Source organism: Leifsonia sp. GW821-FHT13C05, assembly GCF_058806515.1.
Map to the genome: position 1 here is coordinate 1 of NZ_JBXAPT010000005.1, position 110,995 is coordinate 110,995.

The 110,995-nt window shown below is 68.7% G+C and carries 110 protein-coding genes and 1 tRNA gene (1 of these 111 cut by a window edge); 37 read left to right on the top strand and 74 right to left on the bottom strand.

The window, feature by feature from the left end; genetic code table 11:
• Positions 1-47: 47 nt before the first annotated feature.
• Positions 48-1,259 carry a sugar ABC transporter substrate-binding protein gene (locus AC1ROC_RS13950; protein WP_168688594.1) on the bottom strand — a complete coding sequence of 404 codons (1,212 nt, stop codon included), beginning with the start codon at positions 1,257-1,259 and terminating at the stop codon, positions 48-50.
• Between the two features lie 219 nt (positions 1,260-1,478).
• On the opposite strand from AC1ROC_RS13950, the gene AC1ROC_RS13955 reads away from it, so the two are divergent.
• Together AC1ROC_RS13955 and AC1ROC_RS13960 are read left to right on the top strand one after the other, a co-directional pair.
• Positions 1,479-2,543, top strand: a complete 1,065-nt coding sequence (locus AC1ROC_RS13955) for a LacI family DNA-binding transcriptional regulator (protein ID WP_493000852.1) — start codon at positions 1,479-1,481, stop codon at positions 2,541-2,543.
• A gap of 85 nt (positions 2,544-2,628) precedes the next feature.
• Positions 2,629-4,389, top strand: a complete 1,761-nt coding sequence (locus tag AC1ROC_RS13960; protein WP_493001223.1) for a glycoside hydrolase family 13 protein — start codon at positions 2,629-2,631, stop codon at positions 4,387-4,389.
• Between the two features lie 92 nt (positions 4,390-4,481).
• On the opposite strand, the gene AC1ROC_RS13965 is transcribed toward AC1ROC_RS13960, so the two are convergent.
• The 8 genes from AC1ROC_RS13965 to AC1ROC_RS14000 form a co-directional block, all read right to left on the bottom strand.
• The gene (locus AC1ROC_RS13965; protein ID WP_168688592.1) at positions 4,482-5,381 is read right to left on the bottom strand and encodes a M23 family metallopeptidase; all 900 of its coding nucleotides are present in this window, start codon (positions 5,379-5,381) and stop codon (positions 4,482-4,484) included.
• Positions 5,382-5,522: 141 nt separating this feature from the next.
• Positions 5,523-6,335: an inositol monophosphatase family protein gene (locus AC1ROC_RS13970; protein WP_085368709.1), complete on the bottom strand. Its 813-nt coding sequence runs from the start codon at positions 6,333-6,335 to the stop codon at positions 5,523-5,525.
• A 45-nt stretch (positions 6,336-6,380) separates the two neighbouring features.
• Positions 6,381-7,757, bottom strand: coding sequence for an aldehyde dehydrogenase (NADP(+)) (locus AC1ROC_RS13975; protein WP_493000855.1), 1,377 nt, complete (start codon positions 7,755-7,757; stop codon positions 6,381-6,383).
• Positions 7,754-8,578 (bottom strand): fumarylacetoacetate hydrolase family protein, encoded by an 825-nt coding sequence (locus AC1ROC_RS13980; protein WP_493000857.1) that lies wholly within the window; start codon positions 8,576-8,578, stop codon positions 7,754-7,756. The genes AC1ROC_RS13975 and AC1ROC_RS13980 overlap by 4 nt, the downstream gene beginning before the upstream one ends.
• Positions 8,579-8,624: 46 nt before the next feature.
• Complete coding sequence (locus tag AC1ROC_RS13985; RefSeq protein ID WP_493000859.1) at positions 8,625-9,812, bottom strand: mandelate racemase/muconate lactonizing enzyme family protein; 1,188 nt, start codon at positions 9,810-9,812, stop codon at positions 8,625-8,627.
• Between the two features lie 7 nt (positions 9,813-9,819).
• Positions 9,820-10,650 carry a carbohydrate ABC transporter permease gene (locus AC1ROC_RS13990; protein ID WP_085368713.1) on the bottom strand — a complete coding sequence of 277 codons (831 nt, stop codon included), beginning with the start codon at positions 10,648-10,650 and terminating at the stop codon, positions 9,820-9,822.
• On the bottom strand, positions 10,650-11,528 hold the full coding sequence (locus tag AC1ROC_RS13995; protein ID WP_493000861.1) for a carbohydrate ABC transporter permease: 879 nt from the start codon (positions 11,526-11,528) through the stop codon (positions 10,650-10,652). The genes AC1ROC_RS13990 and AC1ROC_RS13995 overlap by 1 nt, the downstream gene beginning before the upstream one ends.
• Positions 11,529-11,638: 110 nt before the next feature.
• Complete coding sequence (locus tag AC1ROC_RS14000; RefSeq protein ID WP_493000863.1) at positions 11,639-12,910, bottom strand: ABC transporter substrate-binding protein; 1,272 nt, start codon at positions 12,908-12,910, stop codon at positions 11,639-11,641.
• Positions 12,911-13,031: 121 nt separating this feature from the next.
• On the opposite strand from AC1ROC_RS14000, the gene AC1ROC_RS14005 reads away from it, so the two are divergent.
• On the top strand, positions 13,032-13,736 hold the full coding sequence (locus AC1ROC_RS14005) for a FadR/GntR family transcriptional regulator (RefSeq protein ID WP_179150739.1): 705 nt from the start codon (positions 13,032-13,034) through the stop codon (positions 13,734-13,736).
• Positions 13,737-14,038: 302 nt separating this feature from the next.
• Here the strand turns inward: AC1ROC_RS14005 and AC1ROC_RS14010 are convergent, their stop codons facing one another.
• Positions 14,039-15,475, bottom strand: a complete 1,437-nt coding sequence (locus AC1ROC_RS14010) for an ATP-binding protein (RefSeq protein ID WP_493000866.1) — start codon at positions 15,473-15,475, stop codon at positions 14,039-14,041.
• Positions 15,476-15,976: 501 nt separating this feature from the next.
• Positions 15,977-16,058 (bottom strand) — tRNA-Tyr (locus tag AC1ROC_RS14015).
• 207 nt (positions 16,059-16,265) lie between these two features.
• Here AC1ROC_RS14015 and AC1ROC_RS14020 point away from each other — a divergent pair.
• Complete coding sequence (locus tag AC1ROC_RS14020; protein ID WP_493001224.1) at positions 16,266-16,835, top strand: ATP-dependent Clp protease proteolytic subunit; 570 nt, start codon at positions 16,266-16,268, stop codon at positions 16,833-16,835.
• A gap of 87 nt (positions 16,836-16,922) precedes the next feature.
• Here the strand turns inward: AC1ROC_RS14020 and AC1ROC_RS14025 are convergent, their stop codons facing one another.
• From AC1ROC_RS14025 to AC1ROC_RS14050, 6 genes are all read right to left on the bottom strand, one after another.
• Entirely contained in the window at positions 16,923-17,363 is a 441-nt protein-coding gene (locus AC1ROC_RS14025; RefSeq protein ID WP_493000868.1) for a helix-turn-helix domain-containing protein, read from the bottom strand.
• A gap of 79 nt (positions 17,364-17,442) precedes the next feature.
• The gene (locus AC1ROC_RS14030; RefSeq protein WP_493000870.1) at positions 17,443-18,870 is read right to left on the bottom strand and encodes an acyltransferase family protein; all 1,428 of its coding nucleotides are present in this window, start codon (positions 18,868-18,870) and stop codon (positions 17,443-17,445) included.
• Between the two features lie 149 nt (positions 18,871-19,019).
• Complete coding sequence (locus AC1ROC_RS14035) at positions 19,020-19,694, bottom strand: response regulator (protein ID WP_434951485.1); 675 nt, start codon at positions 19,692-19,694, stop codon at positions 19,020-19,022.
• On the bottom strand, positions 19,691-20,917 hold the full coding sequence (locus AC1ROC_RS14040; protein WP_493000873.1) for a sensor histidine kinase: 1,227 nt from the start codon (positions 20,915-20,917) through the stop codon (positions 19,691-19,693). The genes AC1ROC_RS14035 and AC1ROC_RS14040 overlap by 4 nt, the downstream gene beginning before the upstream one ends.
• A gap of 2 nt (positions 20,918-20,919) precedes the next feature.
• Positions 20,920-21,621 carry a DedA family protein gene (locus tag AC1ROC_RS14045; RefSeq protein ID WP_168688576.1) on the bottom strand — a complete coding sequence of 234 codons (702 nt, stop codon included), beginning with the start codon at positions 21,619-21,621 and terminating at the stop codon, positions 20,920-20,922.
• Between the two features lie 98 nt (positions 21,622-21,719).
• Positions 21,720-23,192: an MDR family MFS transporter gene (locus AC1ROC_RS14050; protein WP_493000876.1), complete on the bottom strand. Its 1,473-nt coding sequence runs from the start codon at positions 23,190-23,192 to the stop codon at positions 21,720-21,722.
• A 66-nt stretch (positions 23,193-23,258) separates the two neighbouring features.
• Here AC1ROC_RS14050 and AC1ROC_RS14055 point away from each other — a divergent pair, with 66 nt between their 5' ends.
• Complete coding sequence (locus AC1ROC_RS14055; protein ID WP_493000878.1) at positions 23,259-23,897, top strand: TetR/AcrR family transcriptional regulator; 639 nt, start codon at positions 23,259-23,261, stop codon at positions 23,895-23,897.
• 65 nt (positions 23,898-23,962) lie between these two features.
• On the opposite strand, the gene AC1ROC_RS14060 is transcribed toward AC1ROC_RS14055, so the two are convergent.
• On the bottom strand, positions 23,963-24,193 hold the full coding sequence (locus tag AC1ROC_RS14060; RefSeq protein WP_168688574.1) for a DUF2283 domain-containing protein: 231 nt from the start codon (positions 24,191-24,193) through the stop codon (positions 23,963-23,965).
• A 157-nt stretch (positions 24,194-24,350) separates the two neighbouring features.
• Between AC1ROC_RS14060 and AC1ROC_RS14065 the strand changes: the two genes are divergently transcribed.
• The 3 genes from AC1ROC_RS14065 (at position 24,351) to AC1ROC_RS14075 (ending at position 26,318) form a co-directional block, all read left to right on the top strand.
• On the top strand, positions 24,351-24,494 hold the full coding sequence (locus tag AC1ROC_RS14065; RefSeq protein WP_168688225.1) for a hypothetical protein: 144 nt from the start codon (positions 24,351-24,353) through the stop codon (positions 24,492-24,494).
• A gap of 80 nt (positions 24,495-24,574) precedes the next feature.
• Entirely contained in the window at positions 24,575-25,753 is a 1,179-nt protein-coding gene (locus tag AC1ROC_RS14070) for a Fic family protein (protein WP_493000881.1), read from the top strand.
• A 76-nt stretch (positions 25,754-25,829) separates the two neighbouring features.
• Positions 25,830-26,318 (top strand): YajQ family cyclic di-GMP-binding protein, encoded by a 489-nt coding sequence (locus tag AC1ROC_RS14075; RefSeq protein WP_085368739.1) that lies wholly within the window; start codon positions 25,830-25,832, stop codon positions 26,316-26,318.
• Positions 26,319-26,396: 78 nt separating this feature from the next.
• Here the strand turns inward: AC1ROC_RS14075 and AC1ROC_RS14080 are convergent, their stop codons facing one another.
• The 12 genes from AC1ROC_RS14080 to AC1ROC_RS14135 form a co-directional block, all read right to left on the bottom strand.
• Positions 26,397-27,389: an alpha/beta hydrolase gene (locus AC1ROC_RS14080; RefSeq protein ID WP_085368740.1), complete on the bottom strand. Its 993-nt coding sequence runs from the start codon at positions 27,387-27,389 to the stop codon at positions 26,397-26,399.
• A gap of 38 nt (positions 27,390-27,427) precedes the next feature.
• Positions 27,428-28,810 (bottom strand): FAD-dependent oxidoreductase, encoded by a 1,383-nt coding sequence (locus AC1ROC_RS14085; RefSeq protein ID WP_168688572.1) that lies wholly within the window; start codon positions 28,808-28,810, stop codon positions 27,428-27,430.
• An 18-nt stretch (positions 28,811-28,828) separates the two neighbouring features.
• On the bottom strand, positions 28,829-29,908 hold the full coding sequence (locus AC1ROC_RS14090) for a polyprenyl synthetase family protein (RefSeq protein ID WP_493000884.1): 1,080 nt from the start codon (positions 29,906-29,908) through the stop codon (positions 28,829-28,831).
• Entirely contained in the window at positions 29,908-31,092 is a 1,185-nt protein-coding gene (gene ubiE, locus AC1ROC_RS14095) for a bifunctional demethylmenaquinone methyltransferase/2-methoxy-6-polyprenyl-1,4-benzoquinol methylase UbiE (protein WP_493000886.1), read from the bottom strand. Before ubiE ends, AC1ROC_RS14090 begins: the two co-directional genes overlap by 1 nt.
• Positions 31,089-32,165, bottom strand: a complete 1,077-nt coding sequence (locus tag AC1ROC_RS14100; protein WP_493000888.1) for a DUF4862 family protein — start codon at positions 32,163-32,165, stop codon at positions 31,089-31,091. The genes ubiE and AC1ROC_RS14100 overlap by 4 nt, the downstream gene beginning before the upstream one ends.
• Entirely contained in the window at positions 32,162-32,842 is a 681-nt protein-coding gene (locus AC1ROC_RS14105) for an N-acetylmannosamine-6-phosphate 2-epimerase (RefSeq protein WP_085368745.1), read from the bottom strand. Before AC1ROC_RS14105 ends, AC1ROC_RS14100 begins: the two co-directional genes overlap by 4 nt.
• The gene (locus AC1ROC_RS14110) at positions 32,839-33,885 is read right to left on the bottom strand and encodes an ROK family protein (protein ID WP_493000890.1); all 1,047 of its coding nucleotides are present in this window, start codon (positions 33,883-33,885) and stop codon (positions 32,839-32,841) included. The genes AC1ROC_RS14105 and AC1ROC_RS14110 overlap by 4 nt, the downstream gene beginning before the upstream one ends.
• A complete protein-coding gene (locus AC1ROC_RS14115) occupies positions 33,882-34,808 on the bottom strand; it encodes a dihydrodipicolinate synthase family protein (RefSeq protein ID WP_143465671.1) in 927 nt (308 codons plus the stop codon). The genes AC1ROC_RS14110 and AC1ROC_RS14115 overlap by 4 nt, the downstream gene beginning before the upstream one ends.
• A 66-nt stretch (positions 34,809-34,874) precedes the next feature.
• A complete protein-coding gene (locus AC1ROC_RS14120; RefSeq protein WP_493000892.1) occupies positions 34,875-35,666 on the bottom strand; it encodes an ATP-binding cassette domain-containing protein in 792 nt (263 codons plus the stop codon).
• Entirely contained in the window at positions 35,663-37,708 is a 2,046-nt protein-coding gene (locus AC1ROC_RS14125; protein ID WP_493000894.1) for a dipeptide/oligopeptide/nickel ABC transporter permease/ATP-binding protein, read from the bottom strand. Before AC1ROC_RS14125 ends, AC1ROC_RS14120 begins: the two co-directional genes overlap by 4 nt.
• Positions 37,709-37,710: 2 nt before the next feature.
• Complete coding sequence (locus AC1ROC_RS14130; RefSeq protein ID WP_493000896.1) at positions 37,711-38,664, bottom strand: ABC transporter permease; 954 nt, start codon at positions 38,662-38,664, stop codon at positions 37,711-37,713.
• Between the two features lie 65 nt (positions 38,665-38,729).
• Positions 38,730-40,343 (bottom strand): ABC transporter substrate-binding protein, encoded by a 1,614-nt coding sequence (locus AC1ROC_RS14135; RefSeq protein ID WP_085368750.1) that lies wholly within the window; start codon positions 40,341-40,343, stop codon positions 38,730-38,732.
• A gap of 151 nt (positions 40,344-40,494) precedes the next feature.
• Here AC1ROC_RS14135 and AC1ROC_RS14140 point away from each other — a divergent pair, with 151 nt between their 5' ends.
• Entirely contained in the window at positions 40,495-41,160 is a 666-nt protein-coding gene (locus AC1ROC_RS14140) for a FadR/GntR family transcriptional regulator (RefSeq protein ID WP_256921892.1), read from the top strand.
• Here AC1ROC_RS14140 and AC1ROC_RS14145 read toward each other — a convergent pair.
• Both AC1ROC_RS14145 and AC1ROC_RS14150 read right to left on the bottom strand, forming a co-directional pair.
• Positions 41,121-42,149, bottom strand: coding sequence for an acetylxylan esterase (locus tag AC1ROC_RS14145; protein WP_493000899.1), 1,029 nt, complete (start codon positions 42,147-42,149; stop codon positions 41,121-41,123). The two genes, AC1ROC_RS14140 and AC1ROC_RS14145, sit on opposite strands and share 40 nt — an antisense overlap.
• Before the next feature lie 53 nt (positions 42,150-42,202).
• Complete coding sequence (locus AC1ROC_RS14150; protein WP_085368753.1) at positions 42,203-42,487, bottom strand: Sec-independent protein translocase subunit TatA/TatB; 285 nt, start codon at positions 42,485-42,487, stop codon at positions 42,203-42,205.
• A 102-nt stretch (positions 42,488-42,589) separates the two neighbouring features.
• Between AC1ROC_RS14150 and tatA the strand changes: the two genes are divergently transcribed.
• The 3 genes from tatA to AC1ROC_RS14165 all read left to right on the top strand — a co-directional run bounded on the left by tatA (position 42,590) and on the right by AC1ROC_RS14165 (position 44,990).
• Positions 42,590-42,781 (top strand): twin-arginine translocase TatA/TatE family subunit, encoded by a 192-nt coding sequence (gene tatA / locus AC1ROC_RS14155; protein WP_085368754.1) that lies wholly within the window; start codon positions 42,590-42,592, stop codon positions 42,779-42,781.
• Between the two features lie 2 nt (positions 42,782-42,783).
• Positions 42,784-43,617 carry a twin-arginine translocase subunit TatC gene (gene tatC, locus AC1ROC_RS14160; RefSeq protein ID WP_493000901.1) on the top strand — a complete coding sequence of 278 codons (834 nt, stop codon included), beginning with the start codon at positions 42,784-42,786 and terminating at the stop codon, positions 43,615-43,617.
• Positions 43,618-43,691: 74 nt separating this feature from the next.
• Positions 43,692-44,990 carry an isochorismate synthase gene (locus tag AC1ROC_RS14165; protein ID WP_256921894.1) on the top strand — a complete coding sequence of 433 codons (1,299 nt, stop codon included), beginning with the start codon at positions 43,692-43,694 and terminating at the stop codon, positions 44,988-44,990.
• 6 nt (positions 44,991-44,996) lie between these two features.
• Here the strand turns inward: AC1ROC_RS14165 and AC1ROC_RS14170 are convergent, their stop codons facing one another.
• Complete coding sequence (locus AC1ROC_RS14170; RefSeq protein ID WP_085368755.1) at positions 44,997-45,851, bottom strand: polyphosphate kinase 2 family protein; 855 nt, start codon at positions 45,849-45,851, stop codon at positions 44,997-44,999.
• 41 nt (positions 45,852-45,892) lie between these two features.
• Positions 45,893-47,827, bottom strand: coding sequence for a thioesterase domain-containing protein (locus tag AC1ROC_RS14175; protein ID WP_493000904.1), 1,935 nt, complete (start codon positions 47,825-47,827; stop codon positions 45,893-45,895).
• Positions 47,828-47,970: 143 nt separating this feature from the next.
• Here AC1ROC_RS14175 and AC1ROC_RS14180 point away from each other — a divergent pair, with 143 nt between their 5' ends.
• The 3 genes from AC1ROC_RS14180 (at position 47,971) to AC1ROC_RS14190 (ending at position 49,978) form a co-directional block, all read left to right on the top strand.
• Positions 47,971-48,360, top strand: a complete 390-nt coding sequence (locus AC1ROC_RS14180; protein ID WP_493000906.1) for an SHOCT domain-containing protein — start codon at positions 47,971-47,973, stop codon at positions 48,358-48,360.
• 233 nt (positions 48,361-48,593) lie between these two features.
• Positions 48,594-49,277 (top strand): GntR family transcriptional regulator, encoded by a 684-nt coding sequence (locus AC1ROC_RS14185; RefSeq protein ID WP_493000908.1) that lies wholly within the window; start codon positions 48,594-48,596, stop codon positions 49,275-49,277.
• Positions 49,277-49,978: a GntR family transcriptional regulator gene (locus AC1ROC_RS14190; protein ID WP_085368759.1), complete on the top strand. Its 702-nt coding sequence runs from the start codon at positions 49,277-49,279 to the stop codon at positions 49,976-49,978. The genes AC1ROC_RS14185 and AC1ROC_RS14190 overlap by 1 nt, the downstream gene beginning before the upstream one ends.
• Positions 49,979-50,089: 111 nt before the next feature.
• Here the strand turns inward: AC1ROC_RS14190 and AC1ROC_RS14195 are convergent, their stop codons facing one another.
• The 5 genes from AC1ROC_RS14195 to AC1ROC_RS14215 all read right to left on the bottom strand — a co-directional run bounded on the left by AC1ROC_RS14195 (position 50,090) and on the right by AC1ROC_RS14215 (position 51,621).
• Positions 50,090-50,389, bottom strand: coding sequence for a Dabb family protein (locus AC1ROC_RS14195; protein ID WP_085368760.1), 300 nt, complete (start codon positions 50,387-50,389; stop codon positions 50,090-50,092).
• Positions 50,386-50,649 (bottom strand): glutaredoxin family protein, encoded by a 264-nt coding sequence (locus AC1ROC_RS14200; protein WP_085368761.1) that lies wholly within the window; start codon positions 50,647-50,649, stop codon positions 50,386-50,388. The genes AC1ROC_RS14195 and AC1ROC_RS14200 overlap by 4 nt, the downstream gene beginning before the upstream one ends.
• Before the next feature lie 76 nt (positions 50,650-50,725).
• Positions 50,726-50,824 carry a 30S ribosomal protein bS22 gene (locus AC1ROC_RS14205; RefSeq protein WP_003792170.1) on the bottom strand — a complete coding sequence of 33 codons (99 nt, stop codon included), beginning with the start codon at positions 50,822-50,824 and terminating at the stop codon, positions 50,726-50,728.
• Positions 50,825-50,893: 69 nt separating this feature from the next.
• Complete coding sequence (locus AC1ROC_RS14210; RefSeq protein ID WP_493000913.1) at positions 50,894-51,088, bottom strand: helix-turn-helix domain-containing protein; 195 nt, start codon at positions 51,086-51,088, stop codon at positions 50,894-50,896.
• 104 nt (positions 51,089-51,192) lie between these two features.
• Positions 51,193-51,621 carry an ArsR/SmtB family transcription factor gene (locus tag AC1ROC_RS14215; protein ID WP_085368763.1) on the bottom strand — a complete coding sequence of 143 codons (429 nt, stop codon included), beginning with the start codon at positions 51,619-51,621 and terminating at the stop codon, positions 51,193-51,195.
• A 65-nt stretch (positions 51,622-51,686) separates the two neighbouring features.
• On the opposite strand from AC1ROC_RS14215, the gene AC1ROC_RS14220 reads away from it, so the two are divergent.
• The 3 genes from AC1ROC_RS14220 to AC1ROC_RS14230 all read left to right on the top strand — a co-directional run bounded on the left by AC1ROC_RS14220 (position 51,687) and on the right by AC1ROC_RS14230 (position 54,969).
• The gene (locus AC1ROC_RS14220) at positions 51,687-53,123 is read left to right on the top strand and encodes a TrkH family potassium uptake protein (protein ID WP_085368764.1); all 1,437 of its coding nucleotides are present in this window, start codon (positions 51,687-51,689) and stop codon (positions 53,121-53,123) included.
• Entirely contained in the window at positions 53,116-53,787 is a 672-nt protein-coding gene (locus AC1ROC_RS14225) for a potassium channel family protein (RefSeq protein ID WP_085368765.1), read from the top strand. Before AC1ROC_RS14220 ends, AC1ROC_RS14225 begins: the two co-directional genes overlap by 8 nt.
• A gap of 360 nt (positions 53,788-54,147) precedes the next feature.
• Positions 54,148-54,969, top strand: a complete 822-nt coding sequence (locus tag AC1ROC_RS14230) for a putative endonuclease domain-containing protein (protein WP_493000916.1) — start codon at positions 54,148-54,150, stop codon at positions 54,967-54,969.
• A 42-nt stretch (positions 54,970-55,011) separates the two neighbouring features.
• Here AC1ROC_RS14230 and proC read toward each other — a convergent pair whose 3' ends face one another.
• Positions 55,012-55,860, bottom strand: coding sequence for a pyrroline-5-carboxylate reductase (gene proC / locus AC1ROC_RS14235; protein ID WP_434951440.1), 849 nt, complete (start codon positions 55,858-55,860; stop codon positions 55,012-55,014).
• Between the two features lie 23 nt (positions 55,861-55,883).
• On the opposite strand from proC, the gene AC1ROC_RS14240 reads away from it, so the two are divergent.
• Complete coding sequence (locus AC1ROC_RS14240) at positions 55,884-56,846, top strand: cation diffusion facilitator family transporter (RefSeq protein ID WP_493000918.1); 963 nt, start codon at positions 55,884-55,886, stop codon at positions 56,844-56,846.
• Positions 56,843-57,535: a glutamine amidotransferase-related protein gene (locus AC1ROC_RS14245; protein ID WP_493000920.1), complete on the top strand. Its 693-nt coding sequence runs from the start codon at positions 56,843-56,845 to the stop codon at positions 57,533-57,535. The genes AC1ROC_RS14240 and AC1ROC_RS14245 overlap by 4 nt, the downstream gene beginning before the upstream one ends.
• A 42-nt stretch (positions 57,536-57,577) precedes the next feature.
• On the opposite strand, the gene tadA is transcribed toward AC1ROC_RS14245, so the two are convergent.
• Entirely contained in the window at positions 57,578-58,045 is a 468-nt protein-coding gene (tadA, locus tag AC1ROC_RS14250) for a tRNA adenosine(34) deaminase TadA (protein ID WP_493000922.1), read from the bottom strand.
• 41 nt (positions 58,046-58,086) lie between these two features.
• On the opposite strand from tadA, the gene upp reads away from it, so the two are divergent.
• Together upp and AC1ROC_RS14260 are read left to right on the top strand one after the other, a co-directional pair.
• Positions 58,087-58,719, top strand: a complete 633-nt coding sequence (gene upp, locus AC1ROC_RS14255) for a uracil phosphoribosyltransferase (protein ID WP_168688561.1) — start codon at positions 58,087-58,089, stop codon at positions 58,717-58,719.
• A gap of 440 nt (positions 58,720-59,159) precedes the next feature.
• Positions 59,160-59,900: a winged helix-turn-helix domain-containing protein gene (locus tag AC1ROC_RS14260; RefSeq protein ID WP_493000924.1), complete on the top strand. Its 741-nt coding sequence runs from the start codon at positions 59,160-59,162 to the stop codon at positions 59,898-59,900.
• Positions 59,901-59,981: 81 nt separating this feature from the next.
• On the opposite strand, the gene AC1ROC_RS14265 is transcribed toward AC1ROC_RS14260, so the two are convergent.
• From AC1ROC_RS14265 to AC1ROC_RS14285, 5 genes are all read right to left on the bottom strand, one after another.
• A complete protein-coding gene (locus tag AC1ROC_RS14265; protein ID WP_168688560.1) occupies positions 59,982-60,809 on the bottom strand; it encodes an ABC transporter permease in 828 nt (275 codons plus the stop codon).
• Positions 60,806-61,822 (bottom strand): ABC transporter ATP-binding protein, encoded by a 1,017-nt coding sequence (locus AC1ROC_RS14270; RefSeq protein WP_493000927.1) that lies wholly within the window; start codon positions 61,820-61,822, stop codon positions 60,806-60,808. The genes AC1ROC_RS14265 and AC1ROC_RS14270 overlap by 4 nt, the downstream gene beginning before the upstream one ends.
• A 151-nt stretch (positions 61,823-61,973) precedes the next feature.
• Complete coding sequence (locus AC1ROC_RS14275) at positions 61,974-62,648, bottom strand: PadR family transcriptional regulator (RefSeq protein WP_493000929.1); 675 nt, start codon at positions 62,646-62,648, stop codon at positions 61,974-61,976.
• Between the two features lie 131 nt (positions 62,649-62,779).
• Positions 62,780-62,935, bottom strand: a complete 156-nt coding sequence (locus AC1ROC_RS14280; RefSeq protein ID WP_168688558.1) for a hypothetical protein — start codon at positions 62,933-62,935, stop codon at positions 62,780-62,782.
• Between the two features lie 47 nt (positions 62,936-62,982).
• The gene (locus tag AC1ROC_RS14285; protein WP_493000931.1) at positions 62,983-63,312 is read right to left on the bottom strand and encodes a hypothetical protein; all 330 of its coding nucleotides are present in this window, start codon (positions 63,310-63,312) and stop codon (positions 62,983-62,985) included.
• A gap of 215 nt (positions 63,313-63,527) precedes the next feature.
• Here AC1ROC_RS14285 and AC1ROC_RS14290 point away from each other — a divergent pair, with 215 nt between their 5' ends.
• From AC1ROC_RS14290 to AC1ROC_RS14315, 6 genes are all read left to right on the top strand, one after another.
• Positions 63,528-63,905, top strand: coding sequence for a DUF7882 family protein (locus tag AC1ROC_RS14290; protein WP_493000933.1), 378 nt, complete (start codon positions 63,528-63,530; stop codon positions 63,903-63,905).
• 48 nt (positions 63,906-63,953) lie between these two features.
• Entirely contained in the window at positions 63,954-64,508 is a 555-nt protein-coding gene (locus AC1ROC_RS14295) for a MarR family winged helix-turn-helix transcriptional regulator (RefSeq protein ID WP_085368780.1), read from the top strand.
• A gap of 32 nt (positions 64,509-64,540) precedes the next feature.
• Entirely contained in the window at positions 64,541-65,041 is a 501-nt protein-coding gene (locus tag AC1ROC_RS14300) for a MarR family winged helix-turn-helix transcriptional regulator (RefSeq protein ID WP_168688557.1), read from the top strand.
• Positions 65,042-65,477: 436 nt separating this feature from the next.
• Positions 65,478-65,846 (top strand): MarR family winged helix-turn-helix transcriptional regulator, encoded by a 369-nt coding sequence (locus AC1ROC_RS14305; protein ID WP_256921899.1) that lies wholly within the window; start codon positions 65,478-65,480, stop codon positions 65,844-65,846.
• A gap of 84 nt (positions 65,847-65,930) precedes the next feature.
• The gene (locus tag AC1ROC_RS14310) at positions 65,931-68,249 is read left to right on the top strand and encodes a transglycosylase domain-containing protein (protein WP_168688555.1); all 2,319 of its coding nucleotides are present in this window, start codon (positions 65,931-65,933) and stop codon (positions 68,247-68,249) included.
• Positions 68,250-68,420: 171 nt separating this feature from the next.
• Complete coding sequence (locus tag AC1ROC_RS14315) at positions 68,421-68,921, top strand: TetR/AcrR family transcriptional regulator (protein ID WP_247597273.1); 501 nt, start codon at positions 68,421-68,423, stop codon at positions 68,919-68,921.
• Here the strand turns inward: AC1ROC_RS14315 and AC1ROC_RS14320 are convergent.
• The gene (locus AC1ROC_RS14320) at positions 68,911-69,351 is read right to left on the bottom strand and encodes an SRPBCC family protein (RefSeq protein WP_493000935.1); all 441 of its coding nucleotides are present in this window, start codon (positions 69,349-69,351) and stop codon (positions 68,911-68,913) included. The two genes, AC1ROC_RS14315 and AC1ROC_RS14320, sit on opposite strands and share 11 nt — an antisense overlap.
• Before the next feature lie 92 nt (positions 69,352-69,443).
• Positions 69,444-71,153, bottom strand: coding sequence for a glycoside hydrolase family 13 protein (locus tag AC1ROC_RS14325; protein WP_493000937.1), 1,710 nt, complete (start codon positions 71,151-71,153; stop codon positions 69,444-69,446).
• 116 nt (positions 71,154-71,269) lie between these two features.
• On the opposite strand from AC1ROC_RS14325, the gene AC1ROC_RS14330 reads away from it, so the two are divergent.
• From AC1ROC_RS14330 to AC1ROC_RS14340, 3 genes are all read left to right on the top strand, one after another.
• Positions 71,270-74,077 carry a right-handed parallel beta-helix repeat-containing protein gene (locus AC1ROC_RS14330; RefSeq protein WP_493000939.1) on the top strand — a complete coding sequence of 936 codons (2,808 nt, stop codon included), beginning with the start codon at positions 71,270-71,272 and terminating at the stop codon, positions 74,075-74,077.
• 99 nt (positions 74,078-74,176) lie between these two features.
• Complete coding sequence (locus tag AC1ROC_RS14335) at positions 74,177-75,646, top strand: FUSC family protein (RefSeq protein WP_085368786.1); 1,470 nt, start codon at positions 74,177-74,179, stop codon at positions 75,644-75,646.
• 9 nt (positions 75,647-75,655) lie between these two features.
• Positions 75,656-77,788, top strand: a complete 2,133-nt coding sequence (locus tag AC1ROC_RS14340; protein WP_085368787.1) for a S9 family peptidase — start codon at positions 75,656-75,658, stop codon at positions 77,786-77,788.
• Between the two features lie 29 nt (positions 77,789-77,817).
• On the opposite strand, the gene AC1ROC_RS14345 is transcribed toward AC1ROC_RS14340, so the two are convergent.
• Positions 77,818-78,642 carry an aldo/keto reductase gene (locus tag AC1ROC_RS14345; RefSeq protein WP_493000942.1) on the bottom strand — a complete coding sequence of 275 codons (825 nt, stop codon included), beginning with the start codon at positions 78,640-78,642 and terminating at the stop codon, positions 77,818-77,820.
• 55 nt (positions 78,643-78,697) lie between these two features.
• Between AC1ROC_RS14345 and AC1ROC_RS14350 the strand changes: the two genes are divergently transcribed.
• Positions 78,698-79,243: a type 1 glutamine amidotransferase domain-containing protein gene (locus tag AC1ROC_RS14350; RefSeq protein WP_493000944.1), complete on the top strand. Its 546-nt coding sequence runs from the start codon at positions 78,698-78,700 to the stop codon at positions 79,241-79,243.
• Between the two features lie 28 nt (positions 79,244-79,271).
• On the opposite strand, the gene AC1ROC_RS14355 is transcribed toward AC1ROC_RS14350, so the two are convergent.
• Positions 79,272-79,496, bottom strand: a complete 225-nt coding sequence (locus AC1ROC_RS14355) for a hypothetical protein (protein ID WP_493000946.1) — start codon at positions 79,494-79,496, stop codon at positions 79,272-79,274.
• Positions 79,497-79,619: 123 nt separating this feature from the next.
• On the opposite strand from AC1ROC_RS14355, the gene AC1ROC_RS14360 reads away from it, so the two are divergent.
• On the top strand, positions 79,620-79,901 hold the full coding sequence (locus tag AC1ROC_RS14360) for a Fe-S cluster assembly protein HesB (RefSeq protein WP_085368791.1): 282 nt from the start codon (positions 79,620-79,622) through the stop codon (positions 79,899-79,901).
• 73 nt (positions 79,902-79,974) lie between these two features.
• Here AC1ROC_RS14360 and AC1ROC_RS14365 read toward each other — a convergent pair whose 3' ends face one another.
• The 8 genes from AC1ROC_RS14365 to AC1ROC_RS14400 form a co-directional block, all read right to left on the bottom strand.
• Positions 79,975-80,718, bottom strand: coding sequence for a DUF805 domain-containing protein (locus AC1ROC_RS14365; RefSeq protein WP_493000949.1), 744 nt, complete (start codon positions 80,716-80,718; stop codon positions 79,975-79,977).
• Positions 80,719-80,769: 51 nt separating this feature from the next.
• Positions 80,770-82,911, bottom strand: coding sequence for an ABC transporter ATP-binding protein (locus AC1ROC_RS14370; RefSeq protein ID WP_168688547.1), 2,142 nt, complete (start codon positions 82,909-82,911; stop codon positions 80,770-80,772).
• Between the two features lies 1 nt (position 82,912).
• Positions 82,913-84,643, bottom strand: a complete 1,731-nt coding sequence (locus AC1ROC_RS14375) for an ABC transporter ATP-binding protein (RefSeq protein ID WP_168688546.1) — start codon at positions 84,641-84,643, stop codon at positions 82,913-82,915.
• Positions 84,644-84,771: 128 nt separating this feature from the next.
• Positions 84,772-85,530 (bottom strand): SDR family NAD(P)-dependent oxidoreductase, encoded by a 759-nt coding sequence (locus AC1ROC_RS14380; protein WP_168688545.1) that lies wholly within the window; start codon positions 85,528-85,530, stop codon positions 84,772-84,774.
• Complete coding sequence (locus AC1ROC_RS14385; protein WP_493000953.1) at positions 85,521-86,759, bottom strand: ATP-NAD kinase family protein; 1,239 nt, start codon at positions 86,757-86,759, stop codon at positions 85,521-85,523. The genes AC1ROC_RS14380 and AC1ROC_RS14385 overlap by 10 nt, the downstream gene beginning before the upstream one ends.
• On the bottom strand, positions 86,760-88,442 hold the full coding sequence (gcvPB, locus tag AC1ROC_RS14390; RefSeq protein WP_493000955.1) for an aminomethyl-transferring glycine dehydrogenase subunit GcvPB: 1,683 nt from the start codon (positions 88,440-88,442) through the stop codon (positions 86,760-86,762).
• Entirely contained in the window at positions 88,439-89,845 is a 1,407-nt protein-coding gene (gcvPA, locus tag AC1ROC_RS14395) for an aminomethyl-transferring glycine dehydrogenase subunit GcvPA (protein ID WP_493000957.1), read from the bottom strand. Before gcvPA ends, gcvPB begins: the two co-directional genes overlap by 4 nt.
• 44 nt (positions 89,846-89,889) lie before the next feature.
• Positions 89,890-91,944, bottom strand: a complete 2,055-nt coding sequence (locus tag AC1ROC_RS14400) for a beta-galactosidase (RefSeq protein ID WP_493000958.1) — start codon at positions 91,942-91,944, stop codon at positions 89,890-89,892.
• 194 nt (positions 91,945-92,138) lie between these two features.
• Here AC1ROC_RS14400 and AC1ROC_RS14405 point away from each other — a divergent pair, with 194 nt between their 5' ends.
• Complete coding sequence (locus tag AC1ROC_RS14405; RefSeq protein ID WP_434951388.1) at positions 92,139-92,795, top strand: GntR family transcriptional regulator; 657 nt, start codon at positions 92,139-92,141, stop codon at positions 92,793-92,795.
• A 2-nt stretch (positions 92,796-92,797) separates the two neighbouring features.
• Here AC1ROC_RS14405 and AC1ROC_RS14410 read toward each other — a convergent pair whose 3' ends face one another.
• From AC1ROC_RS14410 to AC1ROC_RS14440, 7 genes are all read right to left on the bottom strand, one after another.
• A complete protein-coding gene (locus AC1ROC_RS14410; protein WP_434951387.1) occupies positions 92,798-93,619 on the bottom strand; it encodes a carbohydrate ABC transporter permease in 822 nt (273 codons plus the stop codon).
• Complete coding sequence (locus AC1ROC_RS14415) at positions 93,616-94,521, bottom strand: carbohydrate ABC transporter permease (RefSeq protein ID WP_493000961.1); 906 nt, start codon at positions 94,519-94,521, stop codon at positions 93,616-93,618. The genes AC1ROC_RS14410 and AC1ROC_RS14415 overlap by 4 nt, the downstream gene beginning before the upstream one ends.
• Positions 94,522-94,541: 20 nt before the next feature.
• Positions 94,542-95,849 (bottom strand): ABC transporter substrate-binding protein, encoded by a 1,308-nt coding sequence (locus AC1ROC_RS14420; RefSeq protein WP_493000963.1) that lies wholly within the window; start codon positions 95,847-95,849, stop codon positions 94,542-94,544.
• 79 nt (positions 95,850-95,928) lie between these two features.
• Positions 95,929-97,782 (bottom strand): amylo-alpha-1,6-glucosidase, encoded by a 1,854-nt coding sequence (locus AC1ROC_RS14425; protein WP_493000965.1) that lies wholly within the window; start codon positions 97,780-97,782, stop codon positions 95,929-95,931.
• Positions 97,779-98,648, bottom strand: coding sequence for a carbohydrate ABC transporter permease (locus AC1ROC_RS14430; RefSeq protein ID WP_493000967.1), 870 nt, complete (start codon positions 98,646-98,648; stop codon positions 97,779-97,781). Before AC1ROC_RS14430 ends, AC1ROC_RS14425 begins: the two co-directional genes overlap by 4 nt.
• Positions 98,645-99,625, bottom strand: coding sequence for a carbohydrate ABC transporter permease (locus AC1ROC_RS14435; RefSeq protein ID WP_247597269.1), 981 nt, complete (start codon positions 99,623-99,625; stop codon positions 98,645-98,647). The genes AC1ROC_RS14430 and AC1ROC_RS14435 overlap by 4 nt, the downstream gene beginning before the upstream one ends.
• Positions 99,626-99,635: 10 nt before the next feature.
• On the bottom strand, positions 99,636-100,934 hold the full coding sequence (locus tag AC1ROC_RS14440; RefSeq protein WP_085370650.1) for an ABC transporter substrate-binding protein: 1,299 nt from the start codon (positions 100,932-100,934) through the stop codon (positions 99,636-99,638).
• A 210-nt stretch (positions 100,935-101,144) separates the two neighbouring features.
• Here AC1ROC_RS14440 and AC1ROC_RS14445 point away from each other — a divergent pair, with 210 nt between their 5' ends.
• On the top strand, positions 101,145-101,504 hold the full coding sequence (locus AC1ROC_RS14445) for a cytoplasmic protein (protein ID WP_493000969.1): 360 nt from the start codon (positions 101,145-101,147) through the stop codon (positions 101,502-101,504).
• 50 nt (positions 101,505-101,554) lie between these two features.
• Here the strand turns inward: AC1ROC_RS14445 and AC1ROC_RS14450 are convergent, their stop codons facing one another.
• Positions 101,555-101,980 carry a VOC family protein gene (locus AC1ROC_RS14450; protein ID WP_085370652.1) on the bottom strand — a complete coding sequence of 142 codons (426 nt, stop codon included), beginning with the start codon at positions 101,978-101,980 and terminating at the stop codon, positions 101,555-101,557.
• A gap of 106 nt (positions 101,981-102,086) precedes the next feature.
• Between AC1ROC_RS14450 and AC1ROC_RS14455 the strand changes: the two genes are divergently transcribed.
• Positions 102,087-103,046, top strand: coding sequence for a helix-turn-helix transcriptional regulator (locus AC1ROC_RS14455; RefSeq protein WP_493000972.1), 960 nt, complete (start codon positions 102,087-102,089; stop codon positions 103,044-103,046).
• A 13-nt stretch (positions 103,047-103,059) separates the two neighbouring features.
• Here the strand turns inward: AC1ROC_RS14455 and AC1ROC_RS14460 are convergent, their stop codons facing one another.
• From AC1ROC_RS14460 to AC1ROC_RS14495, 8 genes are all read right to left on the bottom strand, one after another.
• The gene (locus tag AC1ROC_RS14460) at positions 103,060-103,800 is read right to left on the bottom strand and encodes a GntR family transcriptional regulator (RefSeq protein WP_493000974.1); all 741 of its coding nucleotides are present in this window, start codon (positions 103,798-103,800) and stop codon (positions 103,060-103,062) included.
• 63 nt (positions 103,801-103,863) lie between these two features.
• Complete coding sequence (gene deoC, locus AC1ROC_RS14465) at positions 103,864-104,571, bottom strand: deoxyribose-phosphate aldolase (RefSeq protein ID WP_085370655.1); 708 nt, start codon at positions 104,569-104,571, stop codon at positions 103,864-103,866.
• A gap of 76 nt (positions 104,572-104,647) precedes the next feature.
• Positions 104,648-105,103 (bottom strand): D-ribose pyranase, encoded by a 456-nt coding sequence (gene rbsD / locus AC1ROC_RS14470; protein WP_085370656.1) that lies wholly within the window; start codon positions 105,101-105,103, stop codon positions 104,648-104,650.
• 22 nt (positions 105,104-105,125) lie between these two features.
• Entirely contained in the window at positions 105,126-106,688 is a 1,563-nt protein-coding gene (locus tag AC1ROC_RS14475) for a sugar ABC transporter ATP-binding protein (protein ID WP_493000977.1), read from the bottom strand.
• A gap of 3 nt (positions 106,689-106,691) precedes the next feature.
• A complete protein-coding gene (locus AC1ROC_RS14480; protein ID WP_493000979.1) occupies positions 106,692-107,720 on the bottom strand; it encodes a sugar ABC transporter substrate-binding protein in 1,029 nt (342 codons plus the stop codon).
• A 76-nt stretch (positions 107,721-107,796) separates the two neighbouring features.
• Positions 107,797-108,798, bottom strand: coding sequence for an ABC transporter permease (locus AC1ROC_RS14485; protein ID WP_168688533.1), 1,002 nt, complete (start codon positions 108,796-108,798; stop codon positions 107,797-107,799).
• Positions 108,795-109,748, bottom strand: coding sequence for a ribokinase (locus AC1ROC_RS14490; protein WP_493000981.1), 954 nt, complete (start codon positions 109,746-109,748; stop codon positions 108,795-108,797). Before AC1ROC_RS14490 ends, AC1ROC_RS14485 begins: the two co-directional genes overlap by 4 nt.
• Before the next feature lie 112 nt (positions 109,749-109,860).
• Positions 109,861-110,256, bottom strand: a complete 396-nt coding sequence (locus AC1ROC_RS14495; protein WP_493000983.1) for a hypothetical protein — start codon at positions 110,254-110,256, stop codon at positions 109,861-109,863.
• Between the two features lie 333 nt (positions 110,257-110,589).
• On the opposite strand from AC1ROC_RS14495, the gene AC1ROC_RS14500 reads away from it, so the two are divergent.
• Positions 110,590-110,995, top strand: the 5' portion of a protein-coding gene (locus tag AC1ROC_RS14500; protein ID WP_493000985.1) for a hypothetical protein. It continues 86 nt past the right edge of the window; only the first 406 of its 492 coding nucleotides appear in the window; its start codon is at positions 110,590-110,592; its stop codon lies off the right edge, out of view.

Below are 110,995 nucleotides of genomic sequence, written 5' to 3' on the forward strand. Positions count from 1 at the left end.
TGGTGGCTCCCCGTCCTGTCTGCTGACCGCCCGGGACGCGCATCCGGTTACTGGGCGATCGCCGTCTGGATGTCGGTGGTCATCTTCTGCCAGAGCGCGGCCGGGTCGCCCTTGCCGTCGATGATGGCGGCCTGGGTCACACCCCAGAACTGCCACACCTTGCCCATCGCCGGGATGTTCGGCATCGGCTCTCCGGAGGCGCCGACCTTGCCGAAGCCCTCGATGATGGGGTCGCTGGCCGCCTTGTCGAACGCCGCGGTCAGCGCCGGCGGGCGAGCGCCCACCTTGTAGAGCGCGGTCTGCACCTTCTCGGTGCCGATGTAGTTGGTGAGGAAGTCGTTGGCGGCGAGCTTGTTCTTCGTCTTGGAGCTGACGAAGAAGCCCTGCACGCCCACGAACGGTGCGGAGGGCGCGCTGCCGACCGAGGGGATGGGGTCGACGGCCAGCTTGATGCCCGCCTTCTCCGCGTCTGCGACGTTCCACGGACCGGTGAGGAAGTACGGCGCCTTGCCGGAGTTGAACTTCTCCTTGGCGATGTCGCCGGTCACCGACGTGCTGAGCACCCCGGCCTTGCCCTGCTCGGCGAGCCAGGCGGCGAAAGCATCACCGGATGCTCCACCGATGGTGAGCTTCTTCGGGTCGTAGCTGCCGTCGGCGGCCGTGCCGAAGACGGGGGCGCCGAACGACGCCTGGAACGGGTACAGGTGGTAGGGGTCGGACTGCGGCCCGACCTGCACCACGAAGCCCTTGGAGACCATGTCGGCGTACGACGACGCCGGCTCAGGGGCCAGCGCGGTGTTGCGCAGGATCGCGATGTTCTCGATCGAGTACGGCAGGCCGTACGTCTTGCCCTCGTAGGTCATCGCGCTGACGGCGACCTTCTCGAAGCCGGCGGCCTTGTCGCCGAGCTCGATGGGCTGGACGACGCCGTTGGTGACGAAGTTGCCCGTCCAGTCGTTCGCGCCGATGGTGATGTCCGGGCCCTTGCCGGTGGGGACCTGGGCGACGAACTGGTCCTGGATCTTGGCGAAGTCCTTCTGCACGAGAGTGACCTTCACGCCGGTCTCCTTGGTGAAGGAGGCCGCTGCGTCCTTCATCACCTTGGCCCGGTCTGCGTCGACCCAGACGGTCAACGGGGTCTTGCTCTCAGAGCCGGACGTCGAGGAGGAGCCGGCTCCTCCCGAGCATCCGGCGAGCGCGAGCGCCGCCGTGATGGCGACCGCGCCTGCGGTCAGAAGGGTGCGGGGTTTCACCGTCATTGGTGTGCCTTTCGTTGGAATGCTGCAAGCGTTTTCATTGTTACCCGACTTCTGCGTCGTTTGCAAGCGCAGAGAATACGTGGATGTTACGGGTCTCCCGAGTTTGCGCGAGCGATGCTGCACGCATAGGATCGCTCGATCATGGAAACGCTTGCACGATCCTCGCGCACCCGGTCCCGGGCGCCGCTAGGATCATCAGCGACCGAAGGCGAGGAGAACATGGCGGGCATCGAAGACGTCGCGCGTCTCGCCGGAGTCTCCACCGCGACCGTCTCCCGGGCGCTCAGCGGGAACGCGCACGTCTCGGAGGGAACGCGGGCGCGGGTGGCTGAGGCCGCATCCACGCTGGGCTACGTGGTCTCCTCGTACGCGTCGAGCCTCGCATCCGGTCGCACCAAGAACGTCGGTGCCGTGGTGCCCCACCTCAACCGCTGGTTCTTCTGCTCGGTCATCGAGGGTGCTGAACGCGCGCTGCTGCGCCGCGGATACGACCTCACGCTCTACAACCTGAGCGGCAGCGGCGACGAGCGGCGCACGGTGTTCGAGAACCATCTGCTGCGGCAACGCGTGGATGCGGTCATCGCCGTCTCCCTCGAACTCACCGACGACGAGGTGGGCCGCCTGCTGCGCATCGGCAAGCCGCTCGTCGGCGTCGGAGGGCCGCTGCGCGGGGTGCCGTCGCTCACGATCGACGACGTCGCCGTCGCGGAGCTCGCCACGGCGCACCTGATCGCGCTCGGCCACCGCCGGATCGGCCACATCGGCGGCAGCCACGAGTTCGACCTCGACTTCCACATCCCGACCAACCGGAGGCTCGGCTACGAGCGGGCACTCGCCTCGGCGGGCATCCCGGCCGAGGACGCCCTCTACCGCAAGGCCGACTTCACCATCGCGGGCGGATACGGCGCGGCGAAGCAGCTGCTCGGAGCCCCGCACGACCGGCCGACGGCGATCTTCGCCGCGTCGGACGAGATGGCCATCGGCAGCATCCTCGCGGCCCGCGACCTGGGGCTCACCGTGCCGGGCGACGTTTCGGTGATCGGCATCGACGACCACGACCTGTCCGACTTCTTCGGCCTCAGCACTGTCGCCCAGTTCCCCGACCGCCAGGGCGAGCAGGCGGTGGAGTTGCTGATGCGGTCGCTGCAGCCCTCGGCGCAGCCCCCATCGTCCACAAAGGCGGAGGCGGCTACCATGTCCGTGAGCGCCGACGATGCCGCCACGATTCCGGTCCCATACGAGTTGATCGTCAGAAGCAGCACGGCCGTCCCGCCCGCACACTGAGCGGAACCGCCCTGTCGATCGGCCCGTCCCCAGCGCCGCCATCGCCCGAAACCACCCCATCCCCCTTCCGAGACAGGTGATCGTCATCACGTCCCCAGCATCGTCGCGCGAGCAGCGCACATCCACCCCAGCAGCATCCACGGGCGCCGCACCCGGCACCGCCCTCGCGCCGAGCAGCCCCGGCAGGGAGTGGTGGCGCTCCGCCGTCATCTACCAGGTGTACCCGCGCTCGTTCGCCGACGCGAACGGCGACGGCATGGGCGACCTGCCCGGCATCACGCACCGCCTCCCCGCGCTCCGCAGTCTCGGCGTGGATGCGGTCTGGCTGTCCCCGTTCTTCACCTCGCCGCAGAACGACGGCGGATACGACGTCGCCGACTACTGCGACGTCGACCCGCTGTTCGGCACGCTCGCCGACTTCGACACGATGCTCGAGCGCGCGCACAGCCTCGGACTGCGGGTCATCATCGACATCGTCCCCAACCACAGCTCCAGCGCGCACGCCTGGTTCCAGGCCGCGCTGGCCTCCGCCCCCGGCAGCGAGGAGCGCGCGCGGTACATGTTCCGCGATGGCAAGGGCGAGAACGGCGACCTCCCGCCGAACAACTGGGAGTCGATCTTCGGCGGCCCGGCCTGGACGCGCATCGCCGAGCCGGACGGCACCCCCGGCCAGTGGTACCTGCACCTGTTCGACAAGTCCCAGCCCGACCTCGACTGGGAGAACCCGTGGGTGTGGGAGCAGTTCCGCGGCATCCTGCGCTTCTGGCTCGACCGCGGCGTCGACGGCTTCCGCGTGGATGTGGCGCACGGCATGGTCAAGGAGGCCGGCCTCCCCGACTACACGCCTCCCGCGAACGCCGGCAGCATGGGCGGCGTCGCCCTCGAACCCGAGATCGGCGCTCACGCGTCCAGCGAGCCGCCCACTCCCCCGTACTTCGCTCAGGACGGGGTGCACGCCATCTACCGCGACTGGCACAAGGTCCTCGAGGAGTACGAGGGCGACCGCGTGCTCTGTGGCGAGGCCTGGGTCGAGCCGCTGGAGAAGCTGGCCCGCTGGGTGCGCCCGGACGAGATGCAGCAGACCTTCAACTTCGGCTACCTGGAGACCCCGTGGGACGCGGCGGCGCTCCGCACGGTGATCGACCGCTCGATCTCCGTCTTCGCAAGCGTCGGCGCGCCGAGCACCTGGGTGCTGTCCAACCACGACGTCGTCCGCCACGCCACCCGCCTCGCCCTGGAGGGCGAGAACCTGCAGGGCCACGGCATCGGGCCGAAGTCCACGGGCATCCCGGACACGGCGTTCGCGCTGCGCCGCGCCCGTGCTGCGACCGCGCTGATGCTGGCGCTTCCCGGCTCGGCCTACCTGTACCAGGGCGAGGAGCTCGGCCTTCCCGAGGCGATCGACCTGCCGGACTCCGCACGCCAGGACCCGACGTGGTTCCGCACCAACGGCGAGCGATACGGCCGCGACGGCTGCCGTGTGCCCCTGCCATGGGAGGGCACGGAGCCGTCCTACGGCTTCGGGCCCGGCGCGGCCAGCTGGCTGCCGCAGCCCGCATCCTGGGCGTCGTACACGCGCGACACCCAGGAGGGCGTCGCCGGCTCGACGCTGACGATGTATCAGGATGCCCTCGCGGCGCGCCGCGAGCACGACCTCGCCTTCGGCACGCTCGAGTGGGCCGACCTGGGCGAGGATGTGCTCGCATTCCGTTCCGGGAATGTGTTCGTGGTGGCCAACGTGGGCTCCGCGCCGGTGGCGCTCCCCGACGGCGAGGTGCTCCTCGCGAGCGCCCCGCTCAGCGGCCGCACGCTCCCCCAGGACACCACGGTCTGGTTGCGCGCCTAATTACACGAGATGCCAGTAACTGCGCCGCCTCCCGGGCGTTTCGCGACAGTTGCTGGCATCTCGCCGTTAGCCGCGCCTGCCTGTGGAGGACGCTAGGAGGCGTTGGCGGTGAGCCAGGCGTACGGGTCGACCTGACGGGTGCCGTCGAGCAGGATCTCGAAGTGCAGGTGCGCGCCGGTGGAGACCCCGGTGTTGCCGACGAGGCCGACAGTCTCCGCCACCTTCACCTGCTGACCGACGCTCACGCGCACCGACCCGGACTGCATGTGGCAGTACTTGCTGCTCACCAGCTGACCGCCGATCATGTGGTCGATGGTCACGTTCACGCCGCATCCGCCGTTGTCGCCGGTGACCACCTCGCGCACGACGCCGTCGGCCATGATCTGGATGGGCACCCCGGACCCCGGCGTGAAGTCGATGCCCATGTGGTTCGTGGATGCGCCCTCGGTCGGTGCCGCGCGCGGCCCGAACCAGTCGGAGATCGGCACCCCGAGCGGGAACGGCCACTGCACGGCCCCCGCCGGGTTGTTGGTGAACGTGTCGGCGATGCGCATGGAACGCAGCCCGGCCACCTTCTCGCGCGAACTCACCTGCATGCCGTCGCGGACGATGGATGCGACGCCCTGCTGGGCGGGAGCCGCGAACCCCTGGACCCCGTCCGACGGGGCGGCGGGGGCGACCTGCTGCGCCTGGATGGCCTGGGCGCGCACATCCTCCTCGGTGAGCAGCGCCATGGCAGGGACGGACGTGGCGACGCCGATCGCGACGGCGAAGGTCAGGGCGACGGCGCTGAGGCCCCTGCGGGAGCGGGAGGTGGGTGAGGTGCGCGCAGCGGGCGTCGCGCGCGTCGGCCCCGCCGCCCCACGGCGTCCGGCTTCCAGCATCCGCTCGCGCTCGCGCAACGCGCGCCGGGTGAGCGGAACCGCATCCGGAGTCGCCGACACGTCGACCGGGCGCTGGGGCACCGGGGAGTTCAGGCGGTCGGGAGTCAACGGTATAGTCGGCTTTCGATCTTTCTCAGACGTTCACAGGGGATTACTCTTGCGCGGCGGCAAGACAACCCTCCCAATGTAACGAATGTGTAACCGACTTCCCAAGCCATTCAGCAAAAATGATGCGAACACATGGGTATTTCAGCGCCAGGCCGAGTAGTACTCCTGAACCAGTGGATTGAGCTTCTGGTACAGCGCGGGCGGTGCGGCCACCAGCAACTCCGCTCCGGCCTGCAGGTCCCCGAGCCCGCCGACGACCGCCCCCGCCTCCCGCGCGATGAGCGCCCCCGCCGCATGATCCCACGGGTTCAGGCCGCGCTCGAAGTACGCATCCAGCCGCCCGGACGCCACATTGCAGAGGTCGAGGGATGCGGTGCCGATGCGCCGAACATCCCGCACCTTACCGATCAGTTGCGCGACGAACGCCGCCTGGCGCTCCCTGATCGTGGCGTCGTAGCCGAACCCGGTGCCGACCAGCGCCAGTTCGAGCGGAACATCCCCGTTGACGTGCAGCTCCCTGCCGTTCAGCCGCGCTCCCCCGCCCGCCGCCGCCGTGAACGCCTCGCCGCTGACCGGGTTGACCACAGCGCCCGCGAGGGTGGTCCAGGTCTGCGGGTCCGCGTCGCCCTCGACCACGGCGATGCTCACGGCATAGGCGGGGATGCCGTAGAAGTAGTTGACGGTCCCGTCGATGGGGTCGACAACCCAGGTCAGCCCGCTCGTCCCTTCACCGCCGCCCGACTCCTCCCCGAGGAACCCGTCCCGCGGCCGAGACGCGGCGATCGCCTCCCGCACCAGGTGCTCCACCTCACGGTCGGCACGCGTCACGATGTCGGTCAGCGACGACTTGGATGCGGCGATCTCCACCCCCTCCGACCGCCGCAGGTGGGCGAGGTCGGCAGCGCGACGCGCGACAGTGAGTGCGATATCCCGGAGTTCGGCGTTGGAAGGCATGAGGACAGCCTGACAGACGTGGGGTGCCGGATGGGCACGCCACGATCAGATGGCCGGTCGCACCGGATCCGCGTCGTCGGGGAACCCCTGCAGCGTCACCGGCCGGAGGAACCGGTCGATCGCCGCTGTGCCGACTGACGTGCTCGCCGCCGCCGTACTGGCCGGATACGGCCCTCCGTGCGTCATCGCCGGGGAGACGGCGACGCCGGTCGGCCACCCATTCCAGACCAGCCTGCCGCTGTGGCGGATGGCCTCGGCGACAAGAACGTCCAGCCCGTCGTCGCCGGCCGACTCGGCCTGGAAGGTCGACGTGAGCGTGCCTCCGACCGCGCGCGCGATGGTGGAGAGCTCGCCAGGGTCTCGGTAGCCGACGATAAGCGCGCTCGGGCCGAAACGCTCGGCGCCGAGCTCGTCGATGTCGGCGAGGAACACATCGGCGGTTGTCGCATACAGGCTCGGCTCGACGGCGTCTCCGTCCGCGCCGCCCCTCCGCACCACCCGCACGCCCTGGTGGTCCTCGTAGCGCGGAGCGAGCGATTCGTACCCGTCGCGGATGCGCTCGTTCAGCATCGCCGCCGGAGCGACGTCGCCGAGGGCGGCAGCAGCCGCGGCGGCGAACGCATCAGCGTCCGGCACGAACACCAGACCGGGCTTCGTGCAGAACTGGCCGGCACCCAGAGTGAACGAACCGACGAATCCCTGCGCGATGTCTGCCAGTCGTGCCCGCGCTGCTTCGGCGGTCACGTAGACGGGATTGACCGAGCCGAGCTCGCCGTAGAACGGGATGGGAGCGGGTCGGGCCGCTGCCAGCTCGAAGAGCGCCCGTCCGCCCTCCGTCGACCCCGTGAATCCGACGGCGGCGATCACCGGATGCTGCACGAGCGCGGGCCCCGTCTCCCACCCGTCCACCAGACCGAACACACCCGACGGCAATCCAGCAGCCTCGACAGCAGCCGCGATGTGCGCCGCCGTCGCCATCGACAGTGCAGGGTGCCCCGGATGCGCCTTCACGACCACCGGACACCCGGCGGCGAGCGCGGAAGCCGTGTCCCCACCTGCGACACTGAACGCGAACGGGAAGTTGCTCGCGGCGAACACGGCGACCGGCCCGAGCGCCACCAGATAGCGCCGCAGCTCGGGGAAGCCGTCCGGATGGTCCACCACGACCGGCGCGGGGGCGCCGAGCAGCCGCGCGAAGGAGCGCAGCTGCCCCGTGGTCCTCGCCACCTCGCCGGTGAGCCGGGCGGCGCTCAGGTGGGTCTCCTCCTCGGCCAGCGCGACCAGGGCGGCGCTGTCGGCGTCCAGCCGGTCGGCGATGTCGCTCAGCAGAGCGGCTCGCACGCCGGGGGGCGTCGCCGCGTACGGCGCCGCCGCTGCGGCAGCCGCCTCGCAGGTGCGGTCGAGTTCGTCCGTCGCTGTCATCGTCTCTCCAAATAGGTCCACGCCGCCCGCCCGGTGGCGACAGGATTCGTCGTCGTCCCGACGCCGTCGACCGTCACGGTCACCACGTCGCCCTCGCGCAGGGTGAAGTCGTCGGGCGGCACGATCCCGGTCCCCGTGGACAGCCAGACGCCGTCTGGGAAGTTCTCCGCACGGAAGAGCCACTCCACCAGCTCCTCCGGCGTGCGGGCGAGGTTCGCCGTCGATGTCTCCTCCGCGAACGCGGTGGCGCCATCCCGTTCGATCGACAGCCGGACGGCGAGGTCCCTCGCGTCGACCTCCCACGCCGGACGGATCGTCGCCGCCACGGCGCACGCGCCGGCGAACACCTTGGCCTGCGGCAGGTAGAGCGGGTTCTCGCCCTCCAGAGAGCGCGAGCTCATGTCGTTGCAGACGCCGTATCCGACGATCTCGCCGAATCGGTTCGCGATGACCGCCAGCTCCGGCTCAGGAACGTCCCACGTCGAGTCCCCGCGGATCGCCACCGGCTCACCGTCGACCACGACCCGCCAGGCCGCCGACTTGAAGAACAGCTCTGGACGTTCCGCCTCGTACACCCTGTCGTAGATGTCCGGGTCGGAGGACTCCTCCATGCGCGCGGTGCGCGACCGGTGGTAGGTCACCCCGCTCGCCCAGACCTCGGTGCGCCCGTCGATCGGCGCGCACCGTTCGAGGTCCGCTCGCGAGCCGTCGTGGTCCGTTGCGTCATCGACCAACCGGCGGATCTCCTCCACCGGGCGGCTGAGCAGGTCGGCGAACGACGAGACGGCGACCGTCGCGACCACCCCGTCCCGTTCCGTCATGACACGACCGTCCGCCGCTCGAAACAGCTGCATGGTGTTCCCTTCGTCAGACCGCCGGAACGCGGTCGAGGTTGAAATAGCTGCGTGCATCCGCCGGCCGGATGTCGGCGACGGCGTCGTCGAAGATCCTCATGGGATGCGGCGAGTACGGATGCTCGGCGATGGCATCCAGATTCAGGTCGATGCCGAATCCCGGCCGGTCGGAGATCAGGATGTCGCCCTCCGGAGTGAGCTGCACGGCCTCGTTCGAGATGTCGCTGCGCCACGGGACGTCGACCGCCATGATCTCCAGGTAGCGGAAGTTGGGCATGGCCGCCCCGAGTTGGAGCGTGGCAGCAGTGCTGAGCGGTCCGGACGGGTTGTGCGGGGCGAACGGCACGTAGTGCGCGGCGGCGAGCGTCGAGATGAAGCTGAGCTCGAGCAGGCCTCCCGCGTGGGTGACGTCGGGCTGGATGAAGTCCACCGCACCCCTCTGCAGCACGGGCAGGAAGGCGTTGCGGCCGAACCAGCGCTCGCCCGCCGCGATCGGCACGGGCGACTTCGACCGGATCTCGACCAGGGCGTCGATGCTGTCCGGCGGGCTCGGCTCCTCGAAGAACACCGGCTGGAACTGCTCCAGCTCCCTGGCGACCCGGATGGCCGTCGGCACGTCGAACCGCCCGTGGCCCTCGATGAACAACTCGACGTCGTCGCCGACGGCAGTGCGCACGGCGGCGACCGGCTCGAGCATCCGCTCCAGGTCCAGCCGCCCGACCGTGAGGTCCACCGCCTCGAACGGGTCCCACTTCAGCCCCCGGAAGCCCTGGGCGACCGTGGCCACCGCCGCAGCAGCGAACTCGTCCGGAGTGCGTGCGCTGGAGAACCAGCCGTTGGCGTAGGCGCGCACCCTGTCTCTGGTCTGGCCGCCGAGCATCCGGTGCACCGGCACGCCGAGAGCGCGGGCGGAGACGTCCCAGAGTGCGAGCTCGATCGCGCTGAGCGCGGTCATCGAGACCGGGCCGCCGCGCCAGTAGGAGTCGCGGTTGAGCTCGTACACGATCTGCTGGATGCGCGTCGGGTCCCTCCCGATCAGGCGGTCGGCGAGCTGCCGCACAGCGCCGACGACGGCGAGCTCCTGGCCCTCCAGGGTCGCCTCGGAGACGCCGGTGATCCCTTCGTCGGTGTGCAGCAGCACGAGCACCAGATTGGTGCGGTAGAAATCGACGAGGACGGTGTCGATCGCGGTGATTCTCATCGGGCGGTCATCCCTTCACGGCGCCGGCGGTCATACCGCTGACGACGTAGCGTTGTGCGAACAGATAGAAGGCCACGGCGGGCAGCGTGAACAGGAGCGCGACCGCCATGATGCTCTGGATCGAGGTGTCCTGCTCGCCGATGAACCCCGCGACGCCGACGGACGCGGGCTGAAGACCCTTGTCGAAGACGAAGGTCACGGCGAAGACGTACTCGTTCCACGCGCTGAAGAACGCGATGACGGCGGCGGCGGCGATCGCGGGTGCGATCAGCGGCAGGATGATGCGGAACAGGATGGTCGGCGGTCGGCCGCCATCCACCCGCACCGCCTCGTCGAGTTCCCGCGGAACCCCGTCGATGGCGCCCTTCAGGATGAGCGCGACCACCGGAAGCGCGAAGGCGGTGTCGGCGAGGATCAGGCCGTGCAGGGAGTTCAGCAGCTCGAACCGCCGGAAGATGGAGAACAGCGGCACCACCAGCAGCGCCTCCGGCAGCATCTGGGTGAAGAGCAGCAGCAGCCCGATCAGGACCTTCCCTCGGAAGCCGAACCGCGAGAGTGCGTATCCGAGCGGAATGCCGAGGCCGATCGCGAGCACGGTCGTGCCTGCGGCGACGATCAGGCTGTTGAGGAGCCAGCCGAGCACCTCGCCGTTCTCGAGGACGTCGGCGAACACCCCGAGCCTCGACAGGTCGGGCAGCAGGTTCGTGCCGGAACCGAACAGCTCGCTGTCCGGCGTCAGCGCGGTGACGAACATCCAGTAGATGGGGAAGATCGCCAGACCGAGCACGATCAGCACGGCGAGCATCCTGGCGGTGACGCCGAATCGCGTGGTGCGCATCATGACTCCTTTCCTGCCGCGCGCACGACCAGCCGGCCGCCGACGATGACGATGAGCGCGATCACGATGCCGACCATGCCGATGGCGGCGGCGGTGCCGAGCTGCTTGGACTCGAACGCCTGTGAGTAGAGGTCGATCACCAGGGTGCGGGTGGACCCGAGCGGGCCTCCCCTGGTCATCAGCCAGATGAGCTCGAACCGGCGCAGCGACCAGATCGTCATCAGAACCACGAGCAGGCCGATGGTCGGCTTGAGCACCTGCCAGGTGACGACGCGGAACACGGTCCAGCGCCCTGCTCCATCGACGGATGCGGCCTCCACGAGTTCCTGCGGCACGGACTGCATCGCGGACAGCAGCACAACGGCGACGAACGGGACGAGCTGCCAGATCGTCGTGATCAGGATCGCCGTGAGCGCCATCTGCGAGTTGTCGAGCACGCCGCTCGGTCCAGGATCGATCCCGATGGCGCGCAGCAGCTTGGTGAGGATGCCGTACTGGGGGTTGAGCATCCACGTGGCGATCAGCGCGACGGCGATGCCGGGCGCCGCCCACGGGACGGTCACGAGCGAGCGGGCGACGGCGCGACCGGGGAACCGTCCGTTGAGGAGCAGCGCCACGAGCAGGCCGAGACCCACGGCGCCGACGACGCACGCGATCACGTAGATCGCGGTGGTCAGCAGAGTCTGACGGAAGTCGGGGTCGGCGAACACCGACAGATAGTTCGCGAGCCCCACCCACACGCTCGCGGTGGGATTGAGCAGCGTCGTCCTGGTGAAGCTCAGCCAGACCTCCTGGCCGAGCGGGACCAGCTGGAAGAGCAGGATGTACGCGGCGGCGGGCGCCAGGAAGATGTACGGGGTCCACGGGCTGCCGACCACGCGCCTGCGACGGCGGCGGCTCGGCGACGCGGAGGATGGGGGCGGTGCCGTGGGGTGCGGCGCGGCCCCGGGGACCGCGCGCCCACGCGCGGTCCCAGAGGTCGTGCCACTCATTTGCCGACCAGCTCCTCCGCCTGCTTCTGGGCGTCGCGCATCGCGGTCTTCATGTCCTTCTCACCCTTGAGCGCGGTGAGCACCTGCGTGACGATGATGTGTCGCAGGTCCGGAGTCTGAGCGCCGAACCCGACGACGATCTGCGGAACACCGGTGTCGGTCAGGCTGTCGAGCACCGGCAGGAACGGGTACTTCTCGAGGCTCGCCGCACTTCGTTCGGTGGGCGTGGCGACGCTGCTCGCGCCGAGGACCTCCTGCAGCTTGACCTGCTGGGCCGGCTTCAGGAGCCAGTGGATGAAGTCCAGGGCGGCATCCTTGTGCTTGCTGTTCGCGTTGACCACGATCGGGGCGATGAGGGCGCCCTGCTTCTTCACCGGGAACGGGATGGGGGCAACGGAGAAGTTGAGGTCGGGGTTCGCCGCCGTCGTCGCGGTGACGTACCCGCCGTTGTTGAGCTCTATGCCCACCTTGCCGTTGGCGAACATCTTGCGGAACGTCGCGGCGTCAGCGCCCTTCGGGATCACGTTGTCGTCGTAGAGCTTCTGGTACGCCTCGAGACCTTCGACCACCTTCGGCGAGTCGATCGTGAGCTTCTTGCCGTCCGACCAGTTGCCGCCGAACCCGAGCACGTAGTTGAAGATGTCCTGCCAGACACCGGCCTCCTCGGCCTGGGTCTGCCGGAAGGCGAGCCCGTACGTGTCGCCGGCCGTCAGCTTCTTGGCCGTCTGCACGAACTCGTCGAACGTCTTCGGTGCCTCGGGGATGAGGTCGGCGTTGTAGAACATCGCGTAGTTCGCGTCCTCGAACACGACGCCATAGCGGTGATCGTCCACCGTCAGGTACTTGTCCGGCGCCGCGATGAGGTCCAGCTTCTTCGCGTCGATCTGGTCGTCCAGGGGTTCGAGCAGCTGCGATCCCGCTGCCGCCTCGAACTCGGGCATGTCGAAGCGCACCAGGTCGGGGCCTTCGCCGCCGCCCATCTGGGTGAGCACCGTCTGCCCGAAGGTGGGATACGGAACGGAGGCCGGCTTGATGGTGACGATATCTTGGCTGGAGTTGTACTCGTCGAGCAGTTTCTGCAGCCCTGGACCGCGTCCGGGGTCGCCGAGTGTCGATGCCGCGAAGGTGATCGTCGCCGGGCTCGGCTTCCCGGAGGAGCCAGACGGCTCTCCCGAGGAGGACGAGCATCCCGCGAGAGCGAGGGCGCTCGCGCTGATGCCGGCGACCAGGGCGATCATCCGTGCGCTGCGTCGTGAACGTGCGTGCATGGTCTACTCCTTCGTAAACGGTGCGATTGGCGGGTTGGTGTGCAATTAGTAATAATACTAACAATAGGTCTAAACGCAAATAAGCCTCAGAACGCAGTCAGGGGCGGATAGGGTCGCACTCATGGCTGATCTGCACGCCCAACTCGTCGAGAAGCTCGGGTTGAGAATCGTCCGTGGCGACTACCCACCCGGGACGCGCATCGATCTCGATGCACTGGAGCCCGAACTCGGCGTGAGCAAGACGGCCATCCGGGAGGCATTGCGGGTGATCAGGGAGAAGGGGCTCATCGACTCCTGGCCGCGGCGCGGCACCATCGTCAACAATCGCGACTCCTGGAAGCTGCTCGACGGCGACGTCATCATGTGGAGGCGCGCCGCCCGCCGTGACGACGACCGGCTGCTCTCCGAGCTGTCACAGCTGCGCGACGTGATCGAACCGGCAGCAGCGCGCCTGGCCGCCGAGTACAGGGACGACGACGACATCGCCGCGCTCCGCACCTCGTTCGCCGAGTTCGAGGCGGCCGGCCACGATGTGGAACGTCTGGCAGCCGCCGACCTGGACTTCCACCTCCGCCTGCTGCGCTCCACCCACAACGAACTCCTGATGCGGCTCGACACGGTGGTCGTCCACGCTCTGGATGCCCGCAACCGCATCCAGCACCATCCGGGAGCAGGATGGCTCGACCCCGTGCCGGACCACCGTCGCGTGCTCGAAGCTGTCGAGGCGGGCGACACCGTCGGCGCCGAGGCCGCGATGCGTCACGCGATCCGCGAGTCGGACGAAGACCTCCGCAGCGGAGAGCCGCCGTTCGAGACCCCGGCCTGATCCGTTTGACGAGAAAAGCCCCGGTCACCCAGACCGGGGCTTTCAAGCGATGTGGCGAGTGAGGGATTCGAACCCCCGAAGGCTACGCCGGCTGATTTACAGTCAGTGGCCAGGGTCCAACCAGTGCGGTCTACTTTGGTCGCGTTAAGAATTCCCGCTCATCTGAGCTGCTGCCGATTGCTCGTCCGGTCTTGCGCAGGGCATTGTGCGCGCACATCCGTTCACACATTGGTGGGTCGACGAAAACGTGGTCGACCCCGATGCACGAACGCGTTATTTCCCAGGTGACGTCATGCCCCCGATCAACGCAGTTCGGGTACGCTCCACAATGCTCGCGGGTCTCGCGGGGATTTCCCTTGCCAGGTTACAAGTCCTTCCTCGCGTAAAGCGTCGAGACGTTGTTTGGTCGTCGGTCGACTCATCCCGGTCGCTTCGGCGACTTCGCCGGTGCCCATGCCGCGGTCGGCCGCGCGTAGCACGGCGAGAACCTGCTCGGACCGAGATGGGAGCCGTTCGAGGATGTGCCGGTCGAGCCGGGCGACCGCCTGCAGCTTAAGGCGAACACTGCCTTGCCCTTGCGTGTAAACCGGATCGGTCAGCCCCGAGTTGCGCATCTCTTCGAAAATACGTTTGATGCCTTCCCCGAGTTCCTGCCCAATTGCAAGGTCGGCACAGACACGGGCGATCCGCGGATTTCTTGCGAAGCGGCTCACGTCGAGAGGATGGTTCGGGTCCGCCAGTCCAGGGAATCGTCCTGGAGATTCGATTTCGACTCGGTCCGGGTAGATTTCGACGCGGATGTGGTCTCCGGCGAGTGAGTATGACCGGTGAATGACCGCGTTGACGACTCCTTCGAGCCACGCGTCGCGTGGCACGATGGGCTCGGATTCGAAGCGCCCGGATTCCCGCAACGCTCGTCGCCTGGGGATGAGCGGTTCGATTATGGAGGCGGCCTTTGCGATCGCGTCCGGGATTGGCCCTTCGATTCGGTAGTCATGTTCGTCTTCAATAGTGAGTCGGGAGCCTGTCCCGCGTTCGATTGATCCGAATTTAATGACACGAATGTACGCTTCGGGGAACTGAGTTTGTGGGTGGTCGGCGAAGAGGAGGAAGCCTGCGTTTGTGACGTGGTTTTCACGTGTGAGTAGACCACGTGCTCTTAGAAGTCGGCCGACCGGGTTTGAAGCGTTGGTGGCTTTCCGGTACATCTCGAGCCGCTTCGGGTCGAGGTCCTCAATGGCGGTTTGGGGCCGGACAGCCATTCCGTCGTACTGGCTTTGCCCTTTGTCGAATTCAAGCTCCCGTCGTTGGTCATGGCGGAGTTTGCGGGATTCATCGCCCACCCGGAGGTAACAGTCTCCATTCTTGAGCTCGTGCACGGATTCGCTTGAGTCGATTCGCATGACGATGAGTGCATCAGTTTCCCCTTGCGAGCTTCGGCAGATGACTTGCTCGACGACGGCGTGGACTGGGGGAACAGTGAAATCCATTGCGGCCTGCTGAAGTTCGTTGAGCCGTTTGGGGTACTGTCTGATTCCTTCGACGTTCCCGTCGTGGAGCCCGACGACGATGACGCCGCCTTCGGCGTTTGCGAACGCCACCATTGCTGGTGCGATTGTTTTGGCGTCAGTGCGGATAGATTTCCGGTCGAACCATTGATCTTCGTCCAAGGCGAGCAGTTTGTTCCCCACTTCGTCGATTCCCGAAGCGAGTGCTCTGTCGACCTGGTTGGCTGTCATAGTTTCAAGCGTAGGGTTTTCGAGTAGTTACCTGTTGATGTTGCGGGGTGCGTCAAATCGTTGAGTTTCTGCGGTAGTTTCCGATGTAGTTCCGCTTCTAGTTCTTTCGAGTAGTTTTCTAGTAGCTACGCTGGCGTTTCCGTCGTTGTCCGCGCGCTTATGCGTGTTGTTGTCCCCATTGTTGTTTTTGACATTGTGGTCGTTCATGTCTCCCACTTTGTTTGTCACGTAGTTTTTGTTCAAATTCCTGCGGGCAAGCGTGCAATCTGTAATGTGGCACAGTTGACCCGCTATTGAATCAATTTCACGCCCTCATGGGAGCGCGATGCACGGTCCAGAGCTACCCGTGACGGTAGACCTTCAAGGTCACCTCCTGCGTGACGCCAAGAGGCAGGCAACGGACGCTGTCGCGACCTTGCTCGCGAGCGCCCCTGCACACAAGCCGAGTAAAGACAAGCAAGAGCTCCCGCAGTCGCGCGGGAGCTCTTGTCTCTACTGATGTGGCGAGTGAGGGATTCGAACCCCCGAAGGCTACGCCGGCTGATTTACAGTCAGATCCCTTTGGCCGCTTGGGTAACTCGCCGTTGGCGCTCCCGACCACCAGTGTTCTCGTGATCGAAGGCGCTCGACAAGAATACTGTTCCAACGCCCGCAGACGAAATCAGCGCACGCCCAGCCGGTTCCCGGGCGTGGCAGGGTCGGCGCCCGCCTCTGCCGTCGGCAGATTCGCGCCGGGCAGAAACGCTCGCGCTCGGCGGCCATCCCTCCGCAGGATGGGCGCATGAGCACCATGACGGACAACACACCGGACCAACTGATCTTCAAACGCCTCCTCGAAGAGCGGATCGTCTTCCTCGGCAGCGAGGTCACCGACGACTCGGCCAACGAGATCTGCGCCCAGCTCCTCATCCTCAACTCGATCGAGCCGGAGCGGGACATCTACCTCTACATCAACTCGCCGGGCGGCTCGATCACCGCGGCGTTCGCGATCTACGACACGATGAATTTCGTGCAGGCCGACGTCGCGACGGTCGCGCTGGGCTTCGCCGCGTCGGCCGGGCAGTTCCTGCTGTCCTCCGGCGCGGAGGGCAAGCGGTATGCGCTGCCGAATGCGAGCGTGGTGATGCACCAGCCGCACGGTGGTTTCGGGGGGACGTCGGCGGACATCCAGACCCAGGCGAAGCAGATCCTGTACTTCAAGAAGCGCATGGCCGAACTCACGAGCGTGCAGACGGGCAAGCCGATCGAGCAGATCCTCGAAGACGGCGACCGGGACCGCTGGTTCACGGCCGACGAGGCGCTGGCCTACGGGTTCGTCGACCACGTCGTCGGGTCGACCCGCGCGCTGCCGAAAGGCTGAACCGTGCTGCACGTCGAGGTGGAGGACGAGACGGCGCCGCAGCACCGACCGGTGGATGCGCGGGATGCGCAGCGTATGCGGGATGCGTCAGGCGGCCAGCAGTACCGCCGCGGCCGGCCCGTCCTGCGGGGGCTCGGCGATGCGGAGGTCGGCGGGCTGCGCGTCGAGCAGGTCGGCGAGGCGGAGGTCGACGGAGATGCCGGGCCCGAAGGCGCCCGCGCCGCTGCCGCTTCCCGCGGGAGCGAGTTCGCGGACCGGCGCGGCCGTACGGGTCTCGACGGGGCGAAGACCGACGCGGTCGGCGGTGGCGAACTCGGCGGCGACCCGGGTGAGCAGCTCGCCCTCGCTGATGTCGAAGACGCGACACAGCGTGGCGAGGATCTCGGAGGAGGCCTCCTTGCGACCGCGCTCGATCTCCGACAGGTACGGGATGGAGACGCTGGCCGTCTCGGACAGCTGACGCAGCGTCTCACCGCGTTCCAGCCTCAGCCGCCGGAGCACGGCCCCGATCGCATGTCTGAGCAGCATGTCCCCTCCTCGTCCGTCGACGTGTCCGCCAGCCTAGGCGCGCACCCGCCGACGCGCCCGCACCTCCGCACGATTCTGCTCACGGCAGAATCCGCGACCCGGGCGCCGCCGCCGCGTGCGCCCGTTCCGAATTCGCCGCCGCACGCGCCAGCGCGAGCGCGCCGACCACGAGCGCGCATCCGGTGACCCACCCGGCCACCATCGCCCCGGCCAGCAGGACGACGAGCACCCCGCCTGAACCGCACGCCACAGACAGCGCCACCAGCCCGGGATGCGCGGCGACCCCCGGCCGCAGCGCCGCACGTTCCGCGCCACCACCAGCCGTCGCGCGCCCCGCCGTTCCACGCCGCCCACCACCACGCCCCGCCTCCGCGCGCCCAGCCACCGCGACCAGCGCGGCCACCGCGACGCCCACCGCCGCCAGCCACATCCCGCGGGTCGCCCACCAGTCCGGCGTCAGCGGCTGCGGCAGCGAGACCCCGGACAGCAGGAGCAGCCCGGCGAGCGCGATCAGCGCGAGCATGTGCCAGGAGTAGATCGTCATCGCACGGGCGTTGACGGCCTGCACGACGGCGGAGAGCATCCGGTTGCCCGCGAGCCTGCGCAGGGTGGGTCTTGCCAGGGAGAACAGTGCCAGCTGGGAGACGCCGAGCAGCACCAGGGCGAACGTGGGCGGGTTGAGGTTGGCGAGCAGGTCGAAGGAGTACACCCCGGTCGCCGCGAGCACGAACAGCGTGGCCGTCGCCCCTGCGGCGAGCGCGACGAGCGTGCGGCGCTGCAGGCCGGAGACGGTGCCGTCCGCGAGCCAGAATCCCAGCTGCTGCACCAGCAGCCAGACGAAGAGGAGGTTCGCGAAGCCGACAACCGTGACGCCAGTGGATGCGCGGACCACGTCGACACCGACCGCGAGCGCCGCCAGCACGGCCACCGTCGCAACGGGGAACCGTCTGTGCGCGGCGACCAGAGCCGGCACCGCCGCCGTGCACAGCACGTACACGCCGAGGAACCAGAGCGGCTGGCTCAGCCGGAACCCGGCGACGGCGACCAGCTCCGGCGGAACACCGCACAGCGTCAGCACCGCCAGGACCACGGCCGAGGCGGCGATGGCGGCGGCTGCAGGGAGAAGGAGGCGGCGCATCCGGCCGGCGAGGTAGGCGGCGGGCGTCGTGCCGCCGGCGCGCATCCCGGACCAGTGCAGGAAGCTGGAGAACCCGCCGAGCACGAAGAAGAGGGGCATGACCTGCGCCAGCCAGGTGAGCGCGGGGAGGCCCGCCCAGCCGTCGAGGGCGTTCTCGAGCACGGGTGCGCCGTCGTGTACGCTCACGCCGACCATCAGCGCGTGCAGCAGGACCACGACCACGAGGCAGGCGGCCCTGGCGAGGTCGACCGCCGCATCCCGTGCGCCCGCACGAGCACCCGCACCGCCACCCGCGGCCGCACCCGCCCGACTCCGCGCTGTGCCGCTCGCGGCATCCCGCACCGCCTCCGGCGCGAACGAGACCGACATAGGTTTCCCCTTCCGTCCGGCCCCCTGTGGGCCGTCTCCGGAAGGTTCTCAGCGGGCTCGGCCGGCGGTCGTCCGCCCGGGGAGCCAACCCGTCCCCCTACCGCGGTAGGGGTCCAGCGGCAGGGGTCCAGCGGCAGGGTCCACCGCCGTTACGGCGCCGGTTCCACCAGCCCGGCGTCGAACGCCAGGATCACCGCGTGCACGCGGTCGCGCAGCCCGAGCTTGCTGAAGATGCGGCTCACGTGCGTCTTCACCGTCTGCTCCGCGATGAACAGGTCCGCCGCGATCTCGCCGTTGGACTTGCCTCGTCCGATCAGCACCAGGATCTCGCGCTCCCGCTCGGTGAGGTCGGCGAGTTGCAGCGCGTGCCTGCTTCCGGCCGGGCGCTGGGCGGCGAAGCGTTCCAGGAGCCGTTTGGTCACGCGCGGGGCGAGCAGCGCATCCCCTGCCGCCACGATGCGGACCGCCTGCACCAGGTCGCCGGGGGTCGCGTCTTTCAGGAGGAAGCCGCTGGCACCGGCCGAGAGGGCCTCGTGCACGTAGTCGTCGGCGTCGAACGTGGTCAGGACGAGCACGAGCGGCTGGTGCGGCTCGCCTCTGCCCGTCGGGTGGATGAGCTCGCGGGTGGCGTCGATGCCGTTCATCCCCGACATCCTGACGTCCATGAGTACGAGGTCGGGCTTCAGCCGCCTGGCGAGCGTGACCGCCTCCTCGCCGTCCGCCGCCTGGCCGACCACCGTGATGTCGTCCTGCGCGTCGAGGATGGCGGCAAACCCGGCCCGCACCATCGCCTGATCGTCGGCGATGAGCACGGTGATGGTCATACTGTTCCTCTCGACAGGACGGGGATGCGCGCGTGGACGACGAAACCGCCGTCGTCCGTGCGCTCCGCCTCCAGACTGCCACCCAGCAGCGCGGCGCGCTCGCGCATCCCCCGGATGCCGTGTCCTCCGGTGTCCGGAGCCGGTGCGGAGGCCGGTCGCCCCGGCGCGCGCTCGTTGCGCACAGACACGTCGAGGGCGTCCCCACTGCGGTCGAGCGTCACGACCGTGGATGCGCCCGTCGCGTGCCTGGCCACGTTGCTGAGGGCCTCCTGCACGATGCGGTACACCGTCAGCGACACGGCGGGGTCGAGGGCGGCGACGTCCTGTGCGGCCACCCGGTCGTCCAGGCGCACGGCCCCACCGGCTCGGGATGCGCGCGCCACCAGCCCGGCGATCTCGCCGACCCCCGGCTGCGGCGCCGTCTCCACCACCGTGTCCTCGCTCCGGAGCACACCGAGCAGCGTGCGCATCTCGCCCATCGCCGCACGCGCGGTGGCCGCGAGGTCGTCGAACTCCTCCGCGGCCTCCTCGCTCAGCGACGGGATGCGGTACCTGGCACTCGACGCCTGCACCTGGATGGCCGACATGCCGTGGGCGACCACGTCGTGCAGTTCCCTGGCGATGCGGGTGCGTTCCTCCGCGATCTCGCGGCGCGTCAGCTCGGAGGCGGAGATCTGCTGCTCCCTGAGCAGCTGGCGGCGCACATCTTGCCAGTTCACGACGAGCGTGGCGCCCAGCATCGCGGCGGCGGTGATCGACCAGAAGACGATGAGGTCGGCGGTGATCGCGCCGGAGGTCGCAGGCGGCCGGGCTGCGACCAGGGCGACCAGGATGCTGCCGAGGGCGCCGCCCGCCCAGCCGACCAGGCCGACGCGCCAGTCGGAGCGCAGCGTCGCGATCACCAGCACCAGCGCGCTGGCGACGATCGTCGGCACCGCGACGGGCCACGGGCTCGCGCCGTCCGGCACGGAGGCGAATCCGGCCGCCACCAGGGTCACCACCGAGATCACGACGGCAAGGCGCGGCGAGACGATCGCCAGCACGATCGACGCCGCCTGAGCGACACCGAGGCCGAGAGCGATGACCACCGGGATGCCGTACAGCGTCGAACCCAGCGACGAGGTCAGCGCCAGGATCGCCACGGCGGCGGTCGAGCCGATCCCCCAGAGGAGGACGAGCATCCCGTCGAGCCTGGTGCGCAGCGGTGGGTGTTCGGCCGTCATCGTCATCTCCTTGGTCCGTCCGCGCACACCAGCACTCCATCCGGCCGCGTCTCCGCGGCGTCGACCTCATCCAGCACCGCGGCAGGCGCGGCCGCCGCAGCATGCTTCGCGCGCCGCCGGGCTGCGAACCGCATCCCCGCGTCGAGCAGCACACCGGTCAGGAGTCCCATCGCGATGCCCGCGAGCATCCCGAGCAGCGGGTTGCCGTGCAGCCAGTGCCCGGCGAGCAGTCCCACCGTAACGCTGTACGCCGCCCAGGACAGACCGGCGAGGACCGACAGCCCGAAGAATCGGCGACGCGAGAACCCGGATGCTCCCGCGACGAGGTTCACGGCGACCCGTCCGACCGGGATGTAGCGCGCGGTCAGCAGCAGCACGGCGGCGCGGCGATCGAGGCCGTCGCGGGCCCAGCCGAGGGCCGCCTGCATCCTGGGTCTCCGCATCCAGCGGAACCGGGTGAGCCCGACACCGCGACCGATCGCGAAGGTGACGTTGTCGCCGACGATCGCGCCGATGGCGGCGCAGGCGACGATGATGGCGATGTTCGGCTGGCCGAGCGTGATGCTCGCCGCCGCAGCCGCGATCACCACCGACTCGCTGGGCACCGGAGGGAAGAACGCGTCGACGAAGACGACGGCGGCGACCAGCAGGTAGATCCACGGCGACGACACCGCCTGCGCGATCAGTTCGTTCAGTGCGTCCATCCCGTGCTCCCCTCGGATACGGACGGAGGTTTCCGCCCGTATCCGACGTTAGGGAGACGGGATGCCGCAGCGCGTCACCCGGGGGTACCCCGGCACCCCTACCGGAGGGGGATATCTCCGGATGCCGCGGCCTGCGCCGGAGCGAGCGGCGCCGTCTGCTCTGGCGCTGCTGCGGCGGGTTGCGCGGCCGGGCGTCCTGGCAGCAGAGCGGACAGCCCGATCGCCAGCACGGTGAACCCGACCGCCCACCAGAACGCCTGGTCGAACGCGTCCGCGATTCCGTCCAGCGACGTGGCGCCCACCGCTGCGCCCTGCAGGATCACGGCCAGAAGCGCGACGCCGAACGAACCGCCGAGCTGCGAGGTGATCCTGGTCAGGATGCTTGCGTGCGGCACTTCGCTGCGTTCCAGTCCGATGAATGCGACCGCCATCAACGGGATGGTGACGGCTCCGAGCCCGAAACCGCGCACGAAGAGGGCGGCCATGAGCATCCACTCGTTCGTGGTGGGGGTGGTGAAGGCGAACGGCACGGTCGCGATACCGACGATCGCGAAGCCCGCCATCGACACCCAGCGTGCGCCGAGGCGGTCGGTGAGTCGTCCGGCCGTCGTGCGGCTGAGCAGGGTGCCGATGCCCTGCGGCACCAGGAGCAGACCAGCTCCGAGCGCATCCGCTCCCCTGACCTCCTGGAAGTAGAGGGGAAGGAGCAGCATCGCGCCGTAGAGCGAAGCGCCGGACAGGAAGAGCAGCGTGGAGGCGGAGGCCACGGGGCGGTGCCGGAACAGCCGCACGTCGACGAGCCCTCCCTCTCCGCGCCGCAGCGCCCAGAGCACGAAGGCCGCGAGCAGCAGGGCTCCGGCGATGAGGGGCACGAGCACGTCGCCGCGGCCGAAGCCGCCGTCCTTGCTCACATTGGACAGACCGTAGAGCAGGCCGACCACCGCCGGCGACAGCAGCACCAGCCCCACCCAGTCCAGTCTCGGCCGGGGGCCGAGGGCGTCGCGGGGCAGCATCCGGATGGCGAGCACGATGCCGACGACGCAGAACGGGACGTTGACCCAGAACAGCCAGCGCCAGTCGAGGTAACTGAGGATGAGGCCGCCGAGCACCGGGCCGAGGATGGGGCCGAGCACGGCGGGGAGGCTCACCGCCGACATGATGCGGCCGAGGTTCTGGCCGTGCGCCGCCTGCATCACGAGGGTGGACATGAGCGGGAGCATGATGCCGCCGCCGATGCCCTGCACGACACGGAAGGCGATCAGGCTGGGCGCATCCCACGCCAGGCTGCAGAGCACGGAGCCGAGCAGGAAGATCGCGAGGGCGATGATCCAGAGCCGCTTGCCCCCGATCCGTTGCTGCGCCCAGCCGACGATCGGGATGGTCACGCCGAGCGCCAGCAGGTACCCGGTGCTGACCCACTGGATGGTGTCGACCGAGGTGTGCAGGTCGGTGGCGAGCGTGTGCAGGGCCACGCTGACGATGGTCGTGTCGAAGATCACGGCGAGCGCGCCGACGATCACGACGACGGCGATGCGAACGACCCCGGGGTCGAGCTTGGACTTCTCGGTCACCATGTCTCCTTAAGGTACGCGACTGTATCTTATCGAGATCATAGGTCGACGCGATAAGATACGCAAATGGATCTTGTTGAGCAGCCGACCATGGAGGCGGACGCACCCGCCCGGCGACGCCGAGGGGCCGAACTGGAGAACGCGATCCTCGATGCCGCCTGGGACCAGCTCGTCGAGCACGGCTATGCGGCCTTCACGATCGACGCGGTCGCGGCGCGCGCCGAGACCAGCCGCCCGGTCGTCTACCGCCGCTGGCCGACCAGGCAGGAACTGGTCAGGGCGGCCGTCGCACGCGCAGGGTTGCGCGACCAGCCGGCGACGCCGGACACGGGCAGCCTCCGCGGCGACCTGATCGCCCTCCTCACCACGGCCAACGAGACCAGGATCGGCTTCGCCGCCGCCATGAGCGTCCACCTCGGCGGCTACTTCGCCGAGACGGGAACGAGCCTCTCCGACCTCCGCGACGTGCTCATCGGCGGACGGACGACCAGAGTGGACACCGTCATCCAGCGCGGCATCGACCGCGGAGAGATCGACCCGGCACGCCTCACCCCGCGCATCGCGACGCTGCCGTTCGACCTCTTCCGGCACGACGCCATCATGACCCTGCGGCCGGTGCCGGCGGAGACGATCGAGGAGATCGTCGACACCATCTTCCTGCCGCTGGTGCGACCAGTGGATGCGGGTGGTGCGGGGGCGCGCTAGTGCTCGTCGCTTGGTGCTATGCGCTACGCGCTACGCGCTTGGCGCCCTGCGCCCTGCGCTCGCCGCTACGCGCGGCTCGACCGCTCCGCGGCCGCGAGCACGTCCGGCCGCAGCACGAGGTGCGCCCCGAGCACCTCGAACCCGACGAGGAACCCCGCCGCGTCGAACTCCGCATCGATGTGAGCGCCAGCGGCAGGAGCATCCGGGACGGCCGAACGGTCGGGCAGGGACGGATCGGTCGGGACGTCGAGGCGGAAGTGCGCGACGTCGAGCTCCGGGTCGTAGGTGAGTCGCATGACTCCGAGCCTAGGAACCGCGCGGCGGCGTGTCGTCGGACCGTCGTACCACCTCCCGTTCGACCGCAGGAGGAGAAGTCTTCGGCGGCGTCGGCCGATCCGCGACACCCCGCATCCACTGCCCGCAATGTCGGTGGTGCGGCGCAGAATCGTCGGCATGAGAACGTTGGAGATTTGCGAACGGTGCGACGGAACCGGCGCCGACCCGTTCCAGCACGATGAAGAGATCACAGTGTGCGTGGAGTGCAGCGGCGACGGCTGCCACGTGACCTACCTGGCCGAACTGCAGCAGACGGCGTAGCAGCCGCAACCTTTACTGCGTACCTGTCGTTAGTAAGGCTTATCCGCTAAACTTTACTAACGACGAGGTCGGAGGTAAGGGTGAGCACCGCTGTGACATTCGAGGAGCGCACGCTTCCCGCACCCGAAGAGGCGCTGATGTCGTCGCGTCGACTGAACCTCGAGCGCCGCCGGCCCTACCAGGCTGCCGTCGTTCCCGAGATCGCCGGCGCAGTGTTCGACCTCGCACCGGAGATTCTCGCCGACGTCGACGACGCCACGGCCGAGCTGGTGCGCTTCGACGCGCACATGGGCGACTTCCCCGCTCCGTTCTCCTCCGTGCTGCTGCGGACGGAGTCGGCGTCGAGCTCGCAGATCGAGCAGTTGACGTCCGGTCCGCGCGCGATCGCCGAGGCGGCGATCGGCGAGCGCTCAGACGGCAACGCCCCGCTTATCGTCAGCAACGTCCGGGCGATGGAGGCGGCTCTCGCACTGGCCGACGATATCTCGAACGCGTCGATCATCGCCATGCAGGACGCGCTGCTCCGCGGCTCGCACCCCGACATGGCCGGTCAATACCGTCGCGAGCAGGTGTGGATCGGTGGGCGGCTCCCCCACTCCGCCAGCTTCGTTCCTCCCCACCACGACCGCGTCGACGCCGCGATGGACGACCTGGTCAGGTTCGCGGTCCGGGCCGACCTCCCTGTGCTCGCTCACGCGGCCATCGCTCACGCACAGTTCGAGACCATCCACCCGTTCCCCGACGGCAACGGGCGCACTGGGCGGGCACTGCTGCACGCGATGCTGCGGCACGGCGGTGTCTTGCGGAACCTGACCGTCCCCGTGTCCGCTGGGCTGCTGACCGACGTCGAGTCGTACTTCGACGCGCTCACCGCATACCGCAGCGGCGACCCGGGCCCGATCGTCCAGGTCTTCGCCGAGGCGTCCCTGGTCGCACTCCAGAACGCGAAAGTCCTGGCGCGCGACATCGCCGAGTTTCAGGAGGCGTGGGACGAGAAGCTGGCCGGTCTCCGTGCCGACGCTGCCGCGCGCACACTCGCCAGGCTGACCATCGAGTACCCGGTGCTCAACTCCCCGACCGCGGTTGCGGTCACCGGCCTGAGCAAGCCGTCCGTGAGCAACGGTTTCGACGAACTGGTGAAACGCGGGGTCCTCGCCCCGGGAAACTCGAAACAGCGGAATCGCGTCTGGGTCAACCAGGATGTGCTCGACGCCCTGGATGCGTTCGCGGTACGCATCGGACGCCGACGCCAAGGTTAACCGTTTCCCGCCCGACCCTGTTTGAATTGTCTGGTGCCGCACGGCACCCGTAGTTCTCTCAGGAAGGTGGCGACGAATGGCAGACTCATCGTTCGACGTGGTCAGCAAGGTCGACAAGATGGAGGCCGACAACGCCCTCAACCAGGCTCGCAAAGAGGTGGAGCAGCGTTACGACTTCAAGAATGTCGGCGCATCCATCGAGTGGAGCGGCGAAAAGGTTCTGATGAAGGCCAACACCGAGGAGCGCGTCAAAGCAGTCCTCGAGGTGTTCGAGTCGAAGCTCATCAAGCGGGGCATCTCGCTGCGCTCGCTCGACACCGGTGAGCCGTACCCGTCCGGCAAGGAGTTCCGCATCGAGGCCGGCATCAAGAACGGCATCGAGCAGGATGCGGCGAAGAAGATCAACAAGCTCATCCGCGACGAAGCGCCGAAGAGCGTGAAGTCGCAGATCCAGGGCGACGAGCTCCGCGTCACGTCGAAGAGCCGTGACGACCTGCAGGCCACCATGAACCTGCTCAAGGGCGCCGACCTCGACGTCGCGCTGCAGTTCGTCAACTTCCGCTAGACGACCCGGGATGCGCGGCCGCCGGAGACGCGGAGGCCGCGCATCCGGCGCATCCCGCGCATCCGCAGCACCCCGCGCTCAGCGCAGGTAGCCGCGCAGCCACCGCCGCACTTCGGCGTACGCCGCCTGCCGCACCGGCTCGCGCGACAGGAAGATGTCGTGGATCGCCCCGTCGATGCGCGAGACCGTGACCGTCGGCGCCAGCTTGAGCGCGCGCTGAGCGATCTCATCCACGACCAGAACGATGTCCGAGCTCATCATGTCCGGCGTCCACCGCGGGAGGATCGTCGACCGCGCAGAAACCATCGTCAGCACCGGGACGTCGATGTGCAGGCCGGCCGCCACGCGCGCATGCCCCGCCATCACCGCCGTCAGCCACGCCGGCAGCACCGCGAAGCCTCGCACGGGCCGCCAGTCGAGGTTGTAGTCCCACTCGCCCTCCATCGTCGACGACACCGTCCTGGTGTAGAAGCCGAGGTCGACGTTCGGCAGCGGGGCTTTCGGGTCGACGCGCGCCTGCAGGCCGATCAGCGGCGCCAACGCGGCCCGCCCCGCCGAGTGCGCCTGGAACTCGAGCCACGGGCTGTTCAGCACCAGCGCATCCGCTTTTCCGGGATGGCGGTCGGCCCAGAGGCTGAGCGTGAGGCCGCCCGTCGAGTGGCCGAGCAGGATGAGCTTGCGGTCCTTCTGCGCGCTCTCGCGGATGACCGAGATGGCCGCATCCAGTTCCTCGTCGTACGTCGCGAGGTCGTCGACGAAGCCCGGCGTCTGCCACGGACGCAGGCTGCGGCCGTACTTGCGCAGGTCGATGGCGAAGAAGCGCGCCCCGTTCTCGTGCCAGAACCGGGCGAGCTCCTTCTGGAAGAAGTAGTCGGACCAGCCGTGCACGTAGAGCACGTCCGCGTCGGCCGCGACGGCGCGGAGCAGGCGCAGGTCGGCGAGGTGCGGTGGGGGCGCATAGCGGACGAGGGTCGCGACGACCTCGCCCTCCGCATCCGGTTTCAGCGGCAGCGTGAGCTGCTCGAACGGCTCCCCCAGCACATCCGGCGACCACTCCTGCGCGCGCGTCATGACCCCAGCGTGGCAGGCGCGGCGGGTTCGCGCGAGCGTCAGCTCTCGGTGGACGCCTCGACCGGGGTGGCGTTCGACACCCGGACCATCTCGTCGCGCGGGACGACCTTGACGCGGGCACGGCCGCGTTCGGCGCCGAGTGCCTGCTCGTGCGTGTCGAGATTGTGCCAGCCGTCGAGGTTCGTGTACTCCACACCCCGCTCGCGCAGCAGGTTCTCCACAGATTCCTCGGAGGGGTCGGTGGGCGACCACCAGTTCCCTTGATCATTGATCACATGCTTGATCGTTTCCATGGCGTCCGACTTGGTGTGGCCGATGAGACCCACCGGTCCACGCTTGATCCACCCGGTGGCGTACACGCCGTACATGCGCTCGTTGTCGCCCTTGCGCAGCACCTGGCCCTCGTGGTTCGGGATCACGCCGTGCTTCTTGTCGAACGGGATGCCGGGAAGCGGCGACCCGAAGTAGCCGACAGCGCGGTAGATGGCCTGGATGGGCACCTCGCGGATCTCGCCGGTCCCGCGCACGCCGCCCTCGCCGTCCGACTCGGTGCGCTCGTACCGGAACGCGGCCACGTGACCGTTCCCGTCGTCGACGACCTCGAGCGGCTTGGCGTAGAAGTGCAGGTGCAGGCGACGGGATGCGTTCCCCACCTCGCGCTGACGCCACTGCTGCAGCACGCGGTCGATCACCATGACCTGCTTGTTGCTCGCGATGGCGGCCTTCGACTGCTCGTCGTAGTCGAAGTCCTCGTCGTAGAGGATCATGTCGACGTCGCGCAGTTCGCCCAGCTCGCGGAGCTCCAGCGGGGTGAACTTCACCTGGGCCGGCCCGCGGCGGCCGAAGACGTGCACGTCGGTGACGGGAGAGTTCTTGAGGATCTCGTAGACGTTGTCCGGGATCTCGGTGGGCAGCAGGTCGTCGGCGTGCTTGGCCAGGATGCGCGAGACGTCGAGGGCGACGTTTCCGTTGCCGATGACGGCGACGGACTCGGCCTCCAGCGGCCAGGTGCGCGGCACATCCGGGTGACCGTCGAACCAGCTGACGAAGTCGGCGGCACCGTACGAGCCCTCCAGCTCGATGCCGGGGATGTCCAGCTCGGCGTCGTGCACGGCCCCGGTCGCGAAGATCACGGCGTTGTAGTGGCGCTTGAGGTCGTCGAGGGTGATGTCCTCGCCGTACGTGACGTTGCCGAAGATGCGGATGTCCCCGCGGTCGAGCACCTCACGCAGAGCCGTGATGATGCCCTTGATGCGCGGGTGGTCGGGGGCGACCCCGTAACGCACGAGACCGTATGGGGCGGGAAGCTGCTCGAACAGGTCGATGGAGACGTCGAAGGCGCGCTCCGCCTTGAGGAGGATGTCCGCGGCGTAAATGCCGGCGGGGCCTGCACCGACGATGGCCAGTCGCAATTTGGTCATTCGTTGTGTCTTTCTTGCTCAGCTGGAACGTTCGACGATGGTGTCCGCGAAGCGGATCAGCGCCTTCTTGACGGGACCGGTCGGCAGCGGTTCGAGCGCTTCGACGGCCTCGCGGGCCCAGCGGTGGGCTTCCTGCAGGGTGTGGGCGGTCACTTCGTGGTCGCGGAGTGCTGCGATGGCGGCAGTCGCCTCCGGGGTGATCTCGCCCTCCTCCGCGGTGCCGATCACATCGCGTTCGAGCCGATCGAGCAGCTTGCGCGCACCCTGGTCCGTCTCAGCGAGCTCGCGCAGCCGCAGCACGGGAAGGGTGGCGACACCGGCGCGGAGGTCGTTGCCCGGCGTCTTGCCTGTCTCCTTGACGCCCTTCGACGACAGGTCGATCACGTCGTCGATGATCTGGAAGGCGACGCCGATCTTCTCGCCGAACGTCACGACGGGCTGCTCGTACTCTTCCGGAGCCTTCGCGAACACCACGCCCATCTGCGCAGCGACGGCGATCAGCGAGCCGGTCTTGTCCTCGAGCACGCGGATGTAGTGCTCGACGGGGTCTTCGCCGTCCTGGGGTCCGATGGTCTCGTGCAGTTGCCCGAGACACAGCCGCTCGAAAGTGTCGGCCTGCAACTGGATGGCGCGCTCGCCCAGCGAAGACACCATCTTGCTCGCGCGGGCGAACAGCAGGTCTCCGGTGAGCACGGCGACGGAGTTCCCCCACACGAACTGCGCGCTCGGAACCCCGCGCCGCATCTGCGAGTCGTCCATGACGTCGTCGTGATAGAGGGATGCGAGGTGCGTGATCTCCACGGCCTCCGCCGCCTGCAGCACCTCGGGGGTGTTTCCCCGCCCGAGCTGCGCGGTGAGCAGCGTCAGCATGGGGCGCACCCGCTTGCCGCCGGCCTCGAGCAGGTAGCGTGCGGTGACGTCGGCGAGGTTGTCCGCGAACCGCATCTCTGCGTGCAGGCCCTCCTCCACGAGCGCGAGCCCCGCATCGACGGCGGCAGCGAGCTCCCTGTCCTGACCGGATGCGAAAATCCGCTCGGTCAGACCGATCTGGCTGGACAGCGACGCGGTACGCCGCACAGCGGGGACGCTTGGTGGCACTACTCCCCCTCGGGTGGGACGCCGGAAGCCGACGCCCCCGTGGTGCCCGTCGCTCGGTCGGAGCCGGCGGGCTTGGTGGTTGTGGGCTTGGCGGTGGCGGGCTTGGCGGCCGCAGTTTTGGCGGCGGCGGGCTTGGTGGCTGCGGGCTTGGCCGCCGCGGGCTTGGCCGTCGCGGACTTGGTGGGCTTCGCGGGTGCGGGCTTCGCAGTCGTGGGCTTCGCCTTGGCGGGTGTGGCTTTCGCGGTCGTGGGCTTGGCCGTCGCGGCCTTCGCTGTCGTGGGCTTCGCCTTTGCGGGGGCAGGCTTCGTCGTGGCAGGCTTCGCCGTCGCAGGCTTGACGGCTGCGGGCTTCCCCGCTGCGCTCTTTTCGGCGGGCTTCTCCGCCGCGGGCTTCCCCGCCGCAGGCTTCTCCGCCGCGGGCTTCTCGTCAACCGCGGCCGTGGCGGGAGCGGCGACCTCCGCCGCGCGCGCTCCACCCGCATCCCGCGGCTTGTAGCCACGGTGCAGGGCGACGATCCCGGCGGTCAGGTTGCGGTATGCGACGTGCTCGAACCCGGCCTCGCGCAGCCAGTCGGCGAGCACAGGCTGGGACGGCCATGCCTCGATGGAGTCCATCAGGTATTCGTATGCGGCGGGGTTGGAGCTCGCCAGCTTGGCAAGCACGGGCATCCCGAACCGCAGGTATGCGGAGTATCCGGTGCGCACGATGGATGCCGGCGGCTGGGAGAACTCGCAGATCACGACGCGTCCGCCCGGCTTGGTCACGCGGTAGAACTCGGCGAGCGCCTTCTTGGGGTCGACGATGTTGCGGAGGCCGAAGGAGATGGTGACGGCGTCGAACTCGTCGTCGTCGAACGGAAGCTGGGTGGCGTCGGCCTGCACGAAGCGGACGAACGGGTTGTCGGCCTGACGGCGCCGCCCTACCTCGATCATCCCTTCGGAGAAGTCGGCCGCGACGACGGTCGCACCGTTCTTCGCGAGGGACGCGCTGGAGGTGCCGGTGCCCGCCGCGACATCGAGGATGGTCTCGCCGGCGCGCGGGCCGACGGCTTTGGTCGTCGCCACACGCCAGAGTGCCGCGTTGCCCATCGAGAGGACATTGTTGGTCCTGTCGTAGTGCGTCGACACCTGATCGAACATGGCGGCGACCTGGGCGGGCTGCTTGCTGAGGTCGGCCTTACTCACCCCCCTAGCTTAGGCGGCACCGCTGCGCCACGCATTCCAGCTCCCTGTGAGGCGGCAGTGACAGCTGCAGCGGCCGTCGCGATCATGTCCACACGAGGTTCGACGGGGGCTTCGCGGTCGGCCCAGCCGAACTTGAAGCCCAGCCAGTCGACGGCGCCGGCGGCGGCGATGGCGTCGCGGAGGAGGTCCTCGGTGAGCATCGAGGACGGTTCGCCGTACGGGAAGGAGGAGGACGGGGTCATCGGGTGGTGCGCATCCACCCACGGTCCGCCGAACGGCGACAGTTCCGCCGACGCGCCGGACAGCATCAGCCCGCGGAGGCGTCCGGATGCTGCCGCCTGGCGGATGTGCGCGGTCACGAGTTCGCCGTCGCGCAGCTCGATGGCGGAACGTCCCCAGTTGATGCTGAGCCCCACCCACGCCGGCCGGTCGGCGATGGCCGCGAGCTCGTCCGTCAGATCGAGGAAGCCCTTCTCCGGCTGGTGCGACGGCACGAACGCGTCGCAGTGCTCGATGGCGATCGTCGCGCCGTCCCACGCGTCGGCGTCCGCGGACAGCTCGGCGATGGATGCGGCGAGCGACGCTACGTCGCCCCTGCCCGCCGACGGTGCACTGTGGAGTTCCACCGCGGTCACCGCGCGTCGCCCGACGGCGTCGTTGAGACGGCGGACCGCGCCGCGAATGCGTCCGGCCTCGGCGAGCGCGGCGGCCCGACCGTCCGCATCGCGGGAGGCGAGACCGTACAGAGGAGTGGTACCCAGCCGCTTCATCGTTCCGGGGATGCTCGTGAGCACGGCGTCGAACCGGCGCGGGAACGAGCGCAGCAGCCAGGCGTCGTCGTGCGGATGCAGCGCACCCATCCACGGCAGCTCGACGCCCCGGAGCTCCGGCACCGCATCCAGCTCGTCGAAGAACTCGGACTCGAGGCGCGCGTCCCACGCCGAGTGCGCCGGAGAGGCGGCGTACGCTCCGACGAACACGCCCGTCGTCTCGACATCCGACCCCGCCGACATCCCGGACGCACCGGGTCGGCCTGGCGCGACGAGAGGGCCCGGACCGGCGGCGTCGCTCATCGGGCGACCGCGTCCGCGAACCAGCGGGTGATCGTGGCGGGATGGGTGATCGCGGTGCCGACGACGACCGCGTACGCGCCGGCGTCCACGGCGGCAGCAGCCTGCTCCGGGGTGTGGATGCGGCCCTCGGCGATCACCGGAACGTCCACAGCCTGCGCGACCTCGGCCAGCAGCTCCAGGTCCGGTCCGTCGGTCTTGGGACGGTCGGGGGTGTAGCCGGCGAGCGTGGTCCCGACGCAGTCGGCACCGGCCTCGACCGCGGCGATGGCGTCGGCCAAGGAACCGGCGTCGGCCATCACCGTCGCGCCCGTGAGCTCCTTCAGGCGGTGGATCGTCTCCGCGAGGGTCAGACCGTCCGGGCGTTCGCGACGGGTGCCGTCGAGCGCGACGATCGACGCGCCCGCGGCGTGCACGCTCACGGCGTGGCGCAGGGTCGGGGTGATGAAGACGTCGGCGTCGCCCGCCTTCCACAGACCGATCAGGGGAAGGTCGACCCGCTCCCGGATGAGCGCGATGTCCCCAGGACCCTGCGCCCGGATGCCCGCCGCGCCACCGATGACCGCCGACTGTGCGATCTGCGCCATCGTCTCCGGGCTGCGCATCGGCTCGCCGGGGTACGCCTGGCAGGAGACGATGAGTCCGCCCGCCAGGGATTCGAGTGTCTGGGCGATTCTCATCGTGCTTCTCCTGAAACGTGTCGGTCGTTCGGTGCGGTGGACATGGAGGTGGAAGTAGCGGCAGCGGTGCCGGCGACGGCAGCAGCGGACGCCAGCGCCGCGCCGACGATCGCTGCGTCGCCGCCCAGCTCCGCGGCGACCACAGGTCGTCCCGTCGCCGCGGGGATCGTCTCCAGGTCGATCCCGGCGCGCAGCGGCGCCCACCAGCGCGCGCCCGTCGCCGAGAGGCCACCGCCGATCACCACGATGTCGGGGTCGATGGCGTTCACGAGTCCGCCGATCGTGCGGCCGAGGGCCGTCGCGGCCACCCGGATGGTCGTCGCCGCGCACTCGTCACCCTGGTCGGCGAGGGCGAAAACCGCGCGGGTGTCCAGGGTGGATGATGCTCCCCCGCCGCGGAGGTACTCGGCGAGGATCGCGGGTCCTGCCGCGATCATCTCCACGTGACCAGCCCGTCCGCAGGTGCACGGCAGACCGTGCGCCTCCTCGGATGGCAGGTGGCCGTAGTGCCCGGCGACGTGCCCGGCGCCCCGGACGAGCGATCCGTCCGAGACGAGCGCTCCGCCGATGCCGGTGCCCGCGGCGACCACCAGCACCGTGCGGTGGCCGCGGCCGGCGCCCCGGCCCGCTTCGCCGAGCGCGTGGGCGTGCACGTCGTTCTCGACCAGTACGGGGAGACCGACGGCCGCCTCGACGGCCTCGCCGATCCTGGTGCCCGCCCAGCCGGGGAGGGTGTCGGTCGCCGAGACGACCACGCGGCCGACGGGGTCGATGACGCCGGCAGCGCCGACGCCGACCGAGACCACGGAGGCGGAGGCGGGGGCGGCGGCGAGCACCCGCTCGGCGAGGTGGATCGCGGTGGCGAGCACCGCATCCGGTCCCGAGGTGGCGGGTGTGGGTGCTTCCTGCCGGGCGACGACGGCCCCGGTGGGGAGGTCGACCAGCCCGGCAGCGGTCTTGGTCCCACCGATGTCGATGCCGACCGCGAACGTCGTGCCGTTCACGGTATCGGCACCGGCACCATCACCCACGGCGACGCTCATCGAACGAGCAGCCCCGACTCCTCGACGATGGCGCGGATGCGGTCGACCGTCTCGCCTTCGAGTGCCGGGACCGGGTGCGCCATCCGGTTGCTCTCGATGATGCCGATGACCTGAAGTGCCGTCTTGAACGCGCCCAGGCCCGCCGCCTCTCCGCTGACGCCGTGCGCTTGGAAGACGATCTCGAAGAGGGACGCCAGCTGGTCCTGGATGCGCTTGGCCTCCGTCCAGTCGCCGGCCTTCGCCGCGTGGTACAGGCGCACGTAGGACGCCGGATCCACGTTGCCGAGACCGGGGACGACCCCGTCGGCCCCGGCCAGCAGCGCGCCGTCGACGACGATCTCGTGGCCCGTGAACAGGATCAGCGGGCGGCCGGCGGCCTCGTTCGCGGCGACCAGACGGCGGAAGCCGACGTCGTCGCCGCTGGAATCCTTCACTCCGGCGATCACGCCGTCCACGCCGAGGCGGATCAGCAGGTCGCGCTCCAGCTTGACGTTGACGCGCACCGGCACGTCGTAGGCGAAGATCGGCAGGCTGGTCGCCGCGGCGAGCGCGCGGAAGTGCGACTCGATCTCGACGATGTTCGGGCGGACGTAGAACGGGACGGTGGCGACCACCGCATCCACACCGGCGAACTCGGCGATGCGGATCTGCTCGATCACGCGAGCCGTCGACATGTCGTTCACGCCGGCCAGCACGGGGACCCGGCCGGCCGAGATGCGGACGGCCTCCGTCAGCACGACCGAACGGGCGGCGTCGGTGAGGAAGCCCACCTCGCCGGACGAGCCGAGCGCGAACAGGCCGTCGACTCCCGCCGCGATCTGGGATTCGATGAGGCGTTCGAACGACGGGACGTCGAGCGAACCGTCCTCCGCGAACGGCGTGACGAGGGGTGGGACGACTCCGGAAAAGCTGGGCTTGCTCACTGTTCTCTCCAATGGTGGTGCTGGACGGTGCTGATGGCGTGATGTGGTTCGACGGGTGGCGCTCTGTCAGAGCAGCGATGGCGCGGCGCCGAGGAGTTTCCTCGTGTATTCGTCCCTCGGGTCGTCGAACACCGAGGCGGCTGTCCCCTCCTCCACGATCCGGCCGTAGTACATGACGACGATGCGGTCGGAGACGTAGCGAACGGTCTGGATGTCGTGCGAGATGAAGACCATCGCCAGGTCGAGGCGCTGCTTCAGGTCGCTGAGGAGGTTGAGGATCTGCGCGCGCACAGACACGTCCAGCGCGCTGGTCGGCTCGTCGGCGACCATCAGGTCCGGTTCGAGCGCGAGCGCCCTGGCGATGGCGACGCGCTGCCGTTGGCCTCCGGACACGTGGCTCGGCAGCACCTCCGCCGCCGAGCGGGGCAGCCCGACCAGGTCGAGCAGCTCCAGGATGCGGCGTTCCCGCTGCGACCCGGTGCCGATCCCGTGCACATCGAGCGGGTCGCGCAGGATGTCGTGGATGGTCATGCGGGCGTTGAGCGCAGTGGAGGGGTCCTGGAAGACGATCGAGACCGCCTTGCCGAGCGCCTTCCTGGTGGCGCGGTCCCTGGTGAGGACGCTGCGGCCCTGGTAGAGCACGTCGCCGTCCGTCGGCTGCTGCAGCCCGACGAGCACGCGGGCGAGCGTCGACTTGCCGCAGCCGGACTCGCCGACGATGCCGATGGTCTCCCCGCGCCGGATGGTCAGGCTCACGTCGTTGACGGCGTGCACCTTGTCCGGTTTGAACAGCGTGCCCGTCCTGGCGGTGTGCACGACGTGCACGTGGTCCAGGGTGAGGATGTCAGCTCCGGTCACAGCGCCGCTCCCTTCTCAGCGTTCGCCGTCTCCGGCAGGGAGGCGACGTAGTGGTCTGTTGTGCCGTCGACGAGGCGCAGCTCCGGTCGCACGTCGAGGCCGACGCCCGGGCGCTCCACCGACCGGGATGCGAACCGGTCGCCCTTCGCGAAGTCACGCGGTGTCGGGACGGTGCCGGGGATCTGGTGCAGCCTGGTCGCCCCGGACTCGATCGAGAGCACGGAGCCGAGCAGCCCGCGGGTGTACTCGTGCTGCGGGTGGAGCAGGAGTTCGGCGGTCTGCGCACTCTCGACCACCTGCCCGGCGTACATGACGGTGATGCGGTGGGCGACCTCTGCGACGAGCGCGAGGTCGTGGCTGACGAACACGAGCGCGAAGCCGAGCTTGGCGCGCAGGTCGTTGAGCAGGTCGATGATCTGGGCCTGCACCGTCACATCCAGGGCCGTGGTCGGCTCGTCGGCGACGACCAGCTTCGGGCTGCGGGTGAGTGCCATCGCGATGAGCACGCGCTGCCGCTGACCGCCGGACAGCTCGTGCGGATAGCTCTTCAGCGTGCGCACCGGGTCGAGCCCGACGAGCTCCATCAGCTCCTCCGCGCTGCGTGTCCCTCCGCGCCGGATCAGCTGCTTCAGCTGCGCCCGGATGAGCATGGACGGGTTCAGCGAGCTGAGCGCATCCTGGTAGACCATCGACATCTCGTGGCCGCGCAGGCCGTTCCGCTCCGCCTCGGTCATGGTGAGCAGGTCGCGGCCCTCGAACAGGATGCGACCGGTCACCTCGGCGTTGGACGGGAGCAGGCCCATCACGGCGAGGCTGGACAGGCTCTTGCCGGAGCCGGACTCTCCGACGATGGCCATCGTCTCGCCCGGGCGCACAGAGAAGCTGAGCCGGTCGACGACGTCCACGTCTCCGTGGCGGTCGGGGAACCGGATGCTGAGGCTCTGCACCTCCAGCAGCGGCGGCACATCGGAGTCGAAGACCAGCCGGTCGGTCCGCACGCTCTCCGCGGCGCCGAGGCTCTGCAGGTGCCTGGCGAGCGCAGGGTCGGGCGCAACAGGGTCGAGCCTGTCGTCGGCGATGGCGCTCTCCTCGTCCTCTTCGAGGGCTCCTGCCTCGTCGAGAGACTCGGCGGTGACCAGGGATGCGGTCCCCGCGTCGGTGGGGAGCGACTCCGGTGCTGCCGCACGGCGGCGGATGCTCGGCCGCACCATCGCATCCGTCAGGCCTTCCGCGAGCACGTTCAGTGCGAGCACCGTGATGAGGATGAGAAGGCCAGGGAACAGCGTCGCCCACCAGCCGCCCGCGAGCAGCAGGTTCTTGCCGCTCGAGATCACGTTGCCCCACGACGGTGCCGGCTCCTGCACACCGGCGCCGATGAACGACAGGCTCGCCTCGAACACGATGGCGTCCGCCACGAGGATGGTCGCGAAGACGAGGATCGGGGCAGCGCAGTTGCGGAACACATGCTTGAGCAGGATGTAGGAGGTGCGCGCGCCGAGCACCCGCTCGGCCGCCACGTAGTCCTCGCCGAACTGGCTGAGCACATTGGCCCGCACGATGCGCGCCAGCTGCGGGACATAGAGGAAGGCGATCGTCGCGATGAGCACGGGGAGGCTCTTGCCGAACACGGCGACGAATACGATGGCGAGCGCGATCCCCGGGAACGACATGATGACGTCCAGGATGCGCATGATGCCCTCGTTGACCCACCGGTGCGCCGTCGCGGCGACGGCCCCGATGATGCCGCCGACGACCAGCGCGAGGGCCGTGGCGCCAAGGCCGATGGCGAGCGACGACCGGGCGCCGTAGATGAGGCGCGAGAAGATGTCGCGGCCGCTGCGGTCGGTGCCGAACCAGTTGTCGAACGACGGCGGCTGGGCGGGCACGCCCGATTTCAGCGGGTCGTGCGGGGCGATCAGCGGAGCGAAGACCGCCGCGAGCACCACGATGAGGAAGAAGATCAGCGAGATCTTCGAGGACAGAGGGAGTGCCGTGAAGCGCAGTCCGGGGGCGGAGAGGCGATCGGCGAGTGTGCGACGCATCGTTACACCGTCCTGATTCGAGGATTGACCACCAGATAGAGGAGGTCGACGATCGTGTTGACGATCACGAAGGTGAGAGCGATCGTGATGGTGACGCCCTGCACCAGGTTGGTGTCGCCCGCGGTGACACCGTTGAGGATGAGCTGGCCCATCCCGGGCAGGTCGAAGATCACCTCGATGACGATCGCGCCGCCGAGCAGGTAGCCGACCCGCAGGCCGAGCACGGTGATCGGGGTGATGAGGGCGTTGCGGAAGACGTTGCGGCCGATCACGACGCTCCGAGGCAGGCCGCTGCCGATGGCGGTGCGGACGTAGTCGCGGTCCAGCTCCTCCACCATCGAGGTGCGCACCACCCTGGTGAGGGATGCGGCGACCGGCACCGCGAGCGCGAGGGCTGGCAGGAACATCGACTGCAGCCAGCCGCCGAAGGAGTCCTGCGGGGACGTGTATCCGCCGGTCGGGAAGATGGGCCAGGTGAGGGCGAACTGCTGGATCAGCAGGATCGCGAGCCAGAACGACGGCACGGCGATACCGGCGATCGAGACGACGCGGATGACCTGGTCCGGCCAGCGGTCGCGGTAGAGGGCCGCCGTCACGCCGAGAACGGCGGCGAGCACGATCGCGATGATGAGGCCGAGGAAGGTGAGCTGCAGGGTGAGCGGGAACGCGGTCCCGATCAGTCCGCTGACCGACTGGCTCGGCGGCACGGTGTTACCGAGGTTGCCCTGGATGAGGTGGCCGAGGAACGCGAGGTAGCGGACGATGAGCGGATCGTTGTATCCGTTCTCCTGCCGCCAGGTGGCTTTGGCGGCGTCGCGCGCGCTCTCTCCGAGAGCGTTGGTCGCCGGGTCGGTCGGTGCGAACTGCAGCACGATGAAGACCAAGAGGGTGATCCCGAGGATCATGAACGGCAGGGCGATCAGACGCCTGCCTGCGAGGCGCACGAGTGCGACCATGCGTGACTCCTAAAGGGGCTGGAGGGAGGCGGCGGGGCCGGTGCGGCCGGCCCCGCCGTTGGGCGCTACTTCGTGGGTCCGACGCCGAGGAACGACAGGCCGGTCATCGAGATGGGCTTGAAGTCGCTGAGCGCCGTGGAGTCCCAGGCGGTCGGCAGCTTGCGGTGCAGCAGGGGGTAGAGCGGCACCTCATCCGAGACCAGGTCGTAGATCTGGCTCCAGATGTCGAGCTGCTTCGTGCGGTCGGTCGCCTGGGCGCCGTCGTTCAGGAGTTTCTGCAGCTTGTCGAACTCGGCTCCGGAGTTCCAGCGGTAGCGCTTCTGCGACCAGATGTTGTCGGCGTAGAACCAGCGCAGCAGCAGGTCGGCGTCGTTTCCGAAGACGGAGGGGTCACCGGGGGCGACCATCACCTCGAACTGGTTGTTGTCGACCTTCTTGTACTGGCCGGCGGACTGGCCGATGTCGAGCGTGGTGTTCACGCCCACCGCATCCAGGTCCTCCTTGATCAGCGGGGCGACGTCCTTGACCCAGCCGGTGTCGGTGGTGAGGAGCGTGATCGACAGGTTGGAGACGCCCGCGGCCTTCAGCAGCGACTTTGCCTTGGCCGGGTTGTGCTTGTAGACCGTCTTGGCCTTGACGTAGTCGGGGTGGTCGTTCTGCACATAGCTGGATGCGGCTTCGGCGTTCCCGAGCATCCCGTTCTTGATCAGCTTGTCCATGTCGATCGCGTAGAAGAGCGCCTGACGGACGCGCTTGTCGTCGAACGGCTTCATGGTGGTGTTGAACATCATGAACAGCACGCCGAACGACTGCACGGAGTCGGTCTTGACGACGCGGGAGAGCCCGTCGACGTTGAGGTACGGCACGTCCTCGATCGCGTTGACGCGCTTGGACTGCATCGCGCTGACGCGGGCGGACGGGTCGGCAAGCAGGTTCCAGGTCATGCTCGCCGCGAGGGCCGGGCGGGAGCCGTTGTACGCGTCGTGACGCTCGAAGGTGAGCTTGTCGTTCGCGGTCGCGGCGGTGAGCTTGTACGGGCCGGTGCCGGTGGGGAGGGCGTCGAACGCCTTCGGGTCCGCGGTGACGATGGCCTTCGGCACGACCTTGACCACGGAGATGCGCTCCGCGAACAGGGGGAACGGGTACGCGGACTTGAACTGAACGGTCGTGTCGTCGACCTTGGTGACGCTGTCCGGCGAGAGGAACGGGAGGAAGCCGGCGTAGAGCGACGCGTTCGCGGGGTCGAGCACGCGCTGGAAAGAGAAGAGGACATCGTCGACGGTGACCGTGCTGCCGTCGTGGAAGGTGGCTCCGTCGCGCAGGGACACCGTGTAGGTCGTGCTGTCGACCTGCTTCGGGAGCGCCTTGCCGAGGGCGGCGTACGCCTTGCGGGTGACCGGGTCGAGCTCGACCAGTCCTTCGAGGGTGTGCCAGTTGGCGGCCATCGTGAGGGCGCCGGTGGTGGTCATCGGATCGAAACCGGTGCCGAGCGCGTACGACATGCCCGCTGTGATGGTGCCGTTCTTGTCGACCGATCCCGCTGCTGCCGCGGTTCCGGCCTTGCCGGTGGTCGATGGCGGGCCGCTGCACGCTGCGAGCGCGGCGACGATGCCTGCCGCTCCTGTGGCTGCGAGGAAGGTACGTCTGCTCGTTTGCTTCTGGAGTGAATCTCTCAACATTGAACTGCCTCTCCTGAGATCGGACGTCTGATGTCCTACGTGGGTATACTGAAAGTAGTGCACATCCCGCGGAAAGGTCAAGTCCACAATGGCGATCGAGCCCACCACGACAGGAATGTTCTCCTCGGCCCCCAGCCAACGCCGTTCGTCGGTGACTGACCAGATCAAGGACTACATCCTCATCCACCGCCTGCAACCGGGGGACCTCCTTCCCACCGAAGCAGAGCTGTGCTCCGAACTCGGCGTGAGCCGGTCCAGCGTCCGCGAGGCGATGCGGACCCTCGCCGCCCTCGACATCGTCGAGGTGCGCCACGGGTACGGGACGTACGTCGGACAATTGTCCCTCGCTCCCCTGGTGGAAGGCCTCGTCTTCCGAGGCGTGCTCGGCCCCGAGGACGACTTCGCCGCGCTGCGCGAGGTGGTCGAGGTGCGTGAAGCGCTCGACCTCGCGATGGCGGAGCAGATCTGCAGAGCACTGCAGGGCACGAGCGATCCTGTGCTGCACGACGTGGTCGCAGCGATGGAGGACAAGAGCGGACGCGGCGAGCCGTTCGCCGAGGAGGACCGCGCCTTCCACTCCACCCTGCTCGCCCACCTCGACAACGCCCTCGTCGGCCAGCTCGTCACGGCATTCTGGGAGGTCAACACGGTCGTGTACCCGCGGCTCGGGCTTCCCCCGGCGGCCGGGCTCGACGAGACGGCCCGCGCGCACGGCGATATGCTGCGCGCCGCGGAGGCCGGCGATGTGGAGGCGTACCGCGAGGCGGTCGTGAAGCACTACATCCCGTTGCGCAGGGGGCTGGGCACCGCGTCCTGAGGTGCGCCGCGCTCGGCCGCACCAGGCTCGGCGAAAGCGTCGCGCAGCACGCGGAGTGAGAGCACGTCGTCGTCCACGCCACCGCCCTCGTGGGCGTTGTACGTCCAGCTGTGGATGACCTTCTCCCCCGCGTACGCGTTGTACGCGGCGTAGACGGTCGAGGGCGGGCAGATCGGGTCCATCAGCGCGACCGTGAACGTCGCGGGAGCATCGGCACGCGCGGCGAAGTTGACGCCGTCGAAGTAGGAGAGGGTGCGGTGCACCCGCTCCGCGCTGTCGCGGAAGTGCGCGAGGTAGTCGGCGATCTCGCGGAACGGCATCCTGTCGGTGATCACGGATGCGCGCGGGAAGTCGCAGAGGAACGGCACCCGCGCGATAACCTGCGCGATGCCGGGCACCAACCCGGCGACGGCGAGCGCGATCCCCCCGCCCTGACTCACGCCGAGCACCGCCACCCGCTCCGCGTCGACGACCTCGAACGAGCGGGCGGCCTCCACGGCGCGCACCGCATCGGTGAACAGGCGGCGGTAGTAATAGGTGGCCTTGTCTTCGACGCCCCTGGTGACGAAGCCGGGCATCTGCGGCGCCGTCGATCCGCTGTCCGGGGTGACGCCCCGTGACCCGCTCCAGCCCTGGCCGCGGGTGTCCATCTCGAAGTGCGCGTATCCGGCCGACGCCCAGAGCAGGTTCTCGACGGCGTCTCCGCGGCCGCGGCCGTAGCCGTGGAACTGCACCACGGCGGGCAGCGGGCCGTCCACGCCGCGAGGGATGCGCAGCCAGGCCGCGATCTCCTCGCCCTCGAAGCCGCCGAAGCGCACGTCGAACACGTCGACCGTGGCGAGTCCGGCATCCACCTGGACGACGCTCCTGAGCAGTGGATGCGAGCCGGCAGCGTCGATCGTGCCCGCCCAGAACTCGTCGAAGTCGTCCGGGACGGTCTGTGCACTGCGGTACGCGCGGAGTTCGGACTCTGGCAGGTCGAGGAACATGCTCTCACTTTCGGGGGGGGTTCCGGGGTGGGCGGTGCGGTCGCGGCGGGTGGTCAGTCTGGTTCGGCCGCGCGAGCGGGCGGCGTCTGCTGCTCGTCGTCGAACAGCGCACTGCGCACGATGGCGCGCGGATCGTAGCGGCGCGGGTCGAGTTTCTGCCAGTCGATGTCCTGGCCGACCTCGTCGGCGACGCGCTCCTTGAGACCGTCCGCCGTGGTTCGCAGCCTGCGCACCAGCTCGCCCAGCTTGGCCGCGTATCCGGGCAGCCGCGCCGGACCGACGAGGAAGGCTGCGATGACTCCCACGACGATCAATTTGTCGAACGTCAGACCGAACATGGGAGCGACCGTATCACAATTCGCGCTGGACATCAGACGTCTGATGTGCTTGAGTGACCGGGCGGCAACAGCCGCGAACCTCCACGAGAAAGGCCTCCCCCGATGTTCGCGAACCTCAACGGCTGGCACGCCCTCATCATCGTCGCCGTCATCCTCCTTTTGTTCGGCGCCCCCAAGATCCCCGCCCTCGCGCGCAGCCTCGGACAGTCGATGCGCATCTTCAAGAACGAAGTGAAGCCCGAGTTCACCGGCCGCGACGGCGAGCCGAAGACCCAGGGCAGCACCGAGGTCTGACCATGCGGCGGAGCACGAGCACGACGGCGCGCGCAGAGAAGCGCACGCGCACGCCGAAGGCCGAGGCCGGCCGAATGGCCATCGCGCAGCACCTCGCCGAGCTCCGCCGCCGTCTGTTCCGCTCGGCCGCCGCCCTGCTCGCCGGGGTGGTGGCGGGCTGGTTCGTCTCCACCCCGGTTCTGGATGCGCTCCGCGCCCCCATCGAGCAGGTCGCCGCGACCCAGCACCGCCTCGCAGAGCTCAACTACGACACCATCACCGGCGCATTCGACCTCAAGATGCAGGTGGCGATGACCGTCGGCGTCATCGTGTCGAGCCCGGTCTGGCTCTACCAGCTGTGGGCATTCCTCGTCCCGGCGCTCGACCGCAGGGAGCGGCTGTACGGGTTCGGCTTCTTCTTCACGGCCGTCCCGCTCTTCCTCGCCGGGTGCCTCGCCGGATGGTTCGTGCTTCCGCACATGGTCGGCGTGCTCACCGGGTTCGCCCCCGAGCAGGATGCGGCGATCGTGCAGGCCAAGTCGTACTTCGACTTCGTGCTCAAGCTGGTGGTGGCGATCGGCGTGGCGTTCGTGCTGCCGATCGTGGTGGTGATGCTGAACTTCGTCGGCGTGCTGCGTGCCTCCACCATCGTGCGGTCGTGGCGGGTGGCGGTGATCGCCATCGCGCTGTTCACCGCCATCGCCACGCCATCGGCAGACGTGCTCTCGATGGTCGGCCTCGCCGTGCCGATGGTCGCGCTGTTCTTCGCCGCCGCGGGAGTCGCGGCCCTGCACGACCGGCGCTCCGACCGCAGGGCGGCGGCGATCCTCGCCTCGTCCCCCGCCGAGCTCGTCTGAGATGGCACCACAGCCCCGACAACCCCCAGCCCGCGCGCATCCGGCGCCCAGCATCCCGGGCGTAGGCTGATCGGGTGACAGCAACAGCGACCACGCCCCGGACATCGAGCGCAACGGCACTCCTGGTCGAGACCACCCCCATCGACGACGTTCGTCAGCTCATCCCTTTCCTCGACGCCAGGCACCCGCTGCTGTGGCTCCGCAAGGGAGAAGGAATGGCGGGCATCGGCGAGGCGCTGCGGCTCGAATTCTCCGGCAACGACCGGATGCGCGCTGCCGCCGCCGCATGGAGAGAGGTCGTCTCGCAGGCGTCCGTCACCGACGCCGTCGGCAAGCCGGGCACCGGGCTGGTCGCGTTCGGCACGTTCGCCTTCGCCGATGACAGCACAGCGCCGAGCGTGCTGATCGTGCCCGAATTCGTGATCGGCCGCCGCGACGGGCGCAGCTGGATCACGCGCATCCGTCCGGCAGACGACGCAGACGGCGACGGCACCGGCGCACAGGGCGCTGGCGCAGCCGCGTCGCGGCTCCCCCGCCCCACTCCGTTCGGCGACGAGTACCGCCTCACCCTGCTTCCCGGTTCGCTCGGCAAGGAGGGCTACCGCGCCGCCGTGCAGGCTGCCGTCGACCGCATCCGGCACGGCGATCTGCGCAAGGTCGTGCTCGCCCGCGATCTCACCGGCCACCTCCCGCACGAGTCCGACGTGCGCCGCGCGCTGGTCGAGCTGGCGCTCGGCTACCCGGAGTGCTGGACGTTCGCTGTCGACGGCCTCGTCGGCTCCTCTCCGGAGACCCTGGTGCGCGTCGACCACGGCACCGTCAGCGCACGCGTGCTCGCCGGCACCATCTCCCGCGGGGCCGACAGCGTCAGCGACCACGACGCCGCCGTCACCCTGGCCAGCAGCACCAAAGACCAGGACGAGCACCGGTACGCGGTCTCGAGCGTCGTCGACGCCCTGCGTGAGCACAGCGCGGATCTCGCGGCGAGCGACCTGCCGTTCACGCTGAAGCTGCCGAACCTCTGGCATCTCGCGACCGACGTGCAGGGCACCCTGAGCGACGGGTCCAGTTCGCTCGACCTGGTCGACGCCCTGCACCCGACCGCTGCTGTCGCCGGCACCCCGACACGGGATGCGATGGCTGTCATCCACGAGCTCGAACCGTTCGACCGCGGCCGGTACGCCGGCCCCGTCGGCTGGGTCGGCGGAGACGGAGACGGCGAGTGGGCCATCGCGCTGCGCTGCGCTCAGGTCTCCGAGTCCGGCGACATCACGGCATATGCCGGCGCCGGCATCGTCGCGGACTCCGTGCCGGAGCGGGAGCTGGTCGAGACGACGATGAAGTTCCGTCCGGTGGTCGAAGCGTTCGGCTGATCGGCGCTAGGACGCCGCGAGCCTCCTCTTCTCCTCCTCCACGTCGTACTCGGGCGCTGGCCAGTCGAGGTTCATGCCTTCCAGGGCATCAATGAGCAGGTGCTGCACCGCCAGCCGGGCATACCATTTGCGGTCGGCGGGAACCACGTACCACGGAGCGCCGTCCGTCGAGGTGCGGTCGAAGACCACCTGGTACGCCGCCTGGTACTCGTCCCAGAGTTGCCGCTCGTCCACATCCCCCGGGTTGTACTTCCACTGCTTCTCCGGCCGCTCCAGCCGGTCGGCCAGGCGGGCGCGCTGCTCGTCCTTGCTGAGGTGCAGCATCACCTTCACGATCGTGGTCCCGCTCTCCCGCAGTTCCTCCTCGAAGCCGTTGATCGCGCCGTAGCGCCGCTCGATCTCGTCGGCGGGGGCCAGCTGCCGCACCCGCCCGATCAGCACGTCCTCGTAGTGCGAGCGGTCGAAGACCCCGACCTGGCCTGCGGACGGCACCTCGCGGTCCACGCGCCAGAGGAAGTCGTGCGCCAGCTCTTCCGGCGTCGGCTTCTTGAACCCGGCGTACCGCACCCCGCCGGGGTTGACCGCCCCGACGACATGGGAGACGATGCCGCCCTTGCCTGCCGTGTCCATCGCCTGCAGCACGAGCAGCAGGCTGCGCTTGTCGCCGACGGTGCCCGCCGCGTACAGCCGCTCCTGGAGGTCGGCGAGGATCCCGGCCCCCTCGGCGAGCGCCAACTCCCCGTCGGACTTGTGCCCGTCGAACCCGGGCTTCGCCGCCGCATCCTGAGCGTCCAGCCGGAAACCGGGACCGACGCGCAACGCGTCCTTCGGGTCCGTCGTCCAGTACCCTTCACGACCCACGGTGACCTCCTCGTTCGCGTGGGCCTCATCCTACGACCAGGTCAGCGACGGGATGCGGTGTCCACGACAGGGTCGAACGCCGAGGGCGGGTAGAACACGACCGTCGGCGCCGCTCCGCCGGGGAACGCATCCTCGAACTCCGCCTCTGCAGCAGCGTCGTCGAACGAGACGTCGAGGATCTCCCTCCACTGCCCGTCCGCCATCTGCTGCACCGTAGCCTCCCAGGTGACCCCCGGCGTCTCCTTCGCCTGCAGCCGGAAGTGGATGCCCACCGCCCTGCGGCGCTTCAGGAGCGACAGCAGGCCGCGGTAGACGGCGAACCGCTCCACCGTGGTGAACCACGGCTTCAGGCTGCGCACGAGCACGTCGGCGTTCCAGAGGATCGTCGTGGCGAACCCCGCCCGCGACTGGTAGACGTCGACCGCGATAACACCCGGGATGCGCCGGAGCGTCTGTCGGAGCGTCCCGCGCGTGATCCCCTCCTGCACCGTGCTGTGCAGGTAGAACGGCACGGACGGCTGCGGACCGAGGCCGCCCGTGCGCAGCATGGCGTGGTCGACGACGGTCTGGCCCTGGCCGAAGTACACCGCGAGCTCGTCGAGCATGGACGCGACGAGCGCATCCGGTGACTGCTCCTCGATGGCTTTCGCCGTATCCGCGTACGCCGTCGACTGGTGCAGCGCGCCGAGCCGGAAGCCGACGGGGAGCAGCGGGCCGGCCTTCACCGTGACGAAGCGGTCCGTCCCCTGCGCGGAGAGCGGCGGGCGCACCGGGTTCTCCCTGCCGTCGATGCGCGGGACGATGTCGAGCACGTGCTCGATGGCGAGCACCCGAACACCGTCCGGGATGTGCACCCGCCCGAGCGGGGTGCCCGCCACCACGAGATGCGCCACGGTGAGGCCGGCGCGGGTCGCACGGTCGGCAACCTGCGCCGCCACCATGCCACCGAGGCTGAACCCGGCGAGCAACACGGGCTCGCCCGGTCGGATGCCCGCATGCAGCATCGTCGCGATGGCGGCGCGGGTGGCGGTCGGCTCCTGCTCTGCGCCGATCACGAGATCGGCGGTGAGGTCGTTGGGGGCGGCGCCGGCACGCGGGTGCCAGGACTTGGTGCTCGGGAACTGGACGATCCAGTGCCGCAGCCCGTGCGCATCCACCCGGCTCGCCACACGGATGAGGCCCACGTCCGCCCGGTCGTCGAGGTCGGGGTCGCAGAGGTCGTCGATCTCACGCTGGCTGAGGAACACCTCGCGCAGACTCCGGATGCTGTGGCGGCGGAGCGCGCCGGCGGCCAGCCCCGGATAGCCGAGCGGGTCGGGATACGGCTGGAGGTCGAGGCCAAGGAGTCCCGCCGGCACATCCACCAGCCCGGGGGACGGCGTGTACTCGCGGGGCGCCTGCGGGTCGCGCCACCAGTCGAGGAAGTCCAGGATGTGCGGGAACGCCCCCGAGAGGAAGGCGTCGTAGCGGAGGATGTCCGCGTCGTGGCCGTCGCGCAGCAGCCCGCGTCTGCGCCCCAGATTCACCACCTTGCGGAGCACGGCGGGAAGCGTGAACACCGCGAGATAGGGGCGGGCACGCCAGCGCGCGGAGAACAGCCCGGCGATGCTCGTCGCCAGCAGTAGCGGTCCGAACAGCACCCCGGCGAGGCGCGCGACGCCGCCGACGAGCCGCGGCGCGAGCTGCAGGTAGAGCGAGCTGCCCGCGAGCCGACGCGACCGGCGGTTCGCCGGCGGCAGCAGCCGGAACGGGTACGGGATGCGCTGCGCCAGCACGATCGCGAACCACACCCACGCGATCCCCGCCCAGAGCAGCCAGGCGACCAGCGCGACCACGGCGACCGCCACACCGAGCACCAGCAGCACGAGCCCGGCGGCCACGGCCACCGGCACCCCGACCACCAGCCAGAGGACGAACAGCGCTGTCGCAGCAGCGCTCCTGCCGCGCCACGTGTGCGGTGGGATCTGCGGCAGCATGGCGTCAGCCTAACCCGCTGCCTCCGACAGGCGGTGTCCGCAATGTATGCATTGGATTGGTTTTGCTAGCGCCGTGCCCGACGCGAGCACTAGCGTGTGCTCAGATGCCGCACCGGGCGGCTCGTCGGAAGGGCAGTCAGACCATGTGGAACAACTTCTGGAACGTCATTTGGCTCATCTTCTGGGCCTTCGCGTTCATCGCATACCTGTTCGCACTGTTCGCGATCATCGGTGACCTGTTCCGCGACCGTAAGCTGAACGGCTGGTGGAAGGCAGTCTGGGTCATCTTCCTGATCTTCCTGCCCTTCCTCACGGCGCTCGTCTACCTGATCGCGCGCGGCCGCGGCATGGCGGAGCGGCAGGCACGGGATGTGCAGCAGGCCCAGGCGCAGGCGGACGACTACATCCGCCAGGTCGCCTCCGCCTCCCCCGCCGACGACATCGCCAAGGCCAAGCAACTGCTCGACCAGGGCGTCATCAGCGCCGGAGAGTTCGACGCGCTCAAAGCGAAGGCGCTCGGCAACAAATTCTGATCGGCACGCTTCGAGTCCATCCGGGCGCGACGTCCAGCAGGTCTGGACGCCGCGCCCGTCGTGCGTTGGCGCCCCCGTAAGCTATACTCATATTTGACATGGGAGACTTCACAGTGTGAACTTCCCGCATCCATCACCACAGCGATCTGCATCCCAGACGCTCCGATCCCACATCCGCGACATTCGTTCTCGCAATGGCTTGAATTCGAACTCGGCGGATGTAATATTCATGTATGCCTGTACCCATTACCGAGACCGTCAGCCCACGACGGCTCATCAGAGACGAAGTTTTCCTTCGCCTGCTCGACGCGATCGTCGACGGCGATCTCACCCCCGGCGAGCAGCTCTACGACGCTGAGATCGAGAAGTGGGTCGGGGTGTCCCGCACTCCGGTGCGCGAGGCGCTGAACCAGCTCGCGTCCATGGGCCTCGTCGAGATCATGCCGCAGAAGCGCACGCGCGTCACCCCGATCGACACCGTCCGCCTGCGCGGGCTCATCGAAACGGTCGGCACGCTCCTCCACGGCGTCGTCCGCGACTCCACCGCCCTCCTCACCGACGACGACAAGGCCACGCTGCGCGACTTCGCCGCCAGGGCCACCAGCGGAGACGACCTCGGGGCGCTCATCCGAGACAAGTCGTTCGCCGACGACTTCATCAACGTCTACGTGCGCAGGCTCGACAACAAGACCGTCGCCCGTCTGCTCAACCGCCACCTTCCCGAGATCCGCCGGGCGCTCATCGCGGCCCCCAGCACCAGCGCCTTCGAGGCGAGCCTGCCGTACCTCACCACGATCGTGGAGGCGTCCGTCGCCGGCAACGCCGACAAGGCGGCCACCGCCGTGGACGGCTACTGGTCCAAAGCACTCGCTCAGCTCGTCGACGAGTTCGCCGCGCTCGAGAAGAAGGAGAACTGATGCCGCTCCCCGTCAAAGACACCGCGCCGGTCGAGCGTCAGCTCCTCCGCGATGTCGTGTACAACCGTCTCTACGACGGCATCCTCGACGGCACGCTCGAACCGGGTGAGACCCTCCTCGACGAGAAGCTGACCGCCTGGCTCGGCGTCTCCCGCACCCCGATCCGCGAAGCGCTGATGAAGCTCGCCGAGATCGGACTCGTCGAGATGGCCCCGAACCGGTACACCCGCGTCGCGCCGATCGACATGCGCGCAATCGACGAGGCCGTCTACATCTCCGGGCTCCTGCACGAGCGTGCGGCGCGCAACGCGGTCCCCGCGCTCGACAACGCGGCGGTCTCACGGCTCGACAAGCTGGCCAAGGAGGCGAAGAAGCTCGCCAAGTCCGGCGACCTCCCCGCACTCGGGCACGCGCTCAACGAGTTCTTCCTCGAATTCGAGCGGAACACCGGCAACGACGTCCTGGTGAGCGTGAGCGAGGGCCTCAGCCCGCAGCTGCTGCGCTACATCAGCGTCTGGCAGCGCCCGTTCGACACCGACGACCTCCCCGCGCGCATCGCGGAGATCGCGGCGGCGGCGAAGGAGCGCGACGGCGAGAAGGCCGGCGACCTGGTCAAGGCCCTCTACGCCCCCTCGCACGCCCAGTTCCTCGCCGATTACCGGCGCACGGACGCCGAGATCGACGACACCCCCATCGTCTAGCTCCGGCTCCGGCTCCGGCTCCGAATAATCGAGTCCGGACTTTTGCACGCGACACCCCGTGTCAGCCGTGCATAAGTCCGGACTCGATTGTGTTTCGGCCGAGGTCAGGGGTCAGACGAGGAAGTCGACGGCGGAACGACCGCCGACCACCGACCGGATGTACGCGGCGACCCGCTGGTGATCCGGGTGGTCGACGTAGCGCTGCAGTGCATCCTCGTCGGCGAAGTCGCTGATCAGCACGACGTCGAAGTTGTCCGCGCTCAGCGCGTTCACCCCGACCTCCAGCGCGAGGATCTCCGGGATGGTCGCCGGCAGCGACTCCAGGCCGGCCTTCACGGCCGCGGCCTGCTCCGCACGCTCGGAATCATCCGAGGTGGCGAGCTTCCACGAGACGACATGGCGAATGGTCATCGGACCTCCAGGAGTGCGGTGCGGAGACGCGCAGGATCGACGCGCCAGTAGGTGTGGACCCTGCCATCGACGAGCACCACGGGGATGTCCTCGACGTACTGCGCGTGCAGCTCGGGCTCCTCCAGGATGTTCCGCTCGTCCACCACCACGGTCGGCGCTCCGGGAGGCAGGTCGCCGATCACGGCGCCGATCACCTCACGGGCGTCATCGCAGAGGTGGCACCCCGGCTTGCCGATCAGGGTGAGGGAGACGCTGGACACGCATCCAGCCTATCCGGATGCGGGCAGCAAAAAGCGTCGGTCCCGAGGGGCCGACGCCTGAGCTGCAGACCGAGGTCTACTTCTTGTTGCGACGCTGGTGGCGCGTCTTGCGAAGAAGCTTGCGGTGCTTCTTCTTCGCCATACGCTTGCGACGCTTCTTGATAACGGAACCCACGTAGACCTCACAAAGTTAGGGGGCTGGCCGCGGAATGCGCGGCGACACAAGCCAACAGTCTACCCGACGTCACGCTGTGTCGGCGACGTGATTCTCAAGAGCCTGTGTTACGGCCGATTCCGGCACCCGGAAGGAGCGCCCGAAACGGATGGCGGGGAGTTCCCCCGAGTGCACAAGGCGGTACACGGTCATGCGGGAGACGCGCATCATGTCGGCCACCTCGGCGACCGTCAGGAAGCGCACATCCGAGAGTTCGCGTGCCATCTGCCAAGTCCTTCTTCTGCTGTCATGGTACTCGTGTGACACGAGTGGTGACACGAACTCTAGAACCCGCCGGGGCTCGCAGACAAGTGGAGGTCGTGCAGTGGTCAGTCGCGACGCCATTTGCGGGGCGTCACGCGCTCTACGGCGGTGGTCACCCGGTGGCCGGTGTCGGCGAGCACCTTGCCGACCGTGCTCGCGAACTCACGCGTCTCGTCGGCCAGCTGGTCTTCGATCGCCGCGAGGTCGACATCGGATGCCGTGAAGGGAATGACCCAGTCCTCGACGGCCTCCAGGGGTGCAGCATCCAGCCGGTAGTAGCGGTGCTGTCCCTCCTCGCGCACCGAGACGAGCCCGGCCTCGCGCAGCACCTTGAGGTGCTTGGAGACGGTCGGCTGGCTCAATTCCAGTGTCGACACGATCTCGGAGACCGATATCTCTCCGGAGGAATGGACATCGTCGGCATGGCGGTCGAGAAGCACTCGCAGGATGTCGCGCCGCGTCGCATCCGCGATCACGTCAAAGATGTCGGCCATCACCCCAGGCTAGTCACTCGCCCAGCGGAGTACCATGTCCCAAGCTGTCGGCGGGAGGAACGGTCATGCGAGCGACACAGACGTCCGGGCGGATGAGCCTGACGCCGGCCGGTCGGATGCGCGACGGCATCAACGGTTTCGCGAGCAGGAGCCCTTCGCGGTTCGCGATCCTCGTCTTCACCCTGCTGATCCTGGTCTTCACGCTGCTCTTCTCGCTGCCGATCGCCACCACAGCCCGGTCGACCACCCCGCTCGCCGACGCGCTCTTCACCGCGGTCAGCGTCATCTGCGTGACCGGACTCTCCACCGTGGACATGGCGACGCACTGGAGCGTCTTCGGCCACCTGCTGGTGTTCTTCGGCGTGCAGATCGGCGCGGTCGGCGTGCTGACGATGGCGAGCATCCTGGGCCTGGTGGTCTCGCGCAAGCTGGGGCTGCGCGCCAAGCTGATGGCCGCGAGCGACAGCAACCCGCTGCGCATCCACGCCGGCCCGGTGGCAGAAGGACAGGCCGTTCGGCTGGGCGAGGTGGGCAAGCTGCTCATCACGGTGGCCCTCAGCATGGTGGTGATCGAGGGCGTGGTCGGGCTTCTGCTGCTGCCCAGGATGCTGATCGCCGGGATCCCGTTCGGCACGGCGCTCTGGGAGAGCATCTACTACGCGGCGATGGCGTTCACGAACACCGGGTTCACGCCCAACGCGGAAGGTCTCGCCCCGTTCGCCGAGGACTTCTGGTTCCTCGGCGCGCTGATGATCGGCGTCTTCCTCGGGGCGATCGGCTTCCCGGTGATCCTCGCCATCGCGACGAACCTGCGCAAGCGTCGCCGCCGCTGGTCCATCCACGTGAAGCTGACGCTGGTGACCTCGGTGATCCTGCTGGTCGCCGGCGCCGTGCTCTACATCGTCCTCGAGGCGGACAACCCGAAGACGTTCGGCCACCTGGATGCCGGCCACACCGTCTTCCAGTCGCTGTTCCTGTCGACGATGGCCAGGTCGGGCGGGTTCTCCACGGTGCCGATCGACGACCTGCACGGCTCGAGCCTGCTGGTGACCGACATGCTGATGTTCATCGGCGGCGGGTCCGCATCCACGGCCGGCGGCATCAAGGTGACGACCCTCGCGGTGCTGTTCCTCGCGGCGTTCGCGGAGGCGCGCGGGGTGGAGTCGATGGATGCGTTCCGTCGCCGCATCCCGATCGACGTGCTGCGGCTGTCGGTGGCTGTGGCGCTGTGGGGTGCCACGATCGTGGCGGTGTCGAGCATCCTGATCCTGCAGATCACCAAGGCGCCGCTCGACCACGTGCTGTTCGACGTGATCTCCGCGTTCGCCACATGCGGCCTGTCGACCGGCCTGACGGAGAAGCTGCCGGATGCGGGGGTGTACGTGATGGCGGCCACGATGTTCTGCGGGCGCGTTGGTACAGTGACACTCGCCGCGGCGCTCGCCCAGAGCCAGCGCAAGCAGCTGTACCAGAACCCTGAGGAGAGGCCGCTCGTTGGTTGACCGGATCAAGCACAACGCTCCCGTCCTGGTGATCGGGCTCGGCCGCTTCGGCGCAGCGACGGCGGGAGAGCTCGACCGGCTGGACCGCGAGGTGCTCGCCATCGACACGGACGCCGGGCTGGTGCAGAAGTGGGCGGACAGGGTGACGCACACGGTGCAGGCCGACGCCCGCTCGATCGAGACGCTGCGCCAGATCGGGGCGGAGGACTTCTCCATCGCCGTCGTCGCTGTCGGCTCGTCCATCGAGGCGAGCGTGCTCATCACCGCCAACCTGGTCGACCTCAAGGTGCCGCAGATCTGGGCCAAAGCCATCTCGCAGTCGCACGGCAAGATCCTGGAGCGCATCGGCGCCAACCACGTCATCTACCCCGAAGCGGAGGCCGGCGAGCGCGTCGCCCACCTGGTCTCCGGCCGGATGCTCGACTTCATCGAATTCGACGACGACTTCGCCCTGGTCAAGATGTACCCGCCGAAGCCGATCCGCGGCATCAACCTCACCGAGTCCGGCGTACGCACGAAGTACCACATCACCGTCGTCGGCGTGAAGAGCCCCGGCAAGCCGTTCACCTACGCGACGGCGGACACCGTGGTCTCCAACCACGACCTCATCATCGTCTCCGGCTCCTCCTCCGACATCGAGCGCTTCGCCGCCCTCGACTCCTGACCGGCGCCGCGCCTGCCGCGCCGCCCCAACCCCGCGCCGCTCGGCCCTGCTCGGCTGCTGTGCCGAAGCCGTTGAGCCGGGACTTGTGTACGCGACACACCGGCGCTAGGTGTGCATAAGTCCCGGCTCGATGGCTGGGTTGTGGACAACCTCAGGTGGGGGCCGAAGCGCCGGCAAGGTGGGGGGATGGAGCGCGGAACAGACCGAACAGCCGGAACAGCGGGACTAGGCGAAACAGCGGAGCTCGGCGGAGAACTCGACGCAGCGGGGTTCACGTACGCGAGGGCCAGAGCGGCAGGATACAGTCGGCGCCGGGTAGACCATCCTGATCTCCAGCGGCCGTTCCGCGGGGTCCGGACAGTGGATGCCGACCCCGACGACCACATCGAGAAGTGCCGGGCCTATGCGGCGCAGCGGCGGCACGGCCACTACTTCAGTCACGAGTCCGCGGCACTGATCCACCGGATGCCGCTGCCGTATCGCCATCACCCGAGTCGCGTGCACTTCGCCGTGTTCGCACCCCACTGGCCGCCCCGGATGAACGGGGTTGTTCCACACGAGTTGAAGAGTTCCGGCCACCGCGTCGTGACTGTCGACGATCTGGCGTGCGTCTCCCCCGAAGACACCTGGGCTCAGCTTTCGGAGCGACTCGATGTGGCGGAGCTCGTCGCGATCGGTGATTTCCTGATCACGGGCGACGAGCCGTATTCCGGTCAGCCCAGCCCGCTGGGGCGCGCCGAGTTGGAAAGGGCTGTTCGGCACCACGGGCGGCGGCGCGGCGTGCAGTCGCTCCGCGTCGCTGTCGAGCTGGTCCGCTACGGCTCTCTGTCGCCGCAGGAATCCGTCCTGCGAGTCGCGCTGGTCCGCGCTGCACTTCCGGAGCCGGAGCTCAACTTCCGCGTGACCCACGGCGGCCGACTTGTCGCGATGGTCGACCTCGCGTATCCGGAGGCGCGGACGGCCATCGAGTACCTCGGTGACCATCACCGCACGGATGCCGACCTCTACCGGGCAGACATCCACCGGCGCGAGCGTCTCGCATCCATCGGCTGGAACACCGTCTTCATCACGGCTGCCGACCTCGCGGGACCGGTCCCCCGCGCTGTCCCACTCATCCGCGCGGCTCTCAGGCGATCGAGCCGGGACTTATGCACGCCCGAGCCCGGCGTGTCGCGTGCATAAGTCCCGGCTCGATGGCTGCGGAGCGGAGACGGCGGCCGCAGGTCAGGAGGCGGCGAGCTCGCGGGAGCGGGCGAGGGCGGCGTCGGTGGCGCGCGTGAAGAGGGAGGCGAGGTCGGCGTCGGCGAGGACGGCGATGGCGCGCTCCGTGGTGCCGCCGGGGCTCGTGACGCGGCGGCGGAGCTCTGCGGGGTCCTCGCCCGAGGAGACGAGGAGCTCGGAGGCGCCGAGGAAGGTGCCGTTGACCAGGGTCGCCGCCTGCTCCGGCGTGAAGCCCTTGGCGACGGCAGCGGCGGTCAGCTGCTCGATCAGGAAGAACACGTATGCGGGGCCGGAGCCGGAGATGGTGCCGAGCGCATCCAGCTGGGATTCGGGGACCTCGACCACTTCGCCCACCGTCTCGAACAGCGTGCGCACCAGCGCGAGGTCGTCCGGCCGCGTGCGGTTGCCTCCGCTGATGCCGGTGACCGCCTTGCCGACCACCGCTGGGGTGTTCGGCATCGACCGCACCACGGTCACGGTCTGCGGCAGCAGCGACTCGAACGTCGCCGTCGTCACACCGGCCGCGACGCTCACGACCACGGCGCCGGGGGTGAGGGATGCGCCGATCTCGCGCAGCAGGTCGGGCACCATCGCCGGTTTCACGGCCACGATGACGATCTCGGCGCCGTCCACGGCGAGGCGGTTGGCGTCGGCCTTGGTCTCGGTGGCGTACGCGGTCACCCCTGCTGTGCCGGAGAGTTCCGCGGCGCGCGCCGCCGAGCGGTTGGTCACCCGGATGCCGCCCTGGACGGTGACACCGGGCGCGAGGAGACCGCTGAGGATGGCGCGGCCCATGGAGCCTGCTCCGAGCATGGCGATCGTCGGGAGCGTGACGTTCTGCGTGTCGGTCATGCTCGCCATCCTAGGATGTTGCCATGAGCGCATCGGGTGGAACCAGGGCAATCGTCGCGGCCTTCGCCGCCAACCTCGGGATCGCCATCACGAAGTTCATCGCGTGGGCCTTCTCCGGCTCGTCGTCGATGCTCGCGGAGGGTGTCCACTCCGTGGCGGACTCCGGCAATCAGCTGCTCCTGCTGCTCGGCGGACGCCAGGCGAAGAGGAAGGCGGACAAGGAGCATCCCTTCGGCTACGGCCGCGAGCGCTATGTCTACGCGTTCGTCGTCTCGATCATCCTGTTCTCGGTCGGTGGCGTGTTCTCCCTGTACGAGGGCATCGAGAAGCTGACGCACCCGCATCCACTCGAGAACTGGTGGCTTCCGCTGCTGGTGCTGGTCATCGCGATCGGCCTCGAGTCGTTCTCGCTCCGCACGGCGGTGCACGAGTCCCGCCCGCACAAGAAGAGCATGTCGTGGCCGCAGTTCATCCGCCGCGCCAAGGCCCCCGAGCTGCCGGTCGTGCTGCTCGAGGACGTCGCCGCGCTCACCGGTCTGGTGTTCGCGCTGCTGGGCGTCGGCCTCACGATCATCACGCACAACGGGGTGTGGGATGCGATCGGCACGCTCCTCATCGGCGCGCTGCTGATCACCGTGGCGGTCATCCTGGGCATGGAGACGAAGAGCCTGCTGGTGGGCGAGGGCGCGAGCGACGAAGACGTCGCGGCCATCGAGAAGGCGATCCTCGACGGCGACGAGGCCGAGCGCATCATCCACATGAAGACGCTGTACCTCGGGCCGGACGAGCTGCTGGTGGGCGTGAAGCTCGCGATCTACGGCGAGCGCAGGCTCTCCGAGGTCGCTGCGGCCATCGACAGCGTCGAGCGCCGCATCCGTGCCGCCGTGCCGTCCGCGCGCGTCATCTACATCGAACCGGATGTGTGGATCGACCCCAACGAGAAGCACCCGGCCACGGACGCCATCGTCATCAAGGGCCTCGAATGACCCGCCGCGCCGTCGTGCTGCAGCACGACCCCACCATCCACCTCGGCAACATCGGGCCGGTGCTGGCCGAGCACGGCTACGAGGTCAGCGTGGTCGACGCGACGACAGAGGACCTGACGGCAGTGGATGCGGAGACGGCCGACCTCCTCGTCATCCTCGGCGGCGAGATGGGCGCATACCAGACGCGCGAGTTCCCGCACTTGGCGCACGAGCAGGCCCTCATCAGGCAGAGACTCGACACCGAGCTCCCGACGCTCGGGGTGTGCCTCGGCGCGCAGCTCATGGCCGGCGCCCTCGGCGAGCGCGTCTACAAGGGCGGCACGATGCAGATCGGCTTCCGCAGGGTCGAGCCGACGGCGGCGGGAGCGGAGTCGCCGATCAGGCACTTCGACGGCGTCCCCGTCGTGGAGTGGCACGGCGACACGTTCGACTTGCCGGAGCGCGCGACGCTGCTCGCCTCCTCGAGCGACTACTCCAACGAGGCGTTCGCGATCGGGGACTTCGCCCTCGCCGTGCAGTTCCACCCGGAGGTCACCGACGAGATGCACGAGCGCTGGGTGTCCGACGGGTACAACGAGCTGGACGAGCACGCGATCGACCCCGACGCCATGCGCCGCGAGCAGTACTCGGCGGCGATGCAGGCCGCATCCCGTGCCGCGTTCTCGGAGTGGCTGGCGCAGCTACCGTAGCGCGCCGCCGCCTACGCCCGCGCCGCGCGCGCCGCCGCGCCCTCAGCGCTTCGCGCGGAAGAAGTCCAGCAGCAGGTCGGCGCAGTCCTCGGCCAGCACACCCGCGTACACCTCGACCCGGTGATTCAGCCGGCGGTCGCGCAGCACGTCGTACACCGACCCCGCCGCCCCCGCCTTCTCGTCCCAGGCGCCGAACACCACGCGCGGCACCCGGGCGGCCAGCACGGCGCCCGCGCACATCACGCACGGTTCGAGGGTGACGACGAGCGTGCATCCCTCCAGGTGCCAGTCGTCCCTGGATGCTGCTGCCTCGCGCAGCGCGAGCACCTCCGCGTGGGCGGTCGGGTCGTTGTGCAGCTCGCGCTCGTTGCGGCCGGTCCCGATGACCTCCCCGCGCTCGTCGACGACCAGAGCGGCGACCGGGACGTCGCCGGTGTCGAAGGCGAGCCGCGCGTCGGCGATGGCGCGGCGCATCCACTGCTCGTAGTCGTCGGGGACGGCCAGACTCACGCGGGCTCCTCACGGGGGAAACGTCGGTTAGCCTTGAGCCTATGCGAGTGCACGTTGCCGACCACCCCCTCATCACCCACAAGCTGACGGTGTTGCGCAACAAGCACACCCCGTCTCCGGTGTTCCGCGCGCTCACCGAGGAGCTCGTGACACTGCTCGCGTACGAAGCGACCCGCGCCGTCAAGGTCGAGCCGGTCGAGATCGAGACGCCGGTCACCACCACCACGGGCGTCACCCTCAGCGAGCCGCGTCCGCTGGTCGTCCCCATCCTGCGTGCAGGACTCGGGATGCTCGAGGGCATGGTCCGCCTGATGCCGACCGCAGAGGTCGGCTTCCTCGGCATGGCGCGCAACGAGGTGACGTTCGAGCCGACCACGTACGCGGAGCGCCTCCCGGACGACCTCTCCGACCGCCAGTGCTTCGTGCTCGACCCGATGCTCGCAACGGGAGGCTCGCTCGGCGCCGCCATCGAGTTCTTGTTCAAGCGCGGAGCTGTCGACGTCACCGCCATCTGCATCCTCGCCGCCCCGGAGGGCATCGCCGCCCTGGAGAAGGCGACGGAGGGCCGCGACGTGACCATCGTGCTCGGCGCCCTCGACGAGCGCCTCAACGAGAACGGCTACATCGTGCCCGGCCTCGGCGACGCCGGTGACCGCCTCTACGGCACGGTCTGACCCGTCCACCCCTGCTGACGGCAGCCACGAATGCGACAGAGACGTCGCAACATTCCGTAATGATTTGACACGGGCCGTCACGGGACGCTTTACTTCAATGCATGACTGACAACTCGCGTACCCTGACCTCCTTCGAGGCCCCTGGGGATGCCGGCATGATGATGCCCGGCCGCGACTCGGTCATGTGTTGCCGAATGTGTCGCTAATCTGACGACCCTTCGCCGAGCCAGCCGCCCGCCGACCCACTGAGTCGGGACAGGGCTACCAGCTCCCCGGATGCGCCACACTCACGCATCCGCACACCGGCCGCTCTCAGGCCCAACACACACTCGCGAATCCTCGCACCCCGCCACCTACCTGTACACGTCGAACGTTTCGACGCCACCGGGGACGCCGTATCCGGCAGGGGATTCACCGCATCATCGCAAAGGACCCATCCCATGTCTCTGGCAACCATCGACACCGCGTACTCCCCCAGCCGTCACCTCGCAGCAGCCCCGGCTCCCGCACCTGCGGTTCCGACGCCGGCCGCCGCCCCCGCCGTCCCAGCCACCCAGATCCGCGCCGTGCCGAACGGCACAGAGGCCCGCGGATTCGTCCTCTATGTCGGCATCGACGAGGCCAAGGCCGCAGCAGCCGGCACCGATCTCGGCCGCATCGTCGAAGCCCTGAAGCGCCTCACCGCCGAGATCGCACCGTCCGCCGAGACGTACGCCGCCGTCGCACTCGCTCCAGAAGGAGCCGGTGGACGCGACGTGGATGTCGTCCGCCTCGCCCTGCAGGACCCCTCCGCCATCGCCAAGCACCGCCACCAGGTGACGCCGGACGAGGACGAGGACCGCGCATCCGGTGGCGTCGTCGTCGACATCTCGCGCAAGCGCCTCCTCCTCGACAACCAGACCGCCGCGCTCACCTACAAGGAGTTCGAGCTCCTGCAGTACCTGGTGCTGCGCGAGGGCCGCACCATCGAGCGCGCCGAGCTGATCTCGTCGCTGTGGGGCTCCGCGGACGACGAGGTGCCGAACGAGCGCACCATCGACGTCCACGTGCGCCGCCTGCGCTCGAAGCTCGGACGGTACGAGGACATCGTCCGCACCGTCCGCGGCGTCGGCTACCGCTTCGACCGTCACGCCGACGTGTCCATCCGGCACGCGTCCGCCCCCTCCCCCGACCTGTTCTAAGCCGCCACGCCATCGAGTCCGAAGTTCTTCACGGTGCCACTCGGCGTGGCACGTGAATAACTTCGGACTCGATTGTTCGGGTCAGGCGGAACGCTGGTAGGCGCGGAAGGCCGAGGTGGCGAGAGCGGCCATCACGACGGTGAGCGCGGCGAGCAGGCCGACGTGCAGCCAGAGCGACGGCCAGTCGGGATGCGCGGAGAGCGCCTGACGGCCGACGATCACCGCCCACTCGAACGGGTTGTACGCCGCGACGTTCTGCACCCACTCCGGGGAGAGCTTCGTGTTCATGATCGCGGAGCTGAGGAACATCAGCGGCAGCGTGATCAGCTGTGAGATGCCGATCAGCGCCGTCTGCTCCTTCGCCAGCAGCGCGACCGCGTTCGAGAGCGAGCAGAACACCGCCGTCAGCAGCACGACCGCGAGCAGCAGCAGCACGATCCCGGTGAACCCGCCCTCGAACCGTGCCCCGGCCCAGAACGCGATCCCGAGCACGACGAGCGACTGCACCACGGCCAGGATCGACTGGTAGACGAGGGTGGACACGATCATCGCCGGACGGCTGGTCGGCGACGTGAGGAACCTGTCCATCACACCGCGCTGCATGTCCTGGATGTAGACCGTGCCCGACCACGCGCTGCCGAACAGCGCCATCATCATCACGATCCCGGGCGTCAGGAACTCCAGATAGCTCTGCCCGTTGCCGAAGCCCGGGATCTGCACGACAGCCTTGAACAGCTGCCCGAACAGCAGCAGCCAGATGATCGGCTGCACCAGGTTCATCACGAGGAACACCGGCATCCGCCAGGCAGCGCGCAGCAAGCGCGCGGTCAGCACGGCGGTGTGGGTGAAGAACGACGGCCCGGACGCCGTGCGCTCCGAGTGGATCCTGGTGGGGGCGATGGCGGTCATGATGCGTTCTCCAATGCTGCGTCCTGCGCGGTCTCCTGAGCTTTCGTGAGGGTGCGGCCGGTGTGCCGCAGGTAGACGTCGTCGAGGCTCGGCCGTGCGACGGTCGCGGACGCGACGGCGACGCCTGCTGCCTCGAGCGCTGCGAGCGCGAGCGGAAGCGTGGCGGCGCCGCTGTCTGCGCGGGCGCGCAGGGTGCGGCCGTCGCCGCCGACCTCGCTCAGCGCATCCACTCGTCCGAGGGCGGTCAGGGCGGCGAACGGGTCGCCGTCTGCGGTGAGCTCGACGATCACGGCGTCGCCGCGGAGGTCGTTCTTCAGCTCCTCCGGGGTCCCGGCCGTCACGACCGTTCCCCTGTCGACGATGGCGAGCCGTTTGGCGAGCCTGTCCGCCTCCTCCAGGTAGTGCGTGGTGAGCAACACGGTCATGTTCTCGAACGCGGTCATCCGCTCGATCTCCGCCCACAGTTCCGCTCGTGCCTCCGGGTCGAGGCCGGTGGTCGGCTCGTCCAGGAACAGCACCGCCGGACGGTGCATCAGGCCGATGGCGACGTCGAGCTTGCGGGACATGCCGCCCGAGTACGTCTTCACCTGGCGGCTGGCGTGCTCCGCCAGACCGAACCGGCCGAGCAGCTCTGCGGCCCGTGCGCGCGCATCCCGACCGGACAGGCCCTGCAGCCTGCCCGCGAGCACCAGGTTCTCGGCGCCGGTGTCCGTCGGGTCTGCGACGGACTTCTGCGCCACGAACCCGATCGAACGGCGCACCCTGCCCGGATGCCTGGCCACGTCGATGCCCGCGACGATCGCGCGGCCGGAGTCCGCACGCGCGAGCGTCGAGAGGATCTTGATGGTGGTGGACTTGCCTGCGCCGTTGGGGCCGAGCAGCCCGAAGACGGTGCCGGTCTCAGCGGTGAAGCTGAGGCCGTCGACGGCGCGCACGGGCGGCTTGCCCCTTCCGGCCGGGTAGGACTTTCTGAGATCGTCGGCGATGAGCGCCGACGGATATTCGGTTGTCACGATGGCTTCCTTTCGAGTGAAGCCGTTCGTGAGAGACCCGCGCGATACCATTGGAAATGGACCCTCGGTGACTGTTGACGCAGGTTCCTCACGGAACGACTGGGGTTTGGATGGCCGGAGAGTTGCCGCTCTCCGGCCATCGGTTCGTTTTCTAGCCCAGCAGGTCGGCCACCTCCTGCCCGAAGTCGCCCGCCGACACCCTCTGCTGGATGTCGGCCATGCTGAGTCCTTCGCGGAGGAGCGCGTGCAGCCCCTCCCACATCTGCAGGCCGCCGATCGACCCGTCCCGGATGCGCGATGCGAGCCCCGCGATGTACGCGCGCTCCGCATCCAGCACCGCCTGGCGGTAGTGGAACTCGATCATGAACAGCTCGGGGAGGCTGTCGCCGATCTCGTCGAGCTGGCGGTGCCGGGAGGCGATCTCGTCGTCGAGCCGCTCCACCCGCTTCTCCAGGAGTTCGAGCGCGGTCTGCGGCGGGAGCATCGGGAGGAGGGAGAGGCCGGTCTCGATGGCCGGGTACTCCTTGACGGGGGTGTCGATGAGCTCACTCAGCCACTCGTCGGCCTCGCGACGGCCCGCGTCGGTGATCTCGTAGACCACGCGCTCCGGGCGGTTGCCCTCCCGCTCGGTCTGGGTGGCGATGATGAAGCCGTGCTTCTCCAGCGACTTGATGACCGCGTAGAGGGAGCCGAAGTTGAGGCGGATGCTGTCTTCCTTGCCGCGCTCGCGCATGGACGTGGTCATCTCGTACGGGTACATCGGCCGCTCCCACAGGCAGGACAGCACCGCGAGGGCCAGCGGGTTCGAGATCGCGCGTTTAGACATGTTCACCTCCGAATACTTTGTTTAGAGTATTCGCTTCCGAGTGCTCTGTCCAGCATGCCGGTGAACACGAAGAGCGGGCCTCCCCCGCGACCGTGGTCGCCGGGGAGGCCCGCTCTGTTCGTACGGTGCGCTCAGGCCCTGCTGTTGCGTCGGATGAACCCGACGATCGCGGTGATCACGAAGAAGACGAGACCGAGGATCGCGAGCCAGAGGAGTCCCTTGATGGCGAAGCCGAGGACGGCCAGGATGGCCCAGACGACGAGCAGGACGATGATGAGGGCGAGCATTTCGAGGTGATTCCTTCTAGGTTGGGGACGGTTGGGAGGTCGGAGAGCTAGTGGGCGGCCGTGCCGCGCAACGTCCAGCCGGCGCGCGGTGCAGCATCCGGAGTCGACCAGGTGCGGTAGACCGCGAGCTGAGCGTCGGCGAGGGTGGCGAAGACGCCCAGGTCGCGGCCCGTACTGCTGGTGGCGACGAACCCGTCACGGCTGTGGTCGACCATCCCGAGGTAGGCGGATGGAGTCTCGGCGACCCAGAGTCCCGCCGTGGGGATGCGCCAGGTCACGCACTCCGTGCCTCCCGCCGGCTGGGTGGCGCCTGCGGCGTCTGCTGCGTCCAGAGAGGGTGCCGCCATCGGCGCCGGTGCGTCTGTCGCGATCGTCATGGTGTGCCCTTTCGAGCTTCTCGGTGATGGATAACTAGATTCTCTAGATAGTCCGACGCTGAGACAAATTTGGCCAGGGGGGTTGATTCACGGCTCCGGATACGCTAGTAGCTACAGCAATGAATATTCCCGAACATGCGTAGCTAGACGATCTAGTAATACGCTATCCTCGTGTTGTCGCCATGATGGGCGCACGACGAGATGGGGAGCGTGTCATGGGTGTGCTGGTGTACGACGGCGAAGGATTCGAGTTCGAGGATCGGGTCCTCGCCCATATCCAAGCGGTTATCACGGTCAAACTGAGGCGCAGGGAGCCGTTCCTGTTGAGCTGGACCACGGAGCATTCGACGCCGGGCAGGCACTCGGTCTGGATCGACAACGCCATCCCGCTGCGCTACGAGTTCAGCCGGGACTCGGCCGACCGCCTCAACGACGCGTGGCTCGAGCTGATGATGGAGATGGCCAGCAGGTCGGCCGGAGTCGTCGTTCCTCCGGAGCCCGTCGAGGTCACCTCGCTGTCCAAGCGCAGGCAGCGCACCCCCGCGGCCGCGCTGATAAACGCGTCGGCGATGGCCACGCCGGTGGCGGTCTAGCGGGCATCGCTAGATTGACTAGCTTGTAGTTGGTCTATCATCTAGTGCATGACGACGAACAAACAGGGTTCGACGCCTCATTACTGGTACGGACCGGAGGCGGAACGGGAGAGAGCCGTGGCCGTCCTCGAAGCCATGCGAGCGTACGGAGCCGCTGACGCGGCCATGCAGCGACGCTCGGAGCAGGCGATGCGGATGAGCGAGAACGACATCTCGGCGCTCCGCTACCTCCTCCGGGCGAACGAGCGCGGCGTCAACGTCGGGCCGAAGGAGCTCGCCGACTACCTCGGCGTGCAGAGCTCCTCCATCACGATCCTCCTGGACAGGCTCGAGAAGGCCGGGCACGTCCGGCGCGAGCCGAGCCCGTTCGACAGGCGCGCGCTCATCATCGTGCCCACCGTTCCGACGGACGAGCTGCACAAGGCCATTCTCGGCGACATCCGCGAAGAGCTGGTCGAGGTCGCAGCCTCCCTCTCCGACGAGGACGCGGACACGATCGTGGACTTCATCGACCGCCTGCGCGACGCCGTCGACCACATCGACAGCGCGCGCCCGGCCACGGACCGAGCGGGCGACAGGACCGCCGACAGGGCGAAGCACTGACGTCGCGACACGCCGGGTAAACTGGCGGTCGTATGCCCGAACACCCTTGGTTTGAAACGGCGCCTGCCAGCACGGTGCGCGTCCTCCGCTCGCTGCGCACCTACCGCGCCGTCGAACAGGCGATGCGCAGACGCACCCGCGAGTCCATGAAGATGGGCGAGGCCGATCTGCGCGCACTGCGCTTCCTGCTCCGCGCCGAAGAAGAGGGCCGGCTGGCCACGCCCGCCGATCTCGCTGCCCTGCTCGGCATGAAGTCGTCGTCGATCACGATCATGCTCGACCGGCTCAGCGCATCCGGGCACATCCAGCGGGCGCCGCACCCGAACGACCGGCGAAGCATCGTCATCACCGCCACCCCCGGCGCCGACGTAGAGGTCAGAGAGACCCTCGGGCAGATGCACGACAGACTGTTGGCCGTCGCCGCGTCGCTCGACGAGGATCAGGCGCGCGTCGTCAGCGCGTTCCTCGGGCGCCTCACCGAGACCCTCGACCACCTGAACGAGGACGCTGAGCCGGCTCGAAAGCGCACATAGAAAATTCGCAGCAAAAATAACGAACAGATAACTAGATCCCGTTACCTCTTCGTTATATAGTTCAAGAGCGTTAGTTGTTTGCTGTGGCAGCCAACGCGGAATGTGATTGCAGGACACTCTTGGTGCAAGGGAGAGGGCCGGCCGCTAGCCTCTGCGGGCGGCCCTCAATCTGTTAACGCCGGTCCCGCCACATCCAGGATCCCGTGCTGGCACGGATGGAACTGTCACCGGTTGGTGGAAGGATGCGAATGCATCGAGCATTCGTCCCACCCGAGGAGGCAGCAGCATCATGCGTACAGAGGCGCAAGCGAGCACCGGCGAGCGAACCGGCACGCACGCCGGAACCGGCGAGCGGACGGGCGACGCGCGGCGCGCGGCTGCGCGCGTCAACGCCGTGTCGGCGTGGGAGTCGCTGTTCCGCGCCCAGGTCGCCGTGATGCGCACCCTCGCCGCCGAGTTCCCGACCAGGGACATCTCGTTCAACGAGTACGACGTGCTGTTCAACCTCTCCAGGCAGCCCGACCGCTCGCTCCGCCTGCGCGATCTCAACAAGCACGTGCTGCTCACGCAGCCCAGCGTGAGCAGGCTGGTCGACAGGCTGGTCGCCCGCGGACTCGTCGCGAAATGCCCGGAGCCGTCGGATGCGCGCGGCACGGTGATCCGGATGACGGACTCCGGCTTCGAGATGTTCCGGCGGGTCGCCGTCGAGCACATGCGGACGATCACCGAACGCGTCGGCGGACGGCTCGACCCCGCAGAGCTCGACCGCCTGGCCGAGCTCTGCGACAAGCTCCGGGACGAGTGACACGGTCCATCCACATCCCGTGCTTCTCCCCAACCTGACGGGTGTCCCGGTGAAACCGCCAACCTCGCCGCGTATCATGACGCCATGAAATCTTCGGGTCGCAGCAAATGGGGATGGGCGCCCGCGCTCCTGGGGTTCGTGGCGCTCAGCGCCGTCGCGGGGGTGCTCGGCGCCGCCGCCGTCACGCCGGCCGTCGCGCTGACCGGGTCGGCAGCCGACTCGACAATCGGCGTCTTCGACGGCCTCCCCGAGTACATCAAAGTCGAGCCGCTCGCGCAGGCATCGACGATGTACGCGAAGTCCGGGGGCAAAGACGTGCCCATCGCGACCTTCTATTCGCAGAACCGCGTGGAGGTCGGCTGGGACGACATCTCGCAGAACCTCAAAGACGCCGCCATCGCCACGGAGGACCCGCGGTTCTACGAGCACGGCGGCGTCGACGTCACGGGCACGATCCGCGGCGCGATGCTCACGGCCCTCCACAAAGACGTGCAGGGCGGATCGTCGATCACGCAGCAGTACGTCAAGAACATCCTGGTGCAGCGCTGCGAGAACAAGCAGCCGGATGTGACGGCCACGGCCGCCGTGCAGAAGAAGCAGCTCACGGCATACGAGTCCTGCTACAACGACGCCACAGAGGTCGACCCGGTCCGCAAGCTCAAGGAGATGCGCTATGCGATCGGTCTCGAGAAGGAATACACCAAGAACCAGATCCTGCAGAGCTACCTCAACATCGCTCTGTTCGGCGGCCGCACCTACGGCGTTCAGCAGGCGGCCGAATACTATTTCGGCGTCTCTGCGAAAGCTCTCAACCTGCAGCAGGCCGCTACGCTCATCGCCATCCTGAACAACCCGGACAACCTGCGCATCGACAAGCCGACCAGCAAGGAGAACGGCGCGGCCGACGGATACAAGGAGACGCTCGACCGCCGCAACTACGTGCTCGACCGGATGCTCGCCAACGGTAAGATCACCACGGCGGAGCACGACGCGGCGAAGGCGACCAAGGTCGAGCCCAAGATCACTCCGGTGCAGAACGGCTGCATGACGGCCCAGCAGTTCAACGCGGCATTCTTCTGCGACTACGTCGAGCGCCAGATCGAGAACAACGCGATCTTCGGCAAGACGAGCGACGACCGCTCCGGCTTCCTCAACCGCGGCGGCCTGAAGATCTACACCACCCTCAACCTCGACCTGCAGGGGGCGGCCCAGGCATCCATCGCCGCGTACATCCCGCCCGCGAGCCCGTACCTCGACCTCGGCTCCTCCAACGTGTCGGTGGAAGTGGGAACGGGACGCGTCGTGACGATGGTGCAGAACCGGCCGTACGACAACACCGCGGCCCCGGCTCCGGCGACCACGGCCGTCAACTACAACACCGACTACGTGGATGGCGGGTCGGAAGGCTTCCAGACCGGTTCGGCGTACAAGGCGTTCGACCTCCTCGAATGGCTGCAGGAGGGTCATTCGCTATACGAGTCCGTCAACGGCACGCAACACCTGTTCCCGCAGTCGTCGTTCCACTCCAGCGATCCGTGCCAGGACATCGGCGGAGCGCCGTGGCCGGTCTCGAACGACGAGGGCGAATCGGTCAGCAGCACCACCGTGATGAACGCCACGGCGCAGTCGATCAACACGATCTTCGCCCAGATGGCCACCAAGCTCGACCTGTGCGGCATCAAGCAGCGCGCGCAGGATCTGCTCGTCCACGGCGCGGACGAAGAGGCCAACCGTTTCATGGCCAACCCGTCCTCCGTGCTCGGCACCAACTACATCGCCCCGATCACGATGGCCACCGCGTACGCGGGCATCGCCAACAACGGCGTCGCCTGCAGCCCGATCGCCATCGACAAGATCCTGAACGCTGACGGCACGGAGCACGCAGTTCCGAAGACGCAGTGCTCGACCACACCGATCGATCCCGGTGTCGCGGCCGCCGCGATCTTCGCGCTGCAGGGCGTGCTCCGCGGAGGAACGGCCACCTCGGCCAACCCGAACGACGGCATCCCGATCTTCGGCAAGACCGGCACGACGGACGACTCGCTGGAGAACTGGCTCGTCACCTCCACCACCAAGGTCGCCCAGGCCACCTGGGTCGGCAACGTGGAAGGCGCGGTCGCGCTGCGCAGCCAGTCGTTCAACGGCATTGGAGGCGGCAACGTGAAGTTCGCCATCGCCAAGCCGATCCTGGCCGCGCTCAACGCCGTCTACGGCGGGACGGCGTTCCCCGGGCCGGATGCGAAGTTCACGAAGGCTCCGCCTGCGCCGAAGCCGCCGACGCCGACCGCACCCACCGCTCCCGCTCCCCCCGCGGGCGGCGGCAACGGCGGCCAGGGCAACGGCGGCGGCCCCGGCAACGGCGGTCCTGGCAACGGCGGCGGCAACCCTCCAGGACGCGGCTGACGCTGCCCCGAAAGCGATATTGGGATTCCGGTTTTTATACCCTGATTTGCCTTCCTTCGTGAGCGGCGGCTCGCTTATGGTTATCGCGTGGGACGTACACCAGACCCCAGCCGAAAGCCAGAGCTTTTGGGCCGCATCATGGAACATGTTGCGACCGAGCCTCTGTCGCGGATGACCTTTCGCAGTCTGGCGAGCTCCCTCGGGGTCAGCACGTACTCCTTCGTCTACCATTTCGGCTCGCGTCAGGGCATGATCGACGCCATCCTCGAGGAGGGTGTGCGCCAGCAGTCCGAGGCGGCCGTCGGCGTCGACATCGCCGGTTTCGACCGTCAGCAGTTCGCGGACTGGTACAGCGAGGCCTTCCGCCACTCGCTCCGCGAGGGCAACCGCACCGGCCTGCGCCTGCAGTTCGAGGCCGGCGCGCTCGAACCGATCGACCCGGAGATCGGCACACGCATCACCACGTCGTTCACCGACTGGCTCGCGGTCGTGCAGCGCTGGCTCACCAGCAATGGCGTCGAGAAGCGGCGCGCCGCCGTGCTCGCCCACTGGCTCGCCGACACCGCGGCCGGTCTCCACTTCGGCTATCTGCTCACCGGTGACAAGGAGAAGACGGTGTCCGCGTTCGACGTGTTCATCGGCGCGTACCTGAACGAGGCGATCACGGCTTAGAAGCTGCGCGCTCCGCGACCGCCTTCACACCGGCGAGCATCGTCGTCCAGTTCTCCCGGGAGTGCTCCGCTGCCTCCGCTGTCGGGTTGTTGTCCTGGTCGAGCGTGACGTGAGTACCGGTCGGCGTCTCATCCAGCTCGAACCGCAACGAGTGGTAGTTCTCCGGGACGTCGTCCAACCCGCTCAGCGGGCTGAAGTGCGTGAGCACGATCCTGCTCGGCTCCTGCAACTCGATCACGCGCCCGTGATCCTCGAACGTCTTCCCGTTCCACTCGCCGCGCCAGACGATGCGGCTCCCGATGCGCCAGTCCGACTGCACGTCGGCGCCGAACATGATCTCCGGATGCGCACCGTTGGACGTGAGCACCCGCCACACCGTCGAACGCGGCGCGCGCACATCCACTTCGGCCCGTGCGACGTAGCTGCCCATGACCGCCTCCCCGGCTCTGCCCCGCAGAGCTTTCCTGGGGCTCATCAGACACCCGCCGGCCGCTGGTGGCAAGCGGTGCCTGTCTTTTCAGCTCAGGCGTCGTCGCGGGAGAGCACGAGGGCCTGCCAGGGCGCGAGCGTCCCTGTGACCCCGCCCCGCGCATCCGGGAGGTTGCTCAGCACGGTCGTCGCACCCGCCCAGACCTGCGCATCCGGAAGCTCGTATTCCGCCTGCTCTCCGGTGAGGTTGACGAGCACGAGTAGTTGGCGCGCACCGAGCGTCCTCGTGTACGCGAACACCTGGGGGTGCTCGGGGAGCACCATCTCGAGCGTTCCGCTGGAGACGCGCTCGTCGTGATGCCGCAGGTCGATGAGGCTGCGGTAGTACGCGAACACCGAGTCAGGGTCGCGCCGTTCCGCCGCCGCGTTGACCTCGCGGAAGTTCGGGTTCACCGGGATCCACGGCGTGCCCGTCGTGAACCCGGCGTTCGGCGCATCCGACCACTGCACCGGAGTGCGGGCATTGTCCCTGCTCGTGGTGCGCAGCGCGGCCAGCACCTCCTCGGCCGGGGCACCGAGCACGTCGACGGCCTCCGCGTAGTGGTTGAGGGTCTCGATGTCACGGAAGTCCTCGATGCCGCGGAACGGCACGTTCGTCATCCCGAGCTCCTCGCCCTGGTAGACGTACGGCGTGCCCCGCTGCAGGTGGAGCACGGTGGCGAGCGCCTTCGCCGACGCGATGCGCGCATCCCCGTCGTCGCCGAACCGGCTGACCACGCGCGGCTGGTCGTGGTTGTTCCAGTACAGGCTGTTCCAGCCGCGCTCGGCGAGGCCGTCCTGCCATTTCGCGAACGACCGCTTGAGGTCGAGCACCGACGCCGGGCGGTGATCCCACTTGCCGCCGGGCCCGTGATCGAGGTCGACGTGCTCGAACTGGAACACCATGTCCAGCTCGCCGCGCGCCGGATCGGTGAACAGCTGAGCCTGGTCGACGGTGACGCCGGGCATCTCTCCCACCGTGAGATACCGGTCGTCGCGCCCCGCGAAAACGCGCTCGTGCATCTCGTGCAGGAACTCGTGGATGCGCGGCCCCTGCCCGTAGAACGGGTAGCCGTCCCCGTAGAGCGCACCGGGAGGAACGACGCCGTCCGGCAGGTACTGCACCTTCGAGATGAGGTTGATGACGTCCATCCGGAACCCGTCGACGCCGCGGTCGAGCCACCAGTTCATCATCTCGTAGACCGCATCCCGCACCTCCGGGTTCTCCCAGTTGAGGTCGGGCTGCTTGCGGGAGAACAGGTGCAGGTAGTACTCCCCGCTCGCCTGGTCGAGCTGCCAGGCCGACCCGGAGAAGAACGACCCCCAGTTGTTCGGCTCCGCACCGCTCTCGCCCGGAGCCTTGCCGTCGCGCGGCGGACGCCACCAGTACCAGTCGCGCTTCGGGCTGTCCGGCCCTGCGGACGACTCGACGAACCACGCGTGCTCGTCGGAGGTGTGATTGACGACCAGATCCATCACGAGCTTCATGCCGCGCGCGTGCAGCTCCCGCAGCAGCTCGTCGAAGTCGTCGAAGGTGCCGAACGCGGGGTCGATGGCGCGATAGTCGCTGATGTCGTAGCCGTTGTCATCGTGCGGCGACGCATAGATCGGCGAGAGCCAGACCACATCGACGCCGAGCGCATCCAGGTGGCCGAGATGGTCGATGACACCACGCAGATCGCCGATGCCGTCACCGTTGCTGTCCGCGAAACTCCGGGGATACACCTGGTAGACGACGGCGGACTGCCACCATTTCTCGCTCATCTGTTCAGAGTAGCCGGTGGGGTGTGGCGGGCCGGGGCGGGTCGACGACCACTAACGACCGGTATCCATTCTACATGTAAGATTTCTTAGCTAGGCGTCACTAGCTAAGGAGAAGCATGAACCGAACACTCACCCGCGCGACCGCGACGGCGGCACTCGCGTTGCTGATCTCAGGAGCCGTCGCGGCCACAGCCGCAGCAGCCCCGGGGACCGAGCTCCACGTCACGACGAAGGGCGGCGACTCGGACTGCACCACTGCCGCGAAGGCGTGCAGCATCGATGTCGCCCTGAACCGCGCCGAGACGCTCGTCGCCAAGGGCGAGAAGCCCTCGGTCGTTCTTCACGACGGGACATACCGCTTGAAGAAGAGCATCGTGCTCGACGCGAAAACTGCCGGAGTCACCATCCGGTCGGCCGAGGGCGCAGAAGTGATCCTCGACGGCGGCATGCGGCTGACGGGCTGGACCGCCGCGCCCGAAGTCGGAGACAACGTCTACAAGACGCGACTGCCCGATCACACAGCCACCTTCCGCCAGCTCTACGACGGCGGCGAACGCGCAGTGCTCGCCCGCTATCCGAACCGCGCGGACGAGGTGAACGGCGGGCCTCACCTGCGACTTCCCGTTCAGCCGGAGGAGACATCGCGCACGACGTGTGAAGCTTCCGGTGCCCTGGTGAACTGCGAGCTGACCATCCCGGCGATCCCCACTGACGCGGTCTCCGGCGAGTGGTGGCATGGTGCGCAGTTGGTGAAGGCAGACCACTGGCACTATAAAGAACTCAACATCGCGGCGATCACTCCCGCCGGTGGAGACGACACGCGCGTCGCCTTCGTCGACGAGCAGCAGGAGGGCGGGAAGCCGGACTGGACCTATGCCCAGGGATCGTCGACCTACCTCTGGGCGCACACCCCACCGGATGGCAGCCCGTACTACGTCCAGGACTCCCTCGCGCTCCTCGACGACACGCAGGAGTGGTTCTACGACAAAGACACGCACGTCGTCTACTACAAGACTGCCGATGGGAAGGCGCCCGCGGACAACCGCGTCGTCATTCCCCAGGTCGAGAAACTGCTGACGGTGTCGAACACGCACGACGTCACGGTGAGCGGACTCACCTTCCAGTATTCGAACTGGGCGGCCCCGGACACGGCGGGGTACGCATCGCCGCAGAGCGGCCAGCCGCAGTGGACCAACAGAGGCGAGAAGCCCGTCCCCGGTGCGGTGACCATCACGAGCGGAAAGGACATCACCCTCTCCGGGAACACCGTTCGACGCACCGGAGACAACGGCATCCTCGTACACGGCACGAGCGCTCGGATCGAGATCTCGGGCAACCGGATCTCGGACACGTCCAGCTCGGGTGTGTCTCTCTACGCCGGGATCGCCTACAAGGATGAGCGCAATACGGTGACCGATGCGCGCGTCACCGGCAATGTCATCCGCGATGTGGGGAAGCACTACGCCGACGCCCCCGGGATCCTCGGAACACAAGTGTGCGACACCCGCATCGAGCACAACGACATCAGCTACTCGAAGTACGCGGGGGTCAGTGTCGGCTCGTTCACATCGAACAAAAGCGTCCCGGAGAGCTCGGACGAATACCGGAACCGATGCGAGCGCATGTCCGACGTTGCGTCCGATTCGTTCAACACCGTCAGCCACAACCGCATCTCCAACGCGATGCTGATGCTGGACGACGGGGCACCGATCTACGTGCTCGGCCGCAACCCCGGGATGATGATCGAACAGAACTTCATCTCAGGCGTACGGCGCACGGCGTATGCCGGGAACAACCCGGTCCCCGGCATCTACATCGACGAAAGCGGTGCGGACATGACCGTTCGTGAGAATGTGCTCGACATCGGCACCACCACCGCGTTCTTCGTCAGTCCATCGAACACGCATCGCAACGAGCTCATCGGCAACTGGTACACCGGGCCGCTGGGAGCCATCGAGAATCTCCCTGGCGTCACGAAGAACGAGAACACCGCCGTCCCGGACGGAAAGTGGACGAAGGCCGCACTCGACGTCATCGCCAACTCCGGGCCGACGGGGAACGGCGCGCTGCCGCGCCCCCTCACAGTCACCTCTCCCACGCCGAGCTACACCGAGTACGAGGACAAGCCGCTGTTCGCCGGCGGGGCGCGACCAGGCAGCCTCATCGAGGTGCGCGGAGCGACCTACAACACGCTCATCGCATCCACCACCGCTGGCGAAGACGGGCGCTGGCAGGTGCGATCGACGGTCGACCTGCCAGCGAGCGCGACACCGCACCGGATGCGCGTGAAGGAATGGGCGAAGGGAACCACGACCGGCGAAGCTCCGACCGAGCACCGCCTCGTCGAGTTCACCAGGGCAGACGAAGTTCGTGTGACGTCTCCGGTCGATGGCGATCGGTACTTCACGCCGATCACGACTGTCGAAGGCATAGCAGCACCCGGTTCGTTCGTCGAGGTCCGCGGCGCGCAGCGAAACGATGTGCGCGGAACGGCAGTCGCGGATGAATCCGGTGCCTGGTCGGCATCGGTTGAGGATGTCACGGCGGCCCCGTTCGGCGCGTCGAGCTACACGTTCATGGTCCACGAGTACGTCGGGACAGCGCGGGTCAGCACAAACCGAGTCACCTTCGAAAGAGCCAAGATCCTTCCGCTCACGGTCACGCTCCCTGCGGAGGGCGAGTCCGTCAAGGCCCGCGCCCTTGCCTTCTACGGCAACGGAGAACCCGGTGCGACGATCACCATCCACGACGCGGTCTCGGGTGAGGTCCTCGGCAAACCCGTGGTCGTCAAGGAGATCGGCAAGTGGTGGAAGGACGACGTGGTGTTGGACCCTCGGGCCGAGAAATACGGCGTGCGTGTGACGCAGAGCATGCGTCATGCAGAGGATCTTCAGGCCGACATCGCGTTCTTCATCACCGACTGATCGCGAGGGCCGCCTCCGGCTATTGCGGCTGGAGGCGGCCCTGACCTCCGCGTCGAAGAGGAGCGCGGATCGACACGCTGCGGGTGAGAAAATGCACCCATGCATCCCGTGGCCCGCGCTGGGCTCTCCGCCCTGATCTCCGTCGCGGCCGCCGCGGGAGCGTGCGCGACCATGTGGTGGATCGCGGTCGCGGTCGGTGGCGGGTACGGCACCGCTGTGCTTGCGACCGTGGTGGCGCTGACGCTGTCGCGGAGGACGTTCGCGTCGCGGGGTGAGTTCGCGCGGTCGGCGGCGCTGCTTCCCGTGATCGGGCTCGTGGCGGCGGGGGTCGGGTGGCTGCTCGTCGCGGCGCCGGTGGTCGGCGCGGTCGCGTTCGTGGCCGGGATGAGCGTGCCGATCTGGATGCGGCGGTTCGGCGGGAGGATTGCGCGGCTGGGGGCGTTGGTCACGCTGCCGTTCACAGCGATCCTCGTCGCCCCGGGGGCGGGGGCGCAGACCGGGCGGTGGTGGCTGGATCTGGTGCTGCTGGTCGGCGCGTCCGTGGTGGCTGTTGCGTGGGTGGCGGTCGCCAGGGAGGTTGGGGTGCTGGCGGGGGTTGCGGTTGTGGGTGAGGTTGCTGGGTCGGGCGAGGGTGCTCGGGCGGGCGAGGGTGCCGGGGCGGCCGCCGCTGCCGCCCCTGCGCCCCGCCGCCTCCCGGCGAGCACCCGCATGGCGCTGCAGATGGCGGCGGCCCTCGCCGCGGCGTTCGTCGCTGGCTGGCTGCTGTTCCCCGACCATGCGATGTGGACCGTGCTGACCGCTTTCATCGTCAATTCCGGCAACCGGGGGCGCGGGGATGTGGTGCACAAGAGTGCGCTACGGGTGGCGGGGGCGCTGGGCGGCACAATCGTCGCCGTGGCGTTCACGTTCGTGGCGGAGCCGACCGGGATGCTCGCGGTCGTCGTCATCTTCGCCGCCCTGTTCGTCGGCACCTGGCTGCGCGGATACAGTTACGCGTTCTGGGCGCTGGCCGTGACGCTCGCCGTCGCGCTGCTCCAGGGACTGCTCGGCGTCGCGCCCACGGGAGCGTCGCTCTGGGCGGTGCTCGGCGAGAGGGTGCTCGCGATCGTGACCGGTGCGGTGATCGGGATCGCGGCGGCGTGGTTCGTGCTGCCCGTCCGCTCCGACGATGTGGTGCGCAAGCGACTGTCGGAGATGCTGGTGGCGCTCGGTGCGGTGTTCGCCCCGGCCGACCCCGCTGTACCGCCGGACGAGCGGGTCGGGGCGTTCCGAACGTCCCTGGCCCGCGTCGAACAACTGGCGCCGGCGCACCGGGCGCGGCGCATCGTGGGCGGGCGGAAGACGATCAGGGCGATCGACTGCATCGAGGTGGCGCTCGCGCTGGGGCCGGCAGTGGATGCGCGGCTCGCGGGTGATGGCGCGGCCGACACCGCCGCCGCGCGGTTGCGGCGCGCGGTCAGGGAGGCGCGGAAGAGCCTCGCGGCGCCGGTCGACTTCGCGCGCATCCACTCGGCTCTGCTGGCGCTCGGGGCCGAGCTCGACGGGCGCGGGCGGGATGGCGGACGGTAGCCTGATGGAATGCTCACGCCGCCGATCACGCCGAAGAAGCCGACAGAACGCATCCATCACGGGGACGTGTACGTCGACCAGTACGAGTGGCTGCGCGACAAGGACGATCCGGCCGTCGTCGCTCACCTGCACGAGGAGAACGCGTACACCAACGCCCGCACCGAGAACCTGGCGCTGCTGCGCGAGCAGATCTTCGAAGAGATCAAAGGGCGCACCCGCGAGACCGATCTGAGCGTCCCCACCCGCGAAGGCGACTGGTGGTATTACACGCGGACGGTCGAGGGGAAGCAGTACGGCATCCACTGCCGCGCGCCCATCGCCGGCGCTGACGACTGGGAGCCGCCGGCGCTCGACGAGGAGGCGCAGCGCAACGGGCTGCCGGGTGAGCAGATCCTGCTCGACGACAACGCTGAGGCGGAGGGGCACGAGTTCTACGCGCTCGGCAGCTTCGACGTGAGCGCCGACGGCACGCGACTGCTGTGGGCGGTCGACACGGAAGGCGACGAGCGGTACACGATCCGGGTGCGGTCGCTGGTGGACGACGGGGTGGAGTTCCCCGACGAGATCGAGGACACCGCATCCGGTGCGCTGTTCGATCAGAGCGGCGAGTACATCTTCTACACGACCGTCGACGACGCCTGGCGTCCGGACACGGTGTGGCGGCACAGGGTCGGGGACGGCGCACCCGGCACCGACGTGCAGGTGTTCCACGAGCCGGACGAGCGCTACTGGATCGGCGTCGGGCTCACCCGCAGTCGCGACTTCCTGGTCATCGAGGCCGGGTCGAACATCACCAGCGAGGCGTGGCTGCTGCGGTCGAGCGACCCGACCGGCGAGTTCGCCGTTGTCTGGCCGCGCAAGGAGGGCGTCGAGTACGACGTCGAGCACGCCGTCGTCGGCGGACGCGACCGGCTGCTGATCGTGCACAACGACGACGCCGTCAACTTCGAGCTGGTGAGCGTGGCCGCCGACGACCCGCAGGGCGCCAGGCGCGTGCTGCTCCCCCACAACCCCGACGTCCGGCTCGAAGGGGTGGACGCGTTCCGCGACTTCGTGGCCGTCGAGTACCGCAGGGAGGGGCTCACCCGCGTGGCCGTCGCCTGCGTGCCGGAAGACGGAGGCTCCGCCGACGACACCCTGCACGAGCTGCACTTCGACGAAGAACTCTTCACCGTCGGCGCCGGCGGCAACCCCGAATGGACTCAGCCGACCCTGCGCCTCGGCTACGGCAGCTTCGTCACCCCCTCCACTGTGTACGACTACGACGTGCGCACCCGCGAACTCCGGATGCGCAAACAGCAGGCCGTGCTCGGAGAGTTCGACCCTGCGCTGTTCGCCCAGAAGCGCGAGTGGGCGACCGCGAAGGACGGCACGCGCATCCCGATCTCACTGGTGTACCGGCGCGACCTGGTCACGCCGGGCGAGCCCGCGCCGCTCGTGCTCTACGGGTACGGGTCGTACGAGGCGAGCATGGACCCGTCGTTCGGCATCCCCCGGCTCAGCCTGCTCGACCGAGGCATCGTGTTCGCCATCGCGCACGTGCGCGGCGGCGGCGAGCTGGGACGGCTCTGGTACGAGCACGGCAAGAAGCTGCACAAGAAGAACACGTTCACCGACTTCGTGGACAGCGCGCGACACCTGATCGACACCGGATGGACGGCTCCGGACCGGCTCGCGGCGCAGGGCGGCAGCGCGGGCGGCCTGCTGATGGGCGCCGTCGCGAACCTGGCGCCGAAATACTTCTCGGGGATTTTGGCGGAGGTGCCGTTCGTCGACCCGCTCACGAGCATCCTGGACCCGTCGCTTCCGCTGACGGTGATCGAGTGGGACGAGTGGGGCGACCCGCTGCACGACGAGGAGGTGTACGCGTACATGAAGTCGTACTCCCCGGTCGAGAACGTGCACGACACCCACTACCCGCGCATCCTGGCCGTGACCAGCCTCAACGACACCCGCGTGCTGTACGTGGAACCCGCGAAATGGGTGGCGCGGCTGCGCGAGGTGGGAGCCGACGCGCTGCTGAAGATCGAGATGGCTGCCGGGCACGGCGGGGTATCCGGCCGGTATTCGGCGTGGCGGGAGCGGGCGTTCGCCTACGCCTGGCTCGTCGACGCGGTCGGCGCGCACCCGACCGGCGAGTAGCGCAGGGCGCGGCGGCGCCGGGGCGGGCGTCAGCCGAGGTCGTCGGGGTCGCGGCCGGTGCGCTCGCCGGACTCGAGGGTGGCGATGGTGGCGAGGTCGTCGGCGTCGAGCTCGAACGAGAAGACGTCGAGGTTCTGGCGGATGCGGTCAGGGGTGACCGACTTCGGGATGACAACATTGCCGAGCTGAAGCTGCCAGCGGATCACGGCCTGCGCAGGTGTCACGCCGTGCTTCTCTGCGATGCGCGCGAGCGGTTCGTTCCCGAGGATGCGGCCGCGGGCGAGCGGCGACCACGCCTCGGTGACGATGCCGTGCTCCGCACCGTACGCGCGCACCTCCGCCTGCGGCAGCCACGGGTGCAGCTCCACCTGGTTGACGGCGGGCACGGTGTCCGTCTCTCGCGCGAGCCGTTCCAGGTGATGGATGTGGAAGTTGGCGACGCCGATCGACCTGGCTCGCCCCTCATCCCGGATCGTCTCGAGCGCACGCCAGGTGTCGACGTACTTGTCGTGCTTCGGCGCGGGCCAGTGGATGAGGAACAGGTCGACGCTGTCGAAGCCGAGCCGTTCGAGGCTGTCGTCGAACGACCGGAGGGTGCTGTCGTAGCCGTTCTGGTCCCACCAGACCTTGGTGGTCACGAACACTTCGTCGCGGTCGAGGCCGCTCTGGCGGATGCCCTCGCCCACCCCGCGCTCGTTCTCGTAGAACGCAGCCGTGTCGATGTGCCGGTACCCGGCGTCGATGGCGGTGAGCACCGCATCCGGGGTCTCCGCATCCGGGATCTTGTACACGCCGAAGCCCAGCTGCGGGATGCGGTTGCCGTCGTTGAGAAGAAGCTCCGGGATGTGCGTCATGGGTTCATTCTGCCGCGTCACAGGCGTACAGGTGGATGGGAGAGAAGGAGAGAAAATGGCACTCAACGGCAAGAAGGTCGCGTTCCTGGTGGCGGAGGAAGGCATCGAACAGGCAGAGCTCGTGGAGCCGTGGAAAGCGGTCGCCGACGAAGGCGGAACGCCGGTCCTGGTCTCCGAGAAGGCGGGAGAGGTGCAGGCGTTCAACCACCTGACCCCGGCCGACACGTTCCCGGTCGACGTGACCCTGGCCGACGCGACGGCCGACGACTACGACGCACTGATGCTCCCCGGCGGGGTGGCGAACGGCGACTTCGTGCGCACGCAACCGGATGCGGTGGCCCTGGTCTCGGCGTTCGCTGCGGCCGGCAAACCGATCGGCGTGATCTGCCACGGCGGGTGGGTGCTGATCGAAGCAGGGGTGGTCGCCGACCGCACACTGACCAGCTGGCCGAGCCTGCAGACGGACTACCGCAACGCCGGAGCCCGCTGGGTGGACGAGGAGGTCGTGCTGGACGAGCGACCGTTCGTGCTCGTGTCGTCGCGGAAACCCGACGACCTGCCCGCGTTCAACCGCGAATTCGTGGCGGTCGTCGGGGCTTGACGCGCGGGGCGGCGTTGCTGCGCGTCGGCTAGGAGGGGTCGGCTTCCGGGGTCGGAGGCGGCGCTGCGGGGCTCGCGGGAGCGGCGGGCGTGGTCGGCTGGAACTGTTTCCAGGCGACCAGCCAGGTCGCGGCGATCGGGCCGAGGATGAGGCCGAGCACGAACCAGGTCCACCCGGAACGACCCTTGGCCTGCGCGAGTCCGCCCGTCATGATGGCGAGCCACAACCAGATGACCGGTATGAGAGAGTCCATTCGTCGAGCCTAGAGGGGGTCGCAGGTGAGTGTTCCCTGGCAATGACGGCGATTCCCCTTGCAGGGTTGCGGCGGGTGCGGGAGCGTAGGCGACTCCTGGAAACAAACGGAAAGGAGAGCATCATGCTCACCCTGACAGAGAACGCCAGCACGATCGTCAAGACGCTCACCGAGCAGGCCCCGCAGGACGAGGCCGGACTGCGCATCAGCAGCAACAACCCCCAGAACACGTCGTTCGCGGCGGCGGTCACCCCCGCGCCGGAGCCCGCCGACCAGGTGGTCGAGTCCGGCGGCGCACGCCTGTTCCTCGAAGAGGGCGCCGCGGTCGCCCTCGACGACAAGATCCTCGACGCCCAGGTGGACGACCAGGGCGCGGTCAGCTTCGCGATCGGCGCGCTCGCGTAACGACGCGAACGCCCCGCGCGACGAACGGCCCCCGATGCTCCGGCATCGGGGGCCGTTCTGCGTGCGGTAGCGGTCAGGGCGCGGGTGGGGCCGGTGGGGCTGGCGGGGCGGGTGGCTGCGTCGGCGGCGCGGGCGGCTGGGTCGGCGGAGCGGGCGGCTGGGTCGGCGGAGCGGCAGGCGGTGCGACAGGTGGCTGGGGCGACGATGGTGCCGACGGCGCGGACGGCGGCGCGGCGGGCGGCGGGGTCTGCGGGGAGGCGTAGAGGGGCTGGCCGCCCGCGGGGCTCGCGTAGGGAAGCGGGGACTCGGGCCAGCCGTAGTCGCGGGGAGGGAGGGCGGCGCCGGGGACGACCGGGACGTAGCCGGGGACCTCGGAGTCCGGGCGGTCGAAGCGGGCGCCTGCCGGGTTCGGTGGGAGGAGGGTCATCACGAAGATGGCGATGCCGCCGAGGCTCGGGATGAGGACGAGGAGGATCAGCCAGCCGCTCAGGTTCACATCGTGGAGGCGGCGCGCGGTCAGCGCGATGCCCGGGACGATGGTGGCCAGACCCCAGAGAACGAGCAGGACGATGCCGACGGCGAAGCCGGGGCCTGGAACCGAGCGGCCGCTGTCGTCGGTGGTGGCGCCGGAGAGGCCGAGGACCAGCAAGAGGATGTACAGCACCAGGCCGACGATCGCGTTGACGAAGAACCACCACCAGTATTCGCTGCGGCTGGCCCGGCCGTCGAAGCGTGCGTACTTCTTCCAGAACCGCACGAATGCGGCACCGAGCGGTGCACCGTAGTACGGCGCCCAGAGCGGAACGATCGGATTCACGGCATCCCCCTTTGTGCGCCCGGGGCGCCCACGGCCCCGGACGCACACAGCTTAGCTCGCGGGCGTGCTGCCGTCCCCTGCCGGATCGGACACAGCCTCAACGGACACAGTCTCGGCCGACTCAGCCGCAGCCGCCCCACCGAACGCACCCGACTCGACGCCGGGCGGCACGGCGGCCGCTTCGAGGAGCTCGGCCTCCGCCTCCGCGTCTTCGCCACGGAACTGCGTCATGTAGAGGTCGTAGTACGCGCCGCGGCGGCCGAGGAGGGTTTCGTGGTTGCCCTGCTCCACGATGGCGCCGTTCTCCATGACCAGGATGGTGTGCGCATCCCGGATCGTGGACAGGCGGTGGGCGATCACGAACGAGGTGCGGTCGGTGCGGAGGGCCGCCATCGCCTGCTGCACCAGCAGCTCGGTGCGGGTGTCGACGGAGGAGGTGGCCTCGTCGAGGATGAGCAGGGACGGGTTGGCGATGAACGCGCGCGCGATGGTGATGAGCTGGCGCTCACCGGCCGAGACGCTTCCGCCGTCCGCGTCGAGGACCGTGTCGTAGCCGTCCGGCAGCTGACGCACGAACCGGTCGACCATCGTGGCCTTCGCCGCGTCGACCACCTCCTCGTCGGTGGCGTCGAGGCGGCCGTAGCGGATGTTCTCGCGGATCGTGCCGCCGAACAGCCAGGCGTCCTGCAGCACCATGCCGACCTGCTCGCGCAGTTCGGCCCTCGCCAGTTCGGTGATGTCGATGCCGTCGAGCAGGATGCGGCCGGAGTTCAGCTCGTAGAAGCGCATCACGAGGTTGACCAGGGTGGTCTTGCCCGCGCCGGTCGGGCCGACGATCGCGACCGTGTGCCCCGGCTCGACCGAGAACGAGAGATCTTCGATGAGCGGCGTGGCCGGCGAGTAGCTGAACGAGACGTTCTCGAACTCGACGTGACCGTCCGTGCGCTCCGGGAGCTCCGCCTTGACGTCGTCCGGGTCTTGCTCGTCGGCGTCGAGGAACTCGAACGTGCGCTCCGCGGAGGCGACACCGGACTGCAGCATGTTCGCGATGCCGGCCACCTGGGTGATCGGCTGCGTGAACTCGCGCGAGTACTGGATGAACGCCGTCGCGTCTCCGAGCGTCATCTGCCCTGTCGCGACGCGGAGGCCGCCGACGACGGCGATCAGCACGTAGGACAGGTAGGACACGAACGTCATCGCCGGCATGATCGTGCCGGACACGAACTGCGCGCCGAAGGATGCCCGGTAGAGCTTCTCGTTGCGCTCGTCGAACTCGGCGAGCATGACCTCGTCGCGGCCGAAGGCGCGGACCAGCTCGAGCCCGGAGTACGACTCCTCGATGTGACCGTTGAGCGAGCCGGTGTTCTTCCACTGCGCCGCGAACAGCTTCTGCGAGCGCGAGCCGATCACGCCGGCGATGATGCCGGACAGCGGCAGCGCGATCAGGGCGATGAGGGCGAGCTGCCACGAGACGATGAACATCATGATCGTGATGCCGAGCACGGTGAGCACCGACTGGACCAGCTGCGAGAACGCCTGCTGCAGCGCGGCCTGGATGTTGTCGACGTCGTTCGTGACGCGCGACATCAGGTCACCGCGCTGGCGGGTGTCGAAGTAGCTGAGCGGCAGCCTGTTGAGCTTGGTCTCGACGTCGGCGCGCAGACGGTAGACGACGCGCATGACGAGGGCGTTGAGCACGTAGCCCTGCGCCCACATCAGGAACGAGGCCACCAGGTAGATGGCGAGCACGATGAAGATGAGACGGCTCAGCTCGACGAAGTCGATGCCGACGCCCGGGATGGGTTGGGTCTTGGCGAGCATGTCGGCGAACTGGTCGTTGCCCGCCGCGCGTGCCTGCTCGATCTGCTGGTCGAGCGACTGGCCGGCGGGGAGCCCCTTGCCGATCACGCCGCGGTAGATCACATCCATCGCCGAACCGAGGATCTTCGGCGCGATGACGGTGAGGATCACCGAGATGACGACGAGCCCGACCACGAACGAGAACTGCACGCGCTCCGGACGGAGCAGGCCGAGCAGCCTGCGCAGAGACGGCCAGAAGTTCTGCGCCTTCTTGGCCGGGGCTCCGCCGAACATGTCGCCGTCCGCCTCGGTGGGGGTGAACTCGTAGTCTTCGACCTCGGGGGCCGTGACGTCGTCGCGTTCGAGGACGTCGTCCGCACGCTTGCGTGCCATCTCAGGCCACCTCCAGGCTCAGCTGCGATTCGACGATCTCGCGGTAGGTCTCGCTCGTCTCGAGGAGTTCGTCATGGGTTCCTCGGCCGACGATGCGGCCGTCGTCGAGGACGATGATGGTGTCCGCCTCCCGGATGGTCGACACACGCTGTGCGACCACGATCACCGCTGCGTCTCTCGTCGCGTCGGCGAGGGCCGCGCGAAGGCGGGCGTCCGTCGCGACGTCGAGGGCCGAGAACGAGTCGTCGAAGAGGTACACCTGCGGCTGCGAGACCAGCGCCCTGGCGATGCAGAGTCGCTGGCGCTGACCGCCGGAGACGTTGGTGCCGCCCTGGGAGATGCGCGCGTCGAGCCCGCCCTCCTTGGCCAGCACGAAGTCTTCGGCCTGGGCGACGCGGAGCGCCTCCCACAGCTCCTCGTCCGTGGCGTCGGGCCGGCCGAACCGGAGGTTCGATGCGATCGTGCCGGAGAAGAGGTACGGACGCTGCGGGACGAGCCCGAGCACGCCGGCGAGCTGCGCCCTGGTGAGCGAGTCGACCCGCACCCCTCCGATGGTGACGGTGCCCTGCTGCGCCGTGTAGAGGTTGGGCACGAGGTTGACCAGCGTGGTCTTGCCTGCGCCGGTCGATCCGACGATGGCCGTCATCTTGCCCTGCTCGGCGACGAAGTCGATGTCGCTCAGCACCGGCTTCTCCGCACCGGGGTAGCCGAAGGTGACACCCCGGAACTCGACCCTGCCGGAGGACGGCAGCGGCGCATCCCCTGCTCGCCCGGCGTCGGACGCCTCGGTCGACAGCACCTCGTCGATGCGCCCGGCGCAGACGACGGCGCGCGGGATCATCATCACCATGAACACGCCCATCATGACCGCGGTGAGGATCATCAGCAGGTATTGCAGGAACGCGGTGAGCGAGCCCACCTGCATCTGACCGGCATCCACGCGCTGTCCGCCGAACCAGAGGACGGCGGCCGTCGCGAGGTGCAGGATGACCATGATGACGGGGAACATCAGGACGAAGATGTTGCCGACCCGCACCGACACCTTGGTGAGTGCCAGGTTGGCCTCCGCGTAGCGCTCAGACTCGAACGGCTCGCGGACGAACGCCCGGATGACGCGGATGCCGACGATCTGCTCGCGCAGCACGCCGTTGACCTTGTCGATGCGCTCCTGCATCTCGCGGAACAGCGGAAGCAGGAGCACGACCAGGATGCCCACCACGACGAACAGGACAGGAACGGACACCCAGACCAGCCAGGACAGCCCGATGTCTTCGCGCAGGGCCATGATGATGCCGCCGATGCACATGATCGGCGTCGACACCATGAAGTTGAGCGTCATCAGCACGAGCATCTGCACCTGCTGCACGTCGTTCGTGTTGCGGGTGATGAGCGTCGCCGTGCCCCAGCGGCCGACGTCGAGGGCGTCGAGGGAATCGACCTTGCGGTAGACCTCACGACGCAGGTCGCGGCCGACCGCCATCGACACCTTGGCGCCGAAATAGATGCCGCCGACGGCGGTCAGCACCTGCGCGAGGCAGACGACGAGCATCGTCATGCCGGTGTTCCAGATGAAGTCGGTGTCTCCGGTGACGACGCCCTTGTCGACGATCTGGGCGTTGAGACTGGGCAGGTAGAGCGCGGCGATCGTGGACAGCAGTTGCAGGACCACGACCCCCACGATCCCCCACACATATGGGCGCGCGTGACGCAGGGTAAGACGGAGCAGGATCAAGGATTCCCCCAGGGGTGGCTTTCGGTACCTGAAGATTGTGGCAGAAGCCTCCGACATTCGTGACACCGCACCTGAAATTTGCGGCGTCGCATTTTTCCCGCTCCTATTGCACGCGGACGAAGGCGTCGCTAGGCGATGCCTCCACCGTCCACGACGAGCGCGGAACCGGTCACGTACGAGGACTCGTCGGAGGCGAGCCAGACGACGGCGGCGGCGATCTCCTGCGGCTCGCCCATGCGCTGGAGCGGGCGGTCGGCGGCTTCCGCGAGGAACGAGCCGGCCTCCTGGCCGAGCTGACGGGCCTCGTCGCGGAGCATCCCGGTGTTGACGTCTCCGGGGTTCACCGAGTTGACGCGGATGCCCTGCGGGCCGTGGTCGATGGCGAGCGCGCGGGTCATGTTGACGACCGCACCCTTGGATGCGCAGTACGAGATGGCCTGCGCTCCTCCCTTGAGCCCCCATCCGGAGCCGGTGTTGACGATGGATCCTCCGCCGTTCGCCGCCATGACGGGCACGACATGCTTGCACATCAGGAAGATGCCTTTGACGTTGACGCCGAAGACGCGGTCCCACTCGTCTGCCGTGGTCTCGACCGCAGTGGTGCGGCGGATGATGCCCGCGTTGTTGAAGACGACGTCGACGCCCCCGAACACGGAGACGGTGTCCGCGACGACCCGCTCGATGTCCGACTCGTTCGACACGTCTGCTGTGAGGGCGATGGCTGTGCCTCCCGCCGCGCGGATCTCCTCCGCGACTTTCTCCGCCGCGCCGGGCGCGACATCCACGACGGCGACGCGCGCGCCCTCCGCCGCGAAGGCGAGGGAGGTGGCGCGACCGATGCCGCCGGCTCCTCCGGTGACGATGGCGGACTTGTCGGCTAGACGCATGTGTGCGCTCCTTCGGTGGTGGCCGCACTGGCGGCACTGACAGGGTAGATGCTCGACGACGACGGACCGGTGATCACCCGGAGGTGACCGGCGAGGCGTGCGTCGAGGCTGGTGTCGCCGGTGTCGACCAGGAGCGGTCGTCCGGCGAGGTCGATGAGTTTCTGTTCGGTCGCGACAACCATCAGGGGGCCGGCGAGCAGAGGGTCGGAGCCGATGGCGTCGAGCACGGCGGGCGAGAGCTGCTGATTGCCGCGCCCGAGGAGGAAGCCCTGGCCGCCGATCACGGTCACGACGGCCTGCGCGGGGTGTCCGGCAATGGATGCGATGGCCTGCTGCTCCGACACGTCGCGTGCGACGAGCATTCCGTCCTGCACGATGTCGACGCCGAGCGGGGTGGCCGGCACGCCCAGTTCGCGCGACACCGCGGCGAGCGTTCCTCCGGGCCCGAGCAGGTAGCGCACGCCCGGCCGCATGGCGGCGACGGCGCCCGCCGCTGCCCGGCGGACGGCGTCGGCCTCGCTGGTGGGGGTGGGCGCTTTGCGTGCCTGGGTGCGCTCGCGGGCGACGGGGACGCGGACGAGCGCGAACAGGCGAGGGTCCGGCCGGCCGGCGCGCAGGAGCTCCTCGTCAAGGTCGAGGACTTCCGCCTCGCGCGTCGGCAGGCCGCCGGCGGTCAGCCACTCCGCGGCGATCGCGCCCGCTGCGGCGGGAGCGACGGCGAAGCAGCCGGAGTACATCTTGACCCCGGCCGGGATGCCGAGCAGCGCGGTGTGCGCCGGGGCGCCTCGTGCCGCATCCCGTGCCGTGCCGTCTCCACCCGCGAACAGCACGAGGGTGGCGCCATCGGCCACGAAGGCCGCGACGGCACGCGCGGTGTCGTCGCCCGTGGTGCCGTCGCCCGCTAGGCCGACGCCCACGAGGCCGTCGCCCGTTTGGCCGCGCCGCGCATCCGGAGCGTAGACGACGCGCGGGAGGAGACCGGCGGCGCGCACCGCATCCTCGCCGAGCGGCCCGGACGCCGTCAGCACCTCCAGCCCGGGATGCGCGCCCGCCAGCACCGCGAGGGCCGCGGCAGCGCGCTCGGCGGCACGGGCGTGCGAACCGCGCGCGGCGGCCTCGCGCTGCACCGCCTCGCCGTCGCTGCCGACGAGGCCGGCCGGTCCCCCGATCCCGGCGACGGGGTTCACGACCACCCCGATCGCCGGGCGGAGCTGACGGAGGGAGGACATCTACGCAGCAGCCTCGTCGGAGGAGGAGGCCGACGCAGCGCCAGCGGCAGCACCAGTCGCAGGACCAGCGCCAGCCGCCTCGGACGACGGAGCGGAGAACGGCGCGAACGCACCCTCTCCCGCCCCGGCGTACTTCCGCTGGTACGCCCGCCAGGTCACCGCCCAGCGATCCGGGTCGTCCAGGTCGTCGTGGTGCGTGTGGTGCACGGTCTGGTTGTGCGGCGCCGTGCGCACCACCTCCGGCGTCTCGCGGGCCTCGCGGGCGACCTCGGCGAGCACGTTGGCGTACTCGTCCAGTTCGGCCATCGAGTACGACTCCGTCGGTTCGAGCGTGAACGGCTGCGGAACGATGTACGGGTGGTGGCTGGTCCAGTAGTGCATGCCGAAGTCGGAGGCGCGGACGCCGATCTCCTCCGAGCTGATGCCCGTCTCCTCGAACAGCTCCTGCCAGGAGTACCGCACCTGCTCGATGCGGCGGCGGCCGGTCGCGTACGGTGCGCTGGCCCCGGGGATCGCGAGGATGCGCTTCATCAGGTAGTTGTTGTTCAGCACCGCCGTCTCTGCCACGGCGCGCAGGCCCTCCGCGCCGAGCGCGCTGATCCAGGCGTACGTGCGCACGATGTTCGGGATGACGCCGTAGAACGGGGCGACAGAGCCGATCGACTGGGGCCGGTCGCCATCCAGGACGTAGCGGTCGCCGACCCGCTCGACCACCGGGCCCGGCAGGAACGGCGCAAGCGCTTCGGAGACGGCGTTCGCTCCCGAGCCGGGGCCGCCGCAGCCGTGCGGCGTTCCGAACGTCTTGTGCAGGTTGAAGTGGCACACGTCGAATCCGGCGTCGCGGGCGCGGGTGATGCCGAGGATGCCGTTGGCGTTGGCCTGGTCGTACGAGGCGAGCGCGCCGACACCGTGCGCGAGCTCCACCCACTCCCGGATGCGCGGGTTGTAGATGCCCGTGTCCTCCGGGTTGGTGACCATGATCGCCGCGGTGCGCGGGGAGAGCGCGGCGCGGAGGGCGTCGATGTCGGGGTAGCCGTCCGCATCCGGGTGGATGGTGATGACCCGGTATCCCGCCGCCTTGGCCGCCGCCGCGTTGGACGGGTGGGAGAAGATCGTGGTGATGACCTCATCCCGCTGCTCGGCCTCGCCGCGGGAGGCGTGGTAGGCGCGGATCATCGAGATGTTGGCCCAGATCGCCTCCGATCCTCCGCTGGTCTGCAGGGAGACGCGGCTCATTCCCGAGATCTCGGCGAGCATCCGCTCGGTGCGCCAGACGATCTCGAGGATGCCCTGCGCGCTCGCCGGATCCTGCAGCGGGTGCAGCTCGGTGAGGTCGGGGGTCCGGATGATCGCCTCGTTGACCTTCGGCGCGTACTTCATGGTGCAGGTGCCCTGGCCGACGTCGACGTTGAGGTCGGCGCCGAGGTTCTCCTGGCTGAGGCGCAGGTAGTGCTTGAGCACCCGCATCTGCCCGATCTCCGGCAGCGCGGGCGGTGCACTGCGCCGGAGGGATGCGGGAAGCGCCGCGACGACGTCGCCGACGGCCTCGCGCACGCCGGCCTCCGGGCGGGAGACGAGCACTCCGCGCTCGCCCGGCGTGTGCAGTTCGAACACGACGGGCTCGTCCCAGCGCGCCTGGTGGAAACGCCGCACGGGCGGTTTGGGGGCGATGGGGAGGCTCATGCGCTCTGCTCCTTCTTCTGTGCGCCAGCCGCAGCACCGGCGCCGAGGGCGTCGGAGAGCACGGCGGCGAGGTCGTCGATGTCTGACTGGGTGTTCTGCTCTGTGACGCACACCAGGAGGTGCGTCTCGTCGATGGCGTGGCCGGGCTCGAATCCGGATGCGCGGCCGGCGGCGACCAGTTCCGGTGCGGTGTGCGCCGCATCCCGGAGGTCGATGACGAACTCGCGGAAGTGCGTCGCCCCGTCGGCGAGCGCCACGCCGGGAAGGGCGGCGAGGGCGCGGGAGGCGTACGCCGTGCGGGCGAGGACGGTCTCTCCGACCTCCGCCATGCCCTTCGGGCCCATCAGGGAGAGGTAGACGCCCGCCGCGATGCCCCAGAGCGCTGCGGCGGTGCCGACCCACTCCTTCCCTTCCTCGCGGAGGGCGAAGGAGGTGCGGTCGTATGCGACGTCGCCGAAGCCGTACTCGCCCGGCACGTCGGTGGAGGCGAGGCCGAACAGGCGCGACGGCATCTCCATCACGAAGCGGGGATCGTCGTGCACGGCGATGAAACCGGCGTGCGCTCCGCCGAACCAGGGGTGCAGCCCGAGGGACTGGATGTCGCCGTGGACGATGTCCGCGCCCTGATCGGCGGGCGGGGTGAGGATGCCGAGACCGATCGGGTCGGTGCCGACGATGACGACGGCTCCGACCGCGTGGGCGGCGTCGGAGAGTTCGGCGACGGCGGTCTCGAGTGCTCCGGTGTAGCTCGGGGTCTCGATCCAAATCGCTGCCGTCGCGTCGTCGAGCATCCCGGTGGCCGCGGCGACGTCGGCGACGCCGTCGACGGTGGGGACCAGGACGAGGTCGATGGTCGGTGCGATGTAGTCGCGCACCTTGGACAGCTTGTCCGGATGCGCGTCGCTCACCAGCAGCACGGTGCGGCGGCCGGTGATGCGGCCCGCCATCGCGAGAGAGGTCGCCGCGGCCTGGAAGCCGTCGTACGTCGGCACGTTGACCACATCCTGGTTGAGCAGCTCGCCCATCAGCGACTGGTACTGGAACAGCGCCTGGAACCGGCCGTGGTCCTCGTACGGCTCTCCGGCGTACGCGGTGAGGAACTCGCTGCGGTTGATGACCTCGTCCACCACGGCGGGCACGGCGTGCTGGTACGTGCCGGCGCCGAGGAACAGCCGGCCGGGCTCCACCGCGCGGTTGCGGCGCAGCAGGCCGCCGACGTGACGCACCAGGTCCTGCTCGGCGACGAGCGGCTCCGGCAGGTCGAGCGGGCCGGCCAGGCGCAGGTCGGCTGGCACGTCGGCGTAGAACTCCTCGACGGACTCCGCGCCGACGGCGTCGAGCATCGCCTGACGGGATGCCGGCGCCGTGTTCGGCACGTACGGGTGGACGAATGGTTGGGTCATGGTGGCCTCGCGGTCGGTGGTGGGTGGGGACGATGGCTGCGGCGTCATGCGCCGGCCGGTTCTGTGCGGGTGGGGTGGGCGATGACGGCGACGCCGAAGGGCCCGAGCCGCAGCCCGTCGGCGGCATCGGCGTCGGCGTCGGTGAGGAGGTCGCGGCCGCCCGGGATGCGCGGAGCGGTGAGCGTGCGGCGCCCGTGGTTGAGGACGAACGTGTAGTCGGTGACGCCGTCGGTTCGGGTGACGACCTCGAGGTCGGTGTCGCGCCCGGCGGAGGCGGGGACAGGCACGCCGGCGGCGGCGAACACCTCGGAGAGCACGGCGCGCATCCCGTCGCTGTCGAGACCGGCGCTCAGGTACCAGGCGGCGCCGGCACCGGATGCGCGGCGCGTGACGGCCGGACGCCCGGCGAGGTCGCCGTCGCTGTAGTGGGCGAGCACCTCCGTGCCGTCCGCCGCCTCGATCCACTCGCTCCAGACGCGGACGCCGTGGCGCTCGCCGCCGAACGCGACGGACGCCGTCTGCCCGTCCGCCAGCGGCCACCACTCGTCCACCTCCACGCCCAGCAGGTCGCGCAGCGGGCCTGGGGCGCCTCCGTCGTGCACCTGCTCGCTGTGGTCGACGACGCCGGAGAACGGTCCGACGACCAGCTGGCCTCCCTCCGCGACGAACGCCGAGAGCGCATCCGCCTGCTCGGGGGTGGTGGCGTAGAGGTTGGGGACGAGCAGCACCCGGTGCTCTCCGTACGGACCGGCGGCGCGGGCGACATCCACCGGCTGGCCGAGCGCATACGCGGCGGCGTGCCAGGCCCGCGCCTCCTTCAGCCAGTCGAGGCGGACGGACGGCAGGGACTCCGGTTCGCTGACGCCCCACCAGGAGTCCCAGTCCGCGACGAGGGCGATGGATGCGCGCACGCGGGTGTCCTTGATCGGCGCGAGCTTCTTCAGTTCGGCCCCGAGCGCCTTGGTCTCCTGGAAGGTGCGGCTGCGCTCTCCGCGGTGGCCGAGCATCGCGGAGTGGAACTTCTCCGGACCGAACTTGGCCTGCCGCCACTGGAAGAACAGCACGCCGTCCGACCCGTGGGCGAGCGCCTGCATGCTGCCGACGCGCATCTGACCCGGCGCCTTCGGCACGTTGACCTCGCGCCAGCTCACCGCGCTCGGCGCCTGTTCGAGCAGCAGCCAGGGGCGGCCGTCTTTGAGGGAACGCATGAGGCCGTAGTTGAGGGCGGCGCCGATGTGCGCATCCGGATCGGCGGGGTCGGGATACGCGTCGTCGGTGACGATGTCCTCCGCGTCGGCGAAGTCCCAGTAGTCGAGCTCGCGGAACAGGCTCATGAAGTTGGTGGTGACCGCGATGTCCGGGGTGACCTCGCGCAGCACGTCGATCTCGGACTGGAAGAGTTCGAGCAGCGCGTCGGAGGAGAAGCGCTCGAAGTCGAGGAGCTGGGCAGGGTTGATCGGGCCGGTGGCCGTGCGCGGCGGCTCGATCTGGTCGAAGTCGAGGTAGTGCTGCCCCCAGCAGCTGGTGCCCCAGGCCGCGTTGAGGCCGTCGATCGTCTCGTAGCGGTCGCGCAGCCAGCGGCGGAAGTGGCGGGCCGACTCCGGGCACCAGCAGCGGGAGACGTGGTCGCCGTACTCGTTCGACACGTGCCAGAGCGCGAGTGCCGGATGCTCGCCGTAGCGTTCGGCGAGGGTGCGCGTGAGGCGGAGGGCCGCATCCCGGAACACCGGAGAGCTGGGGCAGTACGTCTGCCGCGAGCCGAACTCGAGCCGGACGCCGTCGGCGTTCCAGGGCAGCACCTCCGGATGCTCGCGGACCAGCCAGGCGGGAGGTGTGGCGGTCGCTGTGGCCAGGTCGATGCTGATGCCGTGCTCCCAGAGCAGGTCGATCACGCGGTCGAGGCCGGCGAAGTCGTACTCGCCCTCACGCGGTTCGAGCAGCGGCCAGGAGAAGACGGGAAGGGTGACCAGGTTGACCCCAGCCTCGACCATGAGGCGTGCATCCTCTGCCCAGACGCTCTCCGGCCACTGGTCGGGGTTGTAGTCGCCGCCGTATGCGAGGGCGTCGAGGCGGATGGTCCGCGGCGAGGTGGTCGTCACTGGTCTCCTTGCGGCTGTGCTGGGGCTGTTCTGGGGTGGTGCTGGGGTGGCGACGGCGTGGTGCTTTACACCGGGCAACCGTCGACTGTATTCTGTATACAGTAACGCTAAAGCGATTCCCGCGGTGGGTCAAGCCCTAAGCTGGCGACGCCGGCCGGCCGGGAGGCCACGCACGAACCGACCAGGAGGTCACAGTGATCGAGCGCAAGAACCTGCGGTCCCAGGTGCGCGAAGAACTCATCGCGAGAATGCGCGCCGGCGACGTGCGCCCGGGCGAGAGCATCAACGAGGTGCAGCTCGCCGCCGAGCTCGGCGTGTCGCGCACGCCGCTGCGGGAGGCCCTGATCGCGCTCGAAAGCGAAGGGCAGATCGAGTCGGAGAACGGCAAAGGGTTCCGGTTCGTGCCGCTGAGCGCCCGAGAATTCGAAGAACTGTGCCCCATCATCGTGGCGCTGGAGAGCCTCGCGCTCGACCTCAGCCCGGCCGACGAGCTGGCCGGAATCGGCACACAGCTCGCCGCCCTCGCCGCCGAGTTCAACGACGACGTCGCCCAGCACGCGCTGGTCAACCGCCGCGACGACGAGTGGCACAACCTGATGCTGAGCGCCTGCCCCAACCAGCGACTGCTCGACGAGATCGCCGGCGTGCGCCGCGCCATCCACCGCTACGAGTCGCTGCTGGTGTCCGACGACGTGATGGTCGAACGCAGCGCGATCGAGCATGCGGACATCGCACGCCACCTGGTCGACGGCGACCTTCCGGCGGCGAAAGAGGCGCTGGCGGCCAACTGGACGAACGGGATGCGCCGCCTGCTCGCGGACGCGGGCATCTCGTGGGAGCGGCTGGGCTGACCTCACCCCTTCACCGCTCCGCCGAGCAACCCGGCGACGAACTGACGCTGGAACAGCAGGAACACGATCAGCAGCGGGATGGTGGCCAGCAGTGAGCCGAGCATCAGGCCGGAGTAGTCCACCCTGGACAGGCCGATCATCGTATTGAGGGCCACCGGGACCGTGTACTTGTCCTCCGTATTGAGCATCAGCAGCGGCCAGATGAACGCGTTCCACTGGCTCACGAAGGTGTAGATGACCAGGGCGGCGAGCTGCGGCCTGGCGATGGGCAGCACCACCCGGTAGAAGGTGCGCAGCTCGCCGGCGCCGTCGATGCGGGCCGCCTCGATGATCGTGTCGGGGAAGTCGAGGAACGCCTGCCGCATCAGGAAGATGCCGAACGCGTTCGCGAGGAACGGCACGACGATGGCCTGGTACGTGTCGATCCAGCCGATGCTCGCCATCATCTGGAAGAGCGGCACCAGCAGCACCTGCATCGGGATCATCATGGTCACCAGCACCACGCCCATCAGGACACCGCGGCCGCGGAACCGGAACTTGGCCAGGCCGTACCCGGCCATCACACTCACCGCCGAGCTGAACACCGTGTAGACCACGGCAATCCCGAGGCTGTTGGCGAGCACGAGGCCGAAGTTGGTCTCGGCCTGCAGCCTGGCCAGGTTGGCGAGCAGTTCGCCGCCGGGCAGCACCGGTAGCGGCGTGGCGAACAGCGACGACGTCGTGTGGGTCGACGCCACGACCATCCACAGGAACGGGACGACGCTGAGAACGGCCCCTGCTGCGAGCAGGACGTAGACCGGTGTGTGCCGCAGGGCGCGGATCATTTCTTCTCCCTCAGAAGACGGAACTGGACGATCGAGATGATTCCGGTGAGCAGCACGAGCAGCCAGGCGATGGCGGACGCGTATCCGGGGTCGAACTGCTGGAACCCGACCTTGTAGAGGTAGAGCACCGGCGTCAGCGTCGCGTTGTTCGGGCCTCCCCCGGTGAGGATCACGTTCTCGTCGAACAGCTGCAGCGCGCCGATGGTGGAGGTGATCGTGGTGAACACGATGGCCGGCCGCAACTGCGGAACGATCACCCTCGAGAAGGTCGCCCAGCGCCCGGCCCCGTCGACCCGTGCCGCCTCGTACTGCTCGGCGGGGATGCTCTGCAGGCCGGCGAGCAGGATGACCATGTTGTACCCGGTCCACCGCCAGGTGATGGATGCGATCAGCGCCACCCGTGCCCACAGCTCATCGTTCAGCCAGTCGACCGGAGCGATCCCGAACAGCCCGATGAGCTGGTTCACGGCCCCGCCGTCCGTCGCGAGCATCACTCGGAACACCACGGAGTATGCGACGAGCGTCGTCACGGCGGGAAGGAAGTAGATCAGCCGGAAGCCGGTGCGGAACCGCAGCCAGGTCTGGTTGAGCGTGTACGCGAGCACCAGCGCGACGCCGATCATGATCGGCACCTGAACCACGAGAATCAGCCCGGCGTTGCTCAGGCTGGTAAGCACCAGCGGGTCGTCGAACAGCCGCGCGTACTGGTCAAGCCCTACCCACCTGGATACTCCTCCCCTGGTGCTGAAGAAGCTCTGCCACAGCGAGACGACCAGTGGATACGCGAAGAAGATCGCGAACAGCGCGGCGGCAGGCAGAGCGAACCAGGCCCCCGGTCGCTGGAGCCTGCGCCCCAGCGACCGGGTGGTCCTTGCCGGTGCCGCCGTGCGATCCGCGGTCACGGAATCGACGGTGACCATGTTCAGCCCGCGATCGAGCGGCCGGTGGCCGTCGCGATCTGCTTCGCCGCATCCTTCAGCGCTGTGGCGGGGTCCGCTCCGTTGATGACGGAGGAGACCACGGCGTTCGCGACGATGTCGCCCGCTTTCGCGTTGTCGGCGGTGTAGCTGATCGCCGGGATCTTCGCGGTCTGCTCGGCGAACAGGCGGTAGACCTTCTGGCCACCGAAGTACGGGTCCGACTGCTGGAACAGCGGGTCTTTCAGTGCGGGCAGGTAGGAGGGGAACAGGCCGTCATTCTTCATCATCGACACCTGGTTTGCGGTGTCTGCGAGTGCGAACGCGGCGAACGACGCGGCCAACTGCGGGTTCTTCGCCTGGGCGGGGACGGCGAGCGCGGAGCCTCCGCTGTTGGAGGTGCGGGCGCCGTCCGTGCCGAAGGCGGGCAGTTCGGTCACGCCGTACTTCCCGCTCAACTCCTGCGCCTCGCCGGTGAGGGTCGCGATCCACCAGACCGCCTCCGGAGTGACGGCGGAGTCGCCGTTCTTCGCGCTGGTGACCCGCGCATCCCAGCCGGTGACGTTCTTGAGAAGCCCCTTGTCGTTGAGCTCCTTGAGCAGGGTGAGCGCCTTCACGGCCTGCGGGGACGAGACGGCGATTTCGCCCGAGTCGTCGAAGAGGCCTTGGCCCTGCTGCTGCAGGAGCATCTGGAACAGACCGCCGGAGGAGACATCGGCGGTGAGGAGCGTGTGGCCGGTTTTCGCCTTGATCTTCTCCCCCGCGGTGACGAGCGCATCCCAGGTGGTCAAGCTCGCCGGGTCGACTCCCGCGGCGTCGAGGTAGTCGGAGCGGTAGAACAGCCCGACCGTTCCCGAGTCCCACGGCACGGCTTTGACCGCGCCGGATGCGTCGACGGAGGCCGCCCACTTGGACGGGTCGAAGTCGGCCTTCTTGTCGCCGATGATCGGGGTCAGGTCGGTGAAGCCTGCGGGGAACTGGCTCAGGTAGCCGGGCGTGTGGTCGGTCTCGATCGTGACCAGGTCCGGCAGGCCCGTGCCTGCCTGGAGACCGACGGAGAGCTTGTCGTACGCATTGTCGTAGCCGATGTCGACGACTTTGATGCTGGTGCCGGAGTGCTCCTTCTCGTACTCCCCCGCGAGGCGCTTGAGGGAGACGGCTGCCGCATCCCATGACCAGACCGTGATGCTGCCGGACACCTTCGCGTCCGGGTCGAGCGTCGCAGCGGGTCCGGAGGCGGTCCCTGCCATCGCGCACCCGCTCAGGACGAGCGCGGCGGCGGCGAGCGGGACGAGCGTTCTGAGGCGTTTCATGGTGACTCCTTTGTCAAAAGTGAATATTGTATACATAGAGAGGCGGCAAACGATCCCGTCGCCCCACGGTCTCCGGCCCTCAGCCCGAAGCGCGCACCGCGAGGTCGACGCACAGCGCGGCCGACCAGCCGAACGACGTCGTCGCCGTCTTGGCCTTCCTTCCGGTGAGCGGGTTGAAGTACTCGTGCGGTCCACCGGCGTGCTGCACCAGGCGCAGCGTCGCCTCGACCAGCTCGCGGGAGCGGTCCGCGTGGCCGGAGACGGCCAGCCCCTCGGCGATGAGGGCGTTGATGTTGACCCACACGGGGCCGCGCCACATCCGCTCTGCGGAGAAGTCGGCATCCCGGGCAGCGACCGTGGGGATCGCCCACGGCGTCGCGAACCGGTCCGGGTCGTCGAGGGCTCCGAGCATCCTGGACACGATGCGGCCGGGAAGGCGGCCGGTGAGCAGCGGGAGCAGACTGACGGCGGTCTCCGCGGCGAGCGGCGTGCCTGCTCCGTGGGAACGGAAGAACCCGGCGGCGTCGTCCCACATCGCCTCGAGCAGCGCGAGGGTGCGCTCGGCTCGTGCGGCGTGGCGCTCGGCGGCCGCAGTGTCCCCCACCGACCTGGCCCGGGATGCGAGCAGGTCGTCCTGCAGGATCAGGTACGCCGCGAGATCCGGCGAGGCGACGGGAAGCTCGCCGTCGAACACCGGGCTGTCATCGAGGCCGGAGGAGTACGGGTGGCCGTACTCGGGCATCCCGTCTCCGTCGAGGTCGGAGTGCGCGAACCACCACTCCTGGCTGTGCGCGACCGTCTGCCACGCCTCGTCGAACCAGGCGGGGTCGTCGACCAGGCCTTCGAGCGAGCGCAGCGCCCAGGCGGCGAGCGGCGGCTTGGTGAGCGGGATCGGCGCTGACGGGTCGGCGATGGAGGAGCCTGCGCGACGCAGCGTGTCCCTGTCGCCGGGCGGGAGGTCGTCGCTCGACGCCAGCACGCCGTCGTCGTGCACGACGTCGGGCAGCTGGCCGTCCGGTGCCGGGAAGCCGAACGCGAGCGCGAGCTGCTCGCGTGCGAGCTCCGGGGCGCCGTGGCGGAGGCCGGCCGCGATGAAGTACGCGTCCCACTGCCAGAGGCCGACGTAGCCGATCTTCGACGGGACGACGGCGCGCGCGTCGCCGCGACCGGGCAGGGTGACGATGTTGGCGCCGAGCACCCACCAGCAGAACGCCGTGAGGTCGGCGAGGTCGGAACGCACCCGCGGTGTGCGGGCGAACCAGTCCGCCCAGACGGATGTGGTGGCTGCGAGGGCGGAGGCGTGCGGGGTACCCGAAGCGTGCGAAGCCTCCGCGTTCTCCGCCGTGGCTGCGCCCAGTGCGATCCGCAGTTGCGCGCCGTCTCCGCCGGGGAACGAGAGCCGCACGACGGTGTCCCCGCCCACCTCCCGCACCAGCAGGTCGTCCGCGCCGGTCGCCGTCCAGGACGCCTCGCCGGCCGACGGCAGCCCGGGCGCCCAGGCACCGGATGCGTCGCCTGCCTGAGCGGCGTCGAGCGCGCCGAGCGCGCCGACCGCGCCCGGCACGGTCAGCTCGACCGTCCACCGCGAGCCGCCGCCGAGGCTCAGCGCCCGCTGGCCGTCGAAGGTCAGGGTCGCTCCCCCGTCGAACGCGATGCTCTCCGGGCGCACGTCCGCGATCTCCGCGACGCGCCCGTCCGCACCGAACACCCGCAGCGCCCGCACCACGACGCAGTCGTCGAGCCTGCGCTCGTACTCGGCCAGCCGCACGGTCATGCCGCCGTCCGTCCGCTGCACCAGGATGCGCGACCCCGGCAGCGTGAACGGCGCGTTCTCCAGGTCGAGGAACCGAGCGGCACGGTCGGCCGCATCCTGTGCGGCAGCATCCAGCGCCGCCGCATCCAGTGCATCCCGCGTCGTCGCCGGCGCGCTCATCGGCCGCCCAGTCCGGACGCCGCCATGCTGTTCAGGATGCGACGCTGGCCGATGACGAACGCGATCAGCATCGGGATGGTCGCCACAGCCGACGCCGCCATGATGAGCCCGTAGTTGATCGAGCCGAACTGGCCGCGGAAGCTCTGCAGCAGCAGCGGAACCGTGAAGAGATCCTGACTGTTCAGCAGGACAAGGGGAAGCAGGAAGTTGTTCCAGGTGCTGAGCGCCACGATGATCGCGAGCGCCCCGAGGCCCGGGCGCAGGTTCGGGAGGATGATGCTCCAGAAGATGCGCCATCGTCCTGCGCCGTCGACCAGCGCGGCCTCCTCCAGCTCCTTCGGCAGCGACAGCACGAACTGGCGCATCAGGAACACCGCGAACGGGTTCGCCAGGGCGGCGGGGATGATCAGCGACAGGTGCGAGTCCACCCAGCCCAGCTTCGCCATCAGGAAGTAGAACGGGATGAGCGTGACCTGCATCGGGATCATCTGCGTCGCCAGGAACACCACGAACAGCACGCGGCTGCCGCGGAACCGGATGCGCGCGAACGCGTACCCGGCCATGGCCGCGGTGATGAGCGTGCCGATGACCACCAGCACGGCGATGTAGATGCTGTTGAAATACGCCTGCGCGAACGGGGCGTCGTTCCACGCATCCACGTAGTTCTGGAACGTGAACGGAGTGGGGAGGAAGCTGAGCGGGTCGTTCAGGAGCTGGGGCAGCGTCTTGAACGAGGTGATGAGCATCCAGATGAACGGGAAGACCATCGCGATGCCGCCGATGGCGAGCACCACATGGAGGAGCGTCTTGCGGACGCGGGTGCCTGCGCGGCCCTCGCGGGCTGCCCCGGATACGGCGGTGGTCATGCTGCACCATCCTCGTAGTGGACGAACTTCTTCTGCGCCGTGAACTGGATGCCCGTGATGACGAGCGTGATCAGCAGCAGGATCACCGACGCAGCGCTGGCCGGACCGAACTGGAACTTCCCGAAGCCGAGATCGTAGATGTGGTAGACGATCGTGCGGGTCGCGTTGTCCGGGCCGGCGTTCGCCGTGAGGATGAACACGGTGTCGAACGTCTGCAGCGAACTGATGAACGCGATCACCGACGAGAAGAACATGATCGGCGACAGCAACGGCATCCGGATGCGGAAGAACAGAGTCAGCGCCCCCGCCCCGTCGATGCGCGCCGCCTCGATCACGGCGGGAGAGATGTTCTGCAGGCCGGCCAGGAAGATGATCACGTTGAGGCCGAGCGACGACCAGATGGAGACGATGCAGACCGCGATGAGCGCGAGGTGCGGGTCGCCCAGCCAGTCCGGGGCTGGCACGTGGAAGACGCTGGCGATGAAGCCGCTGATCACGCCGTCTTTGCGGAACAGCTGCTGCCAGATCATCGCAACTGCCACCGACGAGGTGACCACGGGCGCGAAGAACAGGATCAGGTACAGCGTCTTCGTCTTCAGCTTCTCCAGCGCCACCGCGATCACGACGGCGAGGCCGAGGCCGACCGGAACCGTGATCACGGCGATCAGCAGGGTGTTGAGGATGGCCCTGCCGAACAGCGGGTCGGAGAGCTGGTTGCGGAAGTTGTCGAAGCCCACCCAGCTGAGGTCGTTGAGACCGTCCCACTGGGCGAAGGCGAGCACCAGGCTCGCCGCGAACGGCAGCACGACGAACAGTGCCATGCCGATCAGCTGTGGGCCGACGAACACATAGCCCCAGCGCCGGTCGCGCCGCCGCCAGGCGGACTCCCCTCGGAGTCCGCCCGGCGCGGTGCCTGCGGGTTTCGCCGTCGCCGCCTGGTCGGGGGCTTCGGTCAGCGACCCTCGGATTGCACTCACGCGTCGATCCCTACTTGCCCGTCTTGTCTTCGATCATCTTCGCGACATCGTCGAGGGTCGCCTTGGTGGACGCCTTGCCCTCGTAGAGCGCGAGCATCTTGTCGCTGATGTCGCTGGAGAGGCCGGGGACGGATGCTTCCGTCGCGTAGTCCTCGAACCCGATGTCGCGCATGTCGAGCAGCGTCTGGGCGTGCTCCGGGTATCCGTCGAGGACGACCTTGTCCGCGCCCTTGATCGACGGAACGGCGTTGCCTCCGCCCTTCAGGCGCTCGGTCTGGCCGGCTGCCGACAGGTAGTTGGTCCAGAACTCGAACGCAGCGGCCTTGTTCTTGGTCTTGGCGTTGATGGCGAGGTAGCTCACGGCCGTGCCGGTCGGCGCGGCCTTGCCGTCCGGGGTCGGCCACGGTGCGACGTCGTAGTTCTCCGGGTCGCCCGCCGACTTCACGGTGCCGATCGTGTAGCGGCCCTGCACGAAGAAGCCCGCCTTGTGGGTGACGAAGACGCTGTCTGCTCCAGCCCCCTGCGGGAGGGTGTCCGCGACGACGAACGTGCCGTTCTGGAAGTTCTTGGCCAGCACATCCATCGCCTTGACGCTGGTCTGGTCGGTGTTGGCGACGAACTTCCCCGACTCGTCGAACGCCTTGCCGCCCTGCGCCGAGATCCAGCTGTAGTGGGTGGACCAGTAGTTCCAGAACATGGATCCGGTGAGCCCGGCCTTCTTGAGCTTCTCGTTCATGTCGAGGTATGCCTCTGTGGTCCACTTGCCCTCGGCGGCGAGGGTGGCCGGGTCATCGGTGACGCCGGCCTTCTTCAGCGCGACCTTGTCGTACCAGAGCGCATCCGGGTTGGAGTCGTTGGGCGCAGCGTAGATCTGGTCGCCCTTCTTGGTGGCGCCGAACAGGCCCTGCGCGAAGTCCTCCGGCTTGGTCTTGCTCGCGCTGGAGTTCATCAGGTCGGTGAGAGGCAGCAGCGCCTTCGAGTTGACGAACTGGCCGATCTTGTCGTCGCCGATGTAGAACACATCCGGTGCTGTGCCGGACGCGAGCTGGGCGAGGAGCTTCGTGTGGTAGTCGCCGTAGTCGGCGACCGGCTGCAGCACCACCTTGATGTCGGGGTGCTCTTTCATGAACTGGTTGTCGAAGTCCTTGTAGCGGGCGATCTCCTCCGGAGTGCCCCAGGTGGACCAGACGACAGTCTTGGAGCCCGAACCCCCCGATCCCGATCCTGAACACGCGGCCATACTGAGTGCCAACGCGACGGCCGCCCCCACAGCCACCAGCCTTCTCATCTTCGAGTCGACGCGAGACATGCCTACCTCATTCCTTGAAGTGTCTCTTGCAATTCGGGGGCCACGGGTACGGGGCCGCTCCTGGTCTGTATTCTGTATACAGTAGGCAGGCGCGTTATGCAAGTGTCCGCGAACTACCAGCAACTGCGGCGCTTCCCGGGCGTTTCGCGACAGTTACTGGTGTTTCGGTCGTAGTAGCGGCGGCGGGGCCGGTGGGCGTATGGTCGCCGCATGGTCACCGACGACCCGCTCGACACCGATCCGGACAACTATCACCTGCTCTGGGAGAACGAGTACGTGCGCGTGCTCGAATACCTGGATGCGCCCGGCCTCCGCACGAACGACCACGACCATCCGAACAGCGTGCTCGTGGCGCTGAGCGAATTCGACCGGCACCTGCGCACACCGGACAAGGAACGCACGGTGCACCTCGATGCCGGCGAAGCCGTGTGGCTGCCCGCGCAGCGGCACTCGGGCGAGAACGTGGGCACGACGCCGACGCACACGCTGCTGATCGAGCTCAAGGGGGATGCGGCGGGAACCCCGGGAGGCCCTGGGCCCGCGGCGGTGGGGCCGAGCACGGCGGACTGACCGCCGGGTCCCCGCCCCGCACCGCCGCGGTCACGCCTGCCGGCTGAGGCTCACGCCGCGTCCCACGCCACCGCCACGTCGAGCACCCAGACGACGCCGAAGCGGTCGGCGAGCATCCCGTACGCGGGCGAGAACGCGGACGGCCCGAGGTCTTCGATGATGGTCGAGCCCTCGGCCAGCCTTCCCCAGAGCTCGGCGATCTCGTCGGCGGTCTCGCCGCGCACCGAGACGAAGAACGCCGTGTCGCCCTGGTCGTAGCCGACGCTGGCCGGCACGTCGTATGCCATGACCTGGAACCCGTTCCCGCCGATGACCTGGCCGAACTTCACCTGGTCGGCCTCGTCCGGGGTCTCCGCGGCGTGGGCGTCGGCGTTGGTGACGACGACGAGCTGCCCGCCGAAGACGGAGTGGTAGAACTCCAGCGCCGCCCTGGCGTCGCCGCGGAAGTTGAGGTGGGGTGTGGTGGTGACGGACATTGTCTGCTCCTCGCTGACGTTCCGCCCGGACGTTCCGGACGGTCGACGCCCACTCTCACAGCAGTAGAGGACAGCTTCGGTCCTCTACTCGATCTACGCTGGCAGCATGACCTCGACCACCTCCCGGCTGCTCGTGCTGCTCTCCCTGCTGCAGGCACGGAGAGACTGGCCGGGCGGGCTGCTGGCCGAACGCTTGGACATCAGCCACCGCACCGTGCGCCGCGACATCGACCGGCTGCGCGAGATGGGCTACCGCATCCAGGCGACGAAAGGCCCGGATGGCGGGTACCGGCTGGATGCGGGTACCGAGCTTCCCCCGCTCCTCTTCGACGACGACCAGGCCGTCGCGCTCGCGGTCGCCCTCCAGGCCGCCGCGGTCAGCGGAGCCGGGGTGGAGGAGGCGGCGGTGCGCGCGCTCACCACGGTGCGCCAGGTGATGCCGTCCCGCCTGCGCCACCGACTGGATGCGCTCACGTTCACCACCATCCCGAACGGCCGGAACACGGCGGTGCAGCCGGTGGATCCGGGTGTCCTGCTCTCGGTGTCCGCCGCGGTGCGCGGGCGGGAGACCCTCCGTTTCGACTACGGGGACCACGACGACCGCCCTCCCCGCCGGGTCGAACCGCACCACTTGGTGGTCGCCGCCGAACGCTGGTACCTGCTCGCCTGGGACCTCGATCGCGACGACTGGCGCACCTTCCGCGTCGACCGGATGCGCCCCCGCACCCCGAACGGCCGCCGCTTCGAACCGCGCCCGGTGCCGGGAGGCGACGTGCGCGCATACGTGTCCGCCCGCTTCAAGGGCTCGGCCGACGCCGACGACTGGCCGTGCCGCGGCAGCGCGATCCTGCACCTGCCCGCCTCCGAGGTGCTGCCGTTCGCGGGCGACGCCGTGGTGGACGACCTCGGGGACGGGCGCTGCCGCATCCACGTCGGCTCGTGGTCGTGGGTGGCACTGGCGGCGTCACTGGGGCGCTTCGACGCGGCGATGGAGGACGTGCAGCCGGCGGAGCTGCGGGAGGCGTTCGGGATGCTGGCCGGGCGTTATGCCGCGGCCGGCCGGTAGCCTCCCGCCGGGCTCAGCGCCGAGAGAGCAGTGAGGTGACCCGCAGCTTCTCGCTGTGAATCCACACGTCGGAGTACTCGACCGGACGGTCGTCGGCCAGGTAGGTGACCTGCTGCAGGTATTGGACGGGTGCGCCGATCGGCAGTTCGAGGGCGGAGGCGGCGTCGCCGGATGCCGCCTCGGCGGAGAAGGTGCGGCGAGCGCTGCCGATCTTCAGGTGGTAGACGCCTTCGAGCGTCCCGAAGAGGCTGGTGGTGCGGAAGTCGGTCTTCTCGATGCCGGGGGCGAGGTCGGCGCGGACGTAGTTCACCAGTAGGGCCACCGGGCCGCGGTCCGTGCTGCGCAAACGGACCAGCTTGAGCACCCGTGCTCCTGGCGACACGTCGAGCAGTGCGGCGACCGGCCGGGGCGGCTCGATCAGGCGGCACTCGATCACGTCCGTCTCGGTCACGATCCCCTGGTTGGCGAAATCCTCCGACAGCGTGCTGAGCTTCTGCGCGATGGCCGGCTCGATCGTCGTCGACGTGACGAACGTTCCCTTGCCCCTGACCTGCCGGAGCAGCCCCTCCTCGATCAGGGTGGTGAGGGCCCTGCGCAGCGTCCCCCTGCTCACGCCGAGGTCGTGCGCCAACTCCGGTTCGCTCTTCAGCCGGTAATGCGCCGGCCACTCACCGGCGGCGATCCTGGTCCGGATGCGCTCGGAGATCTGGCTGTGCAGAGCGACGGGTGCGTCTCTGTCGAGGTCGTCGGTCACTTTCCCCCTCTTTCACTGGCACCCGCCGTCCCGACACTACGGCAGTCGGGACGGCGGCGCTCGTCAGTAGCTGGTCGTGTTCTCGTCGCCGGAGTCGGTGATGATCGACAGGCCGGCGCTCGTCCCGAGCAGGCTGGCGCCCGCGCGCAGCAGGCCCAGGGCCTGCGGGTAGCTCTTGATCGAGCCGGAGGCCTTCACCAGCACGCCGGGACGAGCCAGGTCGACCAGGTAGCGGACGCTCTCCGGGCTGGCCGTCTCGATCTGCCCGCTCGACGCGTTCTTCAGGAAGGCGACGCCGGCATCCATCGACAGTTCGACGGCCGCGCGACGCTCGTCCGGGGTGAGCAGCGGGAGCTCGAGCATGACCTTGACCGGGATGCCCGCCGCCTGCACGACACCGGCGATGTCGTCGCGGAACGCGTCGTACATCCCGCTCTTCAGCCAGCCGATCTGCACACCGATGTCCAGCTGGGTGGCGCCGAGCTTGGCGATCGACTCCGCCTCGGCGGCCTTGCCGGCGCTCGTGGTCACGCCGACGGTCGGGAAGTCGAGCGCTGTCGCGATGCCGACGCCCGTGCCGGCGAGTTCTGCGGCGACCACGTCGACCCAGGATGCGGGCACCATCGCGGCGTTGAAGCCGTGCTCGACGGTCTCCTTGGCGTGGGCGACGATCTCGTCGCGGGTGAGGCCGACCTCGATCTTGGTGTGCTGGATGTACGGTGCGAGTTGCGCCGGAGCCAGAGTCAGCTCGGTGGTCGAAGTGTCAGTCACGGTTTCTGTTTCCTTTCGCGGGCACCGCGGTCGCGGTGCTTGTGGTGTGGTGCAGGTCTGGGGATGCGCGACCGGGTCAGAGCCGGTCTGCGTAATAGTCGGGCGCGATCACGCCGTCGCCGCCGAACCAGCGCGGAACGTCGACGCCGCAGACGAGGCCGATGTTGCCCCACGGCTCGAAGGCGCCCGTTCGCACGATGACCTTCGCCTGGGCTGCGACATCGCCCAGCATCTCGGCGTGGGTGCGCGTGCTGAACTCGGCCTCGGCGAAGGTGGACTGCAGCCACTCGTCGAGCCGGGGGTTGTTGCTGACGACGTCGTCCGCCCGGACGACGCCCTCGACCACCAATTCGCCGGCGATGAGGCCGAGCACGGTGCGCAGGTCGGGCAGGTTCTCCGCCAGCGCGAGGTCGATGCGGTGGGCGTCGCGCGGGATGGGGAAACCGGCGTCGACGACGAGGATCAGATCGGTGTGGCCGAGCGTCGCGAGTGCGCCGCTCAGTTCGGCGTTCAGGATGCCGTGCTTCTTCATGGTCGGGTCCTTTCCCTGGTGGTCATGCGGCGGAGGAGGCCGACGCGTCCGCGCCGGTGGCGGCGGACATGATCGACTCCTCGGTGGCGTCCGCCGAGTCGAGCACGGCGACGATGCGGCCCTCTGCCATGACGGCGATCCTGTCGGTGATCGTCAGGAGCTCCGGCAGGTCGGACGACGAGCAGACGATCGCGACCCCGCGGGCGGTGAGGGCGTACAGCTGCTCGTAGATCTCGGCGCGAGCACCGACATCCACCCCTCGTGTCGGCTCGTCGAGAACGAGGATGTCGGGCTGGATGGCCATCCAGCGGCCGAGCATCGCCTTCTGCTGGTTGCCTCCGGAGAGGTTCACGATGGGGGTGTCGAGCGACGCGGTCTTCACCGTCATCGCTGCGGAGAGGGCTGCGGCGTCCCGGTCGAACTGGCGGCGGCGCACGAGCCCGAACCTGGTGAGCCTGCGCACCTCGAGCACGCCGATGTTCTCGCCGACGCTCATCGTGCTCAGCAGCCCTTGCGCCCTGCGCTCGCCCGGCACGAACGCCAGCTTGCGCCGGACAGACTCCGCGGGCGACCGCTGCTGATACGGCGAGCCGAGCAGGTCGACGCTTCCGCCCGTTCCCCTGTCCGCTCCGAACAGGTTGCGCAGCATCTCGACGCGGCCGCTGTCCGGAAGCCCGGCGAAACCGAGGATCTCGCCCGGGCGCACCTCGAACGTCACGTCCTGATGGGCACGGCCGGCGAGCCCGGTCACGGCGAGCACTGGGGGCGCATCCCGCCAGGCCGACGCGTCCGTCGTGTCCGCACGCCTGCTGAGGTTGCCGAGCTCCCGGCCGACCATCGCGGCCACGGCCTGTTCCGGCGTGGTCTCCGACCGGCGCCAGGACGCCACGTGCCTGCCGTCGCGCAGCACCTCGATCTGGTCGGCGAGCCGGAACACCTCCGGCATCCTGTGCGACACGTAGACGATGGTGGCGCCCTGAGTTTTGAGCGTCGCCATGAGCGCGAACAGCCGCTCCGACTCCGCGGGCGTCAGCACGGAGGTGGGTTCGTCCAGGATCAGGATGCGGCAGCCGCGGGCGATCGAACGTGCCACCACGATCAGCTGCTGCGTCGCGAGGTCGAGCGTTCCGACCGGCGCTGCCGGGTCGAGCCTGAGGTCGAGCTGGGCGAGCAGTTCGGTGGCGCGGGCGGTCATCCTGCGACGGGAGGGGAACCAGCGACTGCCGGGCTCCACGCCGACCAGGATGTTCTCGGCCACGGTCCGCTCCGGCAGCAGCGACAACTCCTGCGGCACGATGGCGACGCCGTGCTCGGTGAGCATGGTGTGCGGGTCGTAGCGCGTCACCGGGGCGTCGCCGACGGTGACGGTCCCGTCGCTCGGCGGCTGCAACCCTGCGAGGACCTTCAGCAGTGTCGACTTGCCTGCGCCGTTCTCACCGAGCAGGGCCGTCACCTCGCCTTCCGGCACCTCGAAGGTCACATCCTCCAGCGCGCGCACCGGGCCGAACCGGCGGCTGAGCCCGGTGATGCGGATGGCGGGGCGCGGCTTCACGGCCGCACCGTCGCCGGACGACGGGAACGTCATGGCCTAGCCCTCCACCGTTGCTTCGGACAGGTTGTCCTTGGTGATGATCTGCGCGCCGGTGTCGACGCCGGAGATCTTGGTGCCCTTCTTCAGGAAGTCGACGAGCACCTTCACCGCCTGGTATCCCTGCTCGGACGGGTTCTGGCTGATGGTGAACGTCATCACGCCGTCCTTGATGAACTCGGCCGTCTGCGGAAGGAGGTCGAAGCCGACCGTGGTGATCTTCCCCGCGTTGCCGGACTGCTGCACCCACTTGGCGGATGCGGTGGTGCTGCAGCAGTCGAGGCCGGCGATGGCCACGACCCCGGACTGGCCGGACATGGTCGAGTCGACCACGTTGTACGCGGCGTTCGGCTCGTTGCCGACGTTCACCGGGCCGACGACCTCCAGCGTGGAGCCGCTCATCCCCTCCTTGAACCCGCCGAACCGGTCGTTCGACCAGCCGGCCCCGGTGTCGAGCGAGAAGACGACGACCTTGCCCGTGGCGGTTTCGCCGAGCGCCTTGCGCAGCTCCTCCGCCTCGGACTTCCCCGACGCTTTGAGGTCCTGGCCGACGAAGCCCATCTGCTTGGAGTCCGGGTTGTCGGTGTTGAACGAGATGATCGGGATGCCCGCGTTGTACGCCTCGGCAATCACCGGCTTGAGCGCGTCCGAGCTGGCGGACGAGACGGCCAGGCCATCGACGGACTTCTGCTGGATGAGGGTCTGCAGCTCAGCGACCTGCTTCGCAGCGTCGCCGCCGGTCGGGCCGATGAGCTGGACGTCTGCGCCGAGCTCGGAGCCCGCCCGCTCCATCCCCTGGCCGATCGGCGTGGCGAAGGCGAGCGACGGGTCGTGGTAGCTGAGCTTGATGCGCAGCTTCTCTCCCCCATCCACGCGCTTCTGGATGTAGTCGGCGAGCTGGAAGCCGCCTCCCGAGGTCGAGTCTGCTGTTGCGTTGGTGATCGCGCCGCAGCCGGTGATGGCGATGGCCAGGGCGGCTGTCATGGCTCCCGCCGCGAGGACGCGGCGCGAAATGGTGCGGAATGACATCAATACTCCTTCGTGTGTGATGACGTGCTGCTGGATGGTGCTGATCCGGATGTGTCTGCGTCGGCGCGTCCGGGTGTCACGCGCGGGTTTTGCGTTTGCGCTGCCAGGTGTCCGCCGCGACCGCGGCGACGATGACGAGACCGGTGACGACGGTCTGCCAGAACGACGAGATGCCGTTGATGTTCAGGATGTTCTGAAGCACTCCGATGAAGACCACGCCGATGACGGTGCCCCACATGGTGCCCGAGCCTCCGAACAGGGCGGCCCCGCCGATGATGACGGCCGAGATGACGGTGAGTTCGAGTCCACTGCCCGTGACGCCCTGCACGTAGGACAGGAACGAGAGGCCGAGCACACCGGCGACGGCCGCGGTGAATCCGGAGAGCACGAACGCCGCGACCTTCACGCCCGAGACGTTGATGCCCACAAGGCGAGCGGCCTCCTTGTTGCCGCCCACCGCGTACGTGTTGAATCCCAGCCGCGAGCGGGAGAGGAGCACGACCCCGAGCGCGACGATCACGATGAAGAACAGCAACTGCATCGGGATGACACCGAACAGCCTGCCCTGACCGAGCAGGTTGAATTCGGCGACACCGGGGTTCGACGCGCTGAGCGAGATGGGGGCGCCGTCGGAGATGAGCAGGGCGACGCCGCGGAAGACGCTGAGGCTTCCGAGCGTGACGATGAACGACGGGACGCCGAGCAGCACCACCGCGAGTCCGTTGAGGAGACCGGCGACCACACCGACGAGCAGGCCGATGACGATGGCGAGCGGCCAGGCGACCCCGGCTGCGATGGCCATGCCCGTGCTGATCGCAGACAGGGCGTAGATGGAGCCGACGGAGAGGTCGATCTCGCCGTTGACGATGACGAACGTCGCCCCGACGGCCATGATCCCGATCTGCGAGACCTGCTGCCCGACGGACAGCAGGTTCCCGCCCTGCAGGAAGCTGGGCGAGAGCACGGTTCCGAGGACGAAGAGCAGCACCAGCGCTGCGAACACTCCGGCCTCACGGGCGTGCAGGATCTTGCGGAAGTCGATCGCGCTCCGTTGCGGCGCTGAGGTGGTGGCGGTCATCGAGTCGGTCCATTCGTCTGGGTGAGCTGAGCGCGGGTGGGGAGGGCGGGGATGACCCCGGGGATCGACACCGTGTGGGCGCCGGCGAGGGCAGCAAACGCTGCGGCGTCTGCAAGGGTCTTGCCCTCGGCGATCGCGACGGCGAGCGCGGCGGTGAAGGAGTCGCCTGCCCCGGTGGTGTCCACGACGCGCACGGGGACGGCGGGCGGGATGGCCACGATCGTGTCTGCAGGGTTGTCGGCGTCGGCGTCGGCGTCGGCGTCGCTGTCGCTGAGCAGGGCACCATCGGATCCGCGGGTCAGGATGACCCCGCCGTCGAGCCGTTCGCGGAGCGCCTCGACCAGTTCCCGCTCGCTGCGTCCGTGATCCGGTCCGAGCCCGAGGAGCACGGGCGCCTCGGTCTGGTTGGGGGTGATGATGTCGATGAGCGCCCAGGCGTCGTCCGGCAGTGCCTTCGCGGGCGCGGGGTTGAGCAGGGTGCGGGTGCCTTCCTCTCTGGCGATCCGCAGGGCGGCGACGACCGCATCCATCGGGATCTCCATCGAGACGACCAGGATGTCGGCCGCGGCGATCTCGTCGCGGAACGTCTCGACGGCGGCCTCGCCCAGCTCATCCAGTGCACCGGGCGCGATCGCGATGCGGTTCTCCCCGGACGGTTCGACCAGGATGAAGCCGACCATCGTCGCGCCAGCGCCGGTCACGACCTTGGATGCGTCGACACCCTCCGCCCGCCACAGCTCGCGCGCCGCTCGCCCGAAGTCGTCATCTCCGACGGCGGTGAGCAGGGAGACGTCCGCGCCGAGCCGCGCGGCGGCGACGGCCTGGTTCGACCCCTTGCCGCCTGGCCCACTGTCGAACGTGCCTCCCGACACGGTCTCACCGGCTTCGGGCGCCAAGGGAACACGCATGGTGAGGCCGGCTCCGTAGCTACCGACAACGGCAATCTTCATTGATTCGGGTACTTCCTTGTACGTGGACAACTATGAACATGAGCGAGTCTATGTACATAGTTGTCCACGCGTCAAGCCGACGCGTGGAAGCGTGTGCGTCCGGTGTCGCGCGCTACCCGCGCCGCAGTCGCAGCGACGAGTTCAGGTACGCGGCCGCGACCGCCAGCGAGAAGGCGATGGCCACGACGTACAGCGGCGCGTACGCGTCGGCGTTCGCTGCGCTGACGCCGGTCGAGACGGCCTGGAGGGCGAAGAACCCGGCCAACAGGAATCCCGCAGTCGGCTTCGCTGTCATGCGCCAGAGAGGTCGTGGCGCAACCGCATCCTCGTCCTCACCCCGGAAGACGCGCACCCCGAACGCGATCACGGCGCCGAGGACCGCGCAGTACAGGACGAGGCCGCCCGTCACGCTGAGCGCCAGCGCCCCGAACGCGGCGGCGACGACCGCGGCGGCGCACCCGAGGACGACGAACGTCGCTTTGGCCTGCGGGGATGTGATGCGCGGCATCGGGAGCTCCTCGGTGGGGGACGTCGGAGTCCAGCCTGGCAGATCGCCTACCCCCGCCAGCGACAAAACCCCCGCCGAAGCGGGGGCCGTGTCTACTGTCTCAACCAGTGTGCGCCCGGAGGGATTCGAACCCCCAACCTTCTGATCTGTATCTTGGGCCGCTCGCGCTCGGCGTGATGCTCCTCGCGATCGTGCGCCAGGCGGTGACCCGATGAGCGGGGCGCCCTGCCCCGTCTGCGGCGAAGTCCTGACTAACCGCGGGGGCTTTGCCTGGTTTCACGCAAACGGCCTCATGCTGTGCGCGAGCCCGAGCCGCGCTGAGGCGGTGACCCGATGAGCGACGACCGCCGCACGAAACGCCGGTACGCCCACGAGCTGTACCCGCACGGCGAAGAGTACGAGGTTCGACCCCTCGCGGTCGAGGTCCCCTACCACTACGCACGTGCAGTCGGATTCGATGTTCAGGGGACGAACTGGTTCGACGCCGAACCGCGTGTCATGGGCGACCGGATCAACGCGTACGTGCAGGAGTCGCGTCTCGCGCTCCTGCTCGACGCGCTCCTGCAGGGACTTACGGGCGACGAGGCGTGGAAGTGGGCCGACGAGAAGATCGGCGACGACAACGGATGGATGTTCGAGCGCGCCGCGCACTACGGGGTGCCCATCGACCAGATCAAGCCCTACCTGTGCAACGGCGAGCCCGACCACCACGAACACCTCGGCGAGCCCGACAAGCGCG

What these genes read in the sequence shown, in the direction of transcription:
- AC1ROC_RS14295 (WP_085368780.1), top strand. Translation starts at nt 63,954, where the DNA reads ATGACGACGAACAAACAGGGTTCGACGCCTCATTACTGGTACGGACCG.
- AC1ROC_RS14075 (WP_085368739.1), top strand. Translation starts at nt 25,830, where the DNA reads ATGGCAGACTCATCGTTCGACGTGGTCAGCAAGGTCGACAAGATGGAG.
- AC1ROC_RS13955 (WP_493000852.1), top strand. Translation starts at nt 1,479, where the DNA reads ATGGCGGGCATCGAAGACGTCGCGCGTCTCGCCGGAGTCTCCACCGCG.
- AC1ROC_RS14480 (WP_493000979.1), bottom strand. Translation starts at nt 107,720, where the DNA reads ATGTCATTCCGCACCATTTCGCGCCGCGTCCTCGCGGCGGGAGCCATG.
- AC1ROC_RS14035 (WP_434951485.1), bottom strand. Translation starts at nt 19,694, where the DNA reads ATGACCATCACCGTGCTCATCGCCGACGATCAGGCGATGGTGCGGGCC.
- AC1ROC_RS14085 (WP_168688572.1), bottom strand. Translation starts at nt 28,810, where the DNA reads ATGACCAAATTGCGACTGGCCATCGTCGGTGCAGGCCCCGCCGGCATT.
- AC1ROC_RS14215 (WP_085368763.1), bottom strand. Translation starts at nt 51,621, where the DNA reads ATGGCCGACATCTTTGACGTGATCGCGGATGCGACGCGGCGCGACATC.
- AC1ROC_RS14305 (WP_256921899.1), top strand. Translation starts at nt 65,478, where the DNA reads ATGCGCACCCTCGCCGCCGAGTTCCCGACCAGGGACATCTCGTTCAAC.
- AC1ROC_RS14005 (WP_179150739.1), top strand. Translation starts at nt 13,032, where the DNA reads ATGGCTGATCTGCACGCCCAACTCGTCGAGAAGCTCGGGTTGAGAATC.
- AC1ROC_RS14490 (WP_493000981.1), bottom strand. Translation starts at nt 109,748, where the DNA reads ATGAAGATTGCCGTTGTCGGTAGCTACGGAGCCGGCCTCACCATGCGT.
- AC1ROC_RS13970 (WP_085368709.1), bottom strand. Translation starts at nt 6,335, where the DNA reads ATGCCTTCCAACGCCGAACTCCGGGATATCGCACTCACTGTCGCGCGT.
- AC1ROC_RS14385 (WP_493000953.1), bottom strand. Translation starts at nt 86,759, where the DNA reads ATGTCCTCCCTCCGTCAGCTCCGCCCGGCGATCGGGGTGGTCGTGAAC.
- AC1ROC_RS14130 (WP_493000896.1), bottom strand. Translation starts at nt 38,664, where the DNA reads ATGGTCGCACTCGTGCGCCTCGCAGGCAGGCGTCTGATCGCCCTGCCG.
- AC1ROC_RS14445 (WP_493000969.1), top strand. Translation starts at nt 101,145, where the DNA reads ATGGTCACCGACGACCCGCTCGACACCGATCCGGACAACTATCACCTG.
- AC1ROC_RS14425 (WP_493000965.1), bottom strand. Translation starts at nt 97,782, where the DNA reads ATGAGCGCGCCGGCGACGACGCGGGATGCACTGGATGCGGCGGCGCTG.
- AC1ROC_RS14380 (WP_168688545.1), bottom strand. Translation starts at nt 85,530, where the DNA reads ATGCGTCTAGCCGACAAGTCCGCCATCGTCACCGGAGGAGCCGGCGGC.
- AC1ROC_RS14280 (WP_168688558.1), bottom strand. Translation starts at nt 62,935, where the DNA reads ATGCTCGCCCTCATCATCGTCCTGCTCGTCGTCTGGGCCATCCTGGCC.
- AC1ROC_RS14125 (WP_493000894.1), bottom strand. Translation starts at nt 37,708, where the DNA reads ATGCGTCGCACACTCGCCGATCGCCTCTCCGCCCCCGGACTGCGCTTC.
- AC1ROC_RS14325 (WP_493000937.1), bottom strand. Translation starts at nt 71,153, where the DNA reads ATGAGCGAGAAATGGTGGCAGTCCGCCGTCGTCTACCAGGTGTATCCC.
- AC1ROC_RS14060 (WP_168688574.1), bottom strand. Translation starts at nt 24,193, where the DNA reads ATGCGACTCACCTACGACCCGGAGCTCGACGTCGCGCACTTCCGCCTC.
- AC1ROC_RS14245 (WP_493000920.1), top strand. Translation starts at nt 56,843, where the DNA reads ATGACCCGCCGCGCCGTCGTGCTGCAGCACGACCCCACCATCCACCTC.
- AC1ROC_RS14310 (WP_168688555.1), top strand. Translation starts at nt 65,931, where the DNA reads ATGAAATCTTCGGGTCGCAGCAAATGGGGATGGGCGCCCGCGCTCCTG.
- AC1ROC_RS14080 (WP_085368740.1), bottom strand. Translation starts at nt 27,389, where the DNA reads ATGACGCGCGCGCAGGAGTGGTCGCCGGATGTGCTGGGGGAGCCGTTC.
- AC1ROC_RS13985 (WP_493000859.1), bottom strand. Translation starts at nt 9,812, where the DNA reads ATGAGAATCACCGCGATCGACACCGTCCTCGTCGATTTCTACCGCACC.
- AC1ROC_RS14065 (WP_168688225.1), top strand. Translation starts at nt 24,351, where the DNA reads ATGAGAACGTTGGAGATTTGCGAACGGTGCGACGGAACCGGCGCCGAC.
- AC1ROC_RS14100 (WP_493000888.1), bottom strand. Translation starts at nt 32,165, where the DNA reads ATGAGCGACGCCGCCGGTCCGGGCCCTCTCGTCGCGCCAGGCCGACCC.
- AC1ROC_RS14010 (WP_493000866.1), bottom strand. Translation starts at nt 15,475, where the DNA reads ATGACAGCCAACCAGGTCGACAGAGCACTCGCTTCGGGAATCGACGAA.
- AC1ROC_RS14430 (WP_493000967.1), bottom strand. Translation starts at nt 98,648, where the DNA reads ATGACCACCGCCGTATCCGGGGCAGCCCGCGAGGGCCGCGCAGGCACC.
- AC1ROC_RS14495 (WP_493000983.1), bottom strand. Translation starts at nt 110,256, where the DNA reads ATGCCGCGCATCACATCCCCGCAGGCCAAAGCGACGTTCGTCGTCCTC.
- AC1ROC_RS14045 (WP_168688576.1), bottom strand. Translation starts at nt 21,621, where the DNA reads ATGGACGCACTGAACGAACTGATCGCGCAGGCGGTGTCGTCGCCGTGG.
- AC1ROC_RS14320 (WP_493000935.1), bottom strand. Translation starts at nt 69,351, where the DNA reads ATGGGCAGCTACGTCGCACGGGCCGAAGTGGATGTGCGCGCGCCGCGT.
- AC1ROC_RS14055 (WP_493000878.1), top strand. Translation starts at nt 23,259, where the DNA reads ATGGATCTTGTTGAGCAGCCGACCATGGAGGCGGACGCACCCGCCCGG.
- proC (WP_434951440.1), bottom strand. Translation starts at nt 55,860, where the DNA reads ATGACCGACACGCAGAACGTCACGCTCCCGACGATCGCCATGCTCGGA.
- rbsD (WP_085370656.1), bottom strand. Translation starts at nt 105,103, where the DNA reads ATGAAGAAGCACGGCATCCTGAACGCCGAACTGAGCGGCGCACTCGCG.
- AC1ROC_RS13975 (WP_493000855.1), bottom strand. Translation starts at nt 7,757, where the DNA reads ATGACAGCGACGGACGAACTCGACCGCACCTGCGAGGCGGCTGCCGCA.
- AC1ROC_RS14340 (WP_085368787.1), top strand. Translation starts at nt 75,656, where the DNA reads ATGCTCACGCCGCCGATCACGCCGAAGAAGCCGACAGAACGCATCCAT.
- AC1ROC_RS13980 (WP_493000857.1), bottom strand. Translation starts at nt 8,578, where the DNA reads ATGACGGAACGGGACGGGGTGGTCGCGACGGTCGCCGTCTCGTCGTTC.
- AC1ROC_RS14335 (WP_085368786.1), top strand. Translation starts at nt 74,177, where the DNA reads ATGCATCCCGTGGCCCGCGCTGGGCTCTCCGCCCTGATCTCCGTCGCG.
- AC1ROC_RS14265 (WP_168688560.1), bottom strand. Translation starts at nt 60,809, where the DNA reads ATGACCGCCATCGCCCCCACCAGGATCCACTCGGAGCGCACGGCGTCC.
- AC1ROC_RS14370 (WP_168688547.1), bottom strand. Translation starts at nt 82,911, where the DNA reads ATGGCACGCAAGCGTGCGGACGACGTCCTCGAACGCGACGACGTCACG.
- tatC (WP_493000901.1), top strand. Translation starts at nt 42,784, where the DNA reads ATGCGGCGGAGCACGAGCACGACGGCGCGCGCAGAGAAGCGCACGCGC.
- AC1ROC_RS14030 (WP_493000870.1), bottom strand. Translation starts at nt 18,870, where the DNA reads ATGTCGGTCTCGTTCGCGCCGGAGGCGGTGCGGGATGCCGCGAGCGGC.
- AC1ROC_RS14260 (WP_493000924.1), top strand. Translation starts at nt 59,160, where the DNA reads ATGTCTCTGGCAACCATCGACACCGCGTACTCCCCCAGCCGTCACCTC.
- AC1ROC_RS14025 (WP_493000868.1), bottom strand. Translation starts at nt 17,363, where the DNA reads ATGCTGCTCAGACATGCGATCGGGGCCGTGCTCCGGCGGCTGAGGCTG.
- AC1ROC_RS14475 (WP_493000977.1), bottom strand. Translation starts at nt 106,688, where the DNA reads ATGACGTTCCCGTCGTCCGGCGACGGTGCGGCCGTGAAGCCGCGCCCC.
- AC1ROC_RS14180 (WP_493000906.1), top strand. Translation starts at nt 47,971, where the DNA reads ATGTGGAACAACTTCTGGAACGTCATTTGGCTCATCTTCTGGGCCTTC.
- AC1ROC_RS14150 (WP_085368753.1), bottom strand. Translation starts at nt 42,487, where the DNA reads ATGTTCGGTCTGACGTTCGACAAATTGATCGTCGTGGGAGTCATCGCA.
- AC1ROC_RS14315 (WP_247597273.1), top strand. Translation starts at nt 68,421, where the DNA reads ATGACCTTTCGCAGTCTGGCGAGCTCCCTCGGGGTCAGCACGTACTCC.
- AC1ROC_RS14175 (WP_493000904.1), bottom strand. Translation starts at nt 47,827, where the DNA reads ATGCTGCCGCAGATCCCACCGCACACGTGGCGCGGCAGGAGCGCTGCT.
- gcvPA (WP_493000957.1), bottom strand. Translation starts at nt 89,845, where the DNA reads ATGACCCAACCATTCGTCCACCCGTACGTGCCGAACACGGCGCCGGCA.
- AC1ROC_RS14410 (WP_434951387.1), bottom strand. Translation starts at nt 93,619, where the DNA reads ATGATCCGCGCCCTGCGGCACACACCGGTCTACGTCCTGCTCGCAGCA.
- AC1ROC_RS14420 (WP_493000963.1), bottom strand. Translation starts at nt 95,849, where the DNA reads ATGAAACGCCTCAGAACGCTCGTCCCGCTCGCCGCCGCCGCGCTCGTC.
- AC1ROC_RS14185 (WP_493000908.1), top strand. Translation starts at nt 48,594, where the DNA reads ATGCCTGTACCCATTACCGAGACCGTCAGCCCACGACGGCTCATCAGA.
- upp (WP_168688561.1), top strand. Translation starts at nt 58,087, where the DNA reads ATGCGAGTGCACGTTGCCGACCACCCCCTCATCACCCACAAGCTGACG.
- AC1ROC_RS14330 (WP_493000939.1), top strand. Translation starts at nt 71,270, where the DNA reads ATGAACCGAACACTCACCCGCGCGACCGCGACGGCGGCACTCGCGTTG.
- AC1ROC_RS14240 (WP_493000918.1), top strand. Translation starts at nt 55,884, where the DNA reads ATGAGCGCATCGGGTGGAACCAGGGCAATCGTCGCGGCCTTCGCCGCC.
- AC1ROC_RS14285 (WP_493000931.1), bottom strand. Translation starts at nt 63,312, where the DNA reads ATGACGATCGCGACAGACGCACCGGCGCCGATGGCGGCACCCTCTCTG.
- AC1ROC_RS14135 (WP_085368750.1), bottom strand. Translation starts at nt 40,343, where the DNA reads ATGTTGAGAGATTCACTCCAGAAGCAAACGAGCAGACGTACCTTCCTC.
- AC1ROC_RS14220 (WP_085368764.1), top strand. Translation starts at nt 51,687, where the DNA reads ATGCGAGCGACACAGACGTCCGGGCGGATGAGCCTGACGCCGGCCGGT.
- AC1ROC_RS14455 (WP_493000972.1), top strand. Translation starts at nt 102,087, where the DNA reads ATGACCTCGACCACCTCCCGGCTGCTCGTGCTGCTCTCCCTGCTGCAG.
- AC1ROC_RS13990 (WP_085368713.1), bottom strand. Translation starts at nt 10,650, where the DNA reads ATGCGCACCACGCGATTCGGCGTCACCGCCAGGATGCTCGCCGTGCTG.
- AC1ROC_RS14275 (WP_493000929.1), bottom strand. Translation starts at nt 62,648, where the DNA reads ATGTCTAAACGCGCGATCTCGAACCCGCTGGCCCTCGCGGTGCTGTCC.
- AC1ROC_RS14345 (WP_493000942.1), bottom strand. Translation starts at nt 78,642, where the DNA reads ATGACGCACATCCCGGAGCTTCTTCTCAACGACGGCAACCGCATCCCG.
- AC1ROC_RS14300 (WP_168688557.1), top strand. Translation starts at nt 64,541, where the DNA reads ATGCCCGAACACCCTTGGTTTGAAACGGCGCCTGCCAGCACGGTGCGC.
- AC1ROC_RS14040 (WP_493000873.1), bottom strand. Translation starts at nt 20,917, where the DNA reads ATGACGGCCGAACACCCACCGCTGCGCACCAGGCTCGACGGGATGCTC.
- AC1ROC_RS14450 (WP_085370652.1), bottom strand. Translation starts at nt 101,980, where the DNA reads ATGTCCGTCACCACCACACCCCACCTCAACTTCCGCGGCGACGCCAGG.
- gcvPB (WP_493000955.1), bottom strand. Translation starts at nt 88,442, where the DNA reads ATGAGCCTCCCCATCGCCCCCAAACCGCCCGTGCGGCGTTTCCACCAG.
- AC1ROC_RS14105 (WP_085368745.1), bottom strand. Translation starts at nt 32,842, where the DNA reads ATGAGAATCGCCCAGACACTCGAATCCCTGGCGGGCGGACTCATCGTC.
- AC1ROC_RS14110 (WP_493000890.1), bottom strand. Translation starts at nt 33,885, where the DNA reads ATGAGCGTCGCCGTGGGTGATGGTGCCGGTGCCGATACCGTGAACGGC.
- AC1ROC_RS14000 (WP_493000863.1), bottom strand. Translation starts at nt 12,910, where the DNA reads ATGCACGCACGTTCACGACGCAGCGCACGGATGATCGCCCTGGTCGCC.
- AC1ROC_RS14355 (WP_493000946.1), bottom strand. Translation starts at nt 79,496, where the DNA reads ATGGACTCTCTCATACCGGTCATCTGGTTGTGGCTCGCCATCATGACG.
- AC1ROC_RS14190 (WP_085368759.1), top strand. Translation starts at nt 49,277, where the DNA reads ATGCCGCTCCCCGTCAAAGACACCGCGCCGGTCGAGCGTCAGCTCCTC.
- AC1ROC_RS14195 (WP_085368760.1), bottom strand. Translation starts at nt 50,389, where the DNA reads ATGACCATTCGCCATGTCGTCTCGTGGAAGCTCGCCACCTCGGATGAT.
- AC1ROC_RS14485 (WP_168688533.1), bottom strand. Translation starts at nt 108,798, where the DNA reads ATGACCGCCACCACCTCAGCGCCGCAACGGAGCGCGATCGACTTCCGC.
- AC1ROC_RS14290 (WP_493000933.1), top strand. Translation starts at nt 63,528, where the DNA reads ATGGGTGTGCTGGTGTACGACGGCGAAGGATTCGAGTTCGAGGATCGG.
- AC1ROC_RS14350 (WP_493000944.1), top strand. Translation starts at nt 78,698, where the DNA reads ATGGCACTCAACGGCAAGAAGGTCGCGTTCCTGGTGGCGGAGGAAGGC.
- AC1ROC_RS14145 (WP_493000899.1), bottom strand. Translation starts at nt 42,149, where the DNA reads ATGTTCCTCGACCTGCCAGAGTCCGAACTCCGCGCGTACCGCAGTGCA.
- AC1ROC_RS14020 (WP_493001224.1), top strand. Translation starts at nt 16,266, where the DNA reads ATGACGGACAACACACCGGACCAACTGATCTTCAAACGCCTCCTCGAA.
- AC1ROC_RS14360 (WP_085368791.1), top strand. Translation starts at nt 79,620, where the DNA reads ATGCTCACCCTGACAGAGAACGCCAGCACGATCGTCAAGACGCTCACC.
- AC1ROC_RS14210 (WP_493000913.1), bottom strand. Translation starts at nt 51,088, where the DNA reads ATGGCACGCGAACTCTCGGATGTGCGCTTCCTGACGGTCGCCGAGGTG.
- AC1ROC_RS14440 (WP_085370650.1), bottom strand. Translation starts at nt 100,934, where the DNA reads ATGTCTCGCGTCGACTCGAAGATGAGAAGGCTGGTGGCTGTGGGGGCG.
- AC1ROC_RS13950 (WP_168688594.1), bottom strand. Translation starts at nt 1,259, where the DNA reads ATGACGGTGAAACCCCGCACCCTTCTGACCGCAGGCGCGGTCGCCATC.
- tatA (WP_085368754.1), top strand. Translation starts at nt 42,590, where the DNA reads ATGTTCGCGAACCTCAACGGCTGGCACGCCCTCATCATCGTCGCCGTC.